The sequence below is a fragment of the Martinezella rhizogenes genome, assembly GCF_007002745.1.
Classification (GTDB): domain Bacteria; phylum Pseudomonadota; class Alphaproteobacteria; order Rhizobiales; family Rhizobiaceae; genus Agrobacterium; species Agrobacterium cucumeris.
On sequence record NZ_SGNY01000001.1, the window covers coordinates 619,528 to 733,889 of the forward strand.

Genomic DNA, 114,362 nt, shown 5'->3' on the forward strand with positions numbered 1-114,362 from the left:
CGAGGATACGCCAGGGCGCATGCATTGCCTTGCCGGTAAGCAGGCCATAGATCAGGTAAAGCGACGGTGTCACCAGGAAGGGACCAAAGACGTTCGGGTCCTGAAACGCACCCTTGGCGCGATCGTAAAGCGTGAAGACCTCGAAGCCGGGAAGGGCGTGAAAATATCCGATGATACCGAGCAGCGAGGTGATCAGCGCCGCGGCGAGCCAGGCGCGAAAAATCAGCAGCAGCCGCTGGTACTTGTCCTCGATGATCGCCGCGTAAAAAACCGAGGTCAGCGCCAGAAAGGTCGAGACGGCGAGGTAAAGCGGCCCCTCGTCCAGATCGGCCATGGTGGTGAGCGAAAGGTAACCGCCGACATTAAAGGCAAGCAGCAGGCACAGCAGCAGCACGACGGTGCGGGAAAGGCGCAGGCCCAGCAGGAACCAGATGGCCACTTGCCCGACCATCATCAGCTCGTAGGGCGCCGGTTCGGAGATGACGAAGCCGGAGAGGAACACGCCGAAGGCAATGAAGAACGAACCGACGAGCCGCATGGCGGCCAGAGGCGCATCAAAACCCGGTGCGTGTTGGTAACCGACGTGGGTCAATAGGCGTTTTCCGATTTGAGCAGCCGTATCGGCGTCAGGAACAGGATCTTGAGATCGAGGAAAAGCGACCAGTTCTCGATGTAATAAAGATCGTATTCGGTGCGGAACTTGATCTTGTCGCCATGGTCGATTTCACCGCGCCAGCCATTGATCTGCGCCCAGCCGGTCACGCCGGGCTTGACCTTGTGGCGCGCGAAATAATGCTCCACCACTTCGGTATATTTCAGATCACCCGTCTGGGCATGGACTGCGTGCGGGCGCGGGCCGACCAGCGACAGATCGCCATAGAGAACGTTGAAGAGCTGCGGCAGCTCGTCCATCGACGATTTGCGCAGGAAACGGCCGACCGGCGTGACACGTGGGTCGTTCTTGGTGACGGCCTTCTTGGCGGTGGGATCGCTGAGTTCCGTATACATGGAGCGGAACTTCCAGACATTGATCGTCTCATTGTTGAAGCCGTGACGCTTCTGCTTGAAGAGGATGGGGCCTTTGGACGTGGCCTTGACGGCAATCCCGGCACCCAGCATCACCGGCCAGAACAGGGCGATGCCGAGGAGGCTGAAGGTGATGTCGAATATCCGTTTTGCCACGGAATCCCAGTCGCGGATCGGCTTGTCGAACACATCGAGCATCGGCACATTGCCCACATGCGAATAGGCGCGCGGACGGAACCGCAATTTATTGGCGTGAGCGGCGATGCGAATATCGACCGGCAGCACCCAGAGTTTGCGCAAGAGCTGGAGAATGCGGGCCTCTGCGCTCAGCGGCAGGGCGATGATCAGCATATCGAGCTTTGTCAGGCGGGCAAATTCCACCAGTTCGGCAAAGGTGCCGAGCTTGGGATAACCGGCGACGACATCGGGAGAGCGCTCGCTTTTCCGGTCGTCGAAAATCCCGCAGATGCGGATATCATTGTCCGACTGCTGCTCGAGCGAACGGATGAGGTCTCTGGCAGCATCGCCACCACCGACGATGACGGCGCGGCGTTCCATGACGCCATTGCGGCCCCAGTGGCGAATGGCAAAGCCAAGGATCAGCCGTCCGGTGAAAATGGCTACCGCGCCAATCGCATACCATATGCCGAATGCCGGCCAGGAATGCAGCGCATCGGGAAAAACCACGAGCAGGAAACAGGCGGCGCCCACGAAAGACAGACAGACGGCGCCTTGAATGCGGGCAAACATTTTCAGCGGCGTGCGCAGCGTCGGTAACTGATAACAGTCGCCCGCCTGCAGCAGGGACACGCAGAGTGCCGCACCCAGCACGCCGGCGCTGAAAACCGCCAGAAAGGTTTCGAGACCCCGATCGGCGGCGATGCCGTTGACGATGGCGGCGATGACCACGAGCATCGTGAATTCCAGCAGCCGCAACTGGCCGATCACCATGTTGGGTGAATGGTTGCCGGCACGCAGCTGGTTGGCGATCTGCCGCGCAAGCGGATTGAGAACGACGGTCTCGGACGGCGAAGGCTCACCGGCTTCGCGCTCGGAGATTTGCTTGCGCAACGACGCCAGATCGAATTGCAGTCTGTCCTTGTCAGCCTTGGTCATTACTTGGTCCGCACCCTCTAGCGGATCGGCCCGAAAATCGAAATCGATTTTCGATGGGAACGATGCGCAACTTCAAAGTGGTAAAGCGTCCTTGCGTAGCGTCCGAACGGGCACACGCGCTCTACGAGCAGGAAACTAGCCGAAACATGCTAAGAAACGTTTATGATGCTTTTCTACAGGATGGCGGAATATACAATTAAAAATCGTGTTTTTAAAATGTCTTTAGACGTCAGGCGCGCTTTAGCGTGAAAGCAGGTCGCGATAGAGCTTCATCATGTCATCGGCCATGACAGGCGTTGAAAACTTCGCCTTAAAGCTGTTTGGTGGGGGCATCACCCGCTTTGACCAATCGCCGTCTTCAGCGTCCCTGACCATGATCTTCGCCAGCGCCTCGGCGTCTCCGGCCGGAACCAGCGCCTCGCTGTCTTCTCCCAGAACCTCGGGAATGCCGCCGACATGTGAGGCGATGACCGTCTTGCCCGCCGCCAGCGCCTCAAGCACGATATAGGGCATGGCTTCGGCGCGCGAGGGCACCACCACGGTCTCCGCCAGCTCGAAGGCCTGTCTGGCGGGCATGGCGGCATGCATGGCAATCCGCTGGGAAAGCCCTGATTTGTCGATCATCGCCGCATATTTGTCCCTGTCCGGCCCGTCACCGACGATAACGCCGGACATGGGGTGGCCGATGCTGCGCTCCATCCTGGCGAACGCCTTGATGAAGACATCCGGGCCCTTGAGATCGCGCAACATGCCGATATAGAGGAAACGGGCGGCATCTTCGCGGGCCGGCACGGTTTCGAACTCGCTTTCCTGCACGCCGTTATAGATCATCGCCGTCCGGGTGCGCGGCTTGCCGACCTTGGCTTCATAGGTTTGCTGTTCAAAATTACAGACAAAACAGAGCGCGTCGGTGAAGTGTTCCTGAAACCGTTCGAGCCGCAGGAACAGCTGCCCCTTCAGGCTCTTGCGGTCATAATGCAGGCTGCCGCCATGCGGCGAGTAGAGGCGGGCTACGCGATACCTGTTCGCCCGCAACAATGAGCCGATAAGCCGGGCAAGAGCGCCACCCTTGGCGCTGTGCCCGTGCAAGATGTCCGGCCGCAAACTTTTTATCTGCTTGTAGGATCTCCAGAGTGCCGGCAGGTCACCCGGGCCGATGGAGCGCCTGATTGGCAGGCGGGTAAGCCCCAGCTCCAGCATCGGGGCGATCTGGGCGAAAAGCCGTTCCTCATGTGCGCCACCGGTCGAACTGTCGCAAACGATACCCACCTTGTGGCCCTGTTTGACATGTTCTTCGATCAGGTCGCGCACATGGCGGAAGACACCGCCGACGGGCGAGCGGAAACAGTGAATGATGCGCAGGGGAGGGCCGTCATCCGACACGTGTGCCACTCCGTTTTCAGAAGAAGCGTTCACGTACATAGACCGTATCGCCCGCAAGAATGGGTGCGGTGATGCCGATCCGGCCGGTCATTACTTCGGCGTTGATCTTGCGGGTAAGATCGACATCGGCCTGATTGGCGCGCGGGGTGAACCCGCCGGCGATGGCGATGGCGTTCTGCACCGTCATGCCGGGCACATAGGAATATTGGCCGGGACGACCAACTTCACCCATGATGAAGACGGGGCGATAACGGTCGATCTCGATCGTCACGTCTGGATCGCGCAGATAACCCTGGCGCAATTTCGCGGCAATGGCGGCTTCGAGCTGCGGCAGCGTCTTGCCGCGCGCAGGAACCTGACCGACAAGCGGGAAGGCGACATAACCAGCCTGATCGACCGTATAGGTATTGGTCAGCCCCACCTGTTCGAAGACGTTGATGCGCAGCCTGTCGCCGCTATCGACATGATAGGGTTGCAGGGCCGCCTCATTGAATGAGCGCGGCGCGGGTTGATATGCCGCGCAACCGGAAAGGGCCGTCAGAACGGCGAGCGTCAGTGCGGTGACATGTCGTGATCCGGCGAGCGGCATCTCATCTGGCTCCGAGTCGATCTATGAGCATTCTTATCGTTCTGTTAGGGTTAATGCGCGGTAAACGGCCAGTCCGGAGTGTCGCAATATCCGATTTATTTTGTCGGATTCGCCGAGATTAACTGTTGTGTTACCGCCAAGACTTACAATTCGCGAAAATTGGCCATCTATATTTGAGCGCCCGAGGTTTGTCTCGGTTACGGAGCCCACATGAACGGCGATCGCATGGACGACAGGGATGTGGATATCGATCTGGCACAGCTTGTTGCAGCCATATGGCGGCGCAAGGGCCGGATCGCGGCCGTCACGCTTCTGGCCGGTGGCGCCGCGTTCGTGATCGCCAGCATGATGGCGCCCGCCTACAAGGGTGAAGCGCGTGTCCTCATCGAATCCCGCGCGGCCTCTTTCGGTGCTTCACAGCAATCCAATGCGCCGGCCGAGCCGGTGCTTGATGAATTGACCGTCTCCAGCCAGGTGCAGATCCTGCAATCGGTCGACCTCATCAAGCAGGTCGCGAAAAACATGAAGCTCTATGAGCTGGAGGAGTTCGATCCGGAAGCGCGTCCTTCGCTGGTGTCGGGCCTGCTGGTTGCCTTAGGTCTCAAGAAAGATCCGCTGCAGGTGCAACCCGAAGAGCGGGTGCTGAAGGCCTTCCGCGAGAAATTGCAGGTCTATCAGGTCGAAAGCTCACGCGTCATCACCGTTGAGTTTTCCTCTGAAGATCCGACGCTCGCCGCGGCCATCCCCAACGAGATGATGAAGGCCTATATCGCCCTGCAAAGTGGTGCGAAACTCGACACGAGCACGGAAGCGGCGCGCTGGCTGGAGCCGGAAATCGCCAATCTACGCGAGAAGGTGCGTGAGGCGGACAGGAAGGTCGCGGATTATCGTGCCTCATCCGACCTCCTGTCGGCCGGGCAGGGCGAAACGCTTGCCACCCGCCAGCTCAGCGATATCTCGACTGAACTTGGCCGTATCCGTGGAGAGCGTGCGAATGCGGAAGCGCGGGCGGAAGGCGTGCGCAATGCGCTTTCAAGCGGCCGCCCTCTCGATACCTTCCCGGATGTCGTCGGTTCTCCAACGATCCAGCGGTTGAAGGAAAACGAAACGGGTATCCGCAGCCAGATTTCCGATCTGACCTCCTCCTTGCTGGAAGGCCATCCACGTATTAGGGCGCTGCGCAACCAGCTGGAAGGCATACAGCGGCAGATTCAGGAAGAAACTCGCAAGGTGCTGGCAAGCCTGGAAAACGAAGCCAATGTTTCCCGCCTGCGCGAACGGCAACTGGTGCAGCAATTAAACGTGCTGAAATCCGAAAGTGTGCGTGCCGGGGAGCAGCAGGTCGGCTTGAACGATCTGGAACGCGAGGCTTCGGCCCAACGCCAGCTTCTGGAAACCTATCTTGCCCGTTATCGCGAGGCGACCTCGCGCGCCGGTTCGGTGGATTCAACGCCCGCCGACGCGCGCGTGATCTCAGGCGCGGTGGAGCCGCGTGAGCCCTATTTCCCGAAAACCGGAGCCATCACCATCGTCGTCACGCTGGCGACCTTCCTGCTCTCCTGCATCGTCGTCATGCTGGTGGAACTCTTCACCGGGCGCGCCTTGAAGCCTGTGGGCAGACATCAGGTTCCGCCGCTCTCCGATCCGCCTGCGCCGACGCGTAAACCCGCCGACAGGGACGAGACCACGGATTTGCCGGAGCAACCGGTTGCCACCCATCATGAGTCCTCGCCGCCGGCCGCCCAGGCCATGCCCGCTGCCGCCCACCAGAAGCAACCCATTGTCGAAGAGGTACGGCCGTTACCGGTCGTTGCCGCCACCGCTGCTGCTTCGGCTTCGGTTTTGCCGGTGGAAGAGGTCGCACCTTTGAAAGAAGAGGCGACGAAGGAGGAGATCGAAACCTCCGACGATTTCTCGATCGATGCCGTTGCGGGCTTTCTGGCCACCCGTGTTGCCAAACCCGTCGCTGCCGTTGTGTCTCCAGCCGGAGATAGCGGTTCGACCACCACCGTCATGCTGGCGCGTGCCCTGTCTGAAATGGGCCGCTCGGTCGTTCTCGTGGATATGACGGCTTCGGCTTGTCCCACGCGTCTGATGGTGCCCGAGGCCGGGCTGCCGGGTGTCATGGATCTTCTGGCGGGCGCTGCTGCCTTTGGCGAAACCATTCACGGCGACCGGCTGTCCGATGCGCATATCGTGCCGCGCGGCAATGCGCAGCCGCGTGAGGCCATGCGGGCCATTGATCGCCTGACGATGATTCTAAGCGCCCTGTCTGACGCCTATGATACGGTTCTGGTTGAATGCGGCGCGGTGCAGATTTCGAGCCTTGAAAAAATGCTGCGCAATCTGCCGGCGGAAATCATCGTTTCGGTGCCCGGCAAGGATGGCGAGATGCTGGAAAAGACGCTGGGTGAACTGGTGGCCCAGGGTTACGAGCAGGCATTGCCGATGACGGGTATGCGCAAGCCGGGTCATCTGAGCGCCGCCTGACCGACGGAAAACCCTCTCAGTCAGTGGCAGACATGGCGTCCGTTCTTGGCCGTCCGGCGCGAAAACGCTGGATCAGCGCATAGAGCGCCGGATTGGACTTGATCAGGCTTTTCGTTCTGGCGATGGCGACATAGGCCGAGGCCGCTGCGCGCCCCTTCAATGTCACCGGCAGGAATATATCGTGCTGGGCGGTGGAAAGCGGGCACCAGCTGCGTTTGTAAAGCTGGTCGCCGACGCCGAAATCGAAGAGTGCGGCTTTCTCTCTGCAGGCCCGTTCAATCATCAGCCAGAACAGCAACTCGCCGGGGCTGAGTTCCGAAACCGCCTCATCGATCGAGCCGAACTGGCAGATGATGTGGTCCTGCTTGCGCGAAAGCCCGGATATGGCGGCAATGACGCCCTCGTTTTCGCCATGCAGTCGAATGGCGTGCAGCTCCAGAAGACTGTCCGTGCCCGTTTCCGGGAAGTTGGCCAGATCGTAGAAAAAATCCTTCACCGATTGGCTTCGAAAAACATCCGGGATGCCCTGAGAGGCGAAGCGGGTGGCCTTTTGCCGGAAGAAGGCCTGCAATAATTCGCATTTTTCCTGTGGCGAACGGGCAATCACATGGCTGTAACCGCCCATTTCCTCGGCCCTGCGGCTCTGGATACGGAATTTCTTCCGCCGCCTCTTGGCATTGACCTGTCGCAGGGTGCTTTCAAAACTCTCCAGCAGCGGCAGTTGAAAGGCTGGGTTCTGGTTTTCGACGGAGGCCAGATACGAAAGCGGATTGGTCCTGCCGCGCCAGCTGAGCGGTATGTTCTGCAAGGCCAGAATATCCGCCCGGCCATGCAGCAGTTTTCGCGCCTCGCGGGCAATCGCCGCCGCTGTCTTATGTTCCGCCTGTTCGGCAAAGGACGGATCGAAGAGACCGGTATTGATATTGTTGAAACGGCCGCCCGGAAAACGCGCCTTGCGGATGCCGCTCTCCTGCACGATTTCAAGCGGCAGCAGGAAGACCGTCTTTGCGCTTTGTCTGCCGCGAATGATGAGCAATGGGCTTTTCTGGGTCTGTGCCCAGATGGAACACCAGCCGAACCCCTGATGCAGGGAGTTGAGCGGGTCGCTCTCCATCCGCTCCCAGTCGGGGCGGATGGTGGAAATGTCGTCGACAAGATCGATCACCAGACGGTCGGCACCCCGCCGCTCGCCTTGCATGGCGCTCGACGCTTTGCCCTCTCTGACTGTGACCGGCCCCTCAGCCGCCATCCACTCTCTCCGGTTGTTTCGGTGGGACTATATCGCTGAGCGGCAAACAATCGGTTTATAAAATTGCGACCTCAGGGTGTTGCGCAACGGTTGGCGCTTATCCCTGCTTTTTGGGGCCAGCCATCCATTTGATGATGAGCATGGCCGGCAATATCCACAAAAGCCCGCTCAGCACGAAATAGACCAGATGCACCCACCAGGGCGATTGCGCCAGCGTCGCCGATGCGATGGCAGTCGCCGCCACGGCGTAGATGACGACGAGGCAGATGATGACGATGGTGCCGATAAGCGATCTGAGGCGAGGGGGCATGAAATCTTCCATCATGAGCGCATGTCTCCCAAAGTGTCATCGGTTTGGGAAAAAGACATGCGGAAAACAAAAAATTAGATCGTCTTGGTGATTCGATGAAGAGGCAGGACGATCTGATATGTAAGCGCGACTATACCGCCGCGACCGGATGCCGCAAACCCTGAGGCCTTGTTTTGTGGCGCCGGTTGGGGCTAATCAACATGACTGTATGAGGGAGACCTGAAAAGATGCGTTCGAGCAGCATGACGATGGCAAACGGTTCCGCGGAAATGGTGGTGGAGGCTGCCCTGCAGAAGCAGGAAAAGAACCGCCGCCTGCTGCGCATCTGGCTGCGCGTCGTTCTCTTCACGCTTTTCTGTCTCGTGCTGGTGGGCGGCGCCACGCGGCTTACCGAATCCGGCCTGTCGATCACCGAATGGAAGCCCATCCACGGCGCTATCCCGCCGCTTTCGGTTGCCGAATGGGAAGAGGAATTCCAGCTCTATAAGCGCATCCCACAATATCAGGAAATCAACAGGGGTATGTCGCTTGATGAGTTCAAGACGATTTTCTGGTGGGAATGGGCGCATCGCCTGCTTGCCCGCGCCATCGGTCTCATCTTCGCCCTGCCGCTCGCCTTTTTCTGGTTGACCGGCCGTGTCGAAAAGCGTTTGCGCCTGCCGCTGGTCGGTCTTCTGGCGCTTGGCGGTTTTCAGGGCTTTATCGGCTGGTGGATGGTCTCTTCCGGTCTCGTCAATCGCACGGATGTTTCGCAATATCGCCTCGCCACGCATCTGACCATTGCCTGCCTCATCTTCGCCGGCTGCATGTGGATATTGCGCGGCCTGTCGCATCATTCGCCTGAGGCGGCTGACGAAAAGACGGGCAGGGGCTTTGCCGGCCTGTTGACGGTCCTCTGTCTGTTCCAGATCTATCTCGGCGCGCTGGTGGCGGGGTTGAATGCCGGCCTTTCCTACAATACCTGGCCGCTGATGGACGGCTCACTGGTGCCGGGCGATCTCTTCCTGCAGCAGCCCTGGTGGATCAACCTCTTCGAAAACCCGAAGACGGTGCAGTTCATCCATCGTCTTGGCGCCTACACGCTTTTCGCCGCCACGCTGTGGCACATGGTGTCCATTGCCCGTGCCCTGCCGAATACGCCACACGCCCGCCGGGCCGTGCTGTTCTTCGTGCTCGTTTCCATTCAGGCGGCGCTCGGCATCACCACGCTTCTCATGCATGTGGATATCCACGTGGCGCTCGCCCATCAGGGCATGGCATTGATCGTGCTTGGATTTGCGGTCGCCCACTGGCGCGGTTTCATTGGCGAATATCCGGCGCCTGTCGCCGTCGAAGTCCGGGACTGAGCGCGTTCAGAACTGCTTCAGCACCGTTTTGACAGTAGCTGCGACAGCGAGTTCGTTGTCGCGCTCTTCCGCATTGCTGTCCTCTTCGTGCCATGCGGCCGAAAGGCAGCCATAAGCAAAGGCATATTGCAGCAACACCCGTTCATCCCGCTGCAGCGCCCTGGAAAAAATCGCCGCCATGGAGGCGATACGTGCCTCGCTGCGCGTCAGATCGAAGCGGTCGAGTGGATTGGAGAACATGTTGGCGACATCAAGCGCCGCATCGCCAATCAGGCCCGCCGGGTCGATGATGATCCAGCCGCGCCCGCTGCGCATGATGTTTTCGTGATGCAGATCGCCATGCAGCGGCTTCACATCCCGTTGCCGGTCAATCAGCTCCTGCGCCAGCGCGGCGGCCTCGATATAGATGCTCTCCACGCCGCTGGTGCGATCCTGTTCAGCCTTGCGGAACAGGCTTTCGAAATAGAGAGGCAACGTCAGCAGGCTTGAGGGCGGGGGCTGCTGCGATGGCTGATGGTATTGCAGCAGAACATCGGCGGCGATTTCCGTGGCCGCATCGTCGTCACCGTCGTGGAACAGCACATCGCGCAGGGTTTCCGCGCCGGCGTGTTCCATCAGCAGGATATCATCGGAACGCTCAAGCAGCTCCACGCATCCGACACCCGCGCGCCACGCGATGAAATCCGCGCCGCGAAGGCTGTCCTCAAGCACTTTCTTTTTCAGGACTTTGGCGACGGCTGGAGAGCCGTCACCACGCGTCACCGCGTAGACCACCCCGGCCGGCGTGTCGGCAATCTGTTTTGCGGCCTCGATATTCCACGAGGCCGGAAAAGAGGGGATGGTTCGGCTCATGCAAAAAACCTCATGCCGACAGCATCAGTTCCATGTTCTGCACAGCCGCGCCGGATGCGCCCTTGCCGAGATTGTCGAGCAGCGCCACGAGATTGATATGTTCGCCGCCCGGCGTGCCGAAGACGAAGAGCTTCATCGTGTCCTTGCCCGCCAGTTCCTCGGCATCGATGCGGGAAAGCCCCTTGCTTTCGGCAAGTGGCACCACACTGACGATATCCTGGCCCGCATAATGGGCGGTGAGCGCGGCATGCACCGTCTCGATGCTCGTGCCTTCCTTGAGGTCGGCGGCAAACAGCGGCACCTGCACGATCATGCCCTGCGGGAAACGACCGACGGAAGGCGCAAACAGCGGCGCGCGGTCAAGCTGGCCGTGAATGGTCATTTCCGGCACGTGCTTGTGGGAAAGCGTCAGGCCATAGAGGAAATTATTGGCGCTGATCGCGTCGTCACGGCTCTGATCTTCCATCTGCGCAATCATCTGCTTGCCGCCGCCGGTATAACCGGAAACCGCATTGACGCTGACCGGATAACCATCGGGCAGGATGCCGGCAGCGCGCAGGGGACGGATGAGGCCGATAGCGCCTGTCGGATAGCAGCCCGGATTGGCGACGAAGCGGGCGGAGCGAACCTTCTCACCCTGCTCGCTGTCCATCTCGGCAAAGCCGTAAGCCCAGTCCTTGTGGACGCGATAGGCGGTGGACGTGTCGATGATGCGGACATTGTTGTTGCCGGCCACCATCGAGACCGCTTCCCGGGAAGCATCATCCGGCAGGCAGAGGATGGAAATGTCGGCGTTGTTGAGCATATCCTCGCGCATTGCGGCGTTGCGGCGCTCGGCTTCGGGAATGGACAGCAGGTCAATATCGCGGCGACCAGCAAGGCGCGTGCGGATCTGCAGACCCGTGGTGCCGTGTTCGCCATCGATGAAGATCTTCGCTGTCATGTCCTTGTCCTGACTTTTCAAAGGGTTGTAAGGGTATTCGGAATCAGTTTGGCAGGTGCCGTTTTTGTGTCAGCCGGCCTTGGCCAGCCGTTCGGCACGAAGGCCAAGCATATACATTGCAACGGTGGCTCCGGCAATGGCGGTAATATCCGCATGATCGTAAGCGGGTGCCACCTCCACCACATCGGAGCCGCGAATATCAAGCTGGCCAAGGCCGCGCAGAACCGAGAGAATCTTGGCGCTGGTCGGTCCGCCGGCCACAGGCGTGCCGGTTCCGGGCGCGAAGGCCGGGTCAAGGCAATCGATGTCAAAGGTCAAATAGGCCGGCATGCCGCCCGTATGCTTGACGATCAGCGAGGCGATGTCGCTGGCCCGCATCTCCTCCACCTCGTAGCCGTGGAGAATGCGGATGCCGAAATCGTCAGGCGCATGGGTGCGAATGCCGATCTGGATCGAGCGGTCGGCATTGATCAGGCCGTCACGCACGGCGCGGGCCACGAAGGAGCCGTGGTCGATGCGTTTGCCGTCATCGAACCATGTGTCCTGATGCGCATCGAACTGCACCAGCGCCAACGGCCCATGCTTGGCCACATGCGCCTTCAAAAGCGGCCAGGTAATGAAATGGTCGCCGCCAAGCGTCAGCAGATAATCCGTCTTGGAGATGATGCTGCGAGCTTCCTTCTCGATCGTATCAGGCGTCTTCCAGTGGTTGCCGTAGTCAAGCAGGCAGTCGCCATAATCGACGGTCGGCATATGGGCGAAGAGGTCACGCGCGAAGGGATATTGCGGATCGTTATCGAAAATTGCCGAGGCCCGGCGGATGGCCTGCGGCCCGAAGCGTGCACCCGGCCGGTTGGACGTCGCCGCATCGAAGGGGATACCCCAGATCGCCGTCGAAACGCCCTTGAGGGTCTTGGTATATTTGCGCCGCATGAAGGAGAGCACGCCCGCATGGGTCGGGTCGGTGGCGGCCGATGTCAGCGTGGTTGCGGTAAAGGCATGGTCGATGGTTTTGGATGGCATTGATCACCCCTGTTGCCGTTTGCGCCGAGGGTGCTGTCTTCCTGTTGAAAAAACAAGGGAGGAAACCATGAAAAAAGGCGGAACCGAAGTCCCGCCTTTCGAAGTTCTGAACGAACCGTTCGTAGAAGCGATTAGCGCTTGGAGAACTGGAACGAACGGCGGGCCTTGGCCTTACCGTACTTCTTACGCTCGACGACGCGGCTGTCGCGGGTCAGGAAGCCACCCTTCTTCAGAACGGAGCGCAGGCCCGGTTCGAAGTAGGTGAGGGCCTTGGACAGACCGTGACGAACGGCACCGGCCTGACCGGACAGACCACCACCGGCAACGGTGGCGATGATGTCGAACTGACCTGCGCGGGCAGCGGCGACGATCGGCTGCTGAAGGATCATCTGCAGAACCGGACGTGCGAAATACGTGGTGAAATCGCGGCCGTTGATGATGATCTTGCCAGAACCGGCCTTCACCCATACGCGGGCTACGGCGTTCTTGCGCTTGCCGGTCGCGTAGGAGCGGCCGAGGGTATCAACCTTGCGGACGTGCACGGGAGCCGAAGCTTCCGATGCCGGGGCGAGGTCTTTCAGAGAGGAAAGATCGGCCATTATCAGGCGCTCCTTACGTTCTTCTTGTTAAGCGCGGCCACGTCGAGAACGGTGGGCTGCTGTGCTTCGTGCGGATGGTTAGAGCCGGCGTAAACGCGCAGGTTCTTCATCTGGCGACGGCCGAGCGGGCCGCGCGGGATCATGCGCTCGATGGCCTTTTCAACGACGCGCTCCGGGAAGCGGCCTTCGATGATCTGGCGAGCGGTGCGCTCCTTGATGCCACCCGGGTGACCGGTGTGCCAGTAGTACTTCTTGTCGGAGTACTTGTTGCCGGTGAAGGCAATCTTTTCCGCGTTGATAACGATGACATTGTCGCCATCATCGACGTGGGGTGTGTAGGTGGCCTTGTGCTTGCCGCGCAGGCGGGTTGCAACGATGGTGGCGAGGCGACCAACAACGAGGCCTTCGGCGTCGATGATGACCCACTTCTTCTCCACCTCAGCAGGCTTCTGAACGAAAGTAGACATGAATTTCACTTTCTAATGTGGACCCGTCATCCTCTTGATTGAATAAGAGCATACGGGCGTTTCTTGTTGCTTGGTTTGGTTGCCCTGAGGCTAACCGCAAATGACCCTATTCCGGCTGGAATCCGATCTGGCGCGCTTATACGGTGCGCCGGGGAATGCGTCAATATGACGTCTTTTGAGGACCTTAAAAATAACCAAGCAAAAACAATGGTTTATTGGTGTGGTAATATTTTACCACATAAAATCGGCCTGTTTTAGCCCAGTCTCATGACCAGAACGCCTCCTGCTATGATGCCGCCGGCGAGATAACGCCAGATGCTGGCGCGTTCTTTCAGGATCACGACGGAGATGACAAGCGCAAACAGGATGGATGTTTCCCGAAGTGCGGCGACGACCGCGACGGGGGCCTTGGTCATGGCATAGAGCGCCAGTCCGTAAGAGAGGATGGAGCCGCCGCCGCCGATCAGGCCGCGCCACCAGTTGCGCCGCACATGCGCTGCGACAGCGCTCACGCCGCGTTGGTAAAAGGCGAAACCGAAAAGCAGCACGGGCGGCAGCAGCGACATCCACAGCGTATAGGAGATGGCGTTGCCCGAAAGCCTTGCGCCGACACCGTCGACGAAGGTGTAGGAGGCGATGACGAAGGCATTGATGAGCGCAAGGATGATTGCTTTTCCGCCGCCGCGCCGCGCCTCGAAGGCGAGCGTCAGGATGCCGCCGGAAATGATGGCTATGCCGGCAAGCGCCAGCGGACTCAGGACCTCGCTCAGGAAAAGGCTGCTCGTCGCCGCGACGATCAGGGGCGCCACACCGCGCATGACGGGATAAACGAGGCCGATATCGCCGATCGTATAGGCGGCAGCGACAAGGCGAAAATAGGCAAATTGCAGAATGGCCGAAGCGAAGAGGAATGGAATGGCGACCGGCGCCGGAAATGGCAGGAACGGCAGGAAGGGCAAGGAGCAGGCGGCCGCGCCCGCCGCAATCAGCGAGGCGTCAAGTGACTTGTCGGATCCCGATTTGACCAGTGCATTCCATCCGGCATGCAGGATTGCACCCAGAAGAACCAGAAGAAGAATGTCGATTGTCACAATAGAGACTCGCTCGCGGGCTACTTTGCCAAACCTATAGCATGGGGTTTGACGACCGAAATCCATTTTCGATGGAGGCCGTGAGGTGCCATGGGCGCTTTGTGATCATTTAAAAACGAGTGCGGGTCTCGTCTGATCGTCCGTGCGAATATTCGATCCTTTCGCCGATTATGACATGCGTCAAATTTCAGATTTGTGCATGTCACTATATCTCCTGCTCCGGGGGCAATGTCGCTTTGCCCATGATTTCATCCGAGGAGCTGGCATGCTGGCTCCAGATGCAAGGCTCGGATCACGCTGGCGCTTGCCTGTTTTTCTAAAAATCAGCGCCATTTAAGCTGATATTGGCGTTTAATTCGCATTTCTGGCAGCGTGGATAAGGGCATCAATCCCAATGCCAGTTTCTTTCATTGTTCTGAAAATGAATTTCATATCCGTGTAAAATAGCGAGCTGAAACGTTGCAGTTTTGCAGATAGATTGATTTACAGAATAACTTTCTGAAAATTAGTCAAGTCTAATTCATCGGTGAACGGAATGAAAACAAACAGGAGACGAATGGCGCATGAAATGCACGCTAATGTTGTTTGAGCCGGCATTCCCCCGCATATGGGTCGTTTTGGAAACTGGATGAAAATACTCAATACCAGCTTATGCTGGGTGGTTTCGTGAAATCATTTTGCGTGAATGAAATTGCCCCATATCGAGGCAAGAAAGGGCCACTTTCATGGGCTTTAGACCGGGCAGGGGTTCAAGAATGCGATTATGCGTCCTAAATGACATAAAAGCATAGGACAAAAGCAAGCGCCGGTGGCGGGCAAATGTAGCTGCGGCTTTATGCAGGAAACGCGATACTCGCGCTGATTTCTCAGAAGGGTGCCTGCCAGCATCGCTCAAACTGCGAGATGCGCCAAAGGGACAAGTTGACATGCAGCATGATACTTATGAACCGGACTATCTCCGAAAAATCCTGACCGATGTCAGGACCATCGCCCTGCTTGGCGCCTCACCCAATCCGGACCGGCCGAGCCATGGCGTCATGCGATTTTTATCGTCGAAGGGTTACCGGGTGTTTCCGGTCAATCCCGGCCAGGCGGGCAAGGAGATACTGGGGCAGAAAGTTTATGCCCGGCTTGCCGATATTCCTGAACCCGTGGACATGGTTGATGTCTTCAGGGCGCCCGAATATCTCTCAGCGATCGTCGAGGAGGCGATATTGCTGCCGCAGCGCCCGAAAGTGATCTGGGGCCAGTTATCCGTGCGCGATGACAATGCCGCCGCCAAGGCCGAAGCCTATGGCATGAACGTGGTAATGGACCGTTGCCCCGCAATTGAGTATCCGCGTCTCAATATTGTGCGATAGTTGGTACAGATCGGACTTATCATTTCGCTGCAAGGCATTATGATCCCTCCAAAATTGTATGTGGAGGAAATATCATGTCGAGCAGCAATCCCGGTTTTTCAACACTGGCGGTCCACGCGGGCGCACAGCCAGATCCAACCACCGGCGCACGCGCGACGCCCATCTATCAGACGACCGCTTACGCTTTCCGTGATGCCGATCATGCCGCCGCGCTGTTCGGGCTGAAGGAATTCGGCAATATCTATACCCGCATCATGAACCCCACCCAGGCGGTTCTGGAGGAGCGTGTCGCAGCGCTTGAAGGTGGCACGGCGGCGCTCGCGGTCGCATCCGGCCACGCCGCGCAATTGCTGGTCTTCCACACGCTTTTGCAGCACGGCGACAATTTCGTTGCCGCCCGCCAGCTTTATGGCGGCTCCATCAACCAGTTCGGCCACGCTTTCAGGGGTTTCGACTGGCAGGTGCGCTGGGCCGATGCGACCGATCCGGCCAGTTTCGAGGCGCAGATCGATGACCGCACGCGCGCCATCTTCATCGAAAGCCTCGCCAATCCCGGCGGCACCTTCGTCGACATCGCTGCAATTGCCGATGTCGCCCACCGCCACGGCCTGCCGCTGATCGTCGACAACACCATGGCGAGCCCCTATCTGCTGCGACCGCTGGAACACGGCGCGGATATCGTGCTGCATTCACTGACGAAATTTCTCGGTGGACACGGCAATTCCATGGGCGGCATCATCGTCGATGGCGGCACCTTCGACTGGTCGGCGACGGACAGATATCCGGCGCTGTCGCAACCCCGGCCAGAATATTCGGGCGTCGTGCTGCACCAGACCTTCGGCAATTTCGCCTTCGCAATCGCCTGCCGTGTCCTTGGCCTGCGCGATCTCGGCCCGGCCATCTCGCCCTTCAACGCCTTCCTCATCCTCACCGGCATCGAAACCCTGCCGCTGCGCGTTCAGCGCCATTCCGACAATGCGCTCGCCGTCGCCAAATGGCTGAAGGCGCATCCGAAAGTTGGCTGGGTGCATTATGCCGGGCTGGAGGACAGCGATAACTATGCCATTCAGCAGCATTATTCGCCGAAGGGGGCGGGCTCCGTCTTCACCTTCGGCGTCAAGGGCGGTTATGCCGCTGGCAAGGCGCTGGTGGAAGGGCTGCAGCTTTTCTCGCATCTCGCCAATATCGGCGATACGCGCTCGCTCGTCATCCATCCGGCCTCCACCACCCATGCGCAGCTGACGCCGGAACAGCAGACGGCCGCCGGCGCCGGGCCGGATGTGGTGCGTCTTTCCATCGGTATCGAGGACGTCAAGGACATCATCGCCGATCTTGAACAATCGCTTGCGAAAATCTGAGAGGGCGGCCCGTCATGACGAACTTGCTGACATTTGATGTTTCGGTCGAAGCGGAGCATGGCGCGCCTGCGCCGGAACGGTTGATTTCCGGCGATCCCAGATTCACCACGTGGAATCTGGAGGAAGCGCCAGGCGGCATCTATGCCGGCATCTGGCAATCCACGCCGGGCAAATGGCGGGTGGTCTATGATGAATGGGAATATTTCAACATTCTCGAAGGTCACTCCATCCTGACGGAAGATGGCGGCGCGCCGCGCCACCTGAAGCGGGGCGACCGGCTCGTCCTGCAGCCCGGCTTCACGGGCACCTGGGAGGTCGTGGAAACGACAAGGAAGGATTACGTCATCCGGCTTTGAGGCCGGATGATCCCTGCGGACACCTCAGCTACATCTCACCACGCCAGATCAAGCCGCTCCAGACCATGGAAATGATAGACGTCCTTCACCTTCGGCGGCTGGGCAATCCTGATACCCGGCAGGCGTCTGAACAGCAGCGGCAGGGCAAGATTAAGCTCAAGCCTTGCCAGCGGCGCACCGATACAGAAATGGATGCCGGCGCCGAAGGAGACGTTGGCGCCCTCGTTCCGGTCCGGCTTGAAGGCCAGCGGGTCGGAGAATTTTGCGGGGTCAAGGTTGGCCGCGGCCAGAATGAGGCTGACCTTGTCGCCGCGTTTGAACGTCACACCGTCGATCTCGACCGGTTCCAGCACCCAGCGCTGGAAAATATGGACTGGCGCGCAGATACGCAGCGTCTCTTCAATCGTGCGTTCCGTGGTCGTCTCGTCGCTGAACAGCGTATCAGGCGAGATGCCGCTTTCCAGAATGATGCGTACGGAATTGCCGATCTGGTGCACGGTCGCCTCGTGTCCGGCGTTCAGCAGCACGATGGTGGTGGAAATCAGCTCGTCATCGGTCAGATACTGGCCCTTATGCTCCGTGTGGATCATATGGCTCAGGAGATCGTCTTGCGGTTCCGCCCGCCGTTCCGCGATCACGCTGCGCACATAATCGGAAAACTCCCTGGCTGCCCTGTCGGCAAGAAGCTCGTCCTCGGCAGTGCGTTTGAACATGTACATGCCGACATAGGCATGTGACCATTTCAGAAGCTGCGGCCCCATTTCTTCGGGAATGCCGATCATGCGGGCAATCATCGTCACCGGAATGATATCGGCATAGGTTGAGAGCAGTTCTGTCTTGCCATCGGCTTCGAAGGCGTCGATCAGGCGGTTGGCGAGTTCTTCGATTTCCGGCTTCATCTTGTCGACATGCCGCGAAACGAAGGCGCGGTTGATGAGCGTGCGCAGCCGCGTATGTTCCGGCGGCTCCAGTTCCAGCAACGAATGTTGCTCGGCGGCATCGAAGTGCTTCACATGTTCGAGTGGTTCGGCGAGACCGATTTCCTCACGGCTGGCCACATGCAGGATCTGTCTGCCGAAACGACGGTCACGTAAAAGCGCGCTGACATGGTCATATTCGGTGAAGAACCATTGCCGCTGCTCTTCCCAGTAAAAGGTGGGACATTGCGCGTGAAGCGCCGCATAGACCGGGTTCGGATCATTATAGAAGGCCGGGTCGCGGGCATCAAGTGAAACGCGGCGCGTGGCGGGGTCGATGGTGAGGAAGGGAAATGTCGCTGTCATGCTCAAGGTTTAGTCCGCGTAGTGTGCTTTGGAAAGAGTGGGGAAAAACCGCTGCCTGTTTTTCCGCCTGTCATCGCCTGGGCATCATGTCACCGGCTGGCGATGGCCGATATGCGGTTCAGCGCCGCAACCTGTCGGTCGGCATTGTTGTCCATCGGATTTTCGTCCCGGTCCGGGGAGGGGACGACGACATTGGCCGAATTGACGTGGATGACGGTCCTGTTGCGGCCGGCTTTTTTCGCTGCATAGAGCGCACGGTCGGCTTCCGTCATCATCACGCTCAGGTCGGCATCCTTGATCATGGCTTCCGATATGCCGACGCTGGTGGTGACTTCGATACCTTCGCCCCGTGAACTGATCTTGGAAAGACGCAGATTGCTGCGGATGGCTTCCGCCAGCGTCACCGTGCTGGACGGGCTTTCGACTTCGGCGACCAGCGCGAATTCTTCGCCGCCCATTCTGACGAACAGGCCGCGATCGCCAATGACGCGTTGCGCCATGTTGCAAAAGTGCACGAGCACCGCATCGCCGGACTGGTGGCCATATTTGTCGTTGATCTTCTTGAAATGGTCGATGTCGAACAGCACCAGCGCCACATAACGGCTGGAAGCCGGCGACCGCTTCTTGATGCGCTCGAACTCCTCGAGAAGACCGCGCCGGTTGAGGACGCCGGTAAGGTGGTCAGTCATCGCCAGCCGGTGCAGGCGGGCTTCCGAATCTTCCATGATGATCTTGGCGCTGATCATGATGATGACGGTGAAGCCGAGAATGCCTGAAAAGGCGAGCGGCGACGTCAGCGCGACGGCACTGGGGGACGTGATATCACCGGGAATGATGACCGATGCGATGATGGCGCCGAAAAAGGCCTGCAAAATGAAAATAGCGGCAAGAACCTTGCGGCTGAGCGATGCCCGGCTCCTGTTTGCCAGAACGACGCCGGCCAGCATGAAATAAGCGACGGCGGCACAGGCATGGTAAAGCAGGATACGCGAAACCATGCTGTCCCGCACCGGCGGGATGAGCATGCCGGCCACCCACAAAAGCGCGGGAATGGCGATCCAGCCGGCGAGCTTGCGCTGTTCGAAGGAGAGGAGGCCAGCGAGCCAGAAACCGAAAGCTGAAAGCGCCAGCGTGTTGCCGACGTCAATCGACAGGTAGTTGGGAATGTCGCCGCGCATGGCGACAAGAATGGCGCCGATGCCGGTCGAAAGAAAACCGGCGGCGAAATAGAGATTGTGCTGGCGGGCAGGGCGGTGCAGCCACAGGGTTCCCAAAAGGACGGCAAGGGTGAACGTCTCCGACGCCCAAAGCAGCATGCCCGTTTTTGCATCCAGCATTGCAAAATCCTATCTGCGCTATCATGCCGTGAAAGCGGGATTTGCGGCACGATGTGCGCAATGCCCGCCGGAATTGTTGAGATGCCATTTCGCCCGAATGGGGCGCCCGCTTCCTGACGGAAACCGGAAATTCGCCGCGCAGTATCAGCAGTAAATCCCTAACGAGTTCTTGCCGGTGAGAAGTTATATCTGTGCATGGCCACGGGTTTTTGCATTTGCGGCTCACTTCGATGGAAAATAATGCCGGCAAGGGCACCCGGTTCCAGACGCGCCCGATGGTTTCAAGCCGTTGCCGTCAGAGGCTTCAAACGCCTGTAATCGCTGTTGAGCCGTTAAGGATATGCGGCTTCGTGTCTTGAAGTACGGGGCAGGGACACTCTATGTAGGGAGAATGAAGGTTAGAAGTGATTCCGGAGCGGCTTTCCGCGAAGGGCAGAGTTGACAAAGGACGGACATGAAAAATCCAGTTGATACCGCCATGGCTCTGGTGCCGATGGTCGTAGAGCAGACCAATCGCGGCGAACGCTCCTATGACATATTTTCCCGTCTTCTCAAGGAACGCATCATTTTCCTCACCGGTCCGGTGGAAGACCAGATGGCTTCGCTCGTCTGCGCGCAGCTGCTTTTCCTCGAGGCTGAAAACCCGAAGAAGGAAATCGCGCTTTACATCAATTCGCCAGGTGGCGTCGTAACCGCCGGCATGGCGATCTACGATACGATGCAGTTCATCCGCCCTGCGGTCTCGACGCTCTGCGTTGGCCAGGCCGCATCCATGGGTTCGCTGCTTCTGGCCGCCGGTGAAAAAGGAATGCGCTTTGCAACCCCGAACGCCCGCATCATGGTGCACCAGCCTTCCGGCGGTTTCCAGGGACAGGCATCGGACATCGAGCGTCACGCCCGTGACATCATCAAGATGAAGCGTCGCCTCAATGAAGTCTACGTGAAGCACACCGGCCGCACGCTCGAAGAGGTTGAAAAAACCCTTGATCGCGACCACTTCATGGATGCTGACGAAGCGCAGAATTGGGGTGTGATCGACAAGATCCTCACCTCGCGCCAGGAAATGGAAGGCGCCGCCGCGAATTGAGGCGCGCCGCTTTTTGACGTTTGTTTGATCCCGCAAAAGTAATTTCGGGGCTTTCAACCGCAACAGAAAGCGATATTAGTATATATTAAGGCTGTGTTGAATTTTTATGACGTGGCCTTTGGTTTGATGGGGAATTCGTTGCAGCCGGTTGTCAGCTCCTGTATCTGACACGGCTAGTACCCCGGGAAACGAGGCGGATACGGCAATGCACCCCAAGGCGAGCCGTATCTGCGGGCGGTAAGTTGACCGCGATCCGTTTGGCGGACCTGCGGCGTGCTGGAAGGAAAGAGATATGAGCAAAGTCAGCGGCAGCAACGGCGGCGACTCTAAAAATACACTCTATTGTTCATTCTGCGGCAAGAGCCAGCACGAAGTCCGGAAACTCATTGCCGGGCCGACAGTATTCATCTGCGATGAATGCGTCGAATTGTGCATGGACATCATCCGCGAGGAGAACAAGACGTCTATGGTGAAGTCTCGCGAGGGTGTTCCCACCCCGCAGGATATCATCAAGATTCTCGACGAATATGTCATCGGTCAGAAGCAGGCGAAGAAAATCCTGTCGGTGGCCGTTCACAACCATTACAAGCGCCTCGCGCACGCCTCCAAGAACGGCGATGTCGAGCTGGCGAAGTCGAACATCATGCTCGTCGGTCCGACGGGTTGCGGCAAGACCTATCTTGCCCAGACGCTCGCTCGCATCATCGACGTTCCCTTCACCATGGCGGACGCAACGACGCTGACCGAAGCCGGTTATGTCGGCGAGGACGTGGAAAACATCATCCTGAAGCTGTTGCAGGCTGCGGATTACAATGTCGAGCGCGCCCAGCGCGGCATCGTCTATATCGACGAAGTCGACAAGATTTCCCGCAAGTCGGACAATCCGTCCATCACGCGCGACGTGTCGGGCGAGGGCGTCCAGCAGGCGCTTCTGAAGATCATGGAAGGCACGGTCGCTTCCGTTCCGCCGCAGGGTGGCCGCAAGCATCCGCAGCAGGAATTCCTGCAGGTGGATACGACCAACATCCTGTTCATCTGCGGCGGTGCGTTTGCCGGCCTCGACAAGATCATCTCCGCCCGTGGTGAAAAGACCTCGATCGGCTTCGGTGCGACCGTCAAGGCGGAAGACGATCGCCGTGTGGGCGAGGTGCTGCGCGAGCTGGAGCCGGAAGATCTGGTGAAGTTCGGTCTCATCCCGGAATTCATCGGCCGTCTGCCCGTTCTGGCAACGCTGGAAGACCTTGATGAAGATGCGCTGATCCAGATCCTGTCCGAGCCGAAGAACGCGCTCGTTAAGCAGTATCAGCGCCTGTTCGAGATGGAAGATGTGGAACTGACCTTCCACGAGGACGCCCTGCGCGAGATTGCCCGCAAGGCGATCACCCGAAAGACCGGTGCCCGCGGCCTGCGTTCGATCATGGAAAAGATCCTGCTGGATACCATGTTCGAACTGCCGACTCTGGAAGGCGTTCGCGAAGTGGTTATCTCCAACGACGTCGTCAGCGGTGTCGCCCGTCCGCTCTACATCTACGCGGATCGCCAGGAAGAAAAGACCAACGTTTCGGCCTGATCGGTTCCAGAAGAATAAAGCCCCTCGCAGCAACGGCTGCGGGGGGCTTTTCTTTGTGTGATGCCTGCCCGGTATTCGAAGCATTTGCGGGGATGGCGTAAGCGCCTTTTACCTGAATAATAACTAGAAACTAAGAGGCGACGCGTCTTCGCTTTTCGTGGAGAAGCGGATATGCCCCTGAAATATCGGGTATCCTGATGAATCCTGTAACCGCAATCCTCATTCACGTGTCCGATCCCGCCGAAGGATTGCTTTGGTACGGGAAAGCGTTTCCGGAGGCGGTTGCATCGGTCAGCCTTCCCTCCGGCTTCGAGTACCTGCGGATCGGCGATATCCAGCTGGAAATCGTTCCCGCTGATCAAAAGGTTTCAAGCGGGGCGGCAGGGTCTGTCGTCTATTGGTGGACGGATGATTTCGGCCGGTCACTCGCGCATCTGCGGGACGCGGGCGCTGTTCTTTATCGCGGCCCGATGAAAATCGATCAGGAACTCTGGATGTGCCAGTTCCGTGACCCCTGGGGCAACTGTATCGGCGTTCGCGGACCCATGGCCGCGGATATGCCGTAACGCTCTTCGCCGCTTGAGGCGTCCCTGCCTTGCATCCCGACAATCAGGTGGAGGAAAGCTTCGTCTGCCATTTTGCGTTTGGAGCGGATTGCGCTTTGCTGATAAAGTCTTACAACTGATTTGCAGCGCGATGTGACGGAAATGTGAATTGCCGTCGGCGACCCGGTTCCTGATCCCTTGGGATAACCGGAAATGTCGGGAGTAATAGCCGGCGCTGGGTTTTGTTGAATTTCACGGTTCTGCCGGTGCGCGGGGCCGTCTCTTCCGGCGACTTGAAATCGGTGTTTCGAAACTCCACTTTCAGTCTCGAGAAATGAATATGCCGGACGCCCCCAAGACGTTCGGCAAAGTGTCCCGAAAGGGACCATGGAAAGGAAATGATATGACGAACATCACGTCTGCGGCATCTGGCGGTACCTATCCGGTACTTCCTCTGCGCGACATTGTCGTTTTCCCGCATATGATCGTTCCCCTGTTCGTCGGGCGGGAAAAATCCATTCGTGCGCTCGAAGAGGTCATGGGTTCGGACAAGCAGATCATGCTCGTCACCCAGATCAATGCCAGCGATGACGATCCGACGCCGGATGCCATCCACAAGGTCGGCACCGTCGCCAACGTTCTCCAGCTTCTGAAGCTGCCGGACGGTACCGTGAAGGTGCTGGTGGAAGGCAAGGGCCGCGCCCAGATCGACGAATACACCGGCCGTGAGGATTTCTACGAAGCCTCCGCGACGCCGTTGCAGGAGCCTGCGGAAGACCCGGTCGAGATCGAGGCGCTGTCGCGTTCCGTCGTTTCGGAATTCGAGAGCTATGTGAAGCTCAACAAGAAAATTTCGCCCGAGGTTGTCGGCGCTGCCGGCCAGATCGACGATTATTCGAAGCTTGCCGATACGGTCGCTTCGCACCTGTCGATCAAGATCACCGAAAAGCAGGAAATGCTGGAAACCGTCAGCGTGAAGCAGCGGCTTGAAAAGGCGCTCGGCTTCATGGAAGGCGAGATTTCTGTGCTTCAGGTCGAAAAGCGCATCCGCTCGCGCGTCAAGCGCCAGATGGAAAAGACCCAGCGCGAATATTATCTGAACGAACAGATGAAGGCGATCCAGAAGGAACTCGGCGACGGCGAAGATGGCCGTGACGAGATGGCCGAGCTGGAAGAGCGCATCGCCAAGACCAAGCTTTCCAAGGAGGCCAAGGAAAAGGCCGAGGCGGAAATGAAGAAGCTTCGCCAGATGAGCCCGATGTCCGCGGAAGCGACCGTCGTGCGCAACTATCTGGACTGGCTGTTGAGCCTGCCCTGGGGCAAGAAGTCGAAAGTCAAGACCGACCTCAACAGCGCCGAGACGATCCTCGATCAGGATCATTTCGGTCTGGACAAGGTCAAGGAACGCATCGTCGAATATCTGGCCGTGCAGGCGCGTGCTACCAAGATTCGCGGCCCTATCCTGTGCCTCGTTGGTCCTCCCGGCGTCGGCAAAACCTCGCTCGCCAAGTCGATCGCCAAGGCGACCGGCCGCGAATATGTGCGCATGGCGCTTGGTGGCGTGCGTGACGAGGCGGAAATCCGCGGTCACCGCCGCACCTATATCGGCTCCATGCCGGGCAAGATCGTCCAGTCGATGAAGAAGGCCAAGAAGGCGAACCCGCTGTTCCTGCTCGACGAAATCGACAAGATGGGCATGGATTTCCGTGGCGACCCGTCATCCGCACTGCTGGAGGTTCTCGATCCGGAACAGAACTCCACCTTCATGGATCACTACCTTGAAGTGGAATACGATCTGTCCGACGTGATGTTCGTGACCACGGCCAACACGCTGAACATTCCAGGCCCGCTGATGGACCGTATGGAAGTAATCCGCATCGCCGGTTATACGGAAGACGAGAAGCGCGAAATCGCCAAGCGTCACCTGTTGCCGAAGGCGATCAAGGAACATGCCCTGCGTCCGGAAGAGTTCTCGGTTACCGATGACGCTCTGATGATCGTCATCCAGCAGTACACCCGCGAGGCGGGCGTGCGCAGCTTCGAACGCGAGCTGATGAAGCTGGCGCGTAAGGCTGTCACCGAGATCATCAAGGGCAAGGTCAAGTCCGTTGAGGTTACCGCTGCCAACGTTCCGGATTATCTGGGCGTTCCGCGGTTCCGCCACGGTGAGGCCGAGCGCGAGGATCAGGTCGGTGTCGTCACCGGTCTTGCCTGGACGGAAGTTGGCGGTGAGCTGCTCACCATCGAAGGCGTGATGATGCCGGGCAAGGGCCGCATGACGGTTACCGGCAACCTCAAGGAAGTGATGAAGGAATCCATTTCGGCAGCGGCATCTTATGTCCGTTCGCGCGCCGTGGACTTCGGCATCGAGCCGCCGCGCTTCGACAAGAGCGACATCCACGTTCACGTTCCCGAGGGTGCGACCCCGAAGGACGGACCGTCCGCCGGTGTTGCCATGGCCACCGCCATCGTCTCCATCATGACCGGTATTCCGGTTTCGAAGGATGTGGCGATGACGGGCGAGATCACGCTGCGTGGTCGCGTGCTGCCAATCGGCGGCCTGAAGGAAAAGCTGCTTGCGGCATTGCGCGGCGGCATCAAGAAGGTGCTGATCCCGGAAGAAAACGCCAAGGATCTGGCGGAGATTCCGGACAATGTGAAGAACGAGATGGAAATCATCCCGGTTTCGCGCATGGGCGAGGTCATCGAACACGCGCTGCTTCGCAAGCCGGAGCCCATCGAGTGGGACGGCAGCATCGAGACACCCGTTATCGCGACGGTCGAAGGCGTCGACGACGGCGGTCAGACGATCGCGCATTGATACATGCATCGGCGCTGAGGCCGGAATCGGTTTTCGCAAAGCGCGATGCATAGAATCAATGTGTTAGGTATCGGAAGACAGCTGCGGTGCTTCGGCCCGCGCAAGTGATGCCAAATTGGCACGAATATGGGGAAGGCCGGCAGAAATGTCGGCCTTTTTTGTGAAAAAACCCGTAGACCCCTTGTTTTTCAGGCGATTCCAGCGCTTTTGAGTTGCTGCGCGCGGATGCGAATGTATTCTGCGCCGGCTTAATTTTAGTCGTTTCAAACCATTGAAAGGGGTGGAAACATGAACAAGAACGAGCTCGTCTCTGCTGTTGCCGAAAAGGCTGGTCTCACGAAGGCAGATGCTGCTTCCGCTGTTGATGCCGTATTCGAAACCGTACAGAACGAACTGAAGAGCGGTGGCGACATCCGCCTCGCTGGCTTCGGCAGCTTCTCCGTTAGCCGCCGTGAAGCCTCCAAGGGTCGTAACCCTTCCACGGGTGCTGAAGTCGATATCCCGGCTCGCAACGTACCGAAGTTTTCCGCAGGCAAGGGCCTGAAGGACGCTGTCAACTCGTAAGGTTTCCGGAAGGTCGTGATGCCCGGCGGCGGGCATACGGTTTTTCAGGTTCACGAGGAAGCATGTTTTGACGCGCTCACACCATCAGCAGGCATGAAGAGGGCAGCCTTTCGGAAGTCTCTTTCGGACAGGCCAGTCTCTCAGCCAGTATGGTGTGGATTGAAAGTGTCGATGCGTGGCTGTGTAGCTTCCATCCGGACACACGGCGTTTCGATACACGATGCGCATAAACACGAAAGCCCGGCCTTCATGGCCGGGCTTTTTGATTCTCCCGACAGGAAATGTCATCCCACTGTCATGTCTTTGACGCAGAAGCCATGGGGTATTTCTGGACCCAAGGGGGATTATAATGGCGTTCCGATTTTCTCATATCGCCTTGACTGCTGCGCTGCTGACATCCGCAGCTTTCCCGGCCGCTGCCGAGCCGGTTTTCAACCGCATCGCATCTTTCCCGGTGGCGAAAAACCTGCCCGCAGACAAGGACGCCAAGTCCGTCACGTCGGCTGAAATCGTCACCGCCAGCGAAGATGGCAAGACGCTGATCTATTCGGACAGCCCGCTTGGTGGCATCGGCTTCATCGACATCACCGATGCCAAGGCCCCGAAGGCTGGCGGTGCGCTGCTGCTTGAAGGCGAGCCTACTTCGGTCGCCGTTGCTGGCCTCAAGGTTCTCGCCGGCGTCAACACGTCGGAAAGCTTCGTCAAGCCGTCAGGCAAGCTGGTAACGGTCGATATCGCCACCAAGAAGATCGAGGCAAGCTGTGATCTCGGCGGCCAGCCCGATTCGGTTGCCGTCTCTCCGGACAAGACCTTTGCCGCCATCGCAATCGAGAACGAGCGCGACGAAGAGGTGAACGAAGGCGCCGTGCCGCAGATGCCCGCCGGTTATCTGGTAACGGTTGGCCTGAAGAATGGCGTTGCCGATTGTGCGACGCTGAAGAAGATCGAGCTCACCGGTCTGGCCGAAATCGCCCCGGAAGATCCGGAGCCGGAATTTGTTTCGATCAACGCCAATGGCGAAATCGCGCTCACGCTGCAGGAAAACAACCATATCGTTATCATCGACGGCAAGACCGGCACGGTGAAGACGCATTTCTCCGCCGGCACGGTTGACCTCGAAGGCATCGACACGAAGTCGGACGGCCAGCTGAAGTTCACCGACAAGCAGGAAGGCCGCAAGCGCGAGCCGGACGCCGTGAAGTGGCTGGACAATGACCGTATCGTCATCGCCAATGAAGGTGACTGGCAGGGCGGATCGCGCGGCTTCACCATCTTCGACAAGACCGGCAAGCTTCTCTATGAAGCTGGCGCTTCGCTCGAGCACGCGGTTGCGGCCATCGGCCACTATCCGGAAAAGCGCTCCAAGGCCAAGGGCATCGAGCCGGAAGGTCTGGAAGCGGCAACATTCGGCGATCAGAAATATTTCTTCGTGCTTGCCGAGCGCGCCTCCGTCGTCGCTGTCTACAAGGACACCGGCAAGGAGCCGGAACTGACGCAGCTCCTGCCGTCGGGCGTTTCACCGGAAGGCGCAGTCGCCATTCCGTCGCGTAATCTTCTTGTTACGGCGAACGAGGTGGATCTGGTCGAAGACGGCGGTGTTCGCTCGCATGTCATGATCTATGAGCGCGCTGAAGGCGAAGCAGCCTATCCGCAGCTGGTTTCCGCAACTGTCGACGGTGCACCGATCGGCTGGGGCGCTCTTTCGGGCCTGGTCGGCGATGCCGAGAAGCCCGGCATTCTTTATGCCGTTTCCGACTCGGTTTATGGCAACCAGCCGTCGATCTACACCATCGACGCAACGAAGAAGCCCGCCACCATCACCAGCGTGCTGCGCATCAAGCGTGACGGCATCGCTGCCCAGAAACTCGATATCGAAGGTATCACGCTGGACGGCAAGGGCGGCTTCTGGCTGGCCTCGGAAGGCGACAGCGCCAAGCTCGTCCCGCACGCGCTCTACAACGTCAATGCCAAGGGTGAAATCAAGGCTGAGATCGCCCTGCCGAAGGAACTGCTTGCCGGCGACACCCGCTTCGGTTTCGAAGGCGTGACCATGATCGGCAAGGGCGACGACGCGACGCTGTGGATGGCTGTGCAGCGCGAATGGGGTACGGACGAGAAGGGCTTCGTCAAGCTCGTCTCCTATAATCCGAAGTCCAAGGAATGGGGCGCCGTGCGTTACCCGCTCGACAAGACCGAGGCAGGCTGGATCGGCCTTTCTGAAATCACTGCCCAGGGCGAATATGTCTATATCGTCGAGCGTGACAACCAGATCGGCGACAAGGCCAAGATCAAGAAGCTCTACCGCGTGGCGATCGCAGATCTGAAGCCGGGCAAGATCGGTGGCGAGCTGCCGCTGGTGGCCAAGCAGGAAGCGCATGACTTTCTGCCTGACCTGAAGGCCCAGACCAATGGTTACGTCGTCGACAAGCTCGAAGGCTTCACCTTCGACAAGGCCGGAACGGCCTATGCCGTGACCGACAATGACGGCGTGGACGATTCTTCCGGTGAGACGCTGTTCTTCAAGGTTGATATGAAGGCAATCAACTGATCGTACCGATTGGCTTCGCAAATGAGAAAAGCCGGGCACAGCCCGGCTTTTTTTGTCGCTGAAGGCCCCCGGTGCGGCGGCGCGGTTTGCACGGCGTGTCGCAGCGCAGGCCGTCAAGGCTGGCATTGTCGCGTCGGGGATGGCTCAGAGAGAGACTTGTCGGGGGCTATTGGGGGGAAAAGCTGCGGACCGATGATAAAGGATCACCGCCCCATGGAGTTCTTGCTTTTCGGAGTATCGCTTTTTTCCGAGTCCTGCTGGACCCAACGGAAGAAAATATAAACAGGCAGCGCAATAAGCGCGAGTGTTACAAACGCGTCGATCATGGTTTCATCCATTATTTCTACCGTTCATCATGAAACGGCTCGAAAACAATGCCCGAAATCTGTTTAAAAAGTCTGAATCTGCTTATTTTTCGGTATGTTGCGGGGTGATACAGGGACTGGGAGAAGCTGTCGGAAACTGAAACAGGAGTACCGATTTGGCATGGGAAAAATCGCAAGACGATTCCATCCGCCTGAAACGCAGCCCCGACATCCATTGATGAGTGGGGCAGGGGGCGATTCCCTCTGCGAAGAATTTACGGAAAATAGAAATCGCATCCGATTGACATTCGGCTTCAAGCTCAAAAATTCTATAGGCTTGGAAATGGTGGGCGATGAGAGACTCGAACTCCCGACATCCTCGGTGTAAACGAGGCGCTCTACCAACTGAGCTAATCGCCCTTCGCGTGTCTCGGATCATGTCCGCCGCGTCGGTGGCCGTGATGTATTCGGATCGGAAAAAAACCGCAAGGGCTTTTGTGAAGTTTTTTTGTTTTTTTTGCCGACAGCTTTTCCCTTCATCGAAGGTTGGCGGCGAAAAGCCGGGAACTGCGGGCTTTCCGGTAAAAACGAATCCGCAAGCGACCTTGAGAGACAGGCGGAAATCTTGCCTGAGACGCCCATGGCTGTGGACAAGTTTTTTGTTTTCGTTGGGAAAAGCCTGCAGAACAGGGCATTTGCGCCAGCGCCCGTCATAGGCCTCTCAGTTTTTCCCGATCAAAATGCAGAAGCTTATTCTTTTGTCGTGAAACCTGCTTGACACCCCCGCACGAACGCCGTAGTTAGCCGCTCAACGAACAGCCGAGGCTGGTTCGTACGGCGGGACAAGGTCCTGTCCGTCAGGAGATGCGGGTGTAGCTCAGTTGGTTAGAGTGCCGGCCTGTCACGCCGGAGGTCGCGGGTTCGAGCCCCGTCACTCGCGCCATCCTGTTCCTCGGAAATAAACGCAGATGAATATCTGCGATGCGCGGGTGTAGCTCAGTCGGTTAGAGTGCCGGCCTGTCACGCCGGAGGTCGCGGGTTCGAGCCCCGTCACTCGCGCCATTTCTCTTCCTGAAATGACTCCCAGAAAAAGCCATCCGAAGCGCCAGCCAGGCGCGTTTGCATGGGCGATTTCACCGCCTGATTCCGCTCCGCGCAAGCACGATTTTTCCTGCCTTTTTCACTCAAGTTTCGATTTCTGAAAATCGTCACTTCGGTGCCTTTTTGACGTAAAATTCGTGTGACTTTTTTGCGGTTGCGTCCTTCAATCGATTATTATTGTATTTGAGGGGCTTAGGTCGGAATTGTGGCCCAAATTTGCGTCAATTCGGGCAATATTGTTGCCAATCAATGCGGCAGGTGTCTTGAAATGGTGCCTAAACTCTTGCAGAGAGGGCGCGGCTGCGCTAACCACTTTGGCGTTGCAACATATTTGTGCGCCTTGAGACTTATCAGTCGCAAAGGCAGGTCCGGCACCCGGCCGGGCAAGGAAGAGACCATGACTGAACTCCTCAGTTCCTACATTCCGATCGCAATATTCATCGGTATCGCTCTTGTCATTGGCCTGGCGCTTCTCATTGCGCCGTTTGCTGTCGCTTACAAGGCGCCGGACCCGGAAAAGCTTTCCGCTTTCGAGTGCGGTTTCAATGCCTTCGACGACGCCCGCATGAAGTTTGATATCCGCTTTTACCTGGTGTCGATCCTCTTCATCATCTTCGATCTGGAAGTGGCCTTCCTGTTCCCGTGGGCGGTGTCCTTCGGTGACATGGGCTGGTTCGGTTTCTGGTCGATGATGGTGTTTCTTGGCGTCCTCACCATCGGCTTTATCTATGAGTGGAAGAAGGGAGCGCTGGAATGGGCATGAGCCAGAACAACAGCACGCTCGTTGCGCCGCAGCCGAAGGGGATCATCGATCCCTCGACCGGCAAGCCTGTTGGCAGCAACGATGCCTACTTCACGGAAATCAATGACGAGCTGGCCGACAAGGGCTTCCTCGTCACCTCGACCGACGAGCTGATCACCTGGGCGCGTACCGGCTCCCTGATGTGGATGCAGTTCGGTCTCGCCTGCTGCGCCGTTGAAGGCCTGATGCAGGCTTCCGGTCCGCGTTATGACATGGAGCGCTTCGGTGTCGCCCCGCGCGCTTCGCCGCGCCAGTCTGACGTGATGATCGTTGCCGGCACGCTGACCAACAAGATGGCGCCGGCGCTGCGCAAGGTCTATGACCAGATGCCTGAGCCGCGTTACGTCATTTCCATGGGCTCCTGCGCCAATGGCGGCGGTTATTACCACTATTCCTACGCCGTGGTGCGCGGTTGCGACCGTGTCGTGCCGGTGGATATTTACGTTCCGGGCTGTCCCCCCACGGCGGAAGCGCTGCTTTACGGCGTTCTTCTGCTGCAGAAGAAGATCCGGCGTACCGGTACGATCGAGCGCTAAGGGCAAAGGACGGATAGATAATGAGCGAAGCTCTCAACGATCTTGCTGCTTACGTTAAGGAAGCGCGCGGTTCTCTCGTGGTATCTGCCGATATCGCCTATGGCGAGCTGACGCTGAACACGACAACTGAAAGCGTGATTGCGCTTTTGACCTTCCTGCGCGACGATGTGCAGTGCGGTTTCGTCAACATCATCGATATTTGCGGCGTTGACTGGCCGCAGCGCGAAAAGCGTTTCGATGTCGTCTACCATCTTCTGTCGCCGCGCCAGAATCTGCGCGTGCGCATCAAGCTGCAAGTGGCGGAAGACGAGGGCGTTCCTTCATCGACCTCCGTCTACATGGGCGCGGAATGGTTCGAGCGCGAAGCCTGGGATATGTATGGCATTCCTTTCGAGGGCCATAAGGACCTGCGCCGCATCCTCACGGATTACGGTTTTGAAGGCCATCCGCTGCGCAAGGATTTTCCGGTTACCGGCTTTGTGGAAGTGCGTTACGATGACGTTCTGAAGCGGGTTCTTTATGAACCGGTCGAACTGAAGCAGGAATTCCGTAACTTCGACTTCCTTTCCCCTTGGGAAGGAACCGAATATGTTCTCCCGGGTGACGAAAAGGCCAAGCAATGAGCCAAGCCCCCGCGACAGAGCATGGACAATGTCTTTGCGGCGCCGTTGGCTTTAATGCCGGCATTGGCGCCCGCGAATTCGGCGTTTGCCATTGCTCCATGTGCCGCCGCTGGTCCGGCGGTGCGTTCATGGCTGTCGAATGCACCGGCGTTTCCTTTGAAAACGAAGAACACCTTGGCGTCTTTTCCTCCTCGGAATGGGGCGAGCGTTGCTTCTGCACGAATTGCGGCAGCACCTTGATGTGGCGTTCCAAGGATGGCCAACATCTGGCCGTGTCGCTACAGGCTTTCGACAACCCTTCCAGTTTCACGTTCGCGTCGCAGATTTTCACGGATGAAAAGCCTTCGAGCTATTCTTTCGCAGAAACCACGCAGAACATGACCGGCCCCGAATTCATCGCCATGATCACCTCGGCGGAGCACTAGAATGACTGAGCATAACGTCCGCAATTTCACGATCAACTTCGGTCCGGAACACCCGTCCGCGCACGGTGTGCTGCGTCTGGTTCTGGAACTGGACGGCGAAATCGTCGAGCGCGTCGATCCGCATATCGGTCTTCTGCATCGCGGCACCGAAAAGCTGATCGAGACCAAGACCTATTTGCAGGCAGTTCCCTATTTCGACCGTCTCGACTACGTCGCGCCGATGAACCAGGAACACGCTTTCGCGCTCGCCGTCGAAAAGCTGCTCGGCCTTGAAATCCCCATGCGCGGCCAGCTGATCCGCGTGCTTTATTCGGAAATCGGCCGCATCCTGTCGCACATCATGAACGTCACGACGCAGGCCATGGACGTTGGTGCCATGACGCCCCCGGTCTGGGGTTTCGAAGAGCGCGAAAAGCTGATGGTGTTCTATGAGCGCGCCTGTGGCGCCCGCATGCACTCGGCTTACGTTCGTCCGGGCGGCGTGCATCAGGACCTGCCGCCGGAGCTGGTGGACGATATCGGCAAGTGGTGCGATCCGTTCCTCACCGTTCTCGACAATATCGAAGGCCTGTTGACCGACAACCGCATCTACAAGCAGCGTAACGTCGATATCGGCGTCGTCTCGCTTGAAGACGCCTTTGCCTGGGGTTTCACAGGCGTGATGGTGCGTGGCTCGGGCGCTGCCTGGGATTTGCGTCGTTCGCAGCCTTACGAGTGCTATTCCGATCTGGAATTCGACATTCCCGTCGGCAAGAACGGCGACTGCTATGATCGCTACCTGATCCGCATGCAGGAAATGCGCGAATCGGTAAAGATCATGAAGCAGTGCGTTGATCTTCTGTCCGGCAAGCATCGCATCGGCCCGGTCTCCTCGCTTGACGGCAAGGTGGTTCCGCCCAAGCGCGGCGAGATGAAGCGGTCGATGGAAGCTTTGATCCACCACTTCAAGCTTTACACCGAAGGTTACCACGTTCCCGCCGGCGAAGTTTACGCCGCCGTCGAAGCGCCGAAGGGCGAGTTCGGCGTCTATGTGGTCGCCGATGGCTCTAACAAGCCTTACCGCTGCAAGATCCGCGCTCCGGGTTATGCGCATCTGCAGGCGATGGATTTCCTGTGCAAGGGCCATCAGCTTGCTGACGTTACAGCCGTGCTCGGCTCCCTCGACATCGTGTTCGGGGAGGTCGACCGCTGATGCGTCTGCCGCTGGCCATATTGGCTCTTCTTGCTGCGATGTCTGCCCCCGTTCTCGCCCAGACGGCGACGGATGAGGGCGGCGTGTCGCTGTCAAGCGGCGGCGGTTCAACCATCAAGCAGCTTCTGTCGTCGGGATACGAGATCAAGGCCTCGGTTCCGAATGGCAGCAAGTTCATTGTGTTCATGCAAAAAGACAAGGCGGCTTACGCCTGCGAATTCGTCACGGTGGCGAGATCGCGTTGTGAGACGTTAAACTGAAAAGGCGTGAGGAAGTATGTCCGTTCGTCGACTAGCCGAAGATCAGTTCCAGCCCGTGGCGTTTGCCTTCAACGCGGATAATACCGTTTGGGCGGAAAAGACGATCAAGAAATATCCCGAGGGACGCCAGCAATCGGCTGTCATCCCGCTGCTCATGCGTGCGCAGGAGCAGGACGGCTGGGTTACCCGCGCCGCCATCGAAAAGATCGCTGACATGCTGGATATGGCCTATATCCGCGTCATGGAAGTGGCGACCTTCTATACCCAGTTCCAGCTGAAGCCGGTCGGCACGCGCGCCCACGTTCAGGTCTGCGGCACCACGCCCTGCATGCTGCGCGGTTCCGAAGCGCTGATGGATGTTTGCCGCAAGAAGATCCACCACGATCCGCTGCACACCAATGAGAGCGGCACGCTGTCCTGGGAAGAAGTGGAATGTCAGGGCGCCTGCGTCAACGCGCCGATGGTCATCATTTTCAAGGATGCCTATGAGGACCTGACGCCCGAGCGCCTGGAAGAAATCATCGACACGTTCGAGGCAGGCAAGGGTGACACGGTCAAGACCGGCCCGCAGATCGACCGTCACGAGTCGGTTCCAGTCGGTGGATTGACGACGCTGACGGAAGAGATCAAGCCTGACCGTTCCAATCTCGACAAGCCGGCCGAAGTGCCTGCGGATGCCGCACCGGTTCCGCCGTCCAATGCCGCCAAGCCGAAGACGGACGCGCCGGAAACCGATCCGAAGCTGAAGACGCCGGCGAATGAGCCGAAGGCTGCGGAAGCCAATGTAAAGACCGTCGAAAAGGAAGCTTCCGGAACGGCTGCGGCGGCAAAGCCGTCGCTCGATTCCAAGGATCGTCCGGCCGGCATCGAACGCCCGGCGACGCCTGACGACCTGAAGCTCATTTCCGGCGTTGGTCCGAAGATCGAAGGCACGCTGCACGAGCTCGGCATCTTCACCTTCGCGCAGGTCGCCGGCTGGAAAAAGGCCGAATGCGACTGGGTCGACGGTTATCTGAATTTCAAGGGCCGCATCGAACGCGACGAGTGGATCAAGCAGGCCGAGGCGCTCGCCAAGGGTGGCGAAGCCGAGTATATCAGGGTCTTCGGCAAGAAGCCGCGGTAAGAGGTGAAGCATGTTAAAAGATCAGGATCGCATCTTTACCAATCTCTACGGCCTCAAGGACAAGTCCCTGAAGGGCGTGAGAGCGCGCGGCCATTGGGACGGCACCAAGCAGATCATCGAAAAGGGCCGTGACTGGATCATCAACGAGATGAAGGCTTCCGGCCTTCGCGGTCGCGGTGGCGCTGGCTTCCCGACGGGTCTCAAATGGTCCTTCATGCCGAAGGAAAATGACGGCCGTCCGCATTATCTCGTCGTCAACGCCGACGAATCCGAACCCGGCACCTGCAAGGACCGCGAAATCCTGCGCAATGATCCGCATACGCTGATCGAAGGCTGCGTGATCGCCGGTTTCGCCATGGGCGCGCATACCGCCTATATCTACGTGCGCGGCGAATATATGCGTGAGCGTGAAGCGCTTCAGGCGGCCATCGACGAGTGCTACGATGCCGGCCTGCTCGGCAAGAACAACAAGAATGGCTGGGATTTCGACATCTACGTCCATCACGGCGCGGGTGCCTATATCTGCGGTGAAGAGACGGCTCTGCTCGAAAGCCTTGAAGGCAAGAAGGGCCAGCCGCGCCTCAAGCCGCCGTTCCCGGCCAATATGGGTCTTTACGGCTGCCCGACGACCGTCAACAACGTTGAATCGATCGCCGTTGCGCCGACCATCCTGCGCCGTGGCGCTGCCTGGTTCTCGGGGATCGGCCGTCCGAACAATGTCGGTACCAAGCTGTTCATGGTGTCAGGCCATGTGGAGCGTCCGTGCACCTTCGAAGATGCGCTGGGCCTGTCCTTCCGTGAACTGATCGAACACCATTGCGGTGGCATTCGCGGCGGCTGGGACAATCTGCTTGGCGTCATCCCCGGCGGCGCATCCTGCCCCATCGTGCGCGGTGAGGACATGAAGGACGCCATCATGGACTTTGACGGCATGCGCGAAGTGAAGTCTTCCTTCGGCACCGGCGGCATGATTGTCATGGACAAGTCCACCGACGTCATCAAGGCGATTGCCCGCATCGCGGCTTTCTTCAAGCATGAAAGCTGCGGCCAGTGCACGCCGTGCCGCGAAGGCACCGGCTGGATGTGGCGCGTGCTGGAGCGCATGGTCAAGGGTAATGCGCAGAAGCGCGAAATCGACATGCTGTTTGAAGTGACCAAGCAGATCGAAGGCCATACCATCTGTGCGCTCGGCGACGCCGCCGCATGGCCGGTACAGGCGCTGATCCGCAATTTCCGTCCGGAAATCGAAAAGCGCATCGACCAATATACCTACAGGGCCATGGATGATGGCGCTGTTCTGGAAGCCGCTGAATAAGCATCGAAGGCTTCGAGCGGAGCCGGAAATTTCCGGCCCCGCAACACCATGAAACGTCTGGCAAACCTTCGGATGCCGGGCGCGATTAAGGATTTGTTGCGGACCGTGTGAGACATGGGACGAACAGGCAACAGGACGTAAGTAGAACCATGGCAAAGCTCAAGGTTGACGGTAAAGAGATCGAGGTTCCGGATCATTTCACGCTGTTGCAGGCGTGCGAGGAGGCTGGTGCCGAAGTTCCGCGCTTTTGTTTTCATGAGCGCTTGTCGGTCGCGGGTAACTGCCGCATGTGTCTCATCGAGGTGAAGGGCGGACCGCCCAAGCCGGCCGCCTCCTGCGCCATGGGCGTGCGCGATGTTCGCGGCGGCCCGAACGGCGAATTGCCTGAGGTTTTCACCAATACGCCGATGGTCAAGAAGGCCCGCGAAGGCGTGATGGAATTCCTGCTCATCAACCATCCGCTGGATTGCCCGATCTGCGACCAGGGTGGTGAATGCGACCTGCAGGACCAGGCCATGGCCTTCGGTATCGCCGGTTCGCGTTATGCGGAAAACAAGCGCGCGGTTGAAGACAAATATATCGGACCGCTGGTCAAGACGGTCATGAACCGTTGCATCCACTGCACGCGCTGCGTCCGTTTCACCACGGAAGTTGCCGGTATCGCCGAACTGGGCCTTATCGGCCGCGGCGAAGATGCCGAAATCACCACCTATCTCGAGCAGGCCATGACCTCGGAGCTGCAGGGCAACGTTGTTGACCTCTGCCCGGTCGGCGCGCTCACCTCCAAGCCTTTCGCCTTCACCGCCCGTCCGTGGGAACTGAACAAGACCGAAACCATCGACGTGATGGACGCGCTCGGTTCGGCCATCCGCGTCGATACCCGTGGCCGCGAAGTCATGCGCGTCATGCCGCGCGTCAACGAGGCGATCAACGAAGAGTGGATTTCCGACAAGAGCCGCTTCATCTGGGACGGCCTGAAGACGCAGCGCCTTGACCGGCCTTACGTCCGCAAGGATGGCCGCCTGCTGCCCGCCACCTGGGGCGAAGCCTTCGGTGCGATCAAGCAGGCTGTTGCCGCAACATCCGGCAACAAGATCGGCGCGATCGCCGGCGATCTGTCTTCCGTTGAAGAAATGTTCGCGCTGAAGTCGCTTCTCGCCTCGCTCGGTTCGGCCAATGTCGATTGCCGTCAGGATGGCGCAGCGCTTGATCCGTCTTTGGGTCGCGCCAGCTATATCTTCAATTCCACCATTGAAGGCATCGAGCAGGCGGACGCACTGCTGATCGTTGGCGCTAACCCGCGTTTCGAAGCGGCTGTCCTCAACGCCCGCATCCGCAAGCGCTGGCGTCGTGGCGGTTTCCCGATCGGCGTGATCGGCGAAGCTGGTGAACTGCGCTACAATTATGAATATCTCGGCTCGGGTGCTGAAACGCTCTCCGATCTGGCCAATGGCTCGCACAGCTTCGTTGACAAGCTGAAGTCCGCCAAGAACCCGCTGATCATCATCGGTCAGGGCGCTCTTGCCCGCGCCGATGGTGCCGCCGTGCTCACTGCTGCTGCCAAGCTCGCCGTTTCGGTCGGTGCTGTCAGCGAAGAGTGGAACGGTTTCTCCGTTCTGCACACTGCAGCTGCCCGCGTTGGCGGTCTCGATATCGGCTTCGTGCCGGGCGAGGGCGGTGTTGCCGCCGCTGAAATGGTCGCCTCCATGGATGTTCTTTTCCTGCTCGGCGCCGATGAACTCGATCTGTCGAACAAGGGCGCCAAGTTCACCGTTTATATCGGCAGCCATGGCGATCAGGGCGCGATGAACGCCGACGTCATCCTTCCGGGTGCGGCCTATACCGAAAAATCCGGTATCTGGGTCAACACCGAAGGCCGTGTGCAGGTGGGCAACCGCGCCGGTTTCGCACCGGGCGAAGCTCGCGAAGACTGGGCGATCCTGCGTGCGCTGTCCGACGTTCTCGGCAAGAAGCTGCCGTTCGATTCGCTGTCGGCGCTGCGCGGTCAGCTTTATGTCGCGCATCCGAATCTGGCGGAAACCGACGAGATCGTCGCCGGCAAGGCTACGGATATCGAGGCTTTGGCCGGCAAGACCGGCTCGCTCAACAAGTCGGCGTTTGCTTCGCCGGTAAAAGACTTTTATTTGACGAACCCGATTGCGCGTGCATCCGCCGTCATGGCCGAGTGTTCCGCATTGGCCCGCAACAATTTCCAGGCTGCGGCAGAGTAAGGGTAGGGGATTTATGGAACAGTTTTTCTGGAGCTACGTCTGGCCCGCGCTGATCATGGTCGGCCAGTCCCTGCTGCTTCTCGTTTGCCTTCTGGTGGCCATCGCCTTCCTTCTGCTTGCCGACCGCAAGGTCTGGGCGGCCGTGCAGCTGCGCCGTGGTCCGAACGTTGTTGGTCCCTTCGGTCTCTTCCAGTCCTTCGCCGACCTTTTGAAGTTCATCCTCAAGGAACCGGTCATTCCGGCCGGCGCCAACAAGGCGGTCTTCCTTCTGGCGCCGCTGGTTGCCGTGACGCTGGCGCTCGCCACCTACGCGGTCATTCCCTTCGCCGATGGCTGGGTCGTCGCCAATATCAATGTGGGCATTCTCTACATCTTCGCGATTTCTTCGCTTGAAGTGTACGGCATCATCATGGGCGGCTGGGCTTCGAACTCGAAATATCCGTTCCTCGGCGCGCTGCGTTCGGCCGCGCAGATGGTGTCCTATGAAGTGTCGATCGGTCTCGTCATCGTCACGGTTCTACTCTGCGTCGGCTCGCTGAACCTGACGGATATCGTTCTTGCCCAGCGCACCGGCCTCGGCACGATGATCGGCCTGCCGGCCTCGTTCCTCGACTGGCACTGGCTGTCGCTGTTCCCGATGTTCATCGTGTTCTTCATTTCCGGCCTTGCCGAAACCAACCGTCCGCCCTTCGATCTTCCGGAAGCGGAATCGGAGCTTGTCGCCGGTCATATGGTCGAATATGGCTCGACGCCTTACATGATGTTCATGCTCGGCGAATATGCTGCGATCGTTCTGATCTGCTGCCTGACGACGATCCTGTTCCTTGGCGGCTGGCTGCCGATCGTGGATGTGTGGTTCCTGAACTGGGTGCCGGGCATCGTCTGGTTCGCGCTGAAGGGCTGCATGGTCTTCTTCATGATCGCGCTCACCAAGGCCTTCGTTCCGCGTTACCGTTATGACCAGCTCATGCGCCTTGGCTGGAAGGTTTTCCTGCCGCTGTCGCTCGCGATGGTCGTGATCGTTGCATTCGTATTGAAGCTGACGGGGTGGGCCGGTTGATGTCCAAACTCCTCGCTCAAAGATCTGGAGACTGAGATGGCAAGCCTCTCCCAAGCCGTCAATTCACTGTTCCTCAAGGAGTTCGTCGGCGCGATCCTGCTAACGATGCGCCACTTCTTCAAGCAGAAGGCGACGGTGAACTATCCTTTCGAAAAGGGCCCGGTCTCTCCGCGCTTCCGTGGTGAACATGCGCTGCGCCGTTATCCGAACGGTGAAGAACGCTGCATCGCCTGCAAGCTGTGTGAAGCCATCTGTCCCGCTCAGGCGATCACCATCGAGGCCGGTCCGCGCCGCAATGACGGCACCCGTCGCACGGTGCGTTACGATATCGACATGGTGAAGTGCATCTATTGCGGCTTCTGCCAGGAAGCCTGCCCGGTGGATGCCATCGTCGAAGGCCCGAACTTCGAATTCGCGACGGAAACCCGCGAGGAGCTTTATTTCGACAAGCAGAGGCTTCTCGACAATGGCGACCGCTGGGAGCGTGAAATCGCGCGCAACCTCGCACTGGATGCACCTTACCGTTAAGGTGCAACCGTCTTTCCGGGGGAGACCCCGGAAAGCGATGAAAAAGTAAAATGCCTGCGCGGTTTTCGCCGGCGGGGACGAAACGGGTGAGGGGGCTTGAAGCCATCTTCTCCCGATGAGGACAAGAAGGCACCAAGATGGGTCTGCACGCTGTATTCTTTTATATATTCGCTTTCGTCGCCGTGGCGTCTGCGTTCATGGTCATCGCATCGAAGAACCCTGTTCATTCGGTGCTCTTCCTGATTTTGACCTTCTTCAACGCAGCCGCGCTGTTCCTGCTGACGGGGGCCGAGTTCCTCGCCATGATCCTGCTGGTGGTCTATGTCGGCGCGGTCGCGGTGCTCTTCCTCTTCGTCGTCATGATGCTGGATGTGGATTTTGCCGAGCTCCGCTCCGGTGTGCTGCAATATGCGCCTGTCGGTGCGCTGATCGGCGTCATTCTGGCTGCCGAGCTGATCGTCGTGGTCGGCGGCAGCGTTCTGAACCCGGTTGCGGCAAAATCGATCACCATGCCGATCCCGCCGGCCGCAGAGCGCACCAATACTGCCGCGCTCGGTGATGTGCTCTATACGAATTATGTCTACTTCTTCCAGCTCGCCGGTCTCGTGCTGCTGGTGGCCATGATCGGCGCCATCGTGCTGACCCTGCGTCATCGCACCGACATCAAGCGGCAGGATATCTCCACGCAGGTCGGCCGCGACCCGAAGACCGCCGTCACCACGGTCAAGGTCAAGCCGGGCCAGGGCATCTGAAGGCGAACGGATCCAAGGAAACAGAATATGGAAATCGGTCTTTCCCACTACCTGACGGTCAGCGCCATCCTCTTCACGATCGGCGTGTTCGGCATCTTCCTCAACCGGAAGAACGTCATCGTCATCCTCATGTCGATCGAGCTTATCCTGCTTGCGGTCAACATCAACATGGTGGCCTTCTCGGCCTTCCTGAACGATATCGTCGGCCAGGTCTTCGCTTTGTTCATTCTGACCGTCGCAGCTGCCGAAGCGGCCATCGGTCTTGCAATACTCGTTGTCTTCTACCGCAACCGCGGATCGATCGCCGTCGAAGACGTCAATATGATGAAGGGCTGATAAGGCTATGATCTACAAGGCTATCGTCTTTCTTCCACTGATCGGCTTCCTGATCGCCGGCCTGTTCGGCCGCTCGATCGGCGCCAAGGCGTCGGAATATGTCACCACCGGTCTGATGATCGTGGTCGCCATCCTGTCGTGGATCGTCTTCTTCACCGTGGCACTCGCCCATGGTGAGCCGGGCGAGGTGATCAAGGTTACTGTCCTGCGCTGGATCCAGTCCGGCGGCATCGACGTCGAATGGGCTTTCCGCATCGATACGCTGACGGCCGTCATGTTCGTCGTGGTCAACACGGTCTCGACGCTCGTGCACCTTTATTCGATCGGATACATGCACCACGATCCGCATCGTCCGCGCTTCTTTGCCTATCTGTCGCTCTTCACCTTCGCCATGCTGATGCTGGTGACCTCCGACAACCTGCTGCAGATGTTCTTCGGCTGGGAAGGCGTGGGTCTGGCGTCCTATCTGCTGATCGGCTTCTGGTTCAAGAAACCTTCGGCTTCTGCAGCCGCCATGAAGGCCTTCATCGTCAACCGCGTCGGTGACTTCGGCTTCATCCTCGGCATTTCCGGCGTCTTCGTGCTGTTCGGCTCGATCAATCTCGAAACCGTCTTCGCTGCCGCCAGCACCTATCTGCCGGCCGAAGGTGCCGCTTCCAGCGAAACCGTCATCAACCTGTTCGGCATGCAGCTGGACAAGGCCAATGCGATAACGGGCGTCTGCCTGCTGCTCTTCATGGGCGCCATGGGTAAATCGGCGCAGTTCCTGCTGCACACCTGGCTGCCGGACGCGATGGAAGGCCCGACCCCGGTGTCTGCCCTCATTCACGCCGCAACCATGGTCACCGCCGGCGTCTTCCTCGTCGCCCGCATGTCGCCGCTGTTTGAGCTGTCGCCGGATGCGCTGACCGTCGTGACGCTGATCGGTGCGATCACCGCCTTCTTCGCGGCAACCGTCGGCCTCGTGCAGAACGACATCAAGCGCGTGATTGCCTATTCGACCTGCTCGCAGCTCGGTTACATGTTCGTGGCGCTCGGCGTCGGCGCTTATGGCGCTGCCGTATTCCACCTCTTTACGCACGCCTTCTTCAAGGCCCTGCTGTTCTTGTGCGCCGGCTCGGTCATCCATGCCGTCGATGGCGAGCAGGACATGCGTTACATGGGTGGCCTGCGCAAGCATATCCCCATCACCTTCTGGACCATGACCGTTGGCACTCTGGCGCTGACCGGCGTCGGTATTCCGGGCACGATGATCGGTTTTGCCGGCTTCTTCTCGAAGGACGTCATCATCGAATCCGCTTACGCGTCCCATTCGGTTCTGTCCGGTTTCGCCTTCACGCTGCTGGTCATCGCCGCGCTGTTCACCAGCTTCTATTCCTGGCGTCTGGCTTTCATGACCTTCTTCGGCAAGCCGCGCGCATCTGCCGACGTCATGCACCATGTGCATGAATCGCCGATGGTCATGCTGATCCCGCTTTTCATCCTCACGGTTGGCGCGATCTTTGCCGGTGTTGCCTTCGAGGGTTATTTCTTCGGCCACGAATATGCCGAGTTCTGGAAGGGCGCTCTGTTCACGCTTCCGGAAAATGAAATCCTCGAGGAATTCCACCACGTGCCGCTGTGGGTGAAGTGGAGCCCGTTCTTCGCCATGGCCCTTGGTTTCGTGACCGCCTGGTACATGTACATCAAGTCGCCGGAGACGCCGAAGCGTCTGGCAGCGACCCATCGTGGCCTCTACCAGTTCCTCCTCAACAAGTGGTACTTCGACGAACTCTACGACTTCCTCTTCGTTCGTTCCGCAAAGGCGCTCGGCCGCTTCCTGTGGAAGAAGGGCGACGTCGCCGTCATCGACCATTATGGACCGAACGGCATTGCAGCGCGTGTGGTTGACGTGACCAACCGCATGGTCCGCCTGCAATCCGGTTACCTCTATCATTATGCCTTTGCGATGCTGATCGGCATCGCGGCGCTTGTCACCTGGATGATGCTCGGGAGTGCCCTCTGATGACCGATTGGCCTATTCTTTCAACGGTCACCTTTCTGCCGCTCGTCGGCGTGGTGCTCCTGCTGCTGACAAATGAGAACGGCCCTTATGGTCGCCGCAACATTCTCAATGTCTCGCTGCTGACGACCGTTTTCACATTCCTCGTATCGCTGTTCATCTGGATCGGTTTCGATAATTCGAATCCCGGTTTCCAGATGGTCGAAAAACACGCCTGGTTCGGCAACATCGCTGCCTATCATCTGGGTGTCGACGGCATCTCCATGCTGTTCGTCATCCTCACCACCTTCCTCATGCCCTTCTGCGTGCTGGCAAGCTGGGAATCGATCGAGAAGCGCGTAAAGGAATACATGATCGCCTTCCTGCTTCTGGAAGTCGTCATGATCGGCGTCTTCGTGGCGCTGGATACGGTTCTCTTCTACGTCTTCTTCGAAGCGACGCTGATCCCGATGTTCATCATCATCGGCGTCTGGGGCGGCAAGGATCGCGTCTACGCGTCCTACAAATTCTTCCTCTACACGCTGCTCGGCTCGGTTCTGACCATGCTCGCCATCATGGCGATGTACTGGCAGTCCGGTACGACCGACATGACGGAACTGCTGAAATACGGCTTCCCGGCCGGCATGCAGACCTGGCTCTGGCTTGCCTGTTTTGCAGCCTTCTCGGTGAAGATGCCGATGTGGCCGGTACACACCTGGCTGCCCGACGCCCACGTTCAGGCACCGACTGCAGGCTCCGTCATTCTTGCCGGCGTCATGCTGAAGCTCGGCGGTTACGGTTTCATCCGCTTCTCGCTGTCGATGTTCCCGCTGGCTTCGGACTATTTCGCCCCCTTCGTCTTCACGCTGTCGGTACTCGCCATCATCTACACCTCGCTGGTGGCGATGATGCAGGACGACATCAAGAAGCTGATTGCCTATTCTTCCGTCGCCCACATGGGTTACGTGACCATGGGCATCTTTGCCGCCAACGTTCAGGGCGTGCAGGGCGCGATCTTCCAGATGCTGTCGCACGGTATCGTGTCTGGCGCGCTCTTCCTCTGCGTCGGCGTTGTCTATGACCGGCTGCATACCCGCGAGATTTCCGCCTATGGTGGTCTCGTCAACAATATGCCGAAATATGCCGTCGCCTTCATGATCTTCACCATGGCCAATGTCGGTCTGCCCGGCACCTCCGGCTTCGTTGGTGAATTCCTGACCCTGGTCGGCGTCTTCCGTGCCAACACGCTGGTCGCACTGTTTGCGGCAACCGGCGTCATCCTCTCGGCAGCCTATGCGCTGTGGCTTTACCGCCGCGTGATCTTCGGCGCGCTCGAGAAGGAAAGCCTGAAGTCGATGCTCGATCTGTCAACCCGCGAAAAGGTCATCCTTTATCCGCTGGTTGCGCTGACGATCTTCTTCGGTGTCTATCCGGCACCGGTGTTCGATGCGACAGCCGCATCGGTCGATCTTCTGGTAAACAACTATTCGGCTGCATTGCAGGCGGCGCAAAATGTTGCGCTCTCTATGAATTGACGACAGGACCCGTTGGACATGACCGCTGAAATCCTTTTTGCCAGTCTGCACATTGCGACGCCCGAGCTGATCCTTGCGGTCGGCGCGCTGGCGCTGCTCATGATTGGCGTCTTCTCGGGCGACAAGTCGACAACGACGGTAACCGGCCTTGCCGTTGCCCTCCTGCTCGTCGTCGGTCTCTGGATCATTTTCGCCCCGGCGTCGGGCGTTGCCTTCGGCGGTGTCTACATCGCCGATTCCTTCGGCAATTTCATGAAGGTGCTGGCGCTGATCGGCTCCATTACCGCCATGATCCTCGCTGTCGGCCAGGGCCGCTTCGAGCCGATCGGTCGTTTCGAATATCCGGTGCTGCTGGTTCTGGCGACTCTTGGCATCCTGCTGATGATCTCGGCCAACAACCTGATCTCGCTCTACATGGCGCTGGAACTGCAGTCGCTGGCACTTTACGTCGTCTGCGCCATCAACCGTGAAAGCCTGCGCTCCACGGAAGCTGGCCTGAAGTACTTCGTTCTCGGCGCGCTGTCCTCCGGCATGCTGCTTTACGGCATGTCGCTGGTCTATGGTTTCACCGGCAATACCGGCTTTAGTGAAATCGCCCAGGTTCTTGCGTCGGAAACCCGTTCGCTCGGCCTCGTCTTCGGTCTGGTCTTTGTTCTCGCCGGCCTTGCATTCAAGATTTCGGCCGTGCCGTTCCACATGTGGACGCCTGATGTTTATGAAGGCGCGCCGACCCCGGTCACCGCCTTCCTTTCGGCGGCTCCCAAGATCGGCGCCATGGCGATCTTCGTGCGCATCGTCGTTGACGCTTTCCAGCCGGTCTTTGCCGACTGGCAGCAGATCGTCGTTTTCATCTCCATCGCTTCGATGCTGCTCGGCTCGTTTGCCGCGATCGGCCAGAAGAACATCAAGCGCCTGATGGCCTATTCCTCCATCGGTCACATGGGTTATGCGCTGGTCGGTCTTGCCGCTGGCACGCAGGCAGGCATTTCGGGCGTCATTCTCTACATGACCATCTACATGGTCATGACGCTCGGCACCTTCGCCTGCATTCTCTCCATGCGCCGCAAGGAAATCGGCAATGTCGAAAATGTCGAGGATCTGGCCGGGCTTTCGTCCACCAACCCCTTCATGGCGGTGGTTCTGACGATCCTGATGTTCTCGCTTGCCGGCATTCCGCCGCTCGCCGGCTTCTTCGGCAAATATTACGTCTTCCTTGCTGCGATCGAAGCCAAGCTCTATCCGCTGGCCGTCATCGGTGTGATCGGCTCGGTGGTCGGCGCTTATTATTATATCCGTATTGTCAAGGTCATGTGGTTTGATGAAGCCAAGGGCAGCTTCGAGCGTCCGGCGGGCGAACTGAAGGTGGTTTATGCGCTTTCGGGTCTGTTCGTTGTCGCTTTCGTCGTCTTTGGCGGTGCGCTTGGCAATGCCGTCACGGTTGCAGCAAAGACGTTCTTTTGATCGATACGCCGCGGCATACGGGCCGGATGTCCATCGATGACTTCCGGCACGAGGCGATGGCGGAAACGCCATCGACCAACATCGAATGTTTCGCCCGTGCAAGGGCGGGCGATGGCGGCAATCTGTGGGTTACCGCCATCCGCCAGACCGGCGGGCGCGGGCGTCGCGGCCGGCCATGGGTCTCCGAACCCGGTAATCTCTACGCCTCGCTCCTCCTCATCGATCCTGCGCCGATGGACCGTATCGGCTCTTTGCCGCTTGCCTTTGCACTGGCTGTCTATCGCGCCATCCGCGCGGTCTTGCCGACAGGCGGCGCGCCGCTTGAGATCAAATGGCCGAACGACGTGCTGATTGGCCGTCAGAAAACCTGCGGCATTTTGATGGAAGCGGAGCTTCTGCCGGATGGGCGGCGGGCAATCGTCATCGGCATCGGTATCAATATCGCCCATAAGCCGGATAATCCGCTTTATCCCGTCACCATGCTGTCCGAACACGGCGCTTCCTGCTCTGCCGATGAGCTTTTCGCGCATCTCTTTCGGGAAACGGCGGATGTGCTGCGAGATTGGGATGAGGGCAGGGGCGTCGCCGGTGTCATGGCTGGCTGGCGGGAGGCTGCCTGCGGTATCGGCGAACATATCACCGTCAATTTCCCGGATCGTTCGATCGGCGGGCGTTTCGTCGGAATTGATGATAATGGTTATCTGCTGCTGGACGAGGACGAGGGCGCAAGGCGCTCCATTGCAGCCGGCGACGTGTTTTTTGGATGAGGTGAACGGTGCGGCTTTATAAAATGCCGCGCCGAACCCGATCCCACAGGTTGGAGTTTTCCTGCAGCTCATAAAAAGCAGGATGGCAGACCGGCTCCGCATCGGCCCGGTCGATCAGATGGTTCAACAGGTCCGATGCTGCAAACATGCGCGGGGCGCGGCAAAGTGCCGTCGTCCACACGCGCTCGTGAATGGATAAAAAGAACAATGGCTAAACAGGACGAACTGGTCTTCCTGCCGCTTGGCGGCGTCGGTGAAATCGGCATGAATCTGGCGCTTTACGGATACGGTCCGGCAGGCAAGCGCGAATGGATCATGGTGGATTGCGGCGTGACCTTTGCCGGTCTCGATCTGCCGGGTGTCGATCTGGTGTTGCCTGACATCACGTATATCGCCGAGCAGAAGAAAAACCTCAAAGGCATCATCATCACCCACGCCCATGAGGATCACTACGGCGCGCTGAACGATCTGTGGCCGGGCCTCAACGTGCCGGTCTATGCCTCGGGTTTCACCGCCGGCATGCTGGAAGCCAAGCGCGCCTATGAAGGCAGCCGCGCCGAAATTCCGATCACTCCCTTCAAGGCGGGCGACCGCATCAATGTTGGTCCGTTCGAAATCGAGGCCGTCGGCGTCAATCACTCCATCCCGGAGCCAATGTCGCTGGTCATCCGCACGCCGCTCGGCAATCTCATCCATACCGGCGACTGGAAAATCGATGAGGCTCCGTCGCTCGGGCCGTTGACGGATGAGGCCCGTTTCCGCGCCATCGGCGAAGAGGGCGTGCTGGCGCTGATGTGCGACAGCACCAACTCGGTACGCGATGGCGTGTCGCCTTCCGAACACGAGGTTTCCGAAGGCCTGCGCCAGATCATTGAAAATGCCGAGGGCCGTGTCGCCGTTACCACCTTCTCCTCCAATGTCGGGCGTATCCGCTCGATTGCCCAGGCGGCAGAGGCGGCGGGCCGTGAGGTGCTGCTGCTTGGCTCGTCGCTGAAGCGCGTTGTCAACGTCTCGCAGGACCTCGGCATCATGGAAGGCATCCAGCCATTTCTGGCCGAAGACGAATATGGCTATATTCCACGCGACAAGGTGGTGCTGATTCTGACCGGTTCGCAGGGTGAACCGCGTGCCGCGCTTGCCAAGCTTTCGCGTGACGAGATGCGCAATGTGGCGCTCGCTTCCGGTGACACGGTGGTGTTTTCCTCTCGCGCCATTCCCGGCAATGAAAAGGCCATCATCGATATCAAGAACGGGCTGATCGAGCAGGGCGTCCATATCATCACTGACAATGAGGCTCTGGTCCACGTTTCCGGCCATCCACGCCGCAACGAGCTTCTGAAGATGTATGAGTGGACGAAGCCGCAGATCGTTGTGCCTGTCCATGGCGAGGCGGCGCATCTGGTGGCGCAGAAGGAACTGGCCGAGCAGGCCGGCATTTCGCAGGTGCCGAAGGTGCGCAACGGTAATATTCTGCGTCTGGCCCCCGGTCCTGCGGAAGTCATCGATGATGCGCCGCATGGCCGCGTCTTCAAGGACGGCAATCTCATCGGCGATATGGATGAGATGGGCATCAGCAATCGCCGCAAGCTGTCCTTCGCCGGTCACGTCTCCGTCAACGTGGTGCTGGACAGCCGTTACGACTTCCTCGGCGATCCCGATGTCGTGCCCTTCGGCCTGCCGGAATTCGATGACGAGGGCGAGGACATGGAGGACACGCTTTACGACGCGGTTCTCGGTGCTGTGGAAAGCATTCCCCGCGCCCGTCGCAAGGATCTGGAACTGCTGCGTGAAGCGGTGCGCCGCGCCGTTCGCGCTGCTGCCAACCAGACCTGGGGCAAGAAGCCGATCGTAACGGTTTTTGTCACCAAGGTTTGAGCCGGAGGCGCGCAAGACTGATGTGTCGGGCGATCTGTGTCATCCGCACTCCGTCACCCCGGGCTTGTCCCACTGCTGTCCGGTTTGAATTTCCGGACAGGCTGCAATCCCCTTGAAGTCGGTGGTGAAGGGTGAACATTCACTCAACGGCATCCTCGGCCATGTGCCGAGGATCTAACGGCGCCGAATAATCAATATGTTGGCGGATCCTCGGGGCAGGCCCGAGGATGACGTCGGCACAATTGGCCTGACTTTTCTTCCCATTGGACGACGTCGCCAGCACGGTTCTGTTCCTGCTTCCAGGGCTTTTTGCGCTTCTTGCCGAGAAGTGATTCCGCTTTACGGATGAATGCGTTACAAGAAGCCCATTGTGCAGGAGGATCACATGCCGCTTCTTTCGGTCTTCGCCGTTTATTTCATCGTCTGGTGGACGGTGCTTTTTGTTGTGTTGCCGATTGGACTTCGCACCCAGGCGGAAGACGGCGATGTGGCGCTTGGCACCATTGCCAGCGCGCCATCCCGCTTCCGAGGCGGCCGCATCGTCCTGTGGACAACACTGATATCGGCGCTGATCTGTGGTGTGTGGTACGGTGGATCCTGGTGGTTCGGTTTCAGCCTTGATGATCTCCCGAGAATTGTCCCGGTTTACGACTGAAGTATCGGAGCTTGATTCCACCGCATTCGTGACCTGGAAAACGTGGCTCCGTCACGTCTGCAACGTAGCGAATGCAGTCCACCTCAAAACCGGGATGACCGAAAATAGGGCAGCACTATCCGTGTCGCTGCAAGGCGTATCTGCGGCTTGTCATATGGATGTCATCTCTGTCGTGCACACAGCATAAGCATATTGGGCGGCTGATTCACCGTCACAATTTCACCGGAATAGTCCGCCGGGGAGTTGCCATGTGTTGAATCAAAAAAAAACAAGGCCTTTCAGCCTTGTTTTCCAAGTTTCGCGTGATCTGTAACCGTTGCCGGGGCAGCGACGAGCGCGCCTAAGATCTGATCCTCCCAAGACTGACCGCGAAAATGACAAGAATTTAAACTTCTTGCCTCTTTTGTAAGCTAAAGCTAGCTCAATCACCCATGCTTGTCATCTCATTTTTTGCATATTTGTTACAGTCGGCAAAAAATTCTCTGTGGTGCAATTTGTCGCACCGGATCAAGAATAATATTCCGGTCAAAGCGTTTTGACGCGAATTAGCTATCTCGAAAATGCCACGAAATCGCCTTCAACGCTCTTTTCATGGCGGGTTTTCTTCTTGGCGGGAAACGGCTATATCCGGCGCCAATATCCCTTTATTCGGGGCGATTCCCGCGCCTTTGCGCGCCGTCGTCCACATCAATGGAAGCCGTCATGCGTCTCAGCCGTTATTTCATGCCCATCCTGAAGGAAAATCCCAAGGAAGCGGAGATCGTCTCCCACCGCCTGATGTTGCGCGCAGGCATGATCCGGCAGCAATCGGCTGGCATTTATTCCTGGCTGCCGCTCGGCAAGCGCGTGCTGGACAAGGTCAACAGGATCATCCGTCAGGAGCAGGACCGTTCCGGCGCCATCGAGCTTCTGATGCCGACGCTGCAGACCGCCGAGCTCTGGCAGGAAAGCGGCCGTTATGACGATTACGGCAAGGAGATGCTGCGCATCAAGGACCGCCAGGACCGCCAGATGCTGTATGGCCCCACCAATGAGGAGATGATCACCGACATCTTCCGTTCCTATGTGAAGTCCTACAAGAACCTGCCGCTGAACCTTTACCATATCCAGCTGAAGTTCCGCGATGAAGTGCGTCCGCGTTTCGGCACCATGCGTTCGCGTGAGTTCCTGATGAAGGATGCCTATTCCTTCGACCTGACCAAGGAAGACGCGATCCACTCCTATAACAAGATGTTCGTGGCTTACCTGCGCACCTTCGAGCGCCTTGGCCTGCGCGCCATTCCCATGCGCGCCGATACCGGCCCGATCGGCGGCAATCACAGCCATGAATTCATCATCCTGGCCGATACCGGTGAATCCGAGGTCTTCTGCCACAAGAGCTTCCTCGACCGTGCCATCCCGGCCGAAAACACCGACTTTGACGATGTCGCAGCCCTTCAGGGTGTATTCGATGAGTGGACGGCCGATTATGCCGCCACCTCCGAAATGCATGACGAAGCAGCCTATGATGCCATTCCGGATGGTGAGCGTCTTTCCGCACGCGGTATCGAAGTTGGCCACATCTTCTATTTCGGCACCAAATATTCCGAGCCGATGGGCGCGAAAGTGCAGGGCAAGGACGGCAAGGAACATCCTGTCCACATGGGTTCCTATGGCATTGGCCCGACACGCCTTGTTCCCGCCATCATTGAAGCATCGCATGATGAGAACGGAATCATCTGGCCGGCCTCCGTCGCGCCTTTTGATGTTGTTGTCATCAACATGAAGGCTGGCGATGCGGCCTGTGATGCGGCTTGCGAAAAGCTGTATTATCAGCTCTCCAACGCCGGCAAGGATGTTCTTTACGACGATACCGACGACCGTGCGGGCCAGAAGTTTGCCACCGCCGATCTGATCGGTGTGCCGATGCAGATCATCGTCGGCCCGCGTTCTGTTGCGAATGGCGAAGTCGAAGTGAAGGACCGCAAGACCGGTGAACGTGAAACCGTCACAATCGAGGCGGCAATGAACAAGGCGCTTGCCTAAGCAACGAACGGAAAGATGGGAGCGGCCTTCATGCGAAGACCGCTCCGGTTTTATGGCGCAGGCGCCGTTACGATTGGGACCGATCTTTGGAAAAGACCGATCCTGCAGATTGAGATCAGGGAGACGACATGGCAAAAGCCGATGCTGACAAGGGTGCGGCTCCTTCCGCCCGGGAAAAGACCGCCCGGCCTTTTTCCGCTTTTGAACGCATGGTGGCCTGGCGCTATCTGCGGTCGCGGCGCAAGGAAGCGTTCATTTCCGTCATCGCCGGTTTTTCTTTTGTCGGCATCATGCTGGGCGTTGCAACGCTCATCATCGTCATGGCTGTCATGAACGGTTTTCGTACCGAGCTGATTTCGCGCATTCTCGGCATTAACGGCCATATGATTGTCCAGCCGATCGACCAGCCCTTCAATAATTATGATGAGCTGGCGAAGAAGTTTTCAGCCGTGCCGGGTGTCACCATGGCCCTGCCGCTGGTGGAAGGCCAGACATTGGCCTCCGGCCGTGGCGGCGCAGGCTCCGGCGCGCTGGTGCGTGGCGTGCGCCAGGAGGATATCGACAAGATCAAGGAAGTTGCCAGCAACATCAAGACCGGCGATCTCGTCGGCTTCATGGCGGGCGACGGCGTTCTGGTCGGCTCGCGGCTTGCCGCACAGCTTGGCGTGACGGCGGGTGATGACATCACGCTCATTTCGCCGGAAGGCGACGTGACGCCGATGGGCGTCAATCCGCGCGTCAAATCCTACAAGATATCAGGCGTCTTCGAGATCGGCATGTCAGAATATGACGCGTCGATGATCTATATGCCGCTGTCTGAAGCCCAGCTTTATTTCAATGCCGACGGCATCGTGCAATCCATCGAGCTTTATGTCAGCCGCCCCGATGACGTCGACGGCATCCGGCCGCTGGTGGAGCAGGCCGCCGAACGGCAGATCTATATCACCGACTGGCGACAGCGGAACCAGACCTTCTTTTCCGCCCTGCAGGTGGAAAGAAACGTGATGTTCATGATCCTCACCCTCATCGTTCTGGTGGCGGCGCTGAACATCATTTCCGGCCTCATCATGCTGGTGAAGGACAAGGGCAGCGATATCGCCATTCTGCGCACCATGGGGGCCAGTTCCGGCGCGGTCATGCGTATCTTCTTCATGACCGGAGCGGCCATCGGCACGGTCGGCACCTTTGCCGGCGTGGCGCTTGGCGTCATCGTCTGCCTCAATGTGGAATCCATCCGGCAGTTCTTTTCCTGGATATCCGGTACGGTGCTGTTTGACCCGCAGCTTTATTTCCTCAGCCAGCTGCCGGCCGAAATGGATATCAGCGAGACCATCACCGTCGTCATCATGGCGCTGACGCTTTCTTTCCTGGCAACGATCTTTCCAGCATGGCGGGCTTCCAAGCTCGATCCGGTGCAGGCCCTGCGTTACGAATAAGGACCGCTTCGCAATATGGCAAAAAAAACAGTGCTGCGGCTTACCGGCGTGGAACGGACCTATGGTCAGGGTGAAACGTCGCTTTCCATTCTGCGCAAGGCCGATCTTGAATTGAGGAGCGGTGAGATGGTGGCGCTCGTCGCCCCCTCCGGTACCGGAAAATCCACACTGCTGCATCTGGCGGGCCTTCTGGAGCACCCTGACGCGGGTGAGGTTTTCATCAATGGCGCGCCATGCAACGGTCTGCCGGATGAAACCCGCACCGCGATCCGCCGCAGCGACATTGGTTTCGTCTATCAGTTCCATCACCTCCTGCCGGAGTTTTCGGCGGTGGAAAATGTGATGATGCCGCAGCTTATCGCCGGTCTCACACAGGCCGAAGCGCGCAAGCGTGCCAGCGCCCTGCTGGACTACATGCGCGTCGGCCATCGCGGCGAACATCGCCCGGCCGAACTTTCCGGTGGCGAGCAGCAGCGTGTGGCGATTGCGCGCGCGGTTGCCAATGCGCCGCTTCTGCTGCTTGCGGATGAGCCGACCGGCAACCTCGATCCCGAAACCGCGCATTATGTTTTCGATGCGCTGGAGGCCTTAGTGCGCCAGTCCGGCCTTGCGGCGATGATCGCCACCCATAACCACGACCTCGCTGCCCGCATGGACCGACGTGTCACGCTTGCAGACGGCAAGATCGTCGATTTCTGATCATCACGGTCTGAGCCGGCGATATCGTCGACGCGGCTGAGTCGCTTCGCTGCGGCTCCTCCATGGGTCGGCTCCTTCTTCCACAATTGAATTTTTTCCGAACCCGTAGGTGTTTCAACCTCCGGGTTTTTTCGCTTTGGAGTCAGGGGCTTGTCGATCATGGGAACGGAACCGCAGCCGATTCTGCCGCGTTAGCAAGGGGAATATCAGTGAAACCCTGTTGACAATCGAACAAAATGAGAACAAAGTTGGAACATAACGAGTAAGGAGAGACCAATGACTGATTTCATCCGTGACGTTGCCGCTTTCGCTTCCATCGCTGTCTTTGTTGCCAGCTTTTCGGTAATCCTCACTGCCCTGTGAAGGAAACACCGGCGCAGAAGCCTGTATGGAGGCCGCAAGGCTGTGGACTTTAAGCGCCGGAAATCGGAAAATCGCCCCCTCGATTCAGAATGACAGGACGACGATATGGGCGATACGGTTGTGCGTGGAGAAAACTCTGACGAAACGCTGAAAACGCCTGGTTTCGTCCATTTGCGGGTTCATTCCGCTTACTCCCTGCTTGAGGGGGCATTACCCCTCAAGAAAATCATGTCCAAGGCCGTTGCAGATGGCCAGCCGGCAATTGCCATCACCGACACCAACAATCTTTTCGTTGCGCTGGAGTTTTCCGAAAAAGCGCGTGACGAAGGTCTGCAGCCGATCATCGGTTGCCAGGTGTCGATCGACATGCAGGATGCGGCGGAGGATCGCCGCAATCACAACAGCCATCTCGCCAAACTCCCCGCCATTGTGCTTCTGGCCGCCAATGCCGAAGGTTACGAGCGGCTGGTGGACCTGATCAGCCGCGCCTATCTGGAAGGTGAGGGCAGTGGCGGACATTCCGTGCATGTTACCCGCGCATGGCTGGAAGAAGCCTCCAATGCCGGGCTTATCGCATTGACGGGCGCCACTGGCGGTCCTGTCGATATGGCGTTGAAGGAAGGCCATGCCGCGCAGGCCAAAGAGCGGCTGCTGACGCTGAAGTCGCTCTTTGGTGACAGGCTCTATATCGAATTGCAGCGCCAGTCCGGTTATGACCGCTCCCACGAGCGACGCATGATCGGCCTTGCCTATGAACATGATATCCCGCTGGTTGCCACCAATGAGGCGTTTTTCCCTTCCAAGGCAGACTATGAGGCGCATGACGCCCTGATGGCGGTGGCGCATAATGCCATCGTTTCCGATGACAGCCGCTTCCGCCTGACACCCGATCATTATCTGAAAAGCCGGCAGGAGATGACGGCGCTGTTTGCCGACCTTCCCGAGGCGCTGGAAAATACCGTCGAGATTGCGCTGCGCTGCTCCTATGTGCTGAAAAAACGCGGGCCCATCCTGCCACGTTTCACCGGCGCCAGCGAAGATCCGGAAGCGGCCGAACATGCCGAAACAGAGGAGCTTCGCCGCCAGGCGGTGGAGGGGCTCGACCAGCGGCTTGCGGCGCTCGGCATGTCGCCCGGCTATACGGAGCAGGATTATCGCGAGAGACTGGATTTCGAACTCGGCGTCATCTCGCGCATGAAATTCCCCGGTTACTTCCTGATCGTTGCCGACTTCATCAAATGGGCCAAGCAGCAGGACATCCCTGTTGGTCCCGGCCGCGGTTCGGGCGCCGGCTCGCTTGTGGCTTATGCACTGACCATCACCGATGTCGATCCGTTGCGCTTCTCGTTGCTGTTCGAGCGCTTCCTCAATCCCGAGCGTGTCTCGATGCCGGACTTCGACATCGACTTCTGCCAGGATCGCCGCGAAGAGGTGATCCGTTATGTGCAGCGCAAATATGGCCGCGAGCAGGTGGCGCAGATCATCACCTTCGGTTCGCTGCAGGCGCGTGCGGCATTGCGCGATGTTGGCCGCGTGCTGGAAATGCCCTATGGGCAGGTGGACAAGATCTGCAAGCTGGTACCCAATAACCCGGCCAACCCGACGCCTTTGTCAAAGGCCATCGAGGAAGAGCCGCGCCTGCAGGAAGAGGCGGACAAGGAACCCGTCGTCGCCCGCCTCCTGGATATCGCCCAAAAGATCGAAGGGCTTTACCGCCACGCCTCCACCCACGCCGCCGGTATCGTCATCGGCGACCGGCCGCTATCCAAGCTGGTGCCGATGTATCGCGATCCGCGATCCGACATGCCGGTCACCCAGTTCAACATGAAATGGGTGGAAAGCGCCGGTCTCGTCAAATTCGACTTCCTCGGCCTGAAGACGCTGACGGTATTGAAGGTCGCCGTGGATTTTGTCGCCAAGCGCGGCATCAAGGTCGATCTTGCCGCCATTCCGCTGGACGACACGAAAACCTATGAGATGTTGTCGCGTGGCGAGACCATCGGCGTGTTCCAGGTGGAAAGTGCGGGCATGCGCAAGGCGCTGATCGGCATGCGCCCGGACTGCATCGAGGATATCATCGCGCTGGTGGCGCTTTATCGTCCGGGCCCGATGGAAAACATCCCGGTCTATAATGCCCGCAAACATGGCGAGGAGGAGCTGGAGTCCATCCACCCCACCATCGACCATCTGCTCAAGGAAACGCAGGGCGTTATCGTCTATCAGGAACAGGTGATGCAGATCGCCCAGGTCCTGTCAGGTTATTCGCTCGGCGAAGCCGATCTTCTGCGCCGTGCCATGGGCAAGAAGATCAAGGAGGAGATGGACAAGCAGCGCGAGCGTTTCGTCGATGGCGCCATCAAGAACGGCGTGTCGAAACCGCAGGCCGACACCATCTTCGACCTTCTGGCGAAGTTCGCCAATTACGGCTTCAACAAGAGCCATGCCGCCGCTTACGCCATCGTTTCTTACCAGACCGCCTATATGAAGGCGCATTATCCGGTGGAGTTCCTGGCGGCCTCCATGACGCTCGATATGGCGAACACGGAAAAGCTCAACGATTTCCGGCAGGATGCCGGCCGCCTCGGCATCGAGGTCGTAGCGCCTTCGGTGCAGACGTCTTTCCGCCAGTTCGAGACCGGTGAAAACCGCATCTATTATTCGCTGGCCGCCATCAAGGGCGTCGGCGAGGGCGCGGTCGAACATATCGTCGAAGTGCGCGGCGACAAGCCGTTCACGAGCCTTGAGGATTTCTGCCTGCGTATCGATCCCAAACAGATCAACCGGCGTGTGCTGGAAAGCCTCATCAATGCCGGCGGCTTCGACTGTTTCGGCCGCGATCGCGCCGAACTGATTGGCGGGCTCGACCGTATCATCGGTTATGCGCAGATGGCGCAGAACAACCGCACCATCGGCCAGTCGGACATGTTCGGTTCCGGTGGTGGTAACGGCCCGGAAAAGCTGGTGCTGCCGGCCTTCCAGCCCTGGCTTGCCTCGGAAAAGCTGTTGCGTGAATATCAGGTGCTCGGTTTTTACCTCACCGCCCATCCGCTCGACACCTATCGCCCCGTGCTGGAAAAGCTGCGTGTGCAGAATATCGCCGATTTTTCCGCCGCCGTGAAACAGGGCGCCACCGCCGGGCGTCTGGCCGGCACCGTCACCGGCAAGCAGGAGCGCAAGACCCGCACCGGCAACAAGATGGGCATCGTCACCTTCTCGGATGCATCGGGGCAATATGAGGCGGTGCTGTTTTCCGAAGGGCTTGCTCAGTTTCGTGAGCTGCTGGAGGTCGGCAAATCGCTTGTCATCACCGTGCAGGCGGAAGAACGCCCGGAAGGCATCGGTCTGCGCATCCAGACGGCTCAGTCGCTGGAGGAGAAGTCGGTGCAAATGCAGAAGGCGCTGCGCGTTTATGTGCGCGATTCCGGCCCACTGAAAACCGTCGCCCGCCACCTCAATACCAAGGGCGACGGGTCGGTCTATTTCATCGTCATCAAGGATGAGGGCAGCCGCGAAATCGAAGTGGAACTGACGGAGAAATACCGCATTTCACCTGAGATCGCCGCAGCACTTCGCGCCGCTCCCGGCGTCGTTGATGTGGAACTGGTCTAAGGGTTCAGACGCTCACGCGTCCCCTTAAACCGGCCCTTCCTTCGTCACGGTAATGAAGTCGGTTCCGGTTCCTGTCTCCAGCTGGTGACTAATATCGGAAACGGTGATCGAGCTGCCGGTTGAAAGTTCCTGTTCAATGCGGGAACGAATGTCCACCGGTATGTCGAGACGGCCAAGTACGGCGCTCAACTGATCGAAACCGCCGGGTGCTTCGGCAACGGTAATGCCGAGCCGCTTGCGAGCTGCGTTCGGCAGATGGTTTTCGAGCGTCACGCCGTTCCATTCGGCGGTCCCGGCTGCACGATCCACGGAAACAGCCTCGAAGAAGTGGGTTCCGAGCGCGACTTCGGGATCCCTGATGTCGATGGCCGCCTCAAATAGCGGTTTGAAATCCTGCCGCACCATGATCTGGCCATTCGGTGGATGGTTTTCGCCGGCGGATTCGTAAAGCGCCGTTACGAAGGCGTCAGTCAGAAGCGGTCCGGTGGTCTTCAACCCCTTCCAGCGCTTGAAACCGTTGACGGCGCTCACCGTCTTCTCTCCGGCATAACCATCCGCTGCGCCGGCGTCGAAACCAAGACGGGTCAATACGGCCTGAATATCCATCACCCTTTCCCGCTCGCCACGCCGGGTGATGAGAATACGCAGGGGCGAGGCGGCCTTGGCCTTCACCGCCGGTTTAAGCGCTTGCGTCTTTTCATTGACGGCAACTTCGACGGTGCCCAAAGCCGCATCGAAGGTCGCGGGGCGCAGTTCCACATCCGATAAAAGCAGCTTGCCGTCATCACTATCGTCACGCGGTTCAAACAACGCCGGATGCTGCACGAAACGCAGGGAAACCGGGCGGTCGGTGATGATGACATGCACCCCGGTCGCGGTGTCGCCGAAAAGTGACTTGGCAAATTTCGAAGGCAGGCGCACGCAGCCATGCGACGCCGCGTAATTCGGCACCTTGCCTTCGTGCAGCGCAATGCCAGACCATGTCAGCCGCTGCATGAAGGGCATGGGTGCGGCCGAATAGATATTCGACTCGTGGTATTTCCGTTTTTCCAGAATGGAAAATATGCCGCTCGGCGTCTCATGCCCGGCCTTGCCGGTGGAGACTTTCGAGGTGGCGATGATTTCGCCATTTTCGTAAAGCGAAAGCGACTGGTCGCTTTTCGAAACGAGGATCTGCAGCGACCTGCTATCGGCGGCAAGCGCCGGGAAGGCGAGAATGCTGGCCGACAGCATGCCGGTCAGAAGACGGAGGCGGAGGGACATGACGCAATACACCACATGCACAAAACTTGCTCCACTCAACCATGCGAAGTTTAAGGAAGCTTAAGGACGGTGCGGCCGCAACATCACTAATTTGTGTAAAATCTAAAATACATTGTCATGAAGCGGCGTAACGCGGCCGATGCGCAGTTCCCAGGGCCCTAGATCAAATCGCTATTTGCGCGTGCCAAATGTGTAGCCGGTTTCGACGCTGCCCTTGCCGAACTTGTCGCGCAGCTTGTCCATCGCCGCTTCCGCCGCCGCTCGCCGCCCGGCCTGCCTGTCGACGAGATCAGGAGGATCGGCAAGGCCCGCATCGCGCAGATCGCTGACGCCGATGCCGAGCAGGCGGAATTTCGTGCCGTCGGTTTCCTTTTCCAGCATCGAGAGACCAGTGCGGAAAATCCGGTCGGCAAGCTGGGTGGGGTCATCAAGCTTGCGGTTGCGGGTACGGATCTTAAAATCGGCCGTCTTCATCTTCAGCACCACGGTCTGGCCGGCAATGCCGTTCTTTTTCAACCGCCATGCGACCTTTTCGGAAAGCGAGCGCAGGATCGGCACGAGGTCCTCATGGCGGGAAATGTCGTTGAAGAAGGTAGTTTCGGAAGACACGCTTTTGACCGGGTCGTTATTGTGCACATGCCGCTCGTCGATGCCGCGTGAAAGCCGGAAAAGCCGCTGGCCCATCACGCCGTAACGGCGCATCAGATCGCCTTCTTCCATCTCCTGCAGCTGTGCGATCATGCGGATGCCATCGGCCTCCAGCGTCGCAGCAAAAGCTTTGCCCACGCCCCAGATCGTGGTTACGGGCCTCATCGCCAGAAAGGCGAGCGCCTCCGCCTCGCCAATCACCGAAAAACCGCGCGGCTTGTTGAGGTCTGATGCAACCTTGGCCAGAAACTTGCAGTAGGAAAGTCCGGCCGAGACGGTTACGCCGACTTCCTTTTCCACGCGCTTTGCAAATTTCGCCAGCACGCGCGCCGGCGGGTCATGATGCAGCCTCTCTGTGCCGGCGAGATCAAGAAAGGCTTCGTCGACGGAAAGCGGCTGCACCAGCGGCGTCAATTCCTGCATCATGGCGCGGATTTCGCGTCCGACACGGCTGTATTTTTCCATGTCGGGTTTGATGACCACGGCGTCCGGACAGGCCTCCAGCGCCTTGAACATCGGCATGGCGGAACGCACGCCCTGAATGCGGGCAATATAGCAGGCGGTCGAAACCACGCCCCGCTTGCCACCGCCGACGATGACAGGCTTGTCGGCCAGCTCCGGATTGTCGCGCTTTTCAACGGACGCATAAAAGGCGTCACAATCGATATGGGCGATGTTCAGATCGTAAAGCTCGTCATGATAGACGAGACGCGGGCTGCCACAGGCGCGGCAACGCCGCAAACCCGCTGGCTGGCCAGCCAGACAGTCGCGGCAGAAACCGGGATCATAGCGGTGCGACGTGGACATGGAGCGAAAACAAAACCAGAACGTTGCCGACCTTACTCCGGCCGCGACCACGGCTCAAGGGGTGACCCGTCAATACTCCCCTGAATCCAGCCCCGGACCGGAAAAATGATGCCAGGCGGCGGCCACCGTTTCGGGTGAGGTATCGGTTGCCGTGCAAAACGCCATAAGGTCCGGCTCGTGGCTCATCAGAAAATCGGTGAGGCCGGCCAGAAAGCCGGGATCGTTGACGGCCTGGCGCAGCATATTGGCCTGCAGGCCGCTCAGCGCCAGGAAACGCGCCAGCATGTCCGGTTCGTTTGCCAGCCAGCCAAGTATGGCGGCCGCCGTTTCTTGCGGATCTTTGCCGGCATTGCCTTTGTTTTTCGTATCGCGCAGCATTTCTTCCCCGAAGTTACCTATTTTGAAACCAAATCCCTCTAGCCTTGCGCAACAAATGGACGATGGAATCGGTTCTCTGGCAACTTATATGTCTGGGTGAAGGTTTCAAAGCGAAACGGGGACTGCCCACCATGCCCAAACAGGTCATGATAGTCGAAGACAACGAGCTGAACATGAAGCTCTTTCGCGACCTGATCGAGGCGTCTGGTTATACGACGATCCAGACACGCAACGGCATGGAAGCGCTGGACCTTGCCCGCAAGCACCGCCCGGACCTCATTCTCATGGATATTCAGCTGCCGGAAGTATCGGGGCTGGAGGTGACGAAGTGGCTGAAGGAAGACGACGAACTGCACGTCATCCCGGTCATCGCCGTCACGGCCTTTGCCATGAAGGGCGATGAGGAACGGATTCGTCAGGGCGGATGCGAGGCCTATGTGTCGAAGCCGATTTCCGTCCCGAAATTCATCGAAATCATCAAGACTTATCTGGGCGACGCCTAAGGCGGCTGGGGAACGGTTATGACGGCGAGAGTTCTGGTTGTTGACGACATTCCTGCCAATGTGAAGCTTCTCGAAGCGCGGCTTGTGGCGGAATATTTCGATGTCGTGACCGCCGAGGATGGTTTTAAGGCGCTGGCGATCTGCGACGAGGAACAGGTCGATATTATCCTGCTCGACATCATGATGCCGGGCATGGATGGTTTCGAGGTCTGCGAGAGGCTGAAGGCCAACCCGAAGACGGCGCATATTCCCGTCGTCATGGTGACCGCGCTCGATCAGCCTTCCGACCGGGTGCGCGGCCTGAAGGCCGGCGCCGATGATTTTCTGACCAAACCGGTCAACGACCTGCAACTGATTGCCCGTGTCAAAAGCCTCGTGCGCCTGAAGGCCGTCAGCGACGAATTGCGGCTGCGTGCCGAAACCGCAAGGCAGATCGGCATCGAGGAGATGCTGCGCGCCGATGGCCTGATGCAGACGCCCGGCCGCGTGCTGGTCGCGGATGGCCGCGCCAGCTCGCAGGAACGTATTGTCAGGGCCCTGAAGCCGGTCGCCGAGATCGATGCCGTCACCGATCCACAGGCGGCGCTGCTGAAAGCGGCAAGCAGCTCCTTTGAACTCGTTATCGTCAATTCCAATTTCGAGGATTACGATCCGCTACGATTGTGTTCGCAGCTTCGCTCGCTGGAGCGCACCCGTTTCCTGCCGCTGCTTCTGGTGGCGGAGCAGGGGGCGGACGATATGGTGGCGCGTGCGCTCGATCTCGGCGTCAACGACTATATTCTGCGCCCGATCGATCCCAACGAACTTGTGGCCCGCTCGCTGACACAGATCAGGCGCAAGCGTTACAACGAGCACCTTCGGCTCAACATGCAACACACGATGGAGCTTGCGATTGTCGACGCGCTGACCGGCCTTAACAATCGCCGCTATCTCGACAATCATCTCAAGATACTCTTTGACCGCGCCGCGGTGCGGGGTCGCCCGATTTCCATCTGCATGACCGACATAGACCGGTTCAAGCTGGTCAATGACACCTATGGCCATGATGTGGGTGATGAAGTCCTGCGGGAATTTGCAGCGCGCATCCGCAGCACGGTGCGCGGCGCTGATCTTGCCTGCCGTTATGGCGGCGAAGAATTCGTCGTGGCCATGCCCGACACGCCGATAGAGATTGCCGCCGCCGTCGCCGAGCGCCTGCGTGCGATCATCGAAGACAAGCCCTTCTACGTCCGCTCCATCGATCGTGAACTGAGCATCACCGCTTCGCTTGGTATTGCCACCAGCAGCGGCGCTTTCGGGATGCCGGACGAGCTGTTGAAACAGGCCGACAGGGCACTCTATGAGGCGAAACACGCCGGGCGCAACCGGGTGGTGGCTGCCGCCGCCTGAAGGCGGCCCGCAGGCGTCTGAGGCGGAAAACCATGTCGTCTTTTCGGGTTTGTCGTCGTTCGGGGAGCTGAAAAGCCACCTTGAGAGGCTCAAGCCCCTGACCTTGCCTGTATTTTATCTTATTGCAATGAATAGGCGAGATTCAGCCGCTTTAATACAGTTCAAGTTGAAAAATATATTGAATTCAATCTCGCGGGAAACTATAGTGTGCCAGCGTTGTATATTTAACCATGTTTTCCGGGTTATGTATCGCTGGCTTAAGAATTTGTTGATTTTTATTTTACTTCTGCGCACACTCATTATCGAGAATAACAGTTCTTCCGGCGGTTTTTCCGTCTTGTGATGATGGAATGATGGCGGCTTATGCCGCTGCGGTTTCGCTCGTCAGGGGCTGGTATTGCGTAGTTCGAATGCCCCATGATGCTCAGGTCCGCCGCATCTCCTGAATCGTGGGGTCGGTCGGCTGACGATGTTCGAATCGGTTCCTCGTGCCGTAGTCACATCGTTGGCCGACCGCCTTCTCCCGAAAACGAGTCTGACTGAGAAACAGGTTTACCCAGCGGGCCTGTGTAGCGGCTCCATGCCATTCACGGCCACGTTTCTTGTGTGAGGAGGAGGGGTGAGCCGCCGGGGCGCTCTCAAGAAGCTTTGCCGGATTTGAACAGCCTCTCGACTGCCTTCCATATCCCTGCTTACGGATATTCCCGACGCGGAACCGCCGCGCATTTCCCATGGAAATGTCCTTGCCATCCACAAGAGCAAAGACTCATCGATACAAACAAAAAACGCGCCCATTGGGCGCGCTTTTGCCGGAGAACCCGATCAAGAAATTACTTGATCTTGGTTTCCTTGAATTCAACGTGCTTGCGTACAACCGGGTCGTACTTCGTCTTCGTCATCTTGTCCGTGAACGTACGGCTGTTCTTGGTGGTGACGTAGAAGGTACCGGTGTCGGCTGTCGACAGCAGCTTGATCTTGATTGTTGTAGCTTTCGCCATGGTCGTCCTGCCTTTAAACAAAAGAGAAGCCGCAGGCGCTTCTCACCTCGGCTAAATCTGGCGCGAAACTACGTATCGCGCCTGAAAAGTCAAGTCTGTTTTGCCCGGAAAACAAAACGGAACCCATAAAGCACCACGTAAAGCCCGAAAAATACGGCAAGCGCCCAGGCGAAACCATCGGTGCCCGCGACATCCATGGAAATGCCGACGGCCTGTGGTCCCGCAATCGTACCCATGGCGTAACAGAAGATAAAGGCGGCATTGGCGGAGACCAGATCGGCGCCTTTCAGGCGTGATCCGAGGTGAGTGAGGCCGACGGTATACATGCCGGAGACGAGGCCGCCCCAGAACAGCAGCAGCGCCGCCACGAGGATCCAGCTGTCCACCAACAGAGGCAGCGCCAGCGTGCCGCAAACGCCCGCAAAGGCCATCAGCGTGAGCATGGTGCGCCGATCCTTCATCCGGTCCGATAACAGGCCGATCGGTATCTGGAAGACCATGTTGCCGATGCCCATGACGGTCAGCAGCAATGCGGCCTGCGATTCGTTGAAGCCCTCACGCGTGGCATAGATGGGAAAGAGCGACAGGCCACCGGCCTGCACCGAACCGAACACGAAAGCCGCCGCCGATGCCATCGGCACCAGCCAGACATAACGGGCGAAATGGTGGTTGGGCCGCTCGTCCAGCTCCGGACTTTCACCGCGCGCCATGAAGATCGGGATTGCGGCCAGAAGGATGATTGCCGCTCCGACGATAAACGGCAGGATACCCTCGCTGCCAACCACGGAAAACAGCAGCGGGCCGACTGCAAAGCCGACCGCAAGGCCGGTGGCGTAGATGCCGAGAACCATGCCGCGTTTTTTCGGCGGCGCGGTCATGTTGATCCAGTATTCGGACAGGATGAACAGCGTGGTGGTGGCGCCATGGAAAACGATTCGCAGTGGAAACCACATCCAGAAGGCGTCGGCGAAATAAAAGCCGAGCGCGCTCACCGCTGAAATAACCACCGCAAACAGCATGGTTCGCGCCACGCCGAAATCATGGGCGATCTTGGATGTCACGGGGGCGGCCATCATCGCCGCGACGCCGGCCATGGCCGAATTCACCCCGATCATGGTGGAGGAGATGCCACGCTTCTCAAGGATGATCGATAGCAGCGGCAGTCCAAGGCCGATGGCGACACCGACCGCACTGATGGCGGAAATGGCGGCGATCAGAGAGGGCCAGTGAATGGCGTCCGCTTCTTCGCATTTCATTTGTGACATGACGGCCTTTATACAAAGTCTCGAATGAATCGGCCGTGGCGCGTGACATAGAGCCGCGCGGGGCTTTCAAAGGGCAATGACGGATCACCTATCATGAATTTTGTGACATCTTCGAGAACCGTGCGTGTGATTTTCGGCATGTTCAGACTGGAAAGGTCTTTTATGTCAAGCCATTGCACATCGTGCAACTCGTCCGAATCCCGGATTAGCCGGGTATCCAGCCGCAATTCGTCGGCATAACAGCAAAAGAATCGCGTGTCATAGCGCCTGATATTGCCCGGCGGGGTGATGGCGCGCGCCACATAACGGAAACAGGAAAGGTCCGGACCACCAGCATCCAGCCCCATATCCACCCCGGTTTCCTCGACAAGCTCGCGCGCGGCGGCGAGCGCCAGTGCTCTTGCACCGGCAACGCTCAGGCGCCGCGGGGCGGAGGCGCTGAGGCGGTCGAGGACTGCGGGGTGCAGGTCGCCGGAAAACGGCAGCGCGTGGTCGCGTGGATCACGTTTGCCGCCGGGAAATACGTAAGCGCCGGGCATGAAGACATGGGCATGGCTGCGCTGGCCCATTAAGACGCGGGTCGCCGGGCCGGAACGGTCGAACAGGATGATGGAGGCGGCATCCCGCGGCCGCAGGGGCGGGCTCGCAACCTCGGCGCTCTTGCGGGGTTCGGTCACGCGCACGTTGTCGCCTGTCGTCAGTGGGAGGAGCCGTCTATCTGCACTGTTGGCTGTTTTCCGTCAAAGCCATGCATGCGCAGCGCCCATTGCAGGCCGATGACGCCGCCCTTGATTGGCTGTAGCGTCAACAGCGCAGCCAGAATGGTGATCGGCACCCAGATGGCGAAATGCACCCACATGGGAACGGAGAACACCATATCCGTCATCATGAAACCGCCGACGGCGATATGGCCGATAATGACGATGGAAATATAAGGCGGCAGGTCATCCGACCGGTGGTGGTGCATTTCCGCGCCGCAGGCGGCACAATTGTCCACCGGCTTCAGAAAGGCACGAAACAGGCGGCCGCCGCCACAGGCGGGGCAGCGGTTCGCCATGCCGCGCATGATCGAACGGCCAAGCGGCCGCTCGGCGCTATTGTCTCCGAAGGTAACTGTTTCCGAGCCCTGATGTGCACTCATCCTTAAGTCCTTCTTCCGTTCTTTCAACCGCCCGTCGCGGTGTTGTTAACGTCGTCCTCTGGGCGGCCTTGTTCCCGGCTTAGCACCGGGACGCGATGTCCGCCGGCCTGCCTTGTGGAACGACCGCGAGCCGACCGGCATCTTGCGGCCGGGGCTCAGCATTTCGAAACGCAGCGCGCCCGCCAGAGGCACTGCTTCCGCAAGCCGTACCTGAACCGTGTCGCCAAGCTGATAACCGAGACCGGTCTTTTCCCCCGTCAGAGCCTGATGCGCCTCATCATAGAAGAAATAGTCGGTTCCGAGTGTAGATATAGGAACAAAGCCATCAGCGCCAAACTGCGGAAGCGCGACAAATAGTCCCGCCTTGGTGACACCGCCGACGCGGCCCTCGAATTCTTCACCCACCCGTTCGGAAAGATGATGCGCGATCAGCCGGTTGACGGTGTCGCGCTCGGCCGCCATGGCGCGCCGCTCGAAGGTGGAGATTTCGGCGGCGATATCGTCAAGCGTCGCCTCTTCCTGCGGGGTGATGCCGCCTTCGCCGAGCCCCAGCGACCCCACCAGCGCCCGATGCACGATCAGATCGGCATAACGGCGGATCGGCGAGGTGAAATGCGCGTATTTCATCAGGTTGAGGCCGAAATGGCCGATATTCTCCGGGCTGTAGATCGCCTGGCTCTGGCTGCGCAGCACCATCTCGTTGACCATGATCTGGTGCGGTGTATCAAGGGCGCGCGCCAGAATGCCGTTGAAGGAATTTGCGCGCATGGCCACGCCCTTGGCCATGGAAATGCCGATCGTGCCGAGGAATTCGCGCAGCACCTCCTGCTTGGAGAGCGTCGGCGCGTCATGCACGCGGTAGACCAGCGGCTGCTTTTTCTTTTCCAGCGTCTCGGCGGCGGCGACGTTGGCCTGGATCATCATTTCTTCGATGAGCTTATGCGCATCGAGACGTTCGGGAATGACGACCTTGTCCACCGTGCCGTCTGGCCGCAGCTGGATCTTGCGCTCCGGCATGTCGAGTTCCAGCGGCTGGCGGCGGTCGCGGCCGCGCTTCATCACCTCGTATGCATGCCACAATGGCTTCAGGATCGGCTCCAGCAGCGTCCCGGTCTTGTCGTCCGGACGGCCATCGATCGCGGCCTGCGCCTGCTGGTAGGAGAGCTTGGCGGCACTCTTCATCATGATGCGATGGAAAGTATGGCCCGCCTTGCGTCCTTCCTTGGAGAAGGTCATCCGTACCGCGAGTGCGGGGCGGTCGACGCCTTCCTTCAGAGAGCAGAGATCGTTGGAAATGCGCTCCGGCAGCATCGGCACAACACGGTCTGGGAAATAGACCGAATTGCCGCGCTTCAGCGCCTCGCGGTCAAGCGGCGCGCCAGGGCGCACATACCAGGAGACATCGGCAATGGCGACAGTGACGATGACACCGTCAGGATTGTCGGGCGAGGTGTCGGGCTCGGCATAGACCGCGTCGTCATGATCCTTGGCGTCGGCCGGATCGATGGTGATGAGCGGCAGGTCGCGCCAGTCCTCGCGGTGCGACATGGTCGCGGCTTTGGCCGCATCCGCTTCCGCCAGCACATTCGGCGGGAAGATATGCGGAATGCCATGCGCATAAATGGCGATCATCGAGATCGCTTTTTCCGATGCGACGGAACCAACGACGGACAGAACCTTCGCGCGCGTCAGGCCGTAACGGCCGCTGTTGCGCGAGGTTTCCACCTCGATCAGATCGCCGTCCTTGGCATCGCCGACGCCATCGGGATCGATGACCATTTCCTCGCCGCGCCGGTCGATCGGCATCAGCCGTCCGCCGCCGCCTTCCGTCTGCTTGAACACGCCGAGCAGCGCGTTCTGGCGGCGGTCGATCAGCTTCACGACGCGGGCCGTGTAGGCCGGGCCGACACTGTCTTTGGAAGGGAAAATCTTTGCCAGAATGCGGTCACCGAGACCGGCTGCCGGCGCTTTCTTGCCACGGTCCTGCGAGGACTGGCGGATCAGCACGGCGGGTGCAGCGCCCATATCCTCCGGCCATTCCGCCGGCCGGCCGATCAATTCGCCGTCCTTGTCGCGGGTGGTAATGTCGAGAACCGTGACAGGCGGCAGACCGCCCGGCCGCGTCAGCGACTTGCGGCTCTTGTGCACCATGCCGTCGACTTCGAGTTCCTTCAGCAGCGCTTTGAGAACGATGCGGTTTTCACCCTTCAGCCCGAAAGCCTTGGCAATTTCGCGCTTGGAAGCCTGCTGCGGATGGTCGGCGATGAATTTCAGCAGCACTTCGCGGGAAGGCACCTCCCCATGGATGATGCCTTCACCTTCGCTCACCCGCTTGCCGCGCCCGGTGCGTCCGAAACCGTCGCTGGCGGAACCCTGTCTCTGACGCGGCGTCTTGCTCACTCTGCTGCCTTCTTGGGTTTGGCCGCTGCCTTCGGCTTGGCGGCCGCCTTGGTCTTGGTTGCTGCCTTGGCTTTCGTCGCCTTCGGTTTTGCAGCGGCACCATCGGCTTTCTTGGCGGCAGGTTTCTTGGCCTTGGCGGGCTTGCCGCCGGTACCGGTCTTGGCAATGCGCTCGGCAATCAGCACCAGCGCCTCGTCCAGCGTCACCGAAGCCGGGTCCTGGCCCTTTGGAATGGTGGCGTTGACCTTGCCCCAGTTGACGTAAGCGCCATAACGCCCGTCACGTACGGTGATCGGGCCGCCATCGGGGTGGTCGCCCAGTTCCTTCAGCGCCGCCGGCGTGCCGCTGCGGCCGCGCCCCGGTCCCTTGCTCTGCTTTTCGGCAATGACGGTGACGGCGCGGTTGAGACCGATCGAGAACACGTCCTCGATGCTTTCAAGGTTCGCATAGGAACCGTCATGCAGAAGGAATGGTCCGTAGCGGCCAAGCCCGGCCGATATCATCTTGCCGGTTTCCGGATGTTTGCCGATATCGCGCGGCAGGTTGATGAGTGCCAGCGCCTTCTCGTGGTCGATATCCTCAGGCTTCCAGCCCTTGGGCAGCGAAGAACGCTTGGCTTCCTTGCCGTCGCCGCGCTGGATATAGGGTCCGAAGCGGCCGGAGCGCAGCGTCAACTCTTCACCGGTCATCGGATCGGCGCCGAGCGCCTTCGGCTCGTTCGAGGCCGCAGCTTCGGCTTCCGAGCCGTCAGAGGTGAGCTGGCGGGTGTAGTTGCATTCCGGATAGTTGGAGCAACCGACGAAAGCACCGTATTTGCCGAGCTTCAGCGAGAGATTGCCGGTGCCGCAAACCTGACAGATGCGCGGATCCGAACCATCCTCACGCTTGGGGAATACCAGCGGCGCCAGAACCTCGTTCAGCGCATCCAGCACGTTGGTGACGCGCAATTCCTTGGTATCTTCGATCTGCGCGAAGAAATCCTTCCAGAAATCACGCAGCACCTGCTTCCAGTCCAACTCACCAGCGGAAATCCGGTCGAGCTTTTCTTCGAGAGCGGCGGTGAAGTCGTATTCGACATATTTGGAGAAGAAGCTTTCAAGGAAAGCCGTCACCAGCCGTCCGCGCGAATGCGGGATCAGCTTGCGTTTGTCGACGATGATATATTCGCGGTCGCTCAGCGTCTTCAGCGTTGCCGCATAGGTGGAAGGGCGGCCGATGCCGAGTTCTTCCATCTTCTTGATGAGCGAGGCTTCCGAATAGCGCGGCGGCGGTTCGGTGAAGTGCTGGCTGGCATTGATCTTCTGCTTGGCGAGGTTCTCGCGCGCATTGATCTGCGGCAGACGGCCTTCGTCGTCACCGTCGTCGCTCTGCTCGCCATCTTCCTTCTGGTCGGTATAGGCGGCGATGAAACCGTCAAAACGGATCACCGAGCCGACGGCACGAAGCCCGGCCTTCTCACCGTTCTTATCCGCGAGGATTTCGACCGTCGTACGCTCGATTTCGGCGGACGCCATCTGGCTGGCGATACCGCGCTTCCAGATCAGGTCGTAAAGACGCAGCTGATCGGCATCGAGATAACGCTTCACCTGATCCGGCGTGCGGTTGAAATCGGTCGGGCGGATCGCCTCGTGCGCTTCCTGGGCGTTCTTGGCCTTGGTGGAATAGAAGCGCGCCTTTTCCGGCACATAGCGGTCGCCGAACTGCTCGCCAATGGCCTGGCGGGCAGCATCGATGGCTTCCGGGGCCATCTGCACGCCGTCAGTACGCATATAGGTGATCAGACCGACGGTTTCTCCGCCGATGTCGATGCCCTCATAAAGCTTCTGCGCCACCTGCATCGTCCGCGAAGCGCCAAAGCCCATGCGCGAAGACGCCGCCTGCTGCAAAGTCGAGGTGGTGAAGGGCGGGCCGGGATTACGCTTGACGGGCTTGGCCTCGACCGTATCCACGACATAGGTCGCGCCTTCCAGCAATGTCTTCAGCCGGTTTGCATCATCTCCGGTCTTGATCCCGCGGCTTTGCAGCCGCTTGCCGTCGGCCGCAACCAGCTTGGCTTCGAACTCGTCACCGCGCGGTGTCTTCAAAAGCGCGCTGATGTTCCAGTATTCCTCGGAGACGAAGCGTTCGATCTCGGACTCGCGGTCGCAGACGAGACGCAGCGCAACCGACTGAACGCGGCCCGCCGAGCGCGCGCCCGGCAGCTTGCGCCACAGCACCGGCGACAGGTTGAAACCGACGAGATAGTCGAGCGCGCGGCGGGCGAGATAGGCGTCGACCAGCGGCACATCGATGTCGCGCGGGTTCGCCATGGCGTCCAGCACCGCCTTTTTGGTGATGGCGTTGAAGACCACGCGCTTCACCGGCTTGTCGCCGAGAACGCGCTTCTTCTTCAAAAGATCGAGAACGTGCCAGGAAATGGCTTCACCTTCGCGATCCGGGTCGGTTGCGAGAATAAGGCCGTCGGAGGCTTTTACCGCGTCGGCAATATCCTTCATGCGCTTGGCGGATGCGCTGTCGACCTCCCAGGACATTTCGAAATCCTGGTCGGGCAGCACCGATCCGTCCTTGGCAGGAAGGTCTCTGACGTGGCCAAAGGATGCAAGAACCTTGTAGCCCGAACCAAGATACTTGTTGATTGTCTTGGCTTTGGCAGGAGATTCTACGACAACGACATTCATATTGTTTTTCTCTGGAACTGGTCCGTTAACATAGCCGGATCACGGAGGAAGGCCGCAACAAGGCTTCTTTATAATTCGACATGGACAGGTAATGCCCTCGGGTCAAGAGGCAAGCCCGATTTTATCGCTTCCGGGCGGTTGCAACCTATGGATAATCTATTGTTGTATTGCAATCTTTGGTAAATTGGTTATGATGACCAACATCATTTGAATCTACGTATTGCTCTTCGTTTCAGACGAAATTCTCAGGATAAATATATGGTCCCGAACGCGACAAACAATAATGCCGACAACGAAGGGACCAGAGAGAACTTGGCTTACATTCGCCAGATGCTGGCAGAGCTGCGGCAGGTCGCGAACCGCGAGGGCGCCGATATGCTGTGTTATCTGATTGAGATGGCCTATGTCGAAGTCGGCGATATCCAGAGCGGGCGGCGCAAGCTGTCAATCCGCGAGGAGCGAAACCCGTCCCCCGGCATGCCGATTTAGTCGGCCGGCGATATCGAGTTCCAAAAGCACCATATGAACGGTGGCGGCGGAAAAACCCGTGTGGCGTATGATGTCGTCTGTTTCGACAGGCGAGGGGCCGAGTGCGGCGGCAATGATGCTGCGCTCATCATCTCCGGGTGGTGACATTTCTTCCTCTGATCGCGGTTCCTCGATCTTGCGGTCATAGGGCAATTGCGGCTCCATGAGTGGTCGCAGCGCTTCGAGAATGTCGTCAGCGCCCGTGGTCAACATCGCGCCTTCCTTGATCAGCCGGTTGGTGCCTTCGCAGCGCGGATCGAGCGGGGAGCCGGGTACGGCGAAAACCAGTCGCCCCGCTTCACCGGCAAGCCGGGCTGTAATCAGCGAACCGGAACGCTCTGCCGCCTCCACGATGACAACGCCAAGCGAGACGCCTGATATCAGGCGGTTGCGGCGGGGAAAATCCCGGGCGCGCGGTTCCCATCCAAAGGGCATCTCGCTGATCGTCGCGCCGCCTTGATCATATATATCCTGCAAAAGCCCGAAATTTTCCTGCGGGTAGGGACGATCGAGACCACCCGCCAGCATCGCCACCGTACCACTCGCAAGGCTTGCCCGGTGCGCTGCCGCATCAATGCCGCGTGCGAGCCCCGATGCGATCGTATAACCGGCCCTGCCGCAATCGCGTGCCAGAATGGCGGCGAATTTCGCGCCGTTGATGGAAGCATTGCGCGAGCCGACGATGCCGATGCAGGGGCGTGTTGCGGCGGCTGCCGATCCCTTCATGGCGATCAGCGGCGGTGCGCCGTCCAGATGTCGCAAAGCGGGTGGATAATCAGGCTCACCAATGCCGACGAAACGCGCCCCGAATTTCTCCGCAGTCTCGATTTCACCTTCCGCTTCCGCCGGCGTGGCGATGCGCGGACTGCGCGATGATCCGCCGCGCCTTGAAAGCTCGGGCAGGGCATCCAGCGCCTTTTCAGCACTGCCGAAATGATTGATGAGTTCGCGAAAGGTAACGGGGCCGATATTATCGCTTCGGATCAGCCGCAGCCAGGCAACCCGCTGTCGCGCGGAAAGCTCTATGCCCTGCCGTATCGTTTCCTCATGCGGCATGGCATATCCTCAAGATGGGGTTCAGCCCTTTTGACCGATCCTGCTTTCGGTACCGGCCAGGAGCCGCGCAATATTCTCGCGGTGCTTCCACCATGAAATCACGCTCAGCAGCGTTACCAGCATTGCCGTCTTTTCAGGTCCAAGCACCCAGAGCGCTACAGGAATGATCAGCATGGCCAAAAGCGCCGACAACGAAGAGTAGCGGGTGATGAAGGCAGTTGCGAGCCAGATCAGCGCGAAGGCCAGCATCATCAGCGGTGCCGCACCGAGAAGCACGCCGATATAGACGGCCACACCCTTGCCGCCCTTGAAGCCGAGCCACACCGGAAACAGGTGGCCGAGAAAAGCGAAGAAACCGGCCACCAGCGAGGCCTCGTAACCCCAGAGCGCATTGGCGACCAGCACCGCCGCCGTGCCCTTCAACGCATCGAGCAGCAGGGTCGCTGCGGCAAGCTTCTTGTTACCGGTGCGCAGCACGTTGGTGGCGCCAATATTGCCCGAACCGATCTTGCGCACGTCGCCCAGCCCCGCCATGCGGGTGAGAATGAGACCGAAGGGGATGGAACCGAGCAGATAGCCGATCAGCGCCGCAAGCGCGAGAAGGGCAGGCGCCGTCTGCCAGTCAGTCAAAGCACTCATTCAGATGTCCCCTCTGTCGCGCCTGCCGCGTGATCTCTTGCCGTGATCTTATGCCAAGGAATGAACGGCTTTGCCAGCCACATAAGTGGCGACAGCGCGGCCGCTGAAACGGGCATCTTCGAACGGCGTATTCTTGGATTTCGACACCAGCTGCTCGCGGGTGACAAGCCACGGCTCGTCGAGATCGATCAGGGTGATATCGGCTTTCGCGCCGACTTTAAGCGTTCCCGCATCCAGACCGAAGATTTTCGCCGGACGGGTGGAGAGCGCATCGATCAGCCGCATCAGCGGAACCTCGCCGCTGTGGTGGAGGCGCAATGCCGCCGCCAGCATGGTTTCCAGCCCCACTGCGCCGCTTGCCGCATCCGAAAACGGCAGGCGCTTGGTGTCGACATCCTGCGGGTCGTGCGAGGAAACGATGATATCGATGGTGCCGTCCTTCAGCGCTTCCACCATGGCCTTGCGGTCGTCTTCGGCGCGCAGCGGTGGGGAAAGCTTGAAGAAGGTGCGGTATTCGCCGATATCGTTCTCGTTGAGCGTCAGATGATTGATCGAGATGCCGCAGGTGGCCTTCACGCCCCGCTGCCGGGCGACCCGGATCGCCTCTGCCGATTCCGGCACGGAAATCTTGGCGGCGTGGTAGATCGCCTGTGTCAGCCCGGCAATGCGCAGGTCACGCTCCAGCGGGATGATCTCGGCTTCCTTCGGGACGCCTGACAGCCCGAGCCAGCTGGCAAAAAGCCCCTCGTTCATGTCACCGCCGCCAATATATTTGTCGCGGGTCTCCAGCGCGATGACAGCACCCAGTTCGCGGGCATAGGTCATGGCGCGGCGCAGCACCAGCGTGTCGGAAAGCGCCTTGCGGCCATTGGTGAAGGCCACCGCACCGGCCTCCTTCAGCATGCCGAATTCGGTCATTTCCTCGCCCCGCAGACCTTTGGTCAGAGCGGCTGCGGGATGCACATTGACGATCGCCTTGTCACGCGCCGTCTTTTTCACATATTCGACCAGCGCGATGTCGTCGATCACAGGATCGGTGTCAGGCATCATGATGATACTGGTGACGCCGCCGGCCGCTGCCGCACGCGATGCGGATTCAATGGTTTCGCGGTGTTCAGCACCCGGCTCACCCACGAAAACACGGGCATCCACCAGACCGGGAACGGCCAACAGCCCCTTGCAGTCGCGCACCGTCGCACCATCAGGCGCGCCTTGATTGTGTGCATCCTTGCCGGCTGCGAGAATGGTACCATCAGCACCGATGATTATGCTGCCGGTCTCGTCGACACCACGGGAAGGATCGACGATGCGAAGGTTCTTGAGAACGGTCACGGCACTCATACGCGCTCACCCTGATTTTGCGAGACAAGCAGGGTTTCCATCACAGCCATGCGCACGGCAACCCCCATTTCCACCTGACTTTCGATCACGCTCTGCGGACCGTCGGCCACTTCGGAGGCGATTTCCACGCCGCGGTTCATCGGGCCGGGATGCATGACCAATGCATCTTCCTTTGCCGCCTTCAGCTTTTCGGCATCCAGACCGTAATAATGGAAATATTCGCGCACCGAAGGCACGAAGGAGCCGGACATGCGCTCGCGCTGCAGGCGCAGCATCATCACCACATCGGCGTTCTTCAGCCCTTCCTTCATGTCGTGGAAGACTTCCACGCTCATGTCGCGAATGCCTGAAGGAAGAAGTGTGGCGGGTGCGACGACGCGAACGCGCGCGCCCATCTGGTTGAGCAGGATGATGTTTGAGCGGGCAACGCGCGAATGCAGTACGTCGCCGCAGATCGCCACGGTAATACCTGATAGTTCGCCCTTGGCGCGGCGGATGGTCAGCGCATCGAGCAGCGCCTGTGTCGGGTGCTCGTGCTGGCCGTCGCCGGCATTGACCACGGAGCAGGCGACCTTTTGCGCCAGAAGGGCTGCGGCGCCGGCAGAGGAGTGGCGAACCACCAGCACATCCGGGCGCATGGCGTTCAGCGTCATCGCCGTATCGATCAGCGTTTCGCCCTTCTTCACCGATGAATTGCCGACCGACATGTTCATCACATCTGCGCCGAGACGTTTTCCGGCCAGCTCGAAGGAGGATTGTGTGCGCGTCGAGGCTTCGAAGAACAGGTTGATCTGCGTCAGGCCCCGAAGCGTCGAGGTCTTTTTCTCGCGCTGGCGGCTGATTTTCACCGCCTCGTCAGCCTTGTCGAGAAGCAGGGTGATATCCTGATGGGAAAGCCCCTTGATGCCGAGGAGATGGCGATGGGGGAAGAAGACCATGCGGTTTGCCTCCTGACGGGCGTCGCATTTTCCCGTGAAAATGCCCGGAACGCCCGAATGCTGATCCGTGCGCTGCCATTCGCCGTAAACACGCCTCAGGAGCGCCGCGGAATTCGGTCCTGCGCTCTATAGAGACTGCATGGTCACGGGGCAAGCGTCCGCAACCCCTGAAATGAAAACACGGCAATGTTTCCCCCAGTCTCGACAGATGAGGGAACTGGGCAAGCCGTGGTTCCGTCCTGAGCCGGCGTCAGAGAATGCCGTGTTTCCTCAGGAGCGCCTGCTCATCACCTGAGACCCAGCCGAAAACTTTCGGCTCGCCATTCAGCGTCTGGACGAAGTAGTGAACATCAAAATCGATCGCAACATCAGCTTGGTCCTGGCGGGCATAGGTTGCCGTCCAGGCAACGTGGGCCGTGCAATGATGGTCATCGATGGGCGAAAGGCTGATATCGCGTATGCGCATCTCCCTGGTGCCCATCGCCCGATAGCGCTCGTAGCCCTGCGCCATCACCTGCCGCAGGTGGTTATCGTTCTTTCCGGTGATTACACCGGCCGGTGAGGCGGCGATGAAAGCGGAAGCGTAGAGATACGCGGCCTCTTTCATATCCACGTCGCCACCAAGGGACTTGTTGAAAAAGCGTTCGTATCGCTCAAAGAATTTCCTGATGCTGGCTTCCATGGTTTCCTCCCCTGGCAGCCCGGTTTTCACTCTGCCGCAAGGATAACATCCTTCAGCAATCGCGTAAGCCGAACCTCCGAATGAGATTGGTCGTCCGCCGCTCATGCCGTTAGGAGAACAAAGTCCCGCGAGGTCAGGGACTGGGAATGTTCCCTCACTTGCGTTACATCAAGGCGCAACCTGGTGGCATCGGTCAGTTTCGGATGGAATTCGCGGCCAAACCCGGCCTGCGACGCGGTTGATCGGACATATCGCAATGCATTCCTATTCTGTTTTCGCCCTTGCCGTTCTCGCCCTGCTTTTGACGCCCGGCCCAACCAATACGCTTCTCGCCCTTTCCGGTGCCGGGCGCGGTATTCGTGCATCGCTCCCGCTGATGCTGGGCGAAATTGCCGGTTATCTGCTCGTCATCCTTGCGCTCACCGCATTGTTTTCCGACTTTCTGCAAACCCATGCCGGCCTTGCGCAAGCGATCAAGCTCTGTGCCGCGATCTGGGTTGCGTTTCTGGCGGTGCGGCTATGGACGCTGCCATCCTCCGCGCCGATCGGCGAGGCGATCACCTTGCGCCGGGTCTTCGTCACCACCTGCCTCAACCCGAAAGGGCTGATCGTCGGCCTCGTTCTGTTGCCGCAGGCGCCGCTCACGGAAATCTGGCCGCTTATCCTGCTGTTTTCGGTGCTGGTGGCGTTTGCAGCCCTTGCGTGGTTATCGGCAGGCGCGCTTCTCATTCGTCATGCGGGTCAGTCTTCGCCACGGCTGGTACGCGGCACCGCCTCCGGCTTTCTGCTGGTGCTGTCGCTCGGTCTTGCCGGAAACGTGTTTGGCATTCTCTAGGTCGGATACCTAAATCGGGATACGCCCGAAAAATACTGAAAGCGGGGGTTTAATCGTCTCAATCGCTTCCTGTGGGTGGAATTATGCAATATCACCCCACTATGCAATTCCAGTATAAAACAGCTAGAAGCAGCGGATGACCCAGAATTCCCGGACAGAAGAATCGCTCGCCGAACTGAACCAGCCAAGCCTCTGGTCCGGCATCAATGCCTATCGTTCCGATCCGCTGATCGTCGACCTCACCTCTGGCCTGTCACGTAACCTGAGGGATGAGTTCGATCAGCTCGGCCGCTACGTCACCTCGCACGAGGCGCAGGAACTGGCGCGCATGGCCAATCAGGGCGTGCCGCAGCTTCATACTCACGGCCCGCGTGGCGAACGTCTGGATCAGGTGGAGTTCCACCCCGCCTGGCACGCGCTGATGCGCCGTTCCATGTCATCAGGCCTGCATTCCAGCGTCTGGGAAAACTCTCCCGATACGCGCGGCAATGAACACAAGGCCCGCGCTACGAAATTCTACCTGACGTCTCAGCTCGAGGCGGGGCATCTTTGCCCGCTGACCATGACCAGCGCTTCCGTCGCTGCCATCATGACTTCGCCGCGGGTGCAGAAGGAATGGATGCCGAAAATCCTGTCGCGCAAATATGATTCTGCGCAGAAACCGGCCCTGCAGAAAACCGCCGTCACCATCGGCATGGGCATGACGGAAAAGCAGGGCGGCACGGATGTGCGCGCCAACCGCACGACGGCCGAGCGGGTGGGCGAGGGTATCTACCGCCTGTCCGGCCACAAGTGGTTCCTCTCCGCGCCGATGAGCGACGGTTTCGTCATGCTGGCCCAGATGGGCGACGGCATGGGCTGCTTCCTCGTGCCGCGTTATCTGGAAGACGGTTCGAAGAACGGCCTGCATTTCCAGCGCCTCAAGGACAAGCTCGGCAATCGTTCCAATGCGTCAGCCGAGGTCGAGTTCACCGATGCCTTCGGTTATCTGCTGGGCGATCCCGGCAGCGGCATTCGCACCATTCTCGACATGGTGACGCTGACGCGGCTCGACTGCGCGCTGGCATCATCTGGCATGATGCGCGCTTCGCTTGCCGAAGCCGTCCATTTCGCCCGCGGACGCTCGGTCTTCGGCAAGATGCTGGTCAGCCAGCCGATCATGACCCGCGTTCTCGCCGACATGGCGCTGGATGTGGCTGCGGCAACGGCACTTTCCTTCCGGCTGGCGACGGCCTTCGATGCGGCACGCAACAACCCGGCAGAAGCCGCTTATGCGCGGGTGATGACGCCGATTGTGAAATACTGGTGCTGCAAGATCGCGCCGGCGCTCATCTACGAGGCCATGGAATGCCTTGGCGGCAACGGTTACGTGGAAGAGCGGCCGATTGCCCGCCATTACCGCGAAGCGCCTGTTAACGCCATCTGGGAAGGATCCGGCAACGTCATGGCGCTGGATGTGCTGCGGGTTCTCCAGCGCGGCAAGGACCTGTTCGATCTCGTCTTCCAGACGCTGGAACGCGACCTCGGGCCTGCCGGCAAAAAGACCACCGACGTGCTGCGCGCCGCGATCGCCCTTGCCGAACGCGACGAAGGAGCGGCCCGTCTTCTGGTGGAGCAGTTCGCGCTTGCGGCCGCTGCCGCCGAGCTTTGCCGCCTGGGGGCTGGCAAGATCGCCGATGCCTTCCTCGAAACCCGTCTTGCGGGTGGCTGGCGGCACACTTACGGCATGCTCGATTCCCGCTTCGATCCGAACTATATAATCGATCTCCTTTATCCGCCTGCGTCCTGATCGACGTAGACGGATGAAGGTTTTACAGTCCCGGCGGGAGGGGTCTCGGATTTGAAAAACAGCAATGGCGTTAGGTGTGTTCCGATCTGTCGTGACACTTTCGCGTGTCGATGCGCGGCAGGGGAAGGCGGCTGCCAATGCTGACCTTCCGTTCCGCCCGCGCCGAGGATGAAGACGCGCTCTATGCCATAAGCCTTGCCACCGGCGATGCCGGGCAGGATGCCACCCCGCTTTACAACGATGGCCGCATGGTCGGGCATATCTATTCCGTGCCCTATCTGCATCTGTGGCCCGATGCCGTTTTTGTGGCCGAGGACGAGCAGGGTGTCTGCGGTTACATTGCCGGTGCGCTCGATACCGCCGTGCACGAAGAGCGGCTGGAGCAGGAATGGTGGCCGCATCTGCGTGCCCTTTACCCCGATCCCGACGGCGACCAGCAGACTTGGGACGCCGACCAGCGCCGGGCGCATTTCATCCACCATCCGCGCCGCACGCCCACCTGGCTTACCGATCCGTTTCCGGCCCATATCCACATGAACCTACTGCCGCGCACCCAGGGCAAGGGCGGCGGCACCCGGCTTCTGTCGCGCTGGCTGGACATGGCAAGACAGAACAACGTCTACGGCATCCATCTCGGCGCCAGCGAACGCAACCATGCCGGCATGCGTTTTTGGGAAACCCGCGGCTTCAAACGCCTGGAGAGCCACGAAACGCCCGGAAGTGTGTGGTTCGGCATGGGGTTGGAGTAGGCCGGCGGATTCCAAGGCGCATGGGCTTGGGATTGTTCACCTGGAGAACGCTTCATCCACAGGAACCTTCCTCCCATCCGCCACGCCACATTGTCCATCCCTTCATGCTTTGTTAACTCCTGTAGTCAGGCCTTTAGAACACGGGAAGACAACCATGCTGGCGAGCGCAGAGGCGATTTCAGCCGACGGACCGGAAAAGCGTATCAAGGATCGCGCTGCGACTGAGAAGGCGATCTTCAACGCCGCGCGGTCGCTGCTTGCCGAGGAAGGCTTTCAGGGCTTTGGCATCAATGCGGTTGCCCGCCGCGCCGGTTGCGACAAGCAGCTGATCTATCGTTATTTCGGCGGCCTTGACGGTTTGATCGAGGCGATTGGCGAAGATCTGGGGTCCTGGGTAAAGGATCGTATTCCCGAAGACACCGGCGGCATGTTCCTTCTGACCTACGGCGATCTCATGGAGAAGCTGGCGCTTTATTTCATGGATGCGCTGCGCAGCGACCCGCTCGTCTGCAAGATCATCGCCTGGGAAGTGTCGGACGGATCGCCACAGGTCCGTCAGCTTGCCGAAGCCCGCGCCAAGTCGCTGGGCAAATGGCTGGAGCGCATGCGTGGTTCGCTGGCGGCTCCCAAGGGCGTTGATACCGCTGCTGTTAACGCCGTGCTGTTTGCCGCTATCCAGCACCTCGTCATTTCCGCTGCCACCAGCGGGCAATTCGCCGGTGTACCGCTGAAATCCGAGCGGGACTGGGAAAAGATTACCACGGCCGTCAAAAGGCTGGTGCGCGGCGTTTACGGCTGAGCTCGCTGCCGGGGGTGGGGGAGACTGCAATCCCCATGCAAGCGCCGTATTAAAGAAAAACAAGTGATGTTTTCACCGGGCCGGCAACCGCCCGCCGCATCTGCCCGTTCATGCAGATACAGTTTTTCCACATGCCACCCGCCCGCCGTTAACCATAATGGCAGCTTTCATTTGCGTCGTCATAGCTGCGGGTCCAGTGTGAATTAACGAAATGTTAACCATGCGCAATGACTGCGCATAAGGGAGCCGCAAGTGAGCCGCTGGACAGCTTTGGGCGTCATGATGACGTTTTTTGTGATGCTGCCGTTGGATATCGACGCGCCGGCGCTGAACCTCTGCCTGATGGCAGTGGTGCGCTGGGCGGTGCTTGCCGGCGTTCCCGATACGGTTTTTGCGCGGGGGCAGGCGGCATGAAGTGGTTTCTGATCCTGTGGGCCGGTCCTGTCGCGCTGCTGGGCAGCTGGTACTGGCTTTCCTATTACGACATGAGCTTCGGCTTCTATATGCTCACACGCCAGACGCATGATCTGGTTTTCCAGATTTACGGCAATATTCTCGGCCTGCCACCGCAAAGCCTGCCGCCTCTGGTGGCGCGCGCCATTGTGGTGGACAGCCTGATCGTGTTTGCGATCCTCGCATTCCGCAAGAGGAAGCAGATTGCCGCCTGGTGGACGGGCCGTCAGTCGACGGCGCGGGCGAGTGCCGAAAGCCTGTCCAGCGCGCCCTGAAGAATGAAGCTCGCAGCGGCCGAATCGATGCGTTCGGCCCGCTTGGCGCGTGAGACATCCATCTCCAGAAGTGCACGCTCGGCTGCGACCGTCGACAGTCGCTCATCCCAGAAAATAAAGGGCAGGGCGGTTTTTTCGCCCATGGTGCGCACGAAGGCGCGTGTTGCCTGCACGCGGGGGCCTGCCGAACCGTCCATGTTCATCGGCAACCCGATGATGAAGGCGGTCACCTTCTCCTTTTCGGCGAAGGCCAGCAGCACTTCGGCGTCCTGCGTGAATTTTACCCGCTTGATGACGGGGCGCGGCGTCGCGAAACGCCGCGACAGATCCGACATGGCAAGGCCGATGGTCTTCGTGCCGAGGTCGAGACCGGCAATCGCCTGTGCGGGCTGGAGGGTTTCCGCCAGTTCCTCGATGGTGAGTGTCGCCATGTCGTGTGCTGCCCTTATCGTTTACGGACGAATTCAGTGCGCAGCACCAGACCCTTGACCGCATCATGCTTGCAATCGATCTCTTCCGGATTTCCGGTGAGCCGGATGGACTTGATGACGGTGCCCTGCTTGATGACAGTGCTGGTGCCCTTGACCTTCAAATCCTTGATCAGCGTTACGGAATCGCCATCTTCGAGCACATTACCTGCCGCGTCGCGCACTTCATTGGCGCGCGCCGCCTCTGCTGCCAGCTCTGAAGCCGGCCGCCATTCGCCGGTTGCCTCGTCATACACGTAATCGTCATTATCTGCGGCCATTGTCGCCTCTCTGAAATATCGATAGTGCGGTTCTTCAGGCTGTTTCCAGAAAACATCAGTTTTCAACGGAAACGCGAGACCCGCTCTAGACCTTTGATTTTACGCATTTTCCAGACGTAAAACCGCTACGCACTTTTACTGGAAATGCTCTATGTCATACTACACCGGCAATACAAAGGAGAAGTTCCCATGAAAATCACCTGGCTCGGCCATTCCGCCTTCCGCCTCGAAAACGGTAGCGCGAAGATCCTCATCGATCCGTTCTTCACCGGCAACCCCGGTTTTGCCGGACAGGATGGCAAATCGGCAGCCGAGGGCATTACCCACATTCTCCTGACCCACGGCCATGGCGACCATGTCGGCGACACCGTCCAGCTCGCCCGCGAAACCGGCGCCACCGTGCTGGCCAATGCCGATCTTGCTGCCTGGCTTTCCGTAAAGGGTGTCGCGAAGGTTGATATGGGCAATACCGGCGGCACGGTGCATTTCGACGGTTTTTCCGTCACCTTCACCAATGCGCTGCATTCGTCGGCCCAGATCACCGAAGACGGCGTCTCCCATTCGCTCGGCAATGCCAATGGCCTGATGCTGCATTTCGAGGATGGCCCGGCCGTCTATCACATGGGCGACACCGATATCTTCTCCGACATGAAACTCATCAATGAACTGCATCAGCCGGATATCGGCCTCGTGCCGATCGGTGATCGTTTTACCATGGGCGGGGCGGTGGCGGCGCTCGCCTGCCAGCGCTTCTTCAAGTTCGAGCATGTGCTTCCCTGCCACTACGGTTCCTTCCCGATCATCGACCAGACACCGGAGAAATTCGTCGCCGGCATGGAAGGGTCTGAAGCCCGTGTTCACACGCCAAAGGCCGGCGATACGCTGTCCTTCTGACGTTTTTCCGGCACATGTCGCGACTGCAAAACCGCCATACAGTTTGGCGCGACATGCTTTCTACCGTTGCGAATGGCGGACATGGTGATTATAGCGAATGGGAAATATCCCATCGGAGTAGAACCATGTCCGTCGATCTCGCCACCGTGAAGCGCGTTGCGCGCCTTGCCCGTATCGCTGTCAGCGAAGAAGAAGCACAGAATATGCTCGGCCAGCTGAACGGCATACTCGGTTTCGTGGAGCAGCTTTCGGAAGTGAATGTCGACGGCGTCGAGCCGATGACGTCAGTCACCCCGGTGGACATGAAAAAACGCGCCGACGTGGTGACCGACGGCAACAAGGCGGAAGACATTGTCGCCAATGCGCCTGCGACCGACCGGGACTTCTTCATGGTCCCGAAAGTGGTCGAATAAGCGATCGCCGTTTGCCGCCTGATTTTTCCGAGATTTTCGAAAGCCGTTGCCGACCATGACCGACCTGACGAGCCTGACCATTGCCGAAGCCCGCGAAAAGCTGAAGGGCAAAGAATTTTCCGCCCTTGAGCTGACCGACGCCTATCTCTCCGCCATCGATGCGGCGAACGGCGCGCTGAACGCCTATGTTGCCTTGACGCCTGAAAAGGCGCGCGATATGGCGAAAGCCTCCGACGAACGCATCGCCGCCGGCAAGGCTGGCGAACTGGAAGGCGTTCCGCTTGGCGTGAAGGACCTTTTCGCCACCCGCGACGTGCACACGCAGGCGTGTTCGCATGTTCTCGATGGCTTCAAGCCGAAATATGAATCCACCGTCACCCAGAACCTCTGGGATCAGGGCGCCGTCATGCTCGGCAAGCTCAACATGGACGAATTCGCCATGGGCTCGTCCAATGAAAGCTCCTGGTACGGCCCGGCCATCAATCCGTGGCGCGCCAATGGTTCCGACCAGAAGCTGGTGCCGGGCGGTTCTTCCGGCGGTTCGGCAGCAGCTGTCGCCGCGCATCTCTGCGCCGGCGCTACGGCCACCGACACCGGCGGCTCCATCCGCCAGCCGGCCGCCTTTACCGGCACGGTCGGCATCAAGCCCACCTATGGCCGCTGCTCGCGCTTCGGCATCGTCGCTTATGCTTCCTCGCTTGATCAGGCAGGCCCGATCGCCCGTGATGTGCGCGACGCCGCCATCCTGTTGAAGACCATGGCAAGCGTGGATGCGAAAGACACCACCTCTGTCGATCTGCCGGTGCCGGATTATGAAAAGGCCATCGGTCAGTCGCTCAAGGGCCTTAAGATCGGTATCCCCAAGGAATACCGCGTCGACGGCATGCCGGAAGAGATTGAAAAGCTTTGGGCCAAGGGTGTGGAATGGCTTCGCGATGCCGGCGCGGAAGTGGTCGATATTTCGCTGCCGCACACCAAATATGCACTGCCCGCCTATTACATCGTCGCGCCGGCGGAAGCCTCGTCCAACCTTGCCCGTTATGACGGCGTGCGCTACGGCCTGCGCGTTGACGGCAAGGACATTGCCGACATGTACGAAAAAAGCCGCGCCGCCGGTTTCGGCAAGGAAGTACAGCGCCGTATCATGGTCGGCACTTATGTGCTCTCGGCCGGTTATTACGACGCCTATTACCTGAAGGCGCAGAAGGTCCGCACCCTCATCAAGCGTGACTTCGAGAACGTCTTCCATGCGGGCGTCGACGCCATTCTAGCGCCGATCACCCCGTCTTCCGCCTTTGCTGTCGGTGACGAGGAACTCGCCTCCGATCCGGTGAAGATGTACCTGCAGGACGTCTTCACCATCACGGTCAACATGGCCGGTCTTCCGGGCCTCTCGGTGCCAGCCGGCCTTGACGGCAAGGGCCTGCCGCTCGGCCTGCAGCTCATCGGCAAGCCGTTCGAGGAAGAAACGCTGTTCAAGACGGCGCACGCCATCGAGCAAGCAGCGGGCAAGTTCACCCCCGCCAAGTGGTGGTGAGCAGTCTCAAGCTCAGACCAATGAACAAAGCCGACCGCAACGCGGTCGGCTTTGTCGGTTTTGCGGCATGGCGTTCCGGTGAAGCCTTCGACGACAGCTATCTCGATCCTGATGTCATCGAGCGGGTGAAGGGTGAATTCGAAAATTTCGCCAAGTCCCCGACCGGTGATGTTGTCGTCGCCGAAATCGACGGCATTGTCGTCGGCTGGGGTGCGTGCGATACGGCGCCGCATCATATTTCCGATCTCTGGGTGGACCCGAACTGGCAGGGCAAGGGGATCGGCAAGGCCCTTATCCTTCATTTTCTCGACAGGATGCGCGCGCAGGGCCTGCCGCTTGCCACGATCGACACCCATGCCAGAAACCGTGCTGCCATCGGTCTTTATGAGCGTTGTGGTTTCAATATCGTATGGCGCGGCATGGAATGGTCGGACATTATGAAAGTCGAGCTTGAAAAGGTGAAGCTGGAGCGCAAGCTCGCGCCATAATCCGGTTGGATTGCGCCGCCTTTGCCGCTTTGCGTCGTGACGGGCGGCGGCGAGTGAGCCGCCGCCCGTTTCGTCATCGATTGTCCAGCTCACCCCGTACGAGTTCCAGACCGCGGGTGGTGATGCGGTAAGGCTTGCCGCCGGAAGAGGCGATCGCTCTCTTCTGTTTCAGCTTGCGGAAGGTGAGGAGATTGAGGCCGCTGAAAATCCAGCCGTCGCGCGTATAGAGCGCGATTTTTTCGATTTTGCGGGTATCGTCTCGAACGAGTTCAATTCTGCCGCCCTGGGCGAGCAGGTGTAGAATGCGCTGTTCGGCGCGGGAAATGTCCATTTTTTGGAAGTCCGGTCGGCGTCATCTAGACGCGTGAAAGCAAACCCGGGTGCCGTTGGGGCATCCGGCTCGGTTTCATCTGGCCCGGCGCGCAAGAAACTTGCGGGCAGGGCCTTTACCAGGACTCCGATTGAGCGAACATAAAAACTCCGTTCTTGCCCGTTCTGGTTAGCGGGCAAGGCAGGCGTGGTCAAGTCCAGGGCGCGTCTGGAAAAACCATGTGGCCGAATCGCGCCACCGATGTTTTACTTGTGATGGCCATGGAGGGCGCGGCTTGATCGTCATTCGCAATGCGCATGAGCAGGAAGCGGAGGCCTTAGCGGCTATCGGCCTCAAGGCATGGCGTCAGGCAACCGCCGCACTCGGCATCACCGCGACGCTTTACGACAACGCGGCCAGCGCCTTTTCCAATTTCACCCGGTCATCATGGCTTGCCATTCGCGTGGCGGAATTTGGCGGCACGGTTGCCGGATGGGCGGCGCGGGAACATTTTGACGAGACGATTTCAGATTTCTGGATCGATCCGGATTTTCAGCGCCTGCAGGTCGGCAGCCTCCTGCTGGCTGATATTGAACGGCTGATAGCGGACAGGGGTTTTGAAACCATCCGGCTTGAAACACACGCCCAGAACGAACCGGCCGTCGCATTTTTCCGCCACCATGGCTACAGCGTCTGCTGGCTCTCAGTCTCCTACGCGCCGAAGCTCGATCGCGATGTACAGTCGGTCGGCCTGCAAAAGCAGCTTGTCGAGATCGAGAGCGGTCTTTACGGCACGGAATTTTGACTGAGCCTTATCAGGCTGTTCACAAGCCGCACCGGCCAGTCCGGCATGATTGCCACTGACGCAACAAGGCCCGCCTGTAAAATCACGATGGAGAGCAGAATGCTGCGAAAGGGTTCCTTGCGGGTTTTGTGCCGCAGCAGGCGTTGAGCCGAAATTGCGCCCACGCTGCCGCCCAAAAAGGCGAGCCCCAGCAATGTGCTTTCGCGAATGCGCCAGCCGCCATTCCTCGCCGCTTCCTTGTCCCACCAATAGACAAGAAAGACGACTAGATTGAAGGCGACAAAGATCATGAAACACAGGGCAATCATCGTCATGATTTGAATTGAAAATCAGACGCGTAAAAATTACGTATGCAGAGCGCCGAAAATTCGGCGCTTCGTGCGACAGGGCGCAAGATGTCTTGCGCCCGCGCGCCATATGTTCTACCCACCAGAGCCAAAGAACCCGTATATCGTGAGCTTCAGATGACCCTTGTAGACGTGCGCACCCCTGACCCGAAACGCTTCATTCCCGGCGCCACCGGCGATTGGGAAATCGTGATCGGACTGGAAGTCCATGCGCAGGTTCTCTCCAATTCCAAGCTGTTTTCCGGTGCCTCCACCACCTTCGGAAATGCGCCGAATTCCAACGTCTCGCTTGTTGATGCCGCCATGCCCGGCATGCTTCCCGTCATCAACGAGGAATGCGTCAAGCAGGCGGTGCGTACCGGTCTTGGGCTGAAGGCGAAGATCAACAACCGTTCGATCTTCGACCGCAAGAACTATTTCTATCCGGATCTGCCGCAGGGCTACCAGATTTCGCAGTTCAAGGACCCGATCGTCGGTGAGGGCACCATCACCATTTCGCTTGGTCCCGATCGTCAGGGCAATTTCGAGGATATCGAGATCGGCATCGAGCGCCTGCATCTGGAGCAGGACGCCGGCAAGTCCATGCACGACCAGCACCCGACCATGTCCTTCGTGGACCTCAACCGTTCGGGCGTGGCGCTGATGGAAATCGTCTCCAAGCCGGACATGCGCTCGTCGGATGAGGCCAAGGGTTACCTCACCAAGCTGCGCTCCATCGTGCGTTATCTCGGCACCTGCGACGGCAACATGGACGAAGGCTCGATGCGCGCCGACGTCAACGTTTCCGTGCGCCGTCCCGGCGAAGGTTTCGGCACGCGCTGCGAAATCAAGAACGTCAACTCCATCCGCTTCGTTGGTCAGGCCATCGAATATGAGGCACGCCGCCAGATCGCCATTCTGGAGGACGGCGGCGCCATCGATCAGGAAACCCGCCTGTTCGATCCCGGCAAGGGCGAAACGCGTTCCATGCGCTCCAAGGAAGACGCGCATGACTATCGTTATTTCCCCGATCCGGACCTGCTGCCGCTCGAATTCGACGATGCTTTCGTCGAGGCGCTGAAGGTCGATCTGCCGGAACTGCCCGACGACAAGAAGGCCCGTTTCGTGGCCGATCTCGGCCTGTCGGTCTATGACGCCTCCATCCTCGTTTCGGAAAAGGCAATCGCCGATTATTACGAAGCCGTCGCCGCCGGCCGCGATCCGAAGGCTGCCGCCAACTGGGTCATCAATGATCTGCTCGGCGCGCTCAATAAATCAGGTAAGGATATCGAGACGACGCCGGTTTCCCCGGAACAGCTCGGCGGAATCATCGATCTCATCAAGGCCGAGACCATTTCCGGCAAGATCGCCAAGGATCTGTTCGAGATCGTCTGGAACGAAGGCGGCAATCCGGCTGAGATCGTCGAGGCCCGCGGTATGAAGCAGGTGACGGACACCGGCGCCATCGAAAAGGCCGTGGACGATATCATCGCCGCCAACCCGGATCAGGTCGAGAAGGTCAAGGCAAAGCCGACGCTCGCCGGCTGGTTCGTCGGTCAGGTCATGAAGGCGACGGGCGGCAAGGCCAACCCGCAGGCCGTGCAGGCGCTGGTGAAGGCCAAGCTCGGTATCGAGGACGAATAAGCGGCGGCTGCCTAACGGGACAACGGTTCCGTCATACCGGCCTTGAGCCGGTATCCAGTCAGCCCAAGTCCTTGGGCTGAAAAGACTCTTTTCGCCGCGCAGACGCACGGCGGCTGGATGCCGGATCAAGTCCGGCATGACGGAAGTAATGGTTTTAGCCCGAATTATTCCCGATTAGGCCACACAGTGGTACAAGCCGGGATGACGTCGAGCACAGAGCACTGACATCACTTCTGCCGGGATCAAAGCCCGGCATTTCTGTTTCAAGACGGAGCCAGATCATGTTTTTCATCCGCACAGCCAGCCTGCGTGACATCGAGCCGGTCCGGACGCTGCTCGCGACGACATGGCACGCCACCTATGACGCGATCTACGGCGCAGACAAGGTGAACGAGCTGATTGCCGCATGGCATTCGCCGCAGGCCATGAAGGACCGGGTCGAGAAAAAGGGCGGCGAGTTTCTCGTTGCTGATGACGGCAAGCGGATCGGTGGCATGGCCTATGGCTCCATGTCCACCAAGATGGCGAAGACGGCCCTGTTGCACCAGCTCTATGTGGCGCCCGATCTTCAGCGGCAGGGCGTCGGCCGTGATCTCTTCGCCGAGCTGGAAACCTGCTTTCCGGATGCGGAAATCATGCGTCTTGAAGTCGAGCCTAAAAATACTGTCGCAATCGCCTTTTATGAAGGCGTCGGATTTGTCGAGGTAGACCGAATCGAGCGCATGGCCGGCATCGAGGGTTTACCCGGCATCGTTATGGAAAAGAGCCTGACCCGATGAATGCGACATTACAGAAGCTGATAATCCGCACGGCGCGCGAAGATGATCTTCCGACGCTCGCCGCCATTTTTGCCGCCGACGAGATCGGCGGCCACGGTGACACCACCGACGAATCGGCGCAGCCCGATTATCTCGCGGCCTTCCGTGCCATTGCCGCATCGCCCAGCGAAACGCTTTATGTGGCGGAACTGGATGGCGAAGTGGTCGGTACTTTCCAGACGGCCATCCTCACCAAGCTCGTGGGGCGAGGGGCCAAATCCATGGTGATCGAGGCGGTGCAGACACGGTCTGACATGCGCGGACGGGGCATCGGCGCGGTGATGATCAATTATTGCCTTGAGGAAGCCCGTCGTCAGTGCATGAATGCCGCCCAGCTCACCTCCAACATGGCCCGGCTGGACGCACATCGCTTCTATGAGCGACTGGGTTTCGAGAAGCGGCATTTAGGCTTCAGGATGAAGCTGAAATAGCGCCGATATATCTCGAAATGCTGGACAATTGCCGTGAGGGGCGGCATAAGCATGTCTTGTGCCGTGCGATTTAAAATCGCTGCAGCGCATTCAAGCCCGAGGAACGGATAATGAAGACTCTCCTGACGCAAATCTTCACCTGGTGGAACGGCCAGACGATCGGAACGCGGTTTCACACCTGGCGTTTTGGCAAGAAAGTCGGACAGGATGAGTTGGGCAATACCTATTATGAAGGCGGCACCACCTCCTGGGGCATGCCGCGCCGCTGGGTGATCTATAATGGTTATGCGGAAGCCTCGGCCATTCCGCCGGGCTGGCATGGCTGGATGCATTATCGCACCGACGTACCGCCGAGTCAGGAAAGCTACGTCGCGCGCGACTGGCAGAAGCCACATCAGCCGAACCACACCGGCACGTCCAAAGCCTATCGCCCTCAGGGGTCGTTGGCTGTTGCCGGCGAACGCCCGCGCGTGACCGGCGACTACGACGCCTGGACACCCGGCAACTGAGCCATTGCGATGCGCGGTGTTGTGCAAAACACCGCGCTGACATCCGGCCTCACCGGTTTTTGCCACATTCCGCCCTTACGCGTTGATCCGGTCGGCGTCTCGACACAGGCAAATATTTGGAGACATATCGTATGAGGAAAATCACGCGGGATCGTTCTTTGCGTGCGCTGACAGTGTCGCTGTTTGCTGCGGTCTCTGCTGCCATCCTCATTTCACCCGTCTCTGCCGCCCGTCTGGAAAACCGCGTTGCGGTGTTTTCCGGCATCGACAAGATCACCGGCCGCATCACATCCTTTGATGTTTATATCGACGAGACGGTTCAATTCGGCGCGCTTCAGGTGACGCCAAAGGTCTGTTATTCCCGCGACCAGACGGAAACCCAGAAGATCGACGCTTTTGTCGAGGTCGATGAAATCACCCTCGACCGCAAGATCAAGCGAATCTTCACCGGCTGGATGTTCGCCGACAGCCCGGGCCTCAACGCCGTTGAGCACCCGATCTACGACGTGTGGCTGACGGGCTGCAAGCAGGACTCGGAAGTTCCTGCCCCTTCTACGGCCAGCAAATAATCACCGTCTGATCGGTAACTACCGCTGGCGCTTCAGCTTCTCGGCCATAGCGGCCAAGGCTTTGCTTCTGCTTTCGAGTTGTTCGATCATTTCTTCCCGCGTCAGTTCGGGTCCGATCACGATTGGAACGCTGAACTTGTGGGGCCGATCGCTGGCGGGAGGCGAGGGGAATCGGACCTCGGAAAATACCTTCTTTACAGCCGCTCGGGCTTGGTAAGTGCTGTTCCTGATGTTTTTGACCTGTACGGCCTGCATTTTCCCCGTCTGGTCAACGCGAAAACTGACAAGGAGCACCTGCTGATTTTTCGTCCGCACGACCTTGAATTCGGGTCGGCCGGTTGCGCCCGCCAAGGCGCGTGAAACCTCGTGTCGCCAGGCGGCTTGCGGGTTGGGGCGCTGTTCAGCGGCAGTCGCCGTTGCTACCAGTGCCAGCGTTAACAAGAAGGCCGCGATCCAGCGCATGATCATCCCCCAATAAATGAAATATCATGATCGGATAAGTCAAGTTTTTGCGGGTTGCAAGAAAAATCCAAGCTTGTTTTCAGCGGGGATTTTCTTCGGCGATCAATTTATCAAAGGGCACATCCGGCCGGTCGACGGCGGCTTCCAGTATCGTCGCATATTCCGATTTTGGAATGTCGATTGCACCGAATGTTTTCAGGTGCTCGGTCGTGAATTGTGTGTCGAGCAGGGTAAACCCCTGCTGCCGCAACCGCTCCACCAGATGCACGAGGCAAATCTTCGAGGCGTTGGTGCGGCGGGAAAACATGCTTTCGCCAAAGAACGCGGCCCCCAGCGAGACGCCATAAAGACCGCCGACAAGTTCCTTTCCCTCCCACGCCTCAACGCTGTGGGCATGGCCGATCTGGTGCAGCTCGGTATAAAGCCTGCGAATGGTGGCGTTGATCCAGGTGCTGGGTCTGTCCGGCGCTTCCGCCGCACATCCCGCCATGACAGCTTCGAAGGCGGTGTTGAAGCGTATGTCGAACGGCTTCTTGCGTATCGCCTTGGCGAGGCTTTTGGAAACGTGAAAATCATCGAGCGGGATGATGCCGCGTATCTCCGGCTCGACCCAGAAAAGTTCCGGATCATCAGCCGAATCGGCCATGGGAAACAGGCCGGCGGAATAGGCGCGCAGCAGAATATCGACCGTTATGCCGTTATTTCTGCTGCGCCGCCCAGCCATATCGTCTTAGTGAGACGCGTCACCGGCCAGATATTTTTCCAGCCAGTGAATATCGTAATCGCCGTTCAGAATATCCTCATTCTGGAGAAGATCCTGGAAAAGCGGCAGCGTGGTCTTGATGCCATCAACGACGAATTCGTCCAGCGCCCGACGCAGGCGGCGGATGCACTCGTCACGGTCGCGACCGTGAACGATCAGCTTGCCGATCATGCTGTCGTAATAGGGCGGGATCTTGTAGCCCTGATAGGCGCCCGAATCAACGCGTACACCAAGGCCGCCCGGCGTATGGAAATAGGTCAGCGTGCCCGGGGAGGGAACGAAGGTGCGCGGGTCTTCGGCATTGATACGGCATTCGATGGCGTGGCCATGGAATTCGATATCCGCCTGCGTGACCGACAGGCCCTGACCTGAAGCGACCCTGATCTGTTCCTGCACGAGATCCATGCCGGTGATGGCTTCCGTTACCGGATGCTCCACCTGCAGACGGGTGTTCATTTCGATGAAATAGAACTCGCCGTTTTCATAGAGGAACTCGATGGTGCCAGCGCCGCGATATTTCAGTTTGCGCATGGCGTCGGCGCAAATTTCGCCGATCTTCATGCGCTGTTCGACTGTCAGTGCCGGCGAATTGGCTTCTTCCAGCACCTTCTGGTGACGGCGCTGCAACGAGCAATCGCGTTCGCCAAGGTGAACGGCATTGCCTTCACCATCGCCGAAAACCTGCACCTCGATATGGCGCGGCTTGCCGAGGTATTTTTCCATGTAAACGGCGTCGTTGCCGAAGGCTGCTGCCGCTTCGGAACGGGCAGTCGCTACTGCCTCTTCCAGATCGGCTTCGGTCTTCGCCACTTTCATGCCGCGGCCGCCACCGCCTGCCGTCGCCTTGATGAGGACCGGGAAGCCGATCGTCCGGGCGATTTCCATCGCGTTTTCGGGCTTCACTTCACCGTCGGAGCCGGGAACGACGGGAATGCCGAGTTCCTGCGCCGTCTGCTTGGCGGTGATCTTGTCGCCCATGATGCGGATATGTTCGGCGGTCGGCCCGATGAAGGTGATGCCGTGCGCGTCGAGAATATCGGCGAACTTGGCATTTTCCGACAGGAAGCCGTAACCGGGGTGAACGGCGTCCGCACCGGTGATTTCGCAGGCCGCAACGATCTGATGGATGTTGAGGTAGCTGTCACGCGAGGGCGGCGGGCCGATGCACACGCTTTCGTCGGCAAGGCGCACATGCATCGCATCCGCGTCGGCCGTGGAGTGCACGGCGACAGTCGGAATACCAAGCTCTTTTGCGGCGCGCAGGACGCGCAGCGCGATCTCGCCACGGTTGGCTATGAGGATCTTCGAAACCATGCTGAACCGCCTTTATTCGATGACCACGAGGGCTTCGCCATACTCCACGGGCTGTGCGTCGTTGACGACGATTTCCACGACCTTGCCGGACTTGGGTGCCGGGATCTGGTTCATGGTCTTCATGGCTTCGACGATGAGGATGGTCTGGCCTTCCTTGACGGTCGCGCCCACTTCGATGAAGGGACGAGCGCCCGGAGCAGGCGACAGGTAAACCGTGCCGACCATCGGCGAGGAAACGGTGTTGGCCGGGTTGCGGGCCGGTGCTGCGGCAGCCGCAGGTGCTGCCGGCGCAACGATTGTCGGTACCGCAGCAGGCGCTGCTGCCGGCACTGCGTAGGGGGCGGGCGCCGCGTAAACCGGGGCGGGCGGCGCAGCGCGGGAAACGCGGATGCGCAGGTCGTCCTGCTCCACTTCAATTTCCGAAAGGTCGGTGTCGTTGAGGATATTCGCGAGTTCGCGGATCAGTTCCTTGTCGATACCCTGTTTCTTTTCAGACATGACAAACCCTATTCTTTGTTTCTTTTTATGCCGTGATGTTTTTCAGCGCGTGAAGCGCCATGATATATCCGTATGGTCCAAAACCGCAGACCATGCCCTTCGCTGCAGGTGATACCATCGATTTGTGACGGAACTCTTCGCGGGCGTGGATGTTGGAAATATGCACTTCCACGACAGGCGTGGAAATCGCACGAATGGCGTCATGCAACGCGATTGAGGTGTGGCTGTAAGCGCCGGGATTGATGACGACGCCTGCCGCCCGCTCACCCGCCTCATGCAACCAGTCCACAAGCACGCCTTCGTGGTTGGACTGGCGGAATTCCACTGCGAAACCGAGATCGGCACCAGCTTGAAGACAATCATTCTCGATGTCTTTCAGCGTCTTGCCACCATAGATACCCGGTTCCCTTTTTCCCAGCATGTTGAGATTGGGGCCGTTGATGACGATGATGATATTGCTCATTCAAGTTTCCATAAGAAAATCAGCGACAGCTATAGACTGCGCAGCCGCCAAGGAAAAGCCCCCGCAAGCCGGAAAGCGCCGGCTTGCCCGGCATCTCACAGGGAATGCAGGGGCTTTTTTAAGCATCCGACCGAAAAGTGTCTTGCGGTTTTCAGACAATCCGATGCTCGAACAAAAATTTTGAGCGGCAGGACCGGTTCCGATTTATCCCCGCCGCTCCAAAAATCACGAGCAGGTGGCTTTTCCACAGCTGCGCATATTGGCGATTTTTTCCTTCAGCGGGTCCGCACCGACAGCACCGAAAACCGCCTCATCGCCGACGATATAGGACGGCGTACCGGTGATGCCGAGGCTGTTGGCCAGCTTGTAGGTTTCCTGCACCTGCGCGTCATTGGGGTTTTCCGCCATCGACTTGCGGATGTCTGCCTCCTTGAGGCCGAGCGAGGTGGCCACTTCCATGGCGCTGTCCTCATTCGCCCGCCCGCGACCACCAAGCAGGGTACGCTGGAATTCCGCGTATTTGGCCGGAGCGAGCAGCTTCACGGCATTGGAAACGCGATGGGCGGCGACCGATTCCGGCCCGAGGATCGGAAATTCCTTGAGGACGACGCGCACCTTCTTGTCGCCCTTCAAAATCGCGTCCATATCGCCCATGGCGCGTTTGCAGTAACCGCAATTATAGTCGAAGAACTCGACCAGCGTCACATCGCCATCCGGGTTGCCGAGCGCCAGATCGTACTTCGATTCGAAGATGGTCTTCTTGTTGTCGGCAACGGCTTCCGCCGCCTTGGCGTTACGGGCCGCATATTGCTTGCGTTCCAGCGCGTCCTGAACCTCAAGCATGATCTCGGGGTTCTCGATCAGATATTGCTTGATGAATTCGCCCATTTCCTTCTTCTGCTCGGCATCCAGGGCATGGGCGGGCAGAGACGCGAAAACCGTCGAAAGGGCCGTCACGCTGGCGAGTAGGGTTGAACGGAGAAGATGCGCCATATCGGTCCTCATTACTGTGCGGTCAGTGCTTCATGAATATCATGATGGCAATTACCTTACTTTAAGCCAAATGCCATACGGCAAAAATAGTTGTCCGCATTATGGTCGCATGATTGTGAAGATTGTGATTCTGCGGCAAGTCTGCGAAATACGGTTCAGGAAAGAGCATGCCCTTGATTACGATGTCGAAGCGAAGCGCAGTCGAACCCTTTCACGCCATGGATATCCTGGCGGAAGCGAACCGGCGCAGGCAAGCGGGACGCCCCGTCATTTCCATGGCTGTCGGGCAGCCCTCCCATCCAGCACCGAAGGCCTCGCTGGAAGCGGCGCAGGAGGCGCTGAAGCACGGGCGCATCGGTTATACCGACGCGCTGGGCCTGCGTGAGTTGCGGGAAGCGATTGCCGGCCATTACCGGCTGCGCCATCAGGTGGCCATCGATCCGGCGCGCATTGCCGTAACGACAGGGTCTTCCGCGGCCTTCAATCTTGCCTTCCTCAGCCTCTTCGATGCCGGTGATCATGTCGCGATCGCAAGGCCTGGCTATCCGGCCTATCGCAATATTTTGAAGGCACTTGGCCTGAATGTGGTCGAAGTGCCGGTTACGGCCGAAACCGGCTATACGCTGACGCCCGCCAGTCTGGAGCGGGCGGAGGCCAAAGCCGGCTGCAAGCTGAAAGGCGTGCTTCTGGCAAGCCCGGCCAATCCGACCGGCACCGTCACCGGCCGCGAGGCGCTGAAGCGGCTGGCGAACTATTGCGAAAGCCGCGACATGGCCTTCATCTCCGACGAAATCTACCACGGCCTTACCTTTGTCGGTGAAGAAACGAGTGCGCTTGAAATCACCGATACTGCCGTGATCATCAATTCCTTCTCGAAATATTACTGCATGACCGGCTGGCGCATCGGCTGGATGGTCCTGCCGGAAAATCTTGTCCGCCCGGTCGAGTGCCTTGCCCAGAGCCTTTATATTTCACCGCCGGAACTGTCGCAGCTTGCGGCGACCGCAGCCTTCTCGGCGGCGGAGGAACTGGATGTCTACAGGGAAAGCTATCGCACCAATCGCGATTTCCTGATGGCGCGCCTGCCGGAAATCGGCCTGCCGCTCGCCTCGCCCATGGATGGGGCTTTTTACGCCTATGTCGATACCAGCCGCTTTTCCAATGACAGCATGGATTTTGCCAGGCGCATGCTGGCGGAAATCGATGTGGCGGCGACACCGGGCATGGATTTCGACCCCGAGGAAGGCCATCGCGCACTGCGCATTTCCTATGCGGGTTCGGTCTCTGATATTGCCGAGGCCGTGGGCCGTATCGCCGGTTGGCTGAAATAAGAACCGATCGCCCGCCGAGAGGTTATCAGGCGGGCGTGCAGCCGAAGGTGCTGTTGAACGCCTTTTCACCCTTTGTCGTGAAGGTCAGCACGCGGCCATTTCCGCGCCGCAACCAGTCGCGCTGCTGCATGGCATCGAGCAGCGATGCGCCAAGCCCGCCGCCGAGGTGATGACGGCGCTCGCTCCAGTCCAGGCAATGCAGGCAGACCGGGCGGCGGGCTTTTTCGAGCGGCGAAAGATCAATACCGAAGCTGGAGAAAAAGTCGCGCCCACTATCCGTCAGTGTGGGATCGTCACCCTGCGTCACGAGCCCGTTCGCGGTGATGGCCGCAAGCAGCGCCACGCCGCTTTCCCCGGCCAGATGATCATAACAGATGCGCGCTTCGCGCAGCTCCTTGTCCTTCGGTCCGGTGCGAACGCGCACCGCGCCGGTACGCTGGGCAAGTCCCATCAACGCTTCCAGAACCTGCGCTACATCTTCGTCGGAAAGACGGAAATAACGATGGCGCCCCTGTTTCTCCGCTTTCAGCAGCTGGGCATCGGAGAGTTTTGACAAGTGCCCGCTGGCGGTCTGCAGGGTCACGCCGGCGGCTTCGGCAAGCTCGCTTGCCGTCAGCGCACGTCCATCCATCAGCGCCGTCAAGATGTTGGCGCGGGCAGGGTCGCCGATCAGCGCGGCGACATTGGCGATCAAGGGTCCGTCTTTCATAGTTCGATGATAGCCGAAGCATTGATGCGAGGCAATGGTTTAAACAGGAGAAGCAGAAGACGAGGAGAAAGACGATGTTGACCTGTTTCATCCGCTATGAGATCGACCCTTTCAAGGTCGATGCCTTCGACCGATATGCCCGCAACTGGGGAGAGGCGATACCGCGCTGCGGGGCCGATCTCATCGGTTATTACGCACCGAAGGAGGGATCGAGCACGATCGCTTACGGTGTCTATAATATCGAAAACCTCGCAGCCTACGAGGCCTACAGGGCGCGGCTTGCCACCGATCCGGCAGGGCGCGAGAATTATGAATTCGCCCGCCGCGAGCAATTCATCCGCCGGGAAGACAGGCTTTTCCTGCGGCTTGCCTCCGCTCCCCATGCCGGAGGTGAGCGATGATCGCCGTCATCTTCGAGGTCTCTCCGGCCGAGGGCGAAAAACAGCATTATCTCGATATCGCTGCCAGCCTGCGCTCTGAACTGGAAACCATTGACGGCTTCATATCCGTCGAGCGGTTTCAGAGCATCAGCAATCCCGACAAGATGCTTTCTCTGTCGTTTTTCCGGGATGAGGAGGCGGTGAAGGCATGGCGCAACACCGCGCCGCATCGCGCAGCGCAGGCCATGGGACGCTCGGGCGTCTTTGCCAATTACCGCCTTCGTATCGCGTGCGTGATGCGGGACTACGGTTTGCGGGAGAGGGAGGAGGCTCCGTCGGACAGTAGATACGCTCATTCCGCGGATGGGGAAGTGCCGCGCTGAGACGCCGCCAGCATCAGTTTTTCTTCATGCCGGCCCAAGGCTTTCTGGTTCGAACTTGTCTCCGAAACCCGCTATAGATGAGGCGGTTCAAGGATGGAGAAGGATCGCCACGCGGCGGTTCACCGGATTGGAAATGGAGAAAACGATGTCGGCAGAAAAAGTGGCTGTTGTAACGGCGGGTGGTAGCGGCATGGGTGCCGCCGTGGCGAAACGGCTGGCTGCGGACGGCTACAAGCTCGCGATCCTGTCGTCTTCGGGCAAGGGGGAAGCACTGGCGCAGGAACTGGGCGGCATCGGTATCACCGGCTCCAACCAGTCCAATGACGATCTCCAGCGCCTCACGGATCTGACGCTCGAAAAATTCGGCCGTATCGATGTGCTGGTCAATAGCGCCGGACATGGCCCGCGCGCCTCCATCCTCGATATTACCGACGAGCAATGGCACACGGGTCTCGACGTCTATCTGATGAATGTCATCCGCCCGACACGGATCATTGCCCCGGTCATGGTCAAGCAGAAAGCGGGCGCGATCGTCAACATCTCCACCGCCTGGGCCTTCGAGCCGAGCAGCATGTTCCCGACATCGGCCGTCTTCCGCGCCGGCCTTGCCTCCTACAGCAAGATTTTTTCCGATACCTATGCAGCCGACAATGTGCGCATGAACAACGTCCTGCCCGGCTGGATCGACAGCCTGCCGGGTACGGAAGAACGCCGGGAGAGCGTGCCGATGCAGCGTTACGGGAAAAGCGAGGAAATCGCCGCCACCGTGGCGTTCCTCGCATCCGAAGGGGCAGGGTACATCACCGGCCAGAACATTCGTGTCGATGGTGGGCTGACGCGGTCTGTCTGACGGTTCAGGCATAACAAGCGGTGCCTTAGCCTAGGGCAAAGATAGCCTTATATGGCGCTTGCATTGCGGCAGATGCGCAGCTTCTCTTCGCATTCATCGTCCTCGCCTCAAGGGCGGGGATGACGCGAGAGCAGCGTTCGTCAAAAGCAAAAAGCCCGCAACATGGTTGCGGGCTTTTCGTTTCAGTCGCTTCTATCAGAAGAAGCCCTTGCGCTGCCACCAGCCGCCCTTGCGTGGCTTCGGCTCATCGCCGTCGGGATTGTTCGCGGACGAACCGGAAGAGGTCACCACCGGCTCCGAACTGGAGACATTGCTGCCCCGGTTCGCGCGGGTCTTTTCTTCCGTCGCGGGTGCGTCTGCTTCAGGCGCCAGATCAGCCGAAGCTTCACCGATTTCTTCGATGGCGACATCGACGACGGTCGCTTCAACGACTGCCGGCTCGATGACCACCGGCTCGACCGTTTCAACGGTTTCAGCCTTCGGTGCGTCTTCAGCCTCGGTCTTGGCTTTCGCCTTGCGGGTGCGGCGCGGCTTCTTCGGCGCTTCTTCAGCCACAACGTCGGCAACCACGCCTTCCACCACGTCGGCGGCGGTGGGCTCTTCGGTTACGGGCGCTGCGGCGGAAACCTCTTCGCCTTCCGTCTCGCCTTCGTCGCCGGCTTCCGTGCCTGCAGCATCGAGAGCCTCGTCACGGTTGCGGCGGCCGCCACGCTTGCCGCGACGACGGCGCTTGCGCTTGCCGTCTTCGTCGGAGTTTGCGGCTTCGTTCACGCCGTTTTCGTCGGCATCACCATCGGTGTCATCGGCTTCGGCGCTGTCGTCGTCACCTTCAGCATCATCGGCGTCATCGCCGGCCTGTGCGTCAAGAGCGCCGTTCTGGTCGTTCTGTCCGCCCTTGCCACGACGGCGGCGACGACGCTTGCGCTTGCGCTTGCCATCTTCACCGTTTTCGCCCTGCTGCTGCTGACGCGGCTCGCCAGCCTGCGCCTTGACGATTTCTTCCTCTTCCTCGTCCTCTTCCGCCTCGATGACGATATCGTCTTCCTCTTCGACGAAGTTCGGAAGCATCTGGATGAGGCTTTCGATCTTCACCGGATTTTCGACGGCTTCGCCGCGATCGATGGCAAAATGCTGCGCACCGACGCTGGAATCGGCGGCAATGATGATCGACACGCCGAAGCGGCCTTCATAATCGACGATCGTGCCACGCTTGTGGTTGAGCAGGTAAAGTGCCGTTTCCGGCGTGCAGCGCACCGTGATGTTATGGGTGGTGTTGCGCAGCAGATATTCCTCGACGCCGCGCAGAACATGCAGCGCGATGGAGGATTCCGAACGTACATGGCCCGTGCCGCCGCAATGCTGGCAGACCTGGGTGGTCGATTCCAGCACCGAAGCGCGGATGCGCTGGCGCGACATTTCCAGAAGGCCGAAATGCGAGATGCGGCCGACCTGGATGCGGGCGCGATCGTTCTTCAGGCAATCCTTGAGCTTCTTTTCGACAGCGCGGTTGTTGCGCTTTTCTTCCATGTCGATGAAGTCGATGACGACAAGACCGGCAAGGTCGCGCAGGCGCAGCTGGCGCGCCACTTCTTCCGCCGCCTCGAGGTTGGTCGTCAGCGCGGTTTCCTCGATGGAATGCTCGCGCGTCGAACGGCCGGAGTTGACGTCGATCGAAACCAGCGCTTCCGTCTGGTTGATGATGAGGTAACCGCCGGATTTCAGTGTCACCTGCGGCTGCAGCATCCGGTCGAGCTGGGCTTCGATGCCGGAGCGCGAGAAGATCGGGTGAATGTCGCGGTAAGGCTGAACCACCTTGGCATGGCTCGGCATCAGCATTTTCATGAAGTCTTTCGCTTCACGATAGCCTTCTTCGCCGGAAACGATGATCTCGCCGATATCCTTGTTATAGAGATCGCGGATCGAGCGCTTGATCAGCGAGCCTTCCTCGTAAACGAGGCAGGGGGCGGTGGAATTCAGCGTCAGCGTGCGGACGTTTTCCCACAGGCGCATCAGATATTCGAAGTCGCGCTTGATTTCGACGCGGGTGCGGTTGGCGCCTGCGGTACGCAGAATGACGCCCATGCCCTGCGGAACCTCCAGATCGCGCGCGATTTCCTTCAGGCGCTTGCGGTCGGTCGGCTGGGTAATCTTGCGGGAAATGCCACCGCCACGCGCCGTATTCGGCATCAGCACGGAATAACGGCCGGCAAGCGACAGGTAGGTGGTGAGTGCGGCACCCTTGTTGCCACGTTCTTCCTTGGCCACCTGCACCAGAAGGATCTGGCGGCGCTTGATGACTTCCTGGATGCGATACTGCTTGCGCGGTTTGCGGGCAACACGGTCGGGAACTTCCTCCATCGCGTCTTCGGCGCCGACGGATTCGATCACTTCCTTTTCGTGATGATCGTCGTCATCGTCGTCGTCATCATCGTCATTGCCACGGCGAAGGCCTTCGACTTCTTCGGAAATCGTATCGGTATCGACCATCGCGGCCATCTCGCCGCCGGTGCTGCCGTCTTCGTCGGAAGCGGCTTCAGCGGCTTCGGCTGCGAGTTCTTCTTCTGTCTTCTTCTTGGCGCGGGGGCGGCGAACGCGCTTCTTCGGCTTTTCTTCCTCGGCCGGCGCTTCTTCCGCAACGGTCTCGACGGCTGCAACCGCAGTCTCTTCGGAGACTTCTTCGGCTGCAGTCGCTGGCGCAGCCTCTTCCGTCACCACGACTTCAACGGTTTCGCTTGCCGAGACGATGCCGACATCGGGCTGATCAACCTGCGAAAGATCGATTGCCGGCGCACCGGGCTCGGGCGCATCTGCCGATTCGAAGTCGTCGCTGCGGCGATGATCTTCAGCTTCGGCCCTCAGCAGAGCCTGACGGTCGGCAAGCGGGATCTGGTAATAATCCGGATGGATTTCCGCAAAGGCGAGAAAGCCGTGGCGATTTCCACCGTAATCGACGAAGGCCGCCTGAAGCGAGGGTTCAACCCTCGTCACCTTGGCAAGGTAGATATTGCCGCGGATCTGTTTCTTGTGCTCCGATTCGAAATCGAATTCTTCGATCCGGTTCCCACGGACAACGACTACGCGTGTCTCCTCTTCGTGGGAGGCGTCGATAAGCATTTTGTCTGCCATGTAAGCTGTGCTCCTCGGCGCAGCCTTGTTTTATACGAGAACAGGCCCGCCATACGGACGGGCCTTTCATATGAGTGCAAGGATGTGCCGGAAATGAAGTCTCCTGCCGGGCGTCTGTAAACTGGCAGCATCCGGACCGACGGCGAGGCACATGGCCTGCTCCTGGTATCCGGTTCATGTGAAAACTGCTGCGACATCATTGGCCAGGCGGAACGACAATAATATATAGACCCCTTGGGGTCCGATGAATTTGCTCTCCTCAGAGCAGCGGTGGTAGGGCCACCGGGTAGGTCTCCGGCCACGGCCGGAATTGATCCAGTTTCAGGATAAATGTAACGACGGCAGATGATTGCCCGTTTTGCAGCGCCAGCGTCTTTTTCGATTGGCAGCCGGCGGGCATCTATCCCGTCAACACTTTTAACCCTCATCCTTGTTGTATGTTTTCTCTGTCATAATAGCAATAGGGTGGCTAAATATGCCATATTGTTGGTGGAATTTCCGGGTTAACAATTGGTTCACCAAGGCCTGCGATTGTGGGGCGCAAACGCGCAAACAAACGTCCGGCGTGGTCGAAACGGTGCCGTTCCCGGTGCTTTTCCGCTCCATTTATCGAAAATGACTGAAATACGGAATTTCTTGAAGACCATGAATTTCACGCGCAGCGCAGAGATATCAGGTGGGGCAGGGCCGCTTGGCGTGCGAATCGCGCGGCTTGCGCGTGCCTTCGTCGTTCCGGTCTTCCTTTCGGTCGTCACAGTCCTCTGTGGCGTCCCGCAGGCCTTTGCGCTTGAACCGCTTGTCGCCAATCAGGCGCGCATCATCGGCGACGAGGCGCGCACCCGCATCGTTCTCGATTTCGCGGAAGAGCCGGAATTCGATGTTCACTATCTCGATTCGCCGGCCCGCATCGTCGTTGATTTTCCGGCGGTGAATTTCGCCTTTCCGGTATCCGACCTCAAACCGACAGGCCTTTTTTCAGATATCCGCTTTGGCAGCATGGGCCAGAACAGCGCCCGTATCGTGCTGACCGCGAAAAAACCGGTGCAGGTGGCGGTGGCCGAAACGAAAAAGGGCGAGGACGGCGCAGCTTTCCGTTTCGTGCTGGATACGGAAATCACCACCAAGGCCAAATTCGCCGAACTGGTGAAGACCCAACAATGGCAGACGCCGGCACCGGTTACCACCGCGGCGATCACACCCGGTGACAAGACGGTGCGGCAGGCGGAGTTCGTTATCGCGGTCGATGCCGGTCATGGTGGCATCGATGCCGGTGCGACAGGCGGGGCGACCGGTACGGAAGAGAAGGTCATTACATTGACCTTTGCCAGGGAGCTGGTTGAACGGCTGAACCGGGAACCGGGCATCAAGGCGTTCCTGACCCGTGATTCCGATACGTTTCTTGCCCTGTCTGAGCGCGTGACGATCGCCCGGCAGAACAATGCCAATCTGTTCATTTCCGTCCACGCCGACACCCTGAAGCAGAAGGGCATCCGTGGCGCTACCGTCTATACATTGTCGGACCGCGCGTCTGACCGCATGGCGCAGGAGCTGGCGGAGCGTGAAAACAAGTCCGATCAGATCGCCGGTGTGGCTGTCTCCACCGAGCCGCCGGAAGTCGCCGATATCCTGCTTGATTTCACCCGTCGTGAAACCCAGGCCTTTTCCGTGACGCTGGCGGAAAACATCGTGTCCTCCTTCGAGGGGCAGGTCGGCCTCATCAACAATCCGCATCGTTACGCCGGTTTCATGGTGCTGCGCGCCCATGATGTGCCATCGGTGCTGCTGGAACTGGGTTTCCTCTCCAATCCGGAAGATGAAAAGCTGCTCCTCGATGCCGAATGGCGCAACAAGGTCTCCGACAGGCTGGCGACGGCAGTGGGGCGATACCGCGCCAAGGCCATGGCAAACGGCGGCTGAAACACCGGGCGGCGTCGTAAAAGCACTGTTGCCGCCGTGCCGATTGCAGCCAAAAAGCTGTTCAATTCTTGAGCCTTGCGGATTATTAACTGCCCGAAGCCCTATTTTACTCACATTCCCCGCGTTACTCGGATGCGGATTCGGTGGCGATCCGCACAGCGACAGAAACGCGATATGCGGCGGTTGACCCGGTAACATATCAGCGAATGCTGCCGTATCCGGCTTGTCATCGAAGGTATGGTGTGCAAAACGGCACGCGATATGCAAGGATGCGCCCGTAAATCGTCGGGCGTTGATGGTTACGATTCGAATTATCGGTAGCTTGGTATGATCAGACTGATTGGATATTTTTTCGGCTTGGCCAGCGTGCTCTTCCTGTGCGCCGCCGTCGTCGGTGCGATTTATTTGCACGGCGTGACGAAGGACCTGCCGGATTACGCAGTTCTGAGTACCTATGAGCCGCCGGTAACGACCCGCGTGCACGCCGGCAACGGTGCGTTGATGGCGGAATATGCCCATGAAAAACGCCTGTTCCTGCCGATCCAGGCCATCCCCGACCGGGTGAAGGCGGCCTTCCTTTCGGCGGAAGACAAGAATTTCTACAACCATCCGGGCGTTGATATCTTCGGTCTTGGCCGCGCCATTCTTGTCAATATACAGAACTTAGGCTCGGGCCGTCGTCCGGTCGGCGCTTCCACCATCACCCAGCAGGTGGCGAAAAACTTCCTGCTGACCAACGACCAGACCATCGACCGCAAGCTCAAGGAAGCCATTCTCTCCTTCCGCATCGAGCAGACCTATTCCAAGGACAAGATTCTCGAGCTTTATCTCAACGAGATTTTCTTCGGCCTGAATTCCTACGGCATTGCCGGCGCGGCGCTCACCTATTTCAATAAATCGGTGACGGAACTGACGATTGCCGAGACCGCCTATCTCGCATCGCTGCCGAAGGGCCCGGCCAACTACCATCCGATCCGCCGCGAAAAGGCAGCTCTCGAGCGCCGCGACTGGGTAATCGACCGCATGGCCGAAAACGGCTACATTACCGTTGCAGATGCCACGGATGCCAAAAAGCAACCGCTTGGCGTCAATCTGCGCCGCGGCGGCGCGCATATCTTCGCATCCGACTATTTCGCCGAAGAAGTCCGCCGCCAGATCGTTGAGAAATACGGTGAGGAAGCGCTTCTCGAAGGCGGTCTGTCGGTCCGCACCTCTTTCGATCCGCAGATCCAGGCGGAGGCGCGCAAGGCGCTTCAGGATGGTCTGGTGCAATATGACGAGCGTCGCGGTTTCCGCGGACCCGTCGAAAAGATCGAAACGACCGGTGACTGGACGGCGGCGCTCGCCAAGGTCAAGGGCCTGCGCGACGTTCCCGAATGGAAGGTCGCCGTGGTCCTCGCCGTTGCGGCCGATGGCGTCGATATCGGCGTGCAGCCGGACACGGAAACCGAAGATGGCGACAAGCGCACGCGCGGCCATATCTCCGCTGAAAACATGCGCTGGGCCTATCGTGATGCGACCGGCAAAAAGGCAACTGCCAAGTCGCCGGTAGGTGTCGTTGCGGCAGGCGATGTGATTTATGCGCAGCCGCTTGCCAATTCCGGCAATGAATATCGCCTGCGTCAGCCGCCGAAAGTGCAGGGCGGCATGGTGGTGATGGATCCGCATACCGGCCGTGTTCTGGCCATGGTGGGTGGTTTTTCCTACGCGCAGTCGGAATTCAACCGTTCCACGCAGGCCATGCGCCAGCCGGGTTCCTCCTTCAAGCCGTTCATCTACGCGGCAGCCCTCGACAATGGTTATACCCCGGCATCGGTCATTCTCGACGCGCCGATCGAGGTGGTGTCCGGCGGTCAGGTCTGGAAGCCGCAGAATTACGGCGGGGGTTCCGCCGGTCCGTCCACCCTGCGTCTCGGCATCGAAAAATCCCGTAACCTCATGACCGTGCGCCTGGCGCAGGACATGGGCATGAACCTGGTGGCGGAATATGCCGAACGTTTCGGCATCTATGACAAGATGCCGCCGCTTCTGGCCATGTCGCTCGGTTCGGGTGAAACCACCGTCATGCGTATGGTCTCGGCCTATTCGGTCATTGCCAATGGCGGCAAGCAGATCAAGCCGACGCTGATCGACCGTATTCAGGACCGTTACGGCAAGACGATCTTCCGTCATGAAGAGCGTGCCTGCGAAGGCTGCAATGCCACCAGCTGGCAGAACCAGGATGAGCCTGTCATCGTCGACAATCGCGAGCAGGTTCTTGACCCGATGACCGCTTACCAGACGACGTCCATGCTGGAAGGTGTCGTGCAGCGCGGCACGGCAGCAGGCAAGATCAAGGTCAATCTGCCGGTTGCCGGCAAGACGGGCACCACCAATGATGAAAAGGACGCCTGGTTCGTCGGTTATACGCCGGACATGGTTGCCGGCCTCTACATCGGCTTCGATTCACCCGCACCGCTCGGTCGCGGCGGCACGGGCGGTTCGCTGTCGGCGCCGATCTTCGGTGAATTCATCGCCGATGCGGCCAAGCATCTGGAGCCGAGCAAGTTCATCGTGCCTGCCGGCATGAACTTTGTCGCCGTCAACCGCAAGACAGGCATGGCGGCGGTTGAGGGTGAGCCGGACACGATCATGGAAGCCTTCAAGCCGGGCACCGGCCCGGCCGACAGCTTCTCGGTGATCGGCGCGGAAAACTACATGTCTCAGGAAGATATTCTGAAGACCTCGCCGCAGGCGCAGCAGGCCATCACCGGCGGTGGCGGCGGTCTTTATTGACACCAGTTCCGGGATCATCGGGGGGCGCGGGTCTTTACATCCGCGCCCCCCGCATTTATTTGAGCAACAAGTTTCAATGAAGGCGAAGAACCAGCGAAATGCGCAATGAAATCGTGAACGTAGTCGACGAAATCAAGCAGGCCATAAGCCTGCTGAGGAGGCATCTTTGACTGGGACCAGGCGATAAGACGACTGGACTGGTTAAATAACAAGGCAGAGGACCCGACCCTCTGGAACGATGCCTCCGAGGCCCAGAAGCTGATGCGTGAGCGCCAGCAGCTGGATGACAGCATCAGCGGCGTCAAGGCGCTGGAGCAGCAGCTGAAGGACAATATCGAGCTGATCGAACTCGGCGAGATGGAAGGCGACGACGAGATCGTCAAGGACGCCGAAGACTCGCTGAAGGCGCTGAAGAGCGAGGCGAACCGCCGTCAGGTGGAAGCCATGCTGTCCGGCGAAGCTGACGGCAATGACACCTATCTCGAAGTGCATTCCGGCGCCGGCGGCACGGAAAGCCAGGATTGGGCGAACATGCTGTTGCGCATGTATACCCGCTGGGCGGACCGCGAAGGCTTCAAGGTCGAGGTGCTGGAAGTTCACGATGGCGAAGAGGCCGGCATCAAGTCCGCGACGATCCTCGTCAAGGGCCACAATGCTTTTGGCTGGCTGAAGACGGAATCGGGCGTGCACCGCCTCGTTCGTATTTCACCCTATGACAGCAATGCGCGTCGCCACACATCGTTCTCTTCCGTCTGGGTCTATCCGGTCGTCGACGATTCGATCCAGATCGACATCAACGAAAGCGATTGCCGCATCGATACCTATCGTTCGTCCGGTGCTGGCGGCCAGCACGTCAACACGACGGATTCGGCCGTGCGCATCACGCACATCCCGACCGGTATTGCGGTTGCCTGCCAGCAGGAACGGTCGCAGCACAAGAACCGCGCCAAGGCGTGGGACATGCTGCGCGCCCGCCTCTATGAAGTGGAACTGCAAAAGCGGGAAGATGCGGCCAACGCACAGGCTGCTTCCAAGACCGATATCGGCTGGGGTCACCAGATCCGTTCCTATGTTCTGCAGCCTTACCAGCTGGTCAAGGATCTGCGCACGGGCGTTGAAAGCACCGCGCCCGGCAACGTGCTGGACGGTGATCTGAACGAATTCATGGAAGCTGCTCTCGCGCATCGCATCAGCGGTGGCGCGGACGTGGAAGTGTCGGATATCGACTAAGACGCCAGATGCGTCGATCGAGAAATTGCCCCTCGCAGGTCCTGCGAGGGGTTTTTCGTTGGAGAATATTGCGTGAAACAGGTGCTCTACATCGTCGACGTCCAGCCGAGCTTCAATCCACCGGCTGCGCTGGTGGTGGAGATATCGGCACTCGCAACTACGATGCCCAGCATGGCCACCGTCGAGCGCCATGATGAAAGCGTCACGCCTTTCGAGCGGCAGCTCGGCTGGAAGCCGGGCAGGGATGATGAGTCGCTTGTCGCCGCGGACCGAATATTCATCAAGCACGGTTATGCGCCCCCAAAGGCGGCGATAGACCACCTACGGTCTCTCAAACCCGACAGGGTGCTGGTCTGCGGCATTCAGGCTGATACCTGCGTACTGGCGGCTGGTTTTGCCCTGTTCGATGCGGGATTGCACCCAACGCTGTTGCCGTGGCTGACGGTCGGCTCCAGCCTGGACCGTAGCGGTGAACTGGGCGCAAGATTATGGAAGCACCATTTCGGCGCGGTTCTGGCCGGGCCGCATGAGCTTGATATCCAGCCGTCAGTTTGAGGCTTTTTCTATCTTCATCTCGCCAAGCTCGTCGATCAGGATCGTCCAGCTTTCAGCTTCCTTGGCCATCGGGTCTGTTTTCAGATAGACGGTGACGAACAGGCCGGGCGAATCCGATGCGCCGTTCGAGCTTTCGGGGCGAACATCCGTGACATAGGATTTCATCTGGTTGAACTCCTCCAGCTCGACATTTTCGAGGAGATTTGGTCCCTCCGCCGTAAAGGCGATGCGCTGCAGGTAAATCTTGGCCGTCCCGTCGCCCTGCCGGATTGCAATCACCTTGTAATAGCCACGCGTGGGCGATGCCGGTGGTGGCCGCAACTGGCCGTCAGCGCCCTCCCGCGGCTCGAGGTTTCTGTCTTCCCACATGCCGCTGCTGACAACGAAGATCGCGGAAACAGGCAGCGTATCGATCGGGTCTGTCTGCGCCCGTGCGGGCAACACGGCGTTGGCGAGAATGAGGGCAGCGAGGATCGATTGTCTAAGTTTCATGGCCGTTATGAATGGTTAGCGTCAATTGTTGAACTGTTCGGCAAGAACCCGGTCGGACCACGAACGGTCCGGATCCGAGAGAATCCTCGCGGTCCTGTCCTGCGATTGTGCGATCCGAACGTGACGAACGGATTTCACCTCCGTATGGTCAGCCACCGCATTCACCGGGCGTTTATCCCGTTCCAGAACATGAATGTCGACCGTCACCTTATTCGGCAAAAGCGCGCCGCGCCAGCGCCGCGGACGAAACGCGCTGACGGGGGTGAGCGCCAGAAGCGGTGATTCCAGCGGCAGGATCGGCCCATGGGCGGAAAAGTTGTAGGCAGTGGACCCTGCGGGCGTCGCCACCATCATGCCATCACAGATCAGCTCTTCCAGCCGCACCTTGCCATCCACCTCGACACGCAGCTTGGCGGCCTGATGGGATTGGCGGAACAGGCTGACCTCGTTCATGGCAAGGGCGGTGAACTCATCGCCATCCGAATCCGTCGTTGTCATGCGCAGCGGATGAAAATCATTGCCGGTTGCAACCGCGATACGCTCAAGCAGACCCTCCACCCGATAATCATTCATCAGGAAGCCGACCGATCCCCGGTTCATGCCGTAGACACGCTTGCCGGAATTCATCGTTTCGTTGAGGATTTGCAGCATGAAGCCGTCGCCGCCGAGCGCGACGATGACTTCCGCCTCTTCAAACGGCGTGTTGCCGTAAACGCCCTTCAGCGCCTCCATCGCCGTCTGCGCCTCCTCGGTTGCGGAGGCGACGAAGGACAGTGAACAGTTAGAATGCGACATCCGCTTCCCTCGACAACGGCGCAGACCTGAGAAGGCTTGCTAACGGTGCTGTAACCTGTTGAAGCGGCTCGCAATCTTCAAACGTCGATCAAAACGGTCGATCACAAGCCACAAGACGCATCCTTGGTACATGAAGACGACGGTTGGCGACAAGGCCTTTCGGGCAGCGAGGCGTTCCCCCACCGCGCCATTGCGCCGCACCGTTCCACAGCTTCTTGATTTCCACTCTCCGACAAGGGTTGCGATGCAGGGCGGCCTGATGCAGTTTGCTGCAAAGCAGGCCGTGAGATGAATGGCAGGAGACGGATTTGGTGCTGAACTACAATATCTATGATGTCTTTACCGAAACCAGAATGGCGGGAAACCCTCTGGCGGTCATGTATGACGCCGACGACCTCGATCAGGCGACGATGCAGGCAATCGCCAGGGAAATGAACCTTTCCGAGACGGTCTTCGTCAATCGCTCTGGCAACCCGGCACATGCGGCTTCGCTGCGTATCTTCACGCCATCAGGTGAATTGCCTTTTGCGGGACACCCGACCGTCGGTGCCGCTGTCGCCATCGCCGAGCGCAATCGCAAGGATGGCGATGATGATGTCGATATGGTCTGTGTGCTTGAAGAGAAGGTGGGCCCTGTCCGTTGTGCGGTAAAGATGCGCGCCGGCGCCGTCAGCTTCGCCGAATTCGATCTGCCGCGCAAATCATCCCGTGTCGAGCTGCCGCTCGATCATGCGGCACTTGCCGATGCGCTGGGCGTCAGCGAAGGCCATCTGGGTTTTGAAAATCACGTGCCGTCGATCTGGACGGCCGGTGTGCCGTTTCTGCTCGTGCCCCTCCACAATATCGCCGCCGTGCGTGACATGGATTTCGACGCCAATCTTTGGCTGCGCACCGCACCGCTCGTCGAAGGGCTGCTGACGGCGGCCTATATCTACTGTCGCGGCGGCGTAAACCACGCGGCGAAGTTTCATGCCCGCATGTTCTCTCCGGATATGGGCATTTCGGAAGATCCGGCCACCGGTTCAGCGGCTGCTGCCCTTTCCGGCGCCATTCACCATTTCGATGGCCTGACCGACGGACATTATCCGCTCCTCATCGAGCAGGGCGTGGAAATGGAACGGCCGTCCCACATCCACCTGCGCATGGACATCAAGGACGGTGAAATCGCCCGCGCCCGCATCGGCGGCCACGCGGTGCGTGTTGCATCGGGTGTGTTCGAGATTTGATGTCAGTGAGCCGGTAAATTCACGTCGTTGAAGAATGACGAAACAGCCAGCAACCCAAAGAAAAACCCCGGTCTCAAGACCGGGGTTTTATTATGTCTGCGTCAGTCAGATCAGTTGAACCGGCCCGCCGCATGGGCAAGCATCGTATAGACCTTGCCGGTATCGGAGGTGAGGTAGGACTGGGTGACGCTCCGGTCGCGGTCCGTGCGGGCGACGTCGGCGAGCAGCTTTTCGAAATCGGTGATGTAGCGATCCACGGCGGTGCGGAATTCGGCTTCCCGCTCATATTTGCGCTTGATCTCGTCAAACGTCGTCTGGCCCTTCAGCGTGTAGAGGCGACGGGTGAAGACGTCGCGCTCACCGCGCTGGTAACGGCGCCACAGCTCCACCGAGGCATCGTGGTCGATGGCGCGGGCGATATCGACCGAGAGCGAGTTCAGCGATTCGACCATGTGCCGTGGGTTGCGGGTGTCGGCCGCACGGGTCGGCTGCTGTTCGGCGCTGGCGCGGGGAGCGGAAGCCGCAGAGGTTTCCTGACCGTCACGCGAGGCGCCGCGCAGCAGATCGCTGATCCAGCCGCTGCCTTCTTCACGACGTCCGGCAGGGTTTGCCGCAGCCGGTTGAGCGGGGGCGGCTGCCTGACGGTTCTCGGTTTGCCGGTTTTCGACCTGGCGGTTTTCAAGCGGCAGGGAACCGCGCAGTGCGGCTGGCGCGGGGGCAGGCTGCGGCTGCGCCGGGCGCTGCGGTACCGGAGCGGCTGCTGCCGGCTGCGGGCGTGTTTCGACACGGCGCTCGGCGGCAGGCTGGGTAGCGGCAATGGCGCGGGCGACGGGTTCGGAGACTTCCATCTGGTGGGTCGAACGGCCAACAAGCTGGGAAATATCCTGCAACGCCTTGATCTGCTCGGAAACGGCGCGACGCATGGCGGCCGCACTTTCCTTGGCTTCTTCTGGCAGGTCGAATGCGCCACGCTTCAGTTCGGCACGGGTCGCATCCAGCTCGCGGCGGATATCGTGGCTGGAGCGGCGGATCTCGTCGGTCGCACCGGCAAAGCGGCTGACGGCCTCTTCGACGGCCTGACGCAGCGTCTCCTTGAGGTTGGCGGCGGCGGCATTGGATTTTTCCGAGGCGCTGCCCAAGAGATTGTCGACTTCCGAGAGCGAGGATTCGACACCGCCGCGCAGGCGGTTGACCAGCTCGTCGGAATATTTCTGCGCGTCGGACAGCGTGCTTTCAATCGAGCGGCTGGCATCCTGGCCGGCGGAGAGCAGGGCGCCCCGCATGGTCTGTGCCGCCGAGCGGGCGCGTTGTTCGGTCTCATCCAGCGAGCGGCCGATATCGGTAAACGACGCCTGCAGGTTGTCGCGCAGATTGCCGGCGACGTTCTGCGAACGCTCTTCGGCTTCGTTGAGCGTGGTTTCCACCACGCCGACGACGTTGCGCATGGCGCTTTCGATTTCCTCGGAGCGTTTGACGAGGCCGACCGACAGGCTGCGAAGTGCGTCCTGACGCTCCTCCAGCGTGCCGACGAGGCTCGATTGCGCCGCGTTGAGCAGTTCGGAGGCCTGGCTCAGCACCTTCGAATGTTCCTCGAAGCGGCCGACGATGCCGGCAACCTGTGCCAGCGTCTGGCCGGAAATATTCGACAGGCGGTCGATCTTTCCTTCGAGCAGACGGCTGGAGCTGGAGACCATGTCGGCGGCCTGCGAGGCGCTATCGGAGAAACGGGTCGCAGAGGCGTTCAGGGCCTCATCGGCCGTGCCGAATTCCTGTGCGGCGCGCTCGACGGCGGAGTTGAAGTTGGAAGCCGACTTTTCGACGATTTCGGCCATGCTGTTATGGGTCTGCGACAGCATATCCGTGCTCTGGCGGGTTGCGGCGACCAGCTTGTTGGCGGCATCGCTGCCCGAGCGGGCATATTTGTCGATACCCTCTTCGACGGCATCCGCCATGGCGGTGTGGGTCTGCGACAGCATGTCGGTGCTCTGGCGGGTGGCGGCGACAAGTTTGCTTGCCGCATCCGTGCCGGCATTGGCGTAATCGCTGATCGCCTGTTCCACCATGCCGACCATGCCGCTGTTGCTCTGCGACAGAAGTTCTGCGCTCTGCTGGGCAGCGGAAACGATCTTTTCGGCGGCTTCACGGCCAATGGTGGCGTATTCGTCGACCACCGGCTTGGCTTTTTCCTCGATCAGGCGCGACAGTTCGGCAGAACGGCTGGCCAGCATCGAGTTGAGTTCGCGGGTGCGGTTATCCAGCGCCGAGCGGATGGATTCGCCGCGCGCGTCGAGGGCCGATTCCACACCCGTCAGCGTCTCTGAAATGACACCGACCTGAGAGCGGACGACGGCTTCAGCCTCGGCCACCTTGTTGACGATGATGTTGCCGGCTTCCGAGAAGGTCTGGGCAACGGCTGCGGCCTGGCCGGAAAGACGTGTCTGAGCATCCGAAATGCGGTTGACGATCTCGCCGGAGCGTTCCTCGATGGCCTTGGTGAAGGCCTCGTTCTGCGCCTGAACCTGGTCGGCAAATTCCGAACCGGACTTGGCGAGCAGGGCAGACGAGCGAACCGCTTCATCGCCGATGCTCTGGGTGGCGGAGACGACCGCGCCGCGCAGGCTGACTGCGAGATCGCTCGCCTTGCCTTCGATGGTACGGTTGACGTTTTCGAGGCCGATCGTCAGCGCCCGGTCCATGGTGCCGAGGCGTTCGTCGATACGGGCCGTGCCGGTATCGAATGTTTCG

General features: G+C 59.2%; 107 protein-coding genes and 3 tRNA genes (2 of these 110 only partly in view). 64 read left to right on the top strand and 46 right to left on the bottom strand.

All coding sequences use genetic code 11. From position 1 onward, the window contains the following. The 4 genes from uppF to uppC all read right to left on the bottom strand — a co-directional run. Positions 1-592: the beginning of a polysaccharide biosynthesis O-antigen ligase family protein UppF gene (gene uppF, locus EXN68_RS03160; protein WP_142839588.1), read on the bottom strand. 650 nt of this gene lie to the left of the window's left edge; only the first 592 of its 1,242 coding nucleotides appear in the window; it begins with the start codon at positions 590-592; its stop codon lies beyond the left edge, outside the window. Beyond that, on the bottom strand, positions 589-2,142 hold the full coding sequence (uppE, locus tag EXN68_RS03165) for a polysaccharide biosynthesis glycosyltransferase UppE (RefSeq protein WP_142839589.1): 1,554 nt from the start codon (positions 2,140-2,142) through the stop codon (positions 589-591). Before uppE ends, uppF begins: the two co-directional genes overlap by 4 nt. 240 nt (positions 2,143-2,382) lie before the next feature. After that, a complete protein-coding gene (gene uppD, locus EXN68_RS03170) occupies positions 2,383-3,525 on the bottom strand; it encodes a polysaccharide biosynthesis type 4 glycosyltransferase UppD (RefSeq protein ID WP_161991177.1) in 1,143 nt (380 codons plus the stop codon). A 16-nt stretch (positions 3,526-3,541) separates the two neighbouring features. After that, complete coding sequence (gene uppC, locus EXN68_RS03175) at positions 3,542-4,114, bottom strand: polysaccharide export protein UppC (protein ID WP_046800338.1); 573 nt, start codon at positions 4,112-4,114, stop codon at positions 3,542-3,544. Between the two features lie 210 nt (positions 4,115-4,324). Between uppC and uppB the strand changes: the two genes are divergently transcribed. Further along, complete coding sequence (gene uppB, locus EXN68_RS03180) at positions 4,325-6,604, top strand: polysaccharide biosynthesis protein UppB (protein ID WP_142839591.1); 2,280 nt, start codon at positions 4,325-4,327, stop codon at positions 6,602-6,604. Positions 6,605-6,620: 16 nt separating this feature from the next. Here the strand turns inward: uppB and uppA are convergent, their stop codons facing one another. After that, on the bottom strand, positions 6,621-7,853 hold the full coding sequence (gene uppA, locus EXN68_RS03185) for a polysaccharide biosynthesis GNAT family N-acetyltransferase UppA (RefSeq protein WP_142839592.1): 1,233 nt from the start codon (positions 7,851-7,853) through the stop codon (positions 6,621-6,623). A 97-nt stretch (positions 7,854-7,950) separates the two neighbouring features. Beyond that, a complete protein-coding gene (locus EXN68_RS03190) occupies positions 7,951-8,163 on the bottom strand; it encodes a DUF2842 domain-containing protein (RefSeq protein ID WP_142839953.1) in 213 nt (70 codons plus the stop codon). Positions 8,164-8,390: 227 nt separating this feature from the next. On the opposite strand from EXN68_RS03190, the gene EXN68_RS03195 reads away from it, so the two are divergent. Beyond that, positions 8,391-9,509 (top strand): COX15/CtaA family protein, encoded by a 1,119-nt coding sequence (locus EXN68_RS03195; RefSeq protein WP_142839593.1) that lies wholly within the window; start codon positions 8,391-8,393, stop codon positions 9,507-9,509. Between the two features lie 6 nt (positions 9,510-9,515). Here EXN68_RS03195 and EXN68_RS03200 read toward each other — a convergent pair whose 3' ends face one another. The 6 genes from EXN68_RS03200 to EXN68_RS03225 form a co-directional block, all read right to left on the bottom strand. Beyond that, positions 9,516-10,361 carry an aminoglycoside phosphotransferase family protein gene (locus EXN68_RS03200; RefSeq protein WP_142839594.1) on the bottom strand — a complete coding sequence of 282 codons (846 nt, stop codon included), beginning with the start codon at positions 10,359-10,361 and terminating at the stop codon, positions 9,516-9,518. Positions 10,362-10,371: 10 nt separating this feature from the next. Then, entirely contained in the window at positions 10,372-11,304 is a 933-nt protein-coding gene (gene argC, locus EXN68_RS03205) for an N-acetyl-gamma-glutamyl-phosphate reductase (RefSeq protein WP_142839595.1), read from the bottom strand. 69 nt (positions 11,305-11,373) lie between these two features. Then, the gene (gene speB, locus EXN68_RS03210; protein WP_142839596.1) at positions 11,374-12,327 is read right to left on the bottom strand and encodes an agmatinase; all 954 of its coding nucleotides are present in this window, start codon (positions 12,325-12,327) and stop codon (positions 11,374-11,376) included. Between the two features lie 131 nt (positions 12,328-12,458). Beyond that, positions 12,459-12,926: a 30S ribosomal protein S9 gene (gene rpsI, locus EXN68_RS03215; RefSeq protein ID WP_080852221.1), complete on the bottom strand. Its 468-nt coding sequence runs from the start codon at positions 12,924-12,926 to the stop codon at positions 12,459-12,461. Positions 12,927-12,928: 2 nt separating this feature from the next. Continuing rightward, entirely contained in the window at positions 12,929-13,393 is a 465-nt protein-coding gene (rplM, locus tag EXN68_RS03220) for a 50S ribosomal protein L13 (protein ID WP_035242586.1), read from the bottom strand. A 254-nt stretch (positions 13,394-13,647) separates the two neighbouring features. Next, the gene (locus EXN68_RS03225; RefSeq protein WP_142839597.1) at positions 13,648-14,484 is read right to left on the bottom strand and encodes an EamA family transporter; all 837 of its coding nucleotides are present in this window, start codon (positions 14,482-14,484) and stop codon (positions 13,648-13,650) included. A 926-nt stretch (positions 14,485-15,410) separates the two neighbouring features. Here EXN68_RS03225 and EXN68_RS03230 point away from each other — a divergent pair. The 3 genes from EXN68_RS03230 to EXN68_RS03240 all read left to right on the top strand — a co-directional run bounded on the left by EXN68_RS03230 (position 15,411) and on the right by EXN68_RS03240 (position 17,559). After that, positions 15,411-15,845: a CoA-binding protein gene (locus EXN68_RS03230; RefSeq protein ID WP_142839598.1), complete on the top strand. Its 435-nt coding sequence runs from the start codon at positions 15,411-15,413 to the stop codon at positions 15,843-15,845. A 74-nt stretch (positions 15,846-15,919) separates the two neighbouring features. Then, the gene (locus tag EXN68_RS03235; protein ID WP_142839599.1) at positions 15,920-17,203 is read left to right on the top strand and encodes an O-acetylhomoserine aminocarboxypropyltransferase; all 1,284 of its coding nucleotides are present in this window, start codon (positions 15,920-15,922) and stop codon (positions 17,201-17,203) included. Positions 17,204-17,217: 14 nt separating this feature from the next. Beyond that, positions 17,218-17,559 (top strand): cupin domain-containing protein, encoded by a 342-nt coding sequence (locus EXN68_RS03240; protein WP_142839600.1) that lies wholly within the window; start codon positions 17,218-17,220, stop codon positions 17,557-17,559. 35 nt (positions 17,560-17,594) lie between these two features. Here EXN68_RS03240 and EXN68_RS03245 read toward each other — a convergent pair whose 3' ends face one another. Next, the gene (locus EXN68_RS03245; RefSeq protein ID WP_142839601.1) at positions 17,595-18,842 is read right to left on the bottom strand and encodes a cytochrome P450; all 1,248 of its coding nucleotides are present in this window, start codon (positions 18,840-18,842) and stop codon (positions 17,595-17,597) included. A gap of 89 nt (positions 18,843-18,931) precedes the next feature. Continuing rightward, positions 18,932-20,179, bottom strand: a complete 1,248-nt coding sequence (locus EXN68_RS03250; protein ID WP_142839602.1) for a GGDEF domain-containing protein — start codon at positions 20,177-20,179, stop codon at positions 18,932-18,934. A gap of 454 nt (positions 20,180-20,633) precedes the next feature. On the opposite strand from EXN68_RS03250, the gene clpP reads away from it, so the two are divergent. The 6 genes from clpP (at position 20,634) to EXN68_RS03285 (ending at position 29,314) form a co-directional block, all read left to right on the top strand. Beyond that, positions 20,634-21,266, top strand: coding sequence for an ATP-dependent Clp endopeptidase proteolytic subunit ClpP (gene clpP / locus EXN68_RS03255; RefSeq protein WP_046800320.1), 633 nt, complete (start codon positions 20,634-20,636; stop codon positions 21,264-21,266). Between the two features lie 292 nt (positions 21,267-21,558). Further along, positions 21,559-22,836: an ATP-dependent Clp protease ATP-binding subunit ClpX gene (gene clpX, locus EXN68_RS03260; RefSeq protein WP_003521528.1), complete on the top strand. Its 1,278-nt coding sequence runs from the start codon at positions 21,559-21,561 to the stop codon at positions 22,834-22,836. A 197-nt stretch (positions 22,837-23,033) separates the two neighbouring features. Beyond that, positions 23,034-23,402 carry a VOC family protein gene (locus tag EXN68_RS03265; protein WP_142839603.1) on the top strand — a complete coding sequence of 123 codons (369 nt, stop codon included), beginning with the start codon at positions 23,034-23,036 and terminating at the stop codon, positions 23,400-23,402. Positions 23,403-23,784: 382 nt separating this feature from the next. After that, positions 23,785-26,202, top strand: a complete 2,418-nt coding sequence (gene lon / locus EXN68_RS03275) for an endopeptidase La (protein WP_142839604.1) — start codon at positions 23,785-23,787, stop codon at positions 26,200-26,202. A gap of 288 nt (positions 26,203-26,490) precedes the next feature. Continuing rightward, positions 26,491-26,766 (top strand): DNA-binding protein HupB, encoded by a 276-nt coding sequence (gene hupB / locus EXN68_RS03280; RefSeq protein WP_003496481.1) that lies wholly within the window; start codon positions 26,491-26,493, stop codon positions 26,764-26,766. A 349-nt stretch (positions 26,767-27,115) separates the two neighbouring features. Continuing rightward, positions 27,116-29,314 carry an esterase-like activity of phytase family protein gene (locus EXN68_RS03285; RefSeq protein WP_142839605.1) on the top strand — a complete coding sequence of 733 codons (2,199 nt, stop codon included), beginning with the start codon at positions 27,116-27,118 and terminating at the stop codon, positions 29,312-29,314. 203 nt (positions 29,315-29,517) lie between these two features. On the opposite strand, the gene EXN68_RS28060 is transcribed toward EXN68_RS03285, so the two are convergent. The 3 genes from EXN68_RS28060 to EXN68_RS27575 form a co-directional block, all read right to left on the bottom strand. Further along, positions 29,518-29,652 carry a hypothetical protein gene (locus tag EXN68_RS28060; protein ID WP_271044297.1) on the bottom strand — a complete coding sequence of 45 codons (135 nt, stop codon included), beginning with the start codon at positions 29,650-29,652 and terminating at the stop codon, positions 29,518-29,520. A 311-nt stretch (positions 29,653-29,963) separates the two neighbouring features. After that, positions 29,964-30,039 (bottom strand) — tRNA-Val (locus EXN68_RS03295). 15 nt (positions 30,040-30,054) lie between these two features. After that, entirely contained in the window at positions 30,055-30,333 is a 279-nt protein-coding gene (locus EXN68_RS27575; RefSeq protein ID WP_193559494.1) for a hypothetical protein, read from the bottom strand. Positions 30,334-30,485: 152 nt separating this feature from the next. Between EXN68_RS27575 and EXN68_RS03300 the strand changes: the two genes are divergently transcribed. The 25 genes from EXN68_RS03300 (at position 30,486) to dnaE (ending at position 58,309) form a co-directional block, all read left to right on the top strand. Beyond that, positions 30,486-30,562: transfer RNA gene (locus EXN68_RS03300), tRNA-Asp, on the top strand. Positions 30,563-30,604: 42 nt separating this feature from the next. Then, a tRNA-Asp gene (locus EXN68_RS03305) sits at positions 30,605-30,681 on the top strand. A gap of 436 nt (positions 30,682-31,117) precedes the next feature. Then, entirely contained in the window at positions 31,118-31,483 is a 366-nt protein-coding gene (locus tag EXN68_RS03310) for an NADH-quinone oxidoreductase subunit A (RefSeq protein ID WP_046800315.1), read from the top strand. Further along, positions 31,474-32,058 carry a NuoB/complex I 20 kDa subunit family protein gene (locus EXN68_RS03315; protein WP_003496467.1) on the top strand — a complete coding sequence of 195 codons (585 nt, stop codon included), beginning with the start codon at positions 31,474-31,476 and terminating at the stop codon, positions 32,056-32,058. Before EXN68_RS03310 ends, EXN68_RS03315 begins: the two co-directional genes overlap by 10 nt. Positions 32,059-32,078: 20 nt before the next feature. Then, the gene (locus tag EXN68_RS03320; protein WP_046800314.1) at positions 32,079-32,681 is read left to right on the top strand and encodes an NADH-quinone oxidoreductase subunit C; all 603 of its coding nucleotides are present in this window, start codon (positions 32,079-32,081) and stop codon (positions 32,679-32,681) included. Then, a complete protein-coding gene (locus EXN68_RS03325; protein ID WP_142839607.1) occupies positions 32,678-33,106 on the top strand; it encodes a GFA family protein in 429 nt (142 codons plus the stop codon). Before EXN68_RS03320 ends, EXN68_RS03325 begins: the two co-directional genes overlap by 4 nt. Position 33,107: 1 nt before the next feature. Further along, positions 33,108-34,298, top strand: a complete 1,191-nt coding sequence (locus tag EXN68_RS03330; protein ID WP_020012326.1) for an NADH-quinone oxidoreductase subunit D — start codon at positions 33,108-33,110, stop codon at positions 34,296-34,298. Further along, entirely contained in the window at positions 34,298-34,558 is a 261-nt protein-coding gene (locus EXN68_RS03335; protein ID WP_020012327.1) for a hypothetical protein, read from the top strand. The genes EXN68_RS03330 and EXN68_RS03335 overlap by 1 nt, the downstream gene beginning before the upstream one ends. Positions 34,559-34,574: 16 nt before the next feature. Continuing rightward, entirely contained in the window at positions 34,575-35,681 is a 1,107-nt protein-coding gene (locus EXN68_RS03340; protein WP_127756140.1) for an NADH-quinone oxidoreductase subunit E, read from the top strand. A gap of 10 nt (positions 35,682-35,691) precedes the next feature. Next, positions 35,692-36,996, top strand: a complete 1,305-nt coding sequence (gene nuoF, locus EXN68_RS03345) for an NADH-quinone oxidoreductase subunit NuoF (protein WP_080817174.1) — start codon at positions 35,692-35,694, stop codon at positions 36,994-36,996. A gap of 149 nt (positions 36,997-37,145) precedes the next feature. Further along, positions 37,146-39,227 carry an NADH-quinone oxidoreductase subunit NuoG gene (gene nuoG, locus EXN68_RS03350; RefSeq protein WP_142839608.1) on the top strand — a complete coding sequence of 694 codons (2,082 nt, stop codon included), beginning with the start codon at positions 37,146-37,148 and terminating at the stop codon, positions 39,225-39,227. A 13-nt stretch (positions 39,228-39,240) separates the two neighbouring features. Then, positions 39,241-40,287 carry an NADH-quinone oxidoreductase subunit NuoH gene (gene nuoH, locus EXN68_RS03355; RefSeq protein ID WP_006312706.1) on the top strand — a complete coding sequence of 349 codons (1,047 nt, stop codon included), beginning with the start codon at positions 39,241-39,243 and terminating at the stop codon, positions 40,285-40,287. 36 nt (positions 40,288-40,323) lie between these two features. Further along, positions 40,324-40,815, top strand: coding sequence for an NADH-quinone oxidoreductase subunit NuoI (nuoI, locus tag EXN68_RS03360; protein WP_142839609.1), 492 nt, complete (start codon positions 40,324-40,326; stop codon positions 40,813-40,815). A 137-nt stretch (positions 40,816-40,952) separates the two neighbouring features. Next, complete coding sequence (locus tag EXN68_RS03365) at positions 40,953-41,567, top strand: NADH-quinone oxidoreductase subunit J (RefSeq protein WP_052818538.1); 615 nt, start codon at positions 40,953-40,955, stop codon at positions 41,565-41,567. Between the two features lie 27 nt (positions 41,568-41,594). Next, a complete protein-coding gene (gene nuoK / locus EXN68_RS03370) occupies positions 41,595-41,903 on the top strand; it encodes an NADH-quinone oxidoreductase subunit NuoK (RefSeq protein WP_003521516.1) in 309 nt (102 codons plus the stop codon). A gap of 7 nt (positions 41,904-41,910) precedes the next feature. Further along, on the top strand, positions 41,911-43,908 hold the full coding sequence (nuoL, locus tag EXN68_RS03375) for an NADH-quinone oxidoreductase subunit L (protein ID WP_142839610.1): 1,998 nt from the start codon (positions 41,911-41,913) through the stop codon (positions 43,906-43,908). Beyond that, positions 43,908-45,419, top strand: a complete 1,512-nt coding sequence (locus tag EXN68_RS03380; protein WP_142839611.1) for an NADH-quinone oxidoreductase subunit M — start codon at positions 43,908-43,910, stop codon at positions 45,417-45,419. The genes nuoL and EXN68_RS03380 overlap by 1 nt, the downstream gene beginning before the upstream one ends. Positions 45,420-45,437: 18 nt before the next feature. Then, positions 45,438-46,880, top strand: a complete 1,443-nt coding sequence (gene nuoN, locus EXN68_RS03385) for an NADH-quinone oxidoreductase subunit NuoN (protein ID WP_142839612.1) — start codon at positions 45,438-45,440, stop codon at positions 46,878-46,880. A gap of 26 nt (positions 46,881-46,906) precedes the next feature. Further along, positions 46,907-47,647, top strand: a complete 741-nt coding sequence (locus EXN68_RS03390; RefSeq protein ID WP_161991178.1) for a biotin--[acetyl-CoA-carboxylase] ligase — start codon at positions 46,907-46,909, stop codon at positions 47,645-47,647. Between the two features lie 207 nt (positions 47,648-47,854). Further along, positions 47,855-49,522 carry a ribonuclease J gene (locus EXN68_RS03395; protein WP_142839614.1) on the top strand — a complete coding sequence of 556 codons (1,668 nt, stop codon included), beginning with the start codon at positions 47,855-47,857 and terminating at the stop codon, positions 49,520-49,522. A gap of 349 nt (positions 49,523-49,871) precedes the next feature. Beyond that, the gene (locus EXN68_RS03400) at positions 49,872-50,177 is read left to right on the top strand and encodes a DUF1467 family protein (protein ID WP_052818535.1); all 306 of its coding nucleotides are present in this window, start codon (positions 49,872-49,874) and stop codon (positions 50,175-50,177) included. Between the two features lie 702 nt (positions 50,178-50,879). Beyond that, positions 50,880-52,202 carry a proline--tRNA ligase gene (gene proS, locus EXN68_RS03405; RefSeq protein WP_142839615.1) on the top strand — a complete coding sequence of 441 codons (1,323 nt, stop codon included), beginning with the start codon at positions 50,880-50,882 and terminating at the stop codon, positions 52,200-52,202. Positions 52,203-52,330: 128 nt separating this feature from the next. Then, positions 52,331-53,638: a lipoprotein-releasing ABC transporter permease subunit gene (locus tag EXN68_RS03410; RefSeq protein ID WP_142839616.1), complete on the top strand. Its 1,308-nt coding sequence runs from the start codon at positions 52,331-52,333 to the stop codon at positions 53,636-53,638. A 15-nt stretch (positions 53,639-53,653) separates the two neighbouring features. Continuing rightward, positions 53,654-54,337: an ABC transporter ATP-binding protein gene (locus EXN68_RS03415; RefSeq protein ID WP_046800302.1), complete on the top strand. Its 684-nt coding sequence runs from the start codon at positions 53,654-53,656 to the stop codon at positions 54,335-54,337. A gap of 468 nt (positions 54,338-54,805) precedes the next feature. Then, positions 54,806-58,309 (top strand): DNA polymerase III subunit alpha, encoded by a 3,504-nt coding sequence (dnaE, locus tag EXN68_RS03425; protein ID WP_142839617.1) that lies wholly within the window; start codon positions 54,806-54,808, stop codon positions 58,307-58,309. Between the two features lie 24 nt (positions 58,310-58,333). Here the strand turns inward: dnaE and EXN68_RS03430 are convergent, their stop codons facing one another. The 3 genes from EXN68_RS03430 to EXN68_RS03440 form a co-directional block, all read right to left on the bottom strand. Next, positions 58,334-59,572, bottom strand: coding sequence for a L,D-transpeptidase family protein (locus EXN68_RS03430; protein WP_142839618.1), 1,239 nt, complete (start codon positions 59,570-59,572; stop codon positions 58,334-58,336). 171 nt (positions 59,573-59,743) lie between these two features. Then, entirely contained in the window at positions 59,744-61,027 is a 1,284-nt protein-coding gene (locus EXN68_RS03435; protein WP_142839619.1) for a DNA polymerase IV, read from the bottom strand. A 69-nt stretch (positions 61,028-61,096) separates the two neighbouring features. Continuing rightward, positions 61,097-61,405, bottom strand: coding sequence for a DUF3572 domain-containing protein (locus tag EXN68_RS03440; protein ID WP_142839620.1), 309 nt, complete (start codon positions 61,403-61,405; stop codon positions 61,097-61,099). 131 nt (positions 61,406-61,536) lie between these two features. Here EXN68_RS03440 and EXN68_RS03445 point away from each other — a divergent pair, with 131 nt between their 5' ends. Together EXN68_RS03445 and EXN68_RS03450 are read left to right on the top strand one after the other, a co-directional pair. Beyond that, positions 61,537-61,908 (top strand): response regulator, encoded by a 372-nt coding sequence (locus EXN68_RS03445; RefSeq protein WP_003496409.1) that lies wholly within the window; start codon positions 61,537-61,539, stop codon positions 61,906-61,908. 18 nt (positions 61,909-61,926) lie between these two features. Continuing rightward, positions 61,927-63,297 carry a PleD family two-component system response regulator gene (locus tag EXN68_RS03450; RefSeq protein WP_142839621.1) on the top strand — a complete coding sequence of 457 codons (1,371 nt, stop codon included), beginning with the start codon at positions 61,927-61,929 and terminating at the stop codon, positions 63,295-63,297. 830 nt (positions 63,298-64,127) lie between these two features. On the opposite strand, the gene rpmG is transcribed toward EXN68_RS03450, so the two are convergent. From rpmG to topA, 6 genes are all read right to left on the bottom strand, one after another. Then, positions 64,128-64,295 (bottom strand): 50S ribosomal protein L33, encoded by a 168-nt coding sequence (gene rpmG, locus EXN68_RS03460; protein WP_003496403.1) that lies wholly within the window; start codon positions 64,293-64,295, stop codon positions 64,128-64,130. A gap of 89 nt (positions 64,296-64,384) precedes the next feature. After that, positions 64,385-65,551 (bottom strand): MFS transporter, encoded by a 1,167-nt coding sequence (locus tag EXN68_RS03465; protein WP_161991214.1) that lies wholly within the window; start codon positions 65,549-65,551, stop codon positions 64,385-64,387. 17 nt (positions 65,552-65,568) lie between these two features. Then, positions 65,569-66,195, bottom strand: a complete 627-nt coding sequence (locus tag EXN68_RS03470; protein WP_161991215.1) for an NUDIX domain-containing protein — start codon at positions 66,193-66,195, stop codon at positions 65,569-65,571. Positions 66,196-66,257: 62 nt separating this feature from the next. Continuing rightward, complete coding sequence (locus tag EXN68_RS03475) at positions 66,258-66,701, bottom strand: DUF983 domain-containing protein (protein WP_046800295.1); 444 nt, start codon at positions 66,699-66,701, stop codon at positions 66,258-66,260. Between the two features lie 45 nt (positions 66,702-66,746). Continuing rightward, positions 66,747-69,101, bottom strand: coding sequence for a ribonuclease R (rnr, locus tag EXN68_RS03480; protein ID WP_142839624.1), 2,355 nt, complete (start codon positions 69,099-69,101; stop codon positions 66,747-66,749). Continuing rightward, a complete protein-coding gene (gene topA / locus EXN68_RS03485; protein WP_142839625.1) occupies positions 69,098-71,779 on the bottom strand; it encodes a type I DNA topoisomerase in 2,682 nt (893 codons plus the stop codon). The genes rnr and topA overlap by 4 nt, the downstream gene beginning before the upstream one ends. Positions 71,780-72,037: 258 nt before the next feature. Here topA and EXN68_RS03490 point away from each other — a divergent pair, with 258 nt between their 5' ends. Continuing rightward, entirely contained in the window at positions 72,038-72,268 is a 231-nt protein-coding gene (locus tag EXN68_RS03490) for a hypothetical protein (RefSeq protein WP_142839626.1), read from the top strand. Here EXN68_RS03490 and dprA read toward each other — a convergent pair. From dprA to EXN68_RS03515, 5 genes are all read right to left on the bottom strand, one after another. Next, entirely contained in the window at positions 72,224-73,363 is a 1,140-nt protein-coding gene (dprA, locus tag EXN68_RS03495; protein ID WP_142839627.1) for a DNA-processing protein DprA, read from the bottom strand. The genes EXN68_RS03490 and dprA overlap by 45 nt on opposite strands. A 21-nt stretch (positions 73,364-73,384) precedes the next feature. Continuing rightward, positions 73,385-74,002: a glycerol-3-phosphate 1-O-acyltransferase PlsY gene (gene plsY / locus EXN68_RS03500; protein ID WP_161991179.1), complete on the bottom strand. Its 618-nt coding sequence runs from the start codon at positions 74,000-74,002 to the stop codon at positions 73,385-73,387. A 48-nt stretch (positions 74,003-74,050) separates the two neighbouring features. Next, positions 74,051-75,343, bottom strand: a complete 1,293-nt coding sequence (locus EXN68_RS03505) for a dihydroorotase (protein WP_142839628.1) — start codon at positions 75,341-75,343, stop codon at positions 74,051-74,053. Beyond that, on the bottom strand, positions 75,340-76,281 hold the full coding sequence (locus tag EXN68_RS03510) for an aspartate carbamoyltransferase catalytic subunit (protein WP_003502441.1): 942 nt from the start codon (positions 76,279-76,281) through the stop codon (positions 75,340-75,342). The genes EXN68_RS03505 and EXN68_RS03510 overlap by 4 nt, the downstream gene beginning before the upstream one ends. A gap of 250 nt (positions 76,282-76,531) precedes the next feature. Then, a complete protein-coding gene (locus EXN68_RS03515) occupies positions 76,532-76,963 on the bottom strand; it encodes a nuclear transport factor 2 family protein (RefSeq protein ID WP_142839629.1) in 432 nt (143 codons plus the stop codon). 256 nt (positions 76,964-77,219) lie between these two features. Between EXN68_RS03515 and EXN68_RS03520 the strand changes: the two genes are divergently transcribed. The 6 genes from EXN68_RS03520 (at position 77,220) to EXN68_RS03540 (ending at position 81,863) form a co-directional block, all read left to right on the top strand. Next, the gene (locus EXN68_RS03520) at positions 77,220-77,798 is read left to right on the top strand and encodes a LysE family translocator (RefSeq protein ID WP_237681347.1); all 579 of its coding nucleotides are present in this window, start codon (positions 77,220-77,222) and stop codon (positions 77,796-77,798) included. 136 nt (positions 77,799-77,934) lie between these two features. After that, positions 77,935-79,587 carry an acyl-CoA dehydrogenase family protein gene (locus EXN68_RS03525; RefSeq protein ID WP_046800287.1) on the top strand — a complete coding sequence of 551 codons (1,653 nt, stop codon included), beginning with the start codon at positions 77,935-77,937 and terminating at the stop codon, positions 79,585-79,587. A 137-nt stretch (positions 79,588-79,724) separates the two neighbouring features. Beyond that, positions 79,725-80,336 carry a GNAT family N-acetyltransferase gene (locus EXN68_RS03530; protein ID WP_142839630.1) on the top strand — a complete coding sequence of 204 codons (612 nt, stop codon included), beginning with the start codon at positions 79,725-79,727 and terminating at the stop codon, positions 80,334-80,336. A 154-nt stretch (positions 80,337-80,490) separates the two neighbouring features. After that, positions 80,491-81,135 (top strand): TetR/AcrR family transcriptional regulator, encoded by a 645-nt coding sequence (locus EXN68_RS03535; RefSeq protein ID WP_142839631.1) that lies wholly within the window; start codon positions 80,491-80,493, stop codon positions 81,133-81,135. Between the two features lie 252 nt (positions 81,136-81,387). Then, entirely contained in the window at positions 81,388-81,549 is a 162-nt protein-coding gene (locus EXN68_RS27580) for a hypothetical protein (protein WP_193559505.1), read from the top strand. Further along, a complete protein-coding gene (locus EXN68_RS03540) occupies positions 81,546-81,863 on the top strand; it encodes a DUF6105 family protein (protein ID WP_142839632.1) in 318 nt (105 codons plus the stop codon). The genes EXN68_RS27580 and EXN68_RS03540 overlap by 4 nt, the downstream gene beginning before the upstream one ends. Here the strand turns inward: EXN68_RS03540 and ruvX are convergent. Further along, positions 81,815-82,294 (bottom strand): Holliday junction resolvase RuvX, encoded by a 480-nt coding sequence (gene ruvX / locus EXN68_RS03545; RefSeq protein WP_142839633.1) that lies wholly within the window; start codon positions 82,292-82,294, stop codon positions 81,815-81,817. The genes EXN68_RS03540 and ruvX overlap by 49 nt on opposite strands. 14 nt (positions 82,295-82,308) lie before the next feature. Further along, positions 82,309-82,611, bottom strand: a complete 303-nt coding sequence (locus tag EXN68_RS03550) for an alkylphosphonate utilization protein (protein WP_142839634.1) — start codon at positions 82,609-82,611, stop codon at positions 82,309-82,311. A gap of 189 nt (positions 82,612-82,800) precedes the next feature. Between EXN68_RS03550 and EXN68_RS03555 the strand changes: the two genes are divergently transcribed. The 4 genes from EXN68_RS03555 (at position 82,801) to EXN68_RS03570 (ending at position 85,943) form a co-directional block, all read left to right on the top strand. After that, the gene (locus EXN68_RS03555) at positions 82,801-83,505 is read left to right on the top strand and encodes a metal-dependent hydrolase (RefSeq protein ID WP_142839635.1); all 705 of its coding nucleotides are present in this window, start codon (positions 82,801-82,803) and stop codon (positions 83,503-83,505) included. A gap of 125 nt (positions 83,506-83,630) precedes the next feature. After that, on the top strand, positions 83,631-83,918 hold the full coding sequence (gatC, locus tag EXN68_RS03560) for an Asp-tRNA(Asn)/Glu-tRNA(Gln) amidotransferase subunit GatC (RefSeq protein WP_003521472.1): 288 nt from the start codon (positions 83,631-83,633) through the stop codon (positions 83,916-83,918). Between the two features lie 55 nt (positions 83,919-83,973). After that, positions 83,974-85,455: an Asp-tRNA(Asn)/Glu-tRNA(Gln) amidotransferase subunit GatA gene (gene gatA, locus EXN68_RS03565; protein WP_142839636.1), complete on the top strand. Its 1,482-nt coding sequence runs from the start codon at positions 83,974-83,976 to the stop codon at positions 85,453-85,455. Continuing rightward, positions 85,446-85,943, top strand: coding sequence for a GNAT family N-acetyltransferase (locus EXN68_RS03570; RefSeq protein WP_271044296.1), 498 nt, complete (start codon positions 85,446-85,448; stop codon positions 85,941-85,943). Before gatA ends, EXN68_RS03570 begins: the two co-directional genes overlap by 10 nt. Before the next feature lie 73 nt (positions 85,944-86,016). Here EXN68_RS03570 and EXN68_RS03575 read toward each other — a convergent pair whose 3' ends face one another. After that, on the bottom strand, positions 86,017-86,274 hold the full coding sequence (locus EXN68_RS03575) for a YjhX family toxin (RefSeq protein WP_142839639.1): 258 nt from the start codon (positions 86,272-86,274) through the stop codon (positions 86,017-86,019). 274 nt (positions 86,275-86,548) lie between these two features. Here EXN68_RS03575 and EXN68_RS03580 point away from each other — a divergent pair, with 274 nt between their 5' ends. Then, entirely contained in the window at positions 86,549-87,058 is a 510-nt protein-coding gene (locus EXN68_RS03580; RefSeq protein ID WP_142839640.1) for a GNAT family N-acetyltransferase, read from the top strand. Here the strand turns inward: EXN68_RS03580 and EXN68_RS03585 are convergent. Then, complete coding sequence (locus tag EXN68_RS03585) at positions 87,040-87,372, bottom strand: DUF1294 domain-containing protein (protein WP_142839641.1); 333 nt, start codon at positions 87,370-87,372, stop codon at positions 87,040-87,042. The two genes, EXN68_RS03580 and EXN68_RS03585, sit on opposite strands and share 19 nt — an antisense overlap. Positions 87,373-87,522: 150 nt before the next feature. Here EXN68_RS03585 and gatB point away from each other — a divergent pair, with 150 nt between their 5' ends. The 5 genes from gatB (at position 87,523) to EXN68_RS03610 (ending at position 91,355) form a co-directional block, all read left to right on the top strand. Continuing rightward, a complete protein-coding gene (gene gatB / locus EXN68_RS03590) occupies positions 87,523-89,028 on the top strand; it encodes an Asp-tRNA(Asn)/Glu-tRNA(Gln) amidotransferase subunit GatB (RefSeq protein WP_142839642.1) in 1,506 nt (501 codons plus the stop codon). Positions 89,029-89,309: 281 nt separating this feature from the next. Continuing rightward, a complete protein-coding gene (locus tag EXN68_RS03595) occupies positions 89,310-89,807 on the top strand; it encodes a GNAT family N-acetyltransferase (RefSeq protein ID WP_142839643.1) in 498 nt (165 codons plus the stop codon). Next, positions 89,804-90,277, top strand: coding sequence for a GNAT family N-acetyltransferase (locus EXN68_RS03600; protein ID WP_142839644.1), 474 nt, complete (start codon positions 89,804-89,806; stop codon positions 90,275-90,277). The genes EXN68_RS03595 and EXN68_RS03600 overlap by 4 nt, the downstream gene beginning before the upstream one ends. A gap of 110 nt (positions 90,278-90,387) precedes the next feature. Next, positions 90,388-90,786: an NADH:ubiquinone oxidoreductase subunit NDUFA12 gene (locus tag EXN68_RS03605; RefSeq protein ID WP_046800275.1), complete on the top strand. Its 399-nt coding sequence runs from the start codon at positions 90,388-90,390 to the stop codon at positions 90,784-90,786. Positions 90,787-90,917: 131 nt separating this feature from the next. Beyond that, positions 90,918-91,355, top strand: a complete 438-nt coding sequence (locus EXN68_RS03610) for a DUF2155 domain-containing protein (protein WP_046800274.1) — start codon at positions 90,918-90,920, stop codon at positions 91,353-91,355. 18 nt (positions 91,356-91,373) lie between these two features. Here the strand turns inward: EXN68_RS03610 and EXN68_RS03615 are convergent, their stop codons facing one another. The 6 genes from EXN68_RS03615 to EXN68_RS03640 form a co-directional block, all read right to left on the bottom strand. Beyond that, positions 91,374-91,817, bottom strand: a complete 444-nt coding sequence (locus tag EXN68_RS03615; protein ID WP_142839645.1) for a hypothetical protein — start codon at positions 91,815-91,817, stop codon at positions 91,374-91,376. A 79-nt stretch (positions 91,818-91,896) separates the two neighbouring features. After that, positions 91,897-92,541: a leucyl/phenylalanyl-tRNA--protein transferase gene (gene aat, locus EXN68_RS03620; RefSeq protein WP_142839646.1), complete on the bottom strand. Its 645-nt coding sequence runs from the start codon at positions 92,539-92,541 to the stop codon at positions 91,897-91,899. Between the two features lie 6 nt (positions 92,542-92,547). Beyond that, positions 92,548-93,894, bottom strand: coding sequence for an acetyl-CoA carboxylase biotin carboxylase subunit (accC, locus tag EXN68_RS03625; protein ID WP_080834223.1), 1,347 nt, complete (start codon positions 93,892-93,894; stop codon positions 92,548-92,550). Positions 93,895-93,906: 12 nt separating this feature from the next. Then, complete coding sequence (gene accB, locus EXN68_RS03630; RefSeq protein ID WP_142839647.1) at positions 93,907-94,392, bottom strand: acetyl-CoA carboxylase biotin carboxyl carrier protein; 486 nt, start codon at positions 94,390-94,392, stop codon at positions 93,907-93,909. A 25-nt stretch (positions 94,393-94,417) separates the two neighbouring features. After that, positions 94,418-94,855 carry a type II 3-dehydroquinate dehydratase gene (gene aroQ, locus EXN68_RS03635; RefSeq protein ID WP_020012378.1) on the bottom strand — a complete coding sequence of 146 codons (438 nt, stop codon included), beginning with the start codon at positions 94,853-94,855 and terminating at the stop codon, positions 94,418-94,420. Between the two features lie 225 nt (positions 94,856-95,080). After that, entirely contained in the window at positions 95,081-95,848 is a 768-nt protein-coding gene (locus EXN68_RS03640) for a DsbA family protein (protein ID WP_142839648.1), read from the bottom strand. Between the two features lie 173 nt (positions 95,849-96,021). Here EXN68_RS03640 and EXN68_RS03645 point away from each other — a divergent pair, with 173 nt between their 5' ends. Continuing rightward, a complete protein-coding gene (locus EXN68_RS03645; protein WP_193559502.1) occupies positions 96,022-97,179 on the top strand; it encodes a pyridoxal phosphate-dependent aminotransferase in 1,158 nt (385 codons plus the stop codon). Between the two features lie 25 nt (positions 97,180-97,204). Here EXN68_RS03645 and EXN68_RS03650 read toward each other — a convergent pair whose 3' ends face one another. Continuing rightward, a complete protein-coding gene (locus EXN68_RS03650; protein ID WP_142839650.1) occupies positions 97,205-97,888 on the bottom strand; it encodes an ArsR/SmtB family transcription factor in 684 nt (227 codons plus the stop codon). A gap of 74 nt (positions 97,889-97,962) precedes the next feature. Here EXN68_RS03650 and EXN68_RS03655 point away from each other — a divergent pair, with 74 nt between their 5' ends. The 3 genes from EXN68_RS03655 (at position 97,963) to EXN68_RS03665 (ending at position 99,501) form a co-directional block, all read left to right on the top strand. Next, positions 97,963-98,289 (top strand): NIPSNAP family protein, encoded by a 327-nt coding sequence (locus tag EXN68_RS03655; RefSeq protein WP_142839652.1) that lies wholly within the window; start codon positions 97,963-97,965, stop codon positions 98,287-98,289. After that, a complete protein-coding gene (locus EXN68_RS03660) occupies positions 98,286-98,651 on the top strand; it encodes an antibiotic biosynthesis monooxygenase family protein (RefSeq protein WP_142839653.1) in 366 nt (121 codons plus the stop codon). Before EXN68_RS03655 ends, EXN68_RS03660 begins: the two co-directional genes overlap by 4 nt. 145 nt (positions 98,652-98,796) lie before the next feature. Continuing rightward, the gene (locus EXN68_RS03665; RefSeq protein WP_142839654.1) at positions 98,797-99,501 is read left to right on the top strand and encodes an SDR family oxidoreductase; all 705 of its coding nucleotides are present in this window, start codon (positions 98,797-98,799) and stop codon (positions 99,499-99,501) included. Between the two features lie 195 nt (positions 99,502-99,696). Here the strand turns inward: EXN68_RS03665 and EXN68_RS03670 are convergent, their stop codons facing one another. Then, a complete protein-coding gene (locus EXN68_RS03670; RefSeq protein WP_142839655.1) occupies positions 99,697-102,627 on the bottom strand; it encodes an Rne/Rng family ribonuclease in 2,931 nt (976 codons plus the stop codon). A gap of 645 nt (positions 102,628-103,272) precedes the next feature. Between EXN68_RS03670 and EXN68_RS03680 the strand changes: the two genes are divergently transcribed. The 4 genes from EXN68_RS03680 (at position 103,273) to EXN68_RS03695 (ending at position 109,104) form a co-directional block, all read left to right on the top strand. Next, complete coding sequence (locus EXN68_RS03680; protein WP_142839656.1) at positions 103,273-104,544, top strand: N-acetylmuramoyl-L-alanine amidase; 1,272 nt, start codon at positions 103,273-103,275, stop codon at positions 104,542-104,544. 327 nt (positions 104,545-104,871) lie between these two features. Continuing rightward, complete coding sequence (locus tag EXN68_RS03685) at positions 104,872-107,319, top strand: penicillin-binding protein 1A (protein ID WP_142839657.1); 2,448 nt, start codon at positions 104,872-104,874, stop codon at positions 107,317-107,319. 98 nt (positions 107,320-107,417) lie between these two features. Further along, positions 107,418-108,549 (top strand): peptide chain release factor 2 gene (gene prfB / locus EXN68_RS03690; RefSeq protein ID WP_142839658.1). Its coding sequence is split into 2 segments (ribosomal slippage): positions 107,418-107,486 and positions 107,488-108,549, totalling 1,131 coding nucleotides; the frame shifts between segments, so codons are not numbered across the junction. 72 nt (positions 108,550-108,621) lie between these two features. Further along, positions 108,622-109,104 carry a cysteine hydrolase family protein gene (locus EXN68_RS03695; protein ID WP_142839659.1) on the top strand — a complete coding sequence of 161 codons (483 nt, stop codon included), beginning with the start codon at positions 108,622-108,624 and terminating at the stop codon, positions 109,102-109,104. On the opposite strand, the gene EXN68_RS03700 is transcribed toward EXN68_RS03695, so the two are convergent. Next, on the bottom strand, positions 109,096-109,596 hold the full coding sequence (locus tag EXN68_RS03700) for a hypothetical protein (RefSeq protein WP_142839661.1): 501 nt from the start codon (positions 109,594-109,596) through the stop codon (positions 109,096-109,098). The two genes, EXN68_RS03695 and EXN68_RS03700, sit on opposite strands and share 9 nt — an antisense overlap. Before the next feature lie 21 nt (positions 109,597-109,617). Continuing rightward, the gene (locus tag EXN68_RS03705; protein WP_142839663.1) at positions 109,618-110,391 is read right to left on the bottom strand and encodes an NAD kinase; all 774 of its coding nucleotides are present in this window, start codon (positions 110,389-110,391) and stop codon (positions 109,618-109,620) included. A 308-nt stretch (positions 110,392-110,699) separates the two neighbouring features. Here EXN68_RS03705 and EXN68_RS03710 point away from each other — a divergent pair, with 308 nt between their 5' ends. Continuing rightward, positions 110,700-111,617, top strand: coding sequence for a PhzF family phenazine biosynthesis protein (locus tag EXN68_RS03710; RefSeq protein ID WP_142839665.1), 918 nt, complete (start codon positions 110,700-110,702; stop codon positions 111,615-111,617). A gap of 110 nt (positions 111,618-111,727) precedes the next feature. On the opposite strand, the gene EXN68_RS03715 is transcribed toward EXN68_RS03710, so the two are convergent. Then, on the bottom strand, positions 111,728-114,362 hold the final stretch of the coding sequence (locus tag EXN68_RS03715) for an apolipoprotein A-IV repeat region-like domain-containing protein (protein ID WP_142839667.1). It continues 3,746 nt past the right edge of the window; the window shows 2,635 of its 6,381 coding nt (coding positions 3,747-6,381); the start codon falls outside the window, past its right edge — the gene reads right to left on this strand; its stop codon occupies positions 111,728-111,730.

Excerpts from the sequence above, each read along its gene's own strand:
- EXN68_RS03320 (WP_046800314.1), top strand. The coding sequence starts at position 32,079 with ATGAGCGAAGCTCTCAACGATCTTGCTGCTTACGTTAAGGAAGCGCGC.
- EXN68_RS03515 (WP_142839629.1), bottom strand. The coding sequence starts at position 76,963 with ATGGAAGCCAGCATCAGGAAATTCTTTGAGCGATACGAACGCTTTTTC.
- nuoG (WP_142839608.1), top strand. The coding sequence starts at position 37,146 with ATGGCAAAGCTCAAGGTTGACGGTAAAGAGATCGAGGTTCCGGATCAT.
- EXN68_RS03200 (WP_142839594.1), bottom strand. The coding sequence starts at position 10,361 with ATGAGCCGAACCATCCCCTCTTTTCCGGCCTCGTGGAATATCGAGGCC.
- rplM (WP_035242586.1), bottom strand. The coding sequence starts at position 13,393 with ATGTCTACTTTCGTTCAGAAGCCTGCTGAGGTGGAGAAGAAGTGGGTC.
- nuoI (WP_142839609.1), top strand. The coding sequence starts at position 40,324 with ATGGCAAGCCTCTCCCAAGCCGTCAATTCACTGTTCCTCAAGGAGTTC.
- EXN68_RS03600 (WP_142839644.1), top strand. The coding sequence starts at position 89,804 with ATGAATGCGACATTACAGAAGCTGATAATCCGCACGGCGCGCGAAGAT.
- EXN68_RS03475 (WP_046800295.1), bottom strand. The coding sequence starts at position 66,701 with ATGAGTGCACATCAGGGCTCGGAAACAGTTACCTTCGGAGACAATAGC.
- EXN68_RS03530 (WP_142839630.1), top strand. The coding sequence starts at position 79,725 with ATGCTGACCTTCCGTTCCGCCCGCGCCGAGGATGAAGACGCGCTCTAT.
- EXN68_RS03310 (WP_046800315.1), top strand. The coding sequence starts at position 31,118 with ATGACTGAACTCCTCAGTTCCTACATTCCGATCGCAATATTCATCGGT.
- EXN68_RS03400 (WP_052818535.1), top strand. The coding sequence starts at position 49,872 with ATGCGTTACAAGAAGCCCATTGTGCAGGAGGATCACATGCCGCTTCTT.
- EXN68_RS03595 (WP_142839643.1), top strand. The coding sequence starts at position 89,310 with ATGTTTTTCATCCGCACAGCCAGCCTGCGTGACATCGAGCCGGTCCGG.
- gatC (WP_003521472.1), top strand. The coding sequence starts at position 83,631 with ATGTCCGTCGATCTCGCCACCGTGAAGCGCGTTGCGCGCCTTGCCCGT.
- EXN68_RS03520 (WP_237681347.1), top strand. The coding sequence starts at position 77,220 with ATGCATTCCTATTCTGTTTTCGCCCTTGCCGTTCTCGCCCTGCTTTTG.
- EXN68_RS03575 (WP_142839639.1), bottom strand. The coding sequence starts at position 86,274 with ATGGACATTTCCCGCGCCGAACAGCGCATTCTACACCTGCTCGCCCAG.
- EXN68_RS03585 (WP_142839641.1), bottom strand. The coding sequence starts at position 87,372 with ATGACGATGATTGCCCTGTGTTTCATGATCTTTGTCGCCTTCAATCTA.
- hupB (WP_003496481.1), top strand. The coding sequence starts at position 26,491 with ATGAACAAGAACGAGCTCGTCTCTGCTGTTGCCGAAAAGGCTGGTCTC.
- EXN68_RS03380 (WP_142839611.1), top strand. The coding sequence starts at position 43,908 with ATGACCGATTGGCCTATTCTTTCAACGGTCACCTTTCTGCCGCTCGTC.
- EXN68_RS03450 (WP_142839621.1), top strand. The coding sequence starts at position 61,927 with ATGACGGCGAGAGTTCTGGTTGTTGACGACATTCCTGCCAATGTGAAG.
- EXN68_RS03440 (WP_142839620.1), bottom strand. The coding sequence starts at position 61,405 with ATGCTGCGCGATACGAAAAACAAAGGCAATGCCGGCAAAGATCCGCAA.
- accC (WP_080834223.1), bottom strand. The coding sequence starts at position 93,894 with ATGGTTTCGAAGATCCTCATAGCCAACCGTGGCGAGATCGCGCTGCGC.
- plsY (WP_161991179.1), bottom strand. The coding sequence starts at position 74,002 with ATGAGTGCTTTGACTGACTGGCAGACGGCGCCTGCCCTTCTCGCGCTT.
- proS (WP_142839615.1), top strand. The coding sequence starts at position 50,880 with ATGCGTCTCAGCCGTTATTTCATGCCCATCCTGAAGGAAAATCCCAAG.
- EXN68_RS03640 (WP_142839648.1), bottom strand. The coding sequence starts at position 95,848 with ATGGCGCATCTTCTCCGTTCAACCCTACTCGCCAGCGTGACGGCCCTT.
- uppE (WP_142839589.1), bottom strand. The coding sequence starts at position 2,142 with ATGACCAAGGCTGACAAGGACAGACTGCAATTCGATCTGGCGTCGTTG.
- EXN68_RS03605 (WP_046800275.1), top strand. The coding sequence starts at position 90,388 with ATGAAGACTCTCCTGACGCAAATCTTCACCTGGTGGAACGGCCAGACG.
- EXN68_RS03365 (WP_052818538.1), top strand. The coding sequence starts at position 40,953 with ATGGGTCTGCACGCTGTATTCTTTTATATATTCGCTTTCGTCGCCGTG.
- dprA (WP_142839627.1), bottom strand. The coding sequence starts at position 73,363 with ATGCCGCATGAGGAAACGATACGGCAGGGCATAGAGCTTTCCGCGCGA.
- EXN68_RS03265 (WP_142839603.1), top strand. The coding sequence starts at position 23,034 with ATGAATCCTGTAACCGCAATCCTCATTCACGTGTCCGATCCCGCCGAA.
- clpP (WP_046800320.1), top strand. The coding sequence starts at position 20,634 with ATGAAAAATCCAGTTGATACCGCCATGGCTCTGGTGCCGATGGTCGTA.
- dnaE (WP_142839617.1), top strand. The coding sequence starts at position 54,806 with ATGGGCGATACGGTTGTGCGTGGAGAAAACTCTGACGAAACGCTGAAA.
- EXN68_RS03230 (WP_142839598.1), top strand. The coding sequence starts at position 15,411 with ATGCAGCATGATACTTATGAACCGGACTATCTCCGAAAAATCCTGACC.
- EXN68_RS03415 (WP_046800302.1), top strand. The coding sequence starts at position 53,654 with ATGGCAAAAAAAACAGTGCTGCGGCTTACCGGCGTGGAACGGACCTAT.
- uppC (WP_046800338.1), bottom strand. The coding sequence starts at position 4,114 with ATGCCGCTCGCCGGATCACGACATGTCACCGCACTGACGCTCGCCGTT.
- aroQ (WP_020012378.1), bottom strand. The coding sequence starts at position 94,855 with ATGAGCAATATCATCATCGTCATCAACGGCCCCAATCTCAACATGCTG.
- nuoK (WP_003521516.1), top strand. The coding sequence starts at position 41,595 with ATGGAAATCGGTCTTTCCCACTACCTGACGGTCAGCGCCATCCTCTTC.
- gatA (WP_142839636.1), top strand. The coding sequence starts at position 83,974 with ATGACCGACCTGACGAGCCTGACCATTGCCGAAGCCCGCGAAAAGCTG.
- EXN68_RS03660 (WP_142839653.1), top strand. The coding sequence starts at position 98,286 with ATGATCGCCGTCATCTTCGAGGTCTCTCCGGCCGAGGGCGAAAAACAG.
- uppA (WP_142839592.1), bottom strand. The coding sequence starts at position 7,853 with ATGGCGGCTGAGGGGCCGGTCACAGTCAGAGAGGGCAAAGCGTCGAGC.
- EXN68_RS03395 (WP_142839614.1), top strand. The coding sequence starts at position 47,855 with ATGGCTAAACAGGACGAACTGGTCTTCCTGCCGCTTGGCGGCGTCGGT.
- EXN68_RS03490 (WP_142839626.1), top strand. The coding sequence starts at position 72,038 with ATGGTCCCGAACGCGACAAACAATAATGCCGACAACGAAGGGACCAGA.
- EXN68_RS03610 (WP_046800274.1), top strand. The coding sequence starts at position 90,918 with ATGAGGAAAATCACGCGGGATCGTTCTTTGCGTGCGCTGACAGTGTCG.
- nuoH (WP_006312706.1), top strand. The coding sequence starts at position 39,241 with ATGGAACAGTTTTTCTGGAGCTACGTCTGGCCCGCGCTGATCATGGTC.
- rpmG (WP_003496403.1), bottom strand. The coding sequence starts at position 64,295 with ATGGCGAAAGCTACAACAATCAAGATCAAGCTGCTGTCGACAGCCGAC.
- EXN68_RS03650 (WP_142839650.1), bottom strand. The coding sequence starts at position 97,888 with ATGAAAGACGGACCCTTGATCGCCAATGTCGCCGCGCTGATCGGCGAC.
- EXN68_RS03435 (WP_142839619.1), bottom strand. The coding sequence starts at position 61,027 with ATGTCCACGTCGCACCGCTATGATCCCGGTTTCTGCCGCGACTGTCTG.
- EXN68_RS03240 (WP_142839600.1), top strand. The coding sequence starts at position 17,218 with ATGACGAACTTGCTGACATTTGATGTTTCGGTCGAAGCGGAGCATGGC.
- gatB (WP_142839642.1), top strand. The coding sequence starts at position 87,523 with ATGACCCTTGTAGACGTGCGCACCCCTGACCCGAAACGCTTCATTCCC.
- EXN68_RS03705 (WP_142839663.1), bottom strand. The coding sequence starts at position 110,391 with ATGTCGCATTCTAACTGTTCACTGTCCTTCGTCGCCTCCGCAACCGAG.
- accB (WP_142839647.1), bottom strand. The coding sequence starts at position 94,392 with ATGTCTGAAAAGAAACAGGGTATCGACAAGGAACTGATCCGCGAACTC.
- EXN68_RS03510 (WP_003502441.1), bottom strand. The coding sequence starts at position 76,281 with ATGGTCTTCTTCCCCCATCGCCATCTCCTCGGCATCAAGGGGCTTTCC.
- EXN68_RS03235 (WP_142839599.1), top strand. The coding sequence starts at position 15,920 with ATGTCGAGCAGCAATCCCGGTTTTTCAACACTGGCGGTCCACGCGGGC.
- uppB (WP_142839591.1), top strand. The coding sequence starts at position 4,325 with ATGAACGGCGATCGCATGGACGACAGGGATGTGGATATCGATCTGGCA.
- EXN68_RS03665 (WP_142839654.1), top strand. The coding sequence starts at position 98,797 with ATGTCGGCAGAAAAAGTGGCTGTTGTAACGGCGGGTGGTAGCGGCATG.
- EXN68_RS03445 (WP_003496409.1), top strand. The coding sequence starts at position 61,537 with ATGCCCAAACAGGTCATGATAGTCGAAGACAACGAGCTGAACATGAAG.
- EXN68_RS03315 (WP_003496467.1), top strand. The coding sequence starts at position 31,474 with ATGGGCATGAGCCAGAACAACAGCACGCTCGTTGCGCCGCAGCCGAAG.
- nuoN (WP_142839612.1), top strand. The coding sequence starts at position 45,438 with ATGACCGCTGAAATCCTTTTTGCCAGTCTGCACATTGCGACGCCCGAG.
- EXN68_RS03680 (WP_142839656.1), top strand. The coding sequence starts at position 103,273 with ATGAATTTCACGCGCAGCGCAGAGATATCAGGTGGGGCAGGGCCGCTT.
- EXN68_RS03555 (WP_142839635.1), top strand. The coding sequence starts at position 82,801 with ATGAAAATCACCTGGCTCGGCCATTCCGCCTTCCGCCTCGAAAACGGT.
- EXN68_RS03525 (WP_046800287.1), top strand. The coding sequence starts at position 77,935 with ATGACCCAGAATTCCCGGACAGAAGAATCGCTCGCCGAACTGAACCAG.
- EXN68_RS03550 (WP_142839634.1), bottom strand. The coding sequence starts at position 82,611 with ATGGCCGCAGATAATGACGATTACGTGTATGACGAGGCAACCGGCGAA.
- EXN68_RS03340 (WP_127756140.1), top strand. The coding sequence starts at position 34,575 with ATGTCCGTTCGTCGACTAGCCGAAGATCAGTTCCAGCCCGTGGCGTTT.
- ruvX (WP_142839633.1), bottom strand. The coding sequence starts at position 82,294 with ATGGCGACACTCACCATCGAGGAACTGGCGGAAACCCTCCAGCCCGCA.
- EXN68_RS03465 (WP_161991214.1), bottom strand. The coding sequence starts at position 65,551 with ATGAAATGCGAAGAAGCGGACGCCATTCACTGGCCCTCTCTGATCGCC.
- EXN68_RS03410 (WP_142839616.1), top strand. The coding sequence starts at position 52,331 with ATGGCAAAAGCCGATGCTGACAAGGGTGCGGCTCCTTCCGCCCGGGAA.
- EXN68_RS03335 (WP_020012327.1), top strand. The coding sequence starts at position 34,298 with ATGCGTCTGCCGCTGGCCATATTGGCTCTTCTTGCTGCGATGTCTGCC.
- rpsI (WP_080852221.1), bottom strand. The coding sequence starts at position 12,926 with ATGGCCGATCTTTCCTCTCTGAAAGACCTCGCCCCGGCATCGGAAGCT.
- EXN68_RS03535 (WP_142839631.1), top strand. The coding sequence starts at position 80,491 with ATGCTGGCGAGCGCAGAGGCGATTTCAGCCGACGGACCGGAAAAGCGT.
- EXN68_RS03390 (WP_161991178.1), top strand. The coding sequence starts at position 46,907 with ATGTCCATCGATGACTTCCGGCACGAGGCGATGGCGGAAACGCCATCG.
- EXN68_RS03430 (WP_142839618.1), bottom strand. The coding sequence starts at position 59,572 with ATGTCCCTCCGCCTCCGTCTTCTGACCGGCATGCTGTCGGCCAGCATT.
- EXN68_RS03670 (WP_142839655.1), bottom strand. The coding sequence starts at position 102,627 with ATGGCAGACAAAATGCTTATCGACGCCTCCCACGAAGAGGAGACACGC.
- EXN68_RS03190 (WP_142839953.1), bottom strand. The coding sequence starts at position 8,163 with ATGCCCCCTCGCCTCAGATCGCTTATCGGCACCATCGTCATCATCTGC.
- EXN68_RS03330 (WP_020012326.1), top strand. The coding sequence starts at position 33,108 with ATGACTGAGCATAACGTCCGCAATTTCACGATCAACTTCGGTCCGGAA.
- EXN68_RS03540 (WP_142839632.1), top strand. The coding sequence starts at position 81,546 with ATGAAGTGGTTTCTGATCCTGTGGGCCGGTCCTGTCGCGCTGCTGGGC.
- EXN68_RS03655 (WP_142839652.1), top strand. The coding sequence starts at position 97,963 with ATGTTGACCTGTTTCATCCGCTATGAGATCGACCCTTTCAAGGTCGAT.
- EXN68_RS27575 (WP_193559494.1), bottom strand. The coding sequence starts at position 30,333 with ATGACGGGCGCTGGCGCAAATGCCCTGTTCTGCAGGCTTTTCCCAACG.
- EXN68_RS28060 (WP_271044297.1), bottom strand. The coding sequence starts at position 29,652 with ATGGATGAAACCATGATCGACGCGTTTGTAACACTCGCGCTTATTGCG.
- EXN68_RS03195 (WP_142839593.1), top strand. The coding sequence starts at position 8,391 with ATGCGTTCGAGCAGCATGACGATGGCAAACGGTTCCGCGGAAATGGTG.
- EXN68_RS03615 (WP_142839645.1), bottom strand. The coding sequence starts at position 91,817 with ATGCGCTGGATCGCGGCCTTCTTGTTAACGCTGGCACTGGTAGCAACG.
- lon (WP_142839604.1), top strand. The coding sequence starts at position 23,785 with ATGACGAACATCACGTCTGCGGCATCTGGCGGTACCTATCCGGTACTT.
- EXN68_RS03685 (WP_142839657.1), top strand. The coding sequence starts at position 104,872 with ATGATCAGACTGATTGGATATTTTTTCGGCTTGGCCAGCGTGCTCTTC.
- clpX (WP_003521528.1), top strand. The coding sequence starts at position 21,559 with ATGAGCAAAGTCAGCGGCAGCAACGGCGGCGACTCTAAAAATACACTC.
- EXN68_RS03325 (WP_142839607.1), top strand. The coding sequence starts at position 32,678 with ATGAGCCAAGCCCCCGCGACAGAGCATGGACAATGTCTTTGCGGCGCC.
- nuoL (WP_142839610.1), top strand. The coding sequence starts at position 41,911 with ATGATCTACAAGGCTATCGTCTTTCTTCCACTGATCGGCTTCCTGATC.
- EXN68_RS03245 (WP_142839601.1), bottom strand. The coding sequence starts at position 18,842 with ATGACAGCGACATTTCCCTTCCTCACCATCGACCCCGCCACGCGCCGC.
- argC (WP_142839595.1), bottom strand. The coding sequence starts at position 11,304 with ATGACAGCGAAGATCTTCATCGATGGCGAACACGGCACCACGGGTCTG.
- aat (WP_142839646.1), bottom strand. The coding sequence starts at position 92,541 with ATGGCTGGGCGGCGCAGCAGAAATAACGGCATAACGGTCGATATTCTG.
- EXN68_RS03505 (WP_142839628.1), bottom strand. The coding sequence starts at position 75,343 with ATGAGTGCCGTGACCGTTCTCAAGAACCTTCGCATCGTCGATCCTTCC.
- EXN68_RS03285 (WP_142839605.1), top strand. The coding sequence starts at position 27,116 with ATGGCGTTCCGATTTTCTCATATCGCCTTGACTGCTGCGCTGCTGACA.
- topA (WP_142839625.1), bottom strand. The coding sequence starts at position 71,779 with ATGAATGTCGTTGTCGTAGAATCTCCTGCCAAAGCCAAGACAATCAAC.
- speB (WP_142839596.1), bottom strand. The coding sequence starts at position 12,327 with ATGCCATCCAAAACCATCGACCATGCCTTTACCGCAACCACGCTGACA.
- EXN68_RS03250 (WP_142839602.1), bottom strand. The coding sequence starts at position 20,179 with ATGCTGGATGCAAAAACGGGCATGCTGCTTTGGGCGTCGGAGACGTTC.
- nuoF (WP_080817174.1), top strand. The coding sequence starts at position 35,692 with ATGTTAAAAGATCAGGATCGCATCTTTACCAATCTCTACGGCCTCAAG.
- EXN68_RS03700 (WP_142839661.1), bottom strand. The coding sequence starts at position 109,596 with ATGAAACTTAGACAATCGATCCTCGCTGCCCTCATTCTCGCCAACGCC.